The sequence below is a fragment of the Pseudomonas fluorescens group sp. genome (assembly GCF_020093335.1).
Taxonomy (GTDB): domain Bacteria; phylum Pseudomonadota; class Gammaproteobacteria; order Pseudomonadales; family Pseudomonadaceae; genus Aquipseudomonas; species Aquipseudomonas petroselini.
In genome coordinates, this window is record NZ_JAIOKW010000009.1 from 111,411 (window position 1) to 196,216 (window position 84,806).

The 84,806-nt window shown below is 60.7% G+C and carries 76 protein-coding genes and 1 other RNA gene (1 of these 77 only partly in view); 39 read left to right on the forward strand and 38 right to left on the reverse strand.

The window, feature by feature from the left end; genetic code table 11:
• Positions 1-990: the final stretch of a LuxR C-terminal-related transcriptional regulator gene (locus tag K7431_RS12865; RefSeq protein ID WP_012722277.1), read on the forward strand. Its footprint begins 1,740 nt before the window's first position; 990 of the gene's 2,730 nt are visible here — the last part of the coding sequence; its start codon lies off the left edge, out of view; the stop codon is at positions 988-990.
• Positions 991-1,002: 12 nt separating this feature from the next.
• Here K7431_RS12865 and K7431_RS12870 read toward each other — a convergent pair whose 3' ends face one another.
• Genes K7431_RS12870 through K7431_RS12885 form a run of 4 tightly spaced genes read right to left on the reverse strand, consistent with a single transcriptional unit; the run spans position 1,003 to position 4,448 of the window.
• Complete coding sequence (locus tag K7431_RS12870; protein WP_043204805.1) at positions 1,003-1,563, reverse strand: PqiC family protein; 561 nt, start codon at positions 1,561-1,563, stop codon at positions 1,003-1,005.
• A 17-nt stretch (positions 1,564-1,580) separates the two neighbouring features.
• A complete protein-coding gene (locus tag K7431_RS12875) occupies positions 1,581-3,236 on the reverse strand; it encodes a PqiB family protein (protein ID WP_012722279.1) in 1,656 nt (551 codons plus the stop codon).
• Entirely contained in the window at positions 3,217-3,861 is a 645-nt protein-coding gene (locus tag K7431_RS12880) for a paraquat-inducible protein A (protein WP_043204806.1), read from the reverse strand. Before K7431_RS12880 ends, K7431_RS12875 begins: the two co-directional genes overlap by 20 nt.
• Entirely contained in the window at positions 3,858-4,448 is a 591-nt protein-coding gene (locus K7431_RS12885; protein ID WP_012722281.1) for a paraquat-inducible protein A, read from the reverse strand. Before K7431_RS12885 ends, K7431_RS12880 begins: the two co-directional genes overlap by 4 nt.
• Positions 4,449-4,610: 162 nt before the next feature.
• On the opposite strand from K7431_RS12885, the gene K7431_RS12890 reads away from it, so the two are divergent.
• Both K7431_RS12890 and K7431_RS12895 read left to right on the forward strand, forming a co-directional pair.
• Positions 4,611-5,255 carry an MBL fold metallo-hydrolase gene (locus tag K7431_RS12890; RefSeq protein WP_012722282.1) on the forward strand — a complete coding sequence of 215 codons (645 nt, stop codon included), beginning with the start codon at positions 4,611-4,613 and terminating at the stop codon, positions 5,253-5,255.
• A 198-nt stretch (positions 5,256-5,453) separates the two neighbouring features.
• Entirely contained in the window at positions 5,454-6,227 is a 774-nt protein-coding gene (locus K7431_RS12895; RefSeq protein WP_012722283.1) for an OmpA family lipoprotein, read from the forward strand.
• 61 nt (positions 6,228-6,288) lie between these two features.
• Here the strand turns inward: K7431_RS12895 and K7431_RS12900 are convergent, their stop codons facing one another.
• The 4 genes from K7431_RS12900 to K7431_RS12915 form a co-directional block, all read right to left on the reverse strand.
• Positions 6,289-6,870: a BON domain-containing protein gene (locus tag K7431_RS12900; RefSeq protein WP_012722284.1), complete on the reverse strand. Its 582-nt coding sequence runs from the start codon at positions 6,868-6,870 to the stop codon at positions 6,289-6,291.
• The gene (locus K7431_RS12905) at positions 6,867-7,460 is read right to left on the reverse strand and encodes a phosphoheptose isomerase (protein WP_007904374.1); all 594 of its coding nucleotides are present in this window, start codon (positions 7,458-7,460) and stop codon (positions 6,867-6,869) included. The genes K7431_RS12900 and K7431_RS12905 overlap by 4 nt, the downstream gene beginning before the upstream one ends.
• Before the next feature lie 92 nt (positions 7,461-7,552).
• Positions 7,553-7,924, reverse strand: a complete 372-nt coding sequence (locus K7431_RS12910; RefSeq protein WP_043204808.1) for a YraN family protein — start codon at positions 7,922-7,924, stop codon at positions 7,553-7,555.
• A complete protein-coding gene (locus K7431_RS12915; protein WP_012722287.1) occupies positions 7,924-9,735 on the reverse strand; it encodes a penicillin-binding protein activator in 1,812 nt (603 codons plus the stop codon). Before K7431_RS12915 ends, K7431_RS12910 begins: the two co-directional genes overlap by 1 nt.
• A gap of 176 nt (positions 9,736-9,911) precedes the next feature.
• On the opposite strand from K7431_RS12915, the gene rsmI reads away from it, so the two are divergent.
• The 20 genes from rsmI (at position 9,912) to K7431_RS13015 (ending at position 31,266) form a co-directional block, all read left to right on the forward strand.
• Positions 9,912-10,817, forward strand: coding sequence for a 16S rRNA (cytidine(1402)-2'-O)-methyltransferase (gene rsmI / locus K7431_RS12920; RefSeq protein ID WP_162471070.1), 906 nt, complete (start codon positions 9,912-9,914; stop codon positions 10,815-10,817).
• Positions 10,818-10,913: 96 nt separating this feature from the next.
• An RNA gene (gene rnpB, locus K7431_RS12925) (RNase P RNA component class A) lies at positions 10,914-11,267 on the forward strand.
• A gap of 354 nt (positions 11,268-11,621) precedes the next feature.
• Positions 11,622-12,077, forward strand: coding sequence for a division/cell wall cluster transcriptional repressor MraZ (gene mraZ, locus K7431_RS12930; protein ID WP_003171868.1), 456 nt, complete (start codon positions 11,622-11,624; stop codon positions 12,075-12,077).
• Complete coding sequence (rsmH, locus tag K7431_RS12935) at positions 12,074-13,021, forward strand: 16S rRNA (cytosine(1402)-N(4))-methyltransferase RsmH (protein ID WP_012722289.1); 948 nt, start codon at positions 12,074-12,076, stop codon at positions 13,019-13,021. Before mraZ ends, rsmH begins: the two co-directional genes overlap by 4 nt.
• Entirely contained in the window at positions 13,018-13,311 is a 294-nt protein-coding gene (gene ftsL, locus K7431_RS12940) for a cell division protein FtsL (protein ID WP_004371991.1), read from the forward strand. The genes rsmH and ftsL overlap by 4 nt, the downstream gene beginning before the upstream one ends.
• Entirely contained in the window at positions 13,311-15,053 is a 1,743-nt protein-coding gene (locus K7431_RS12945; protein ID WP_163825657.1) for a peptidoglycan D,D-transpeptidase FtsI family protein, read from the forward strand. Before ftsL ends, K7431_RS12945 begins: the two co-directional genes overlap by 1 nt.
• The gene (locus tag K7431_RS12950) at positions 15,053-16,516 is read left to right on the forward strand and encodes a UDP-N-acetylmuramoyl-L-alanyl-D-glutamate--2,6-diaminopimelate ligase (protein ID WP_012722291.1); all 1,464 of its coding nucleotides are present in this window, start codon (positions 15,053-15,055) and stop codon (positions 16,514-16,516) included. The genes K7431_RS12945 and K7431_RS12950 overlap by 1 nt, the downstream gene beginning before the upstream one ends.
• Complete coding sequence (locus K7431_RS12955) at positions 16,509-17,879, forward strand: UDP-N-acetylmuramoyl-tripeptide--D-alanyl-D-alanine ligase (RefSeq protein ID WP_012722292.1); 1,371 nt, start codon at positions 16,509-16,511, stop codon at positions 17,877-17,879. Before K7431_RS12950 ends, K7431_RS12955 begins: the two co-directional genes overlap by 8 nt.
• On the forward strand, positions 17,879-18,961 hold the full coding sequence (mraY, locus tag K7431_RS12960; protein WP_012722293.1) for a phospho-N-acetylmuramoyl-pentapeptide-transferase: 1,083 nt from the start codon (positions 17,879-17,881) through the stop codon (positions 18,959-18,961). Before K7431_RS12955 ends, mraY begins: the two co-directional genes overlap by 1 nt.
• A 6-nt stretch (positions 18,962-18,967) precedes the next feature.
• Positions 18,968-20,314, forward strand: a complete 1,347-nt coding sequence (gene murD, locus K7431_RS12965; RefSeq protein WP_012722294.1) for a UDP-N-acetylmuramoyl-L-alanine--D-glutamate ligase — start codon at positions 18,968-18,970, stop codon at positions 20,312-20,314.
• On the forward strand, positions 20,311-21,534 hold the full coding sequence (gene ftsW, locus K7431_RS12970; RefSeq protein ID WP_012722295.1) for a putative lipid II flippase FtsW: 1,224 nt from the start codon (positions 20,311-20,313) through the stop codon (positions 21,532-21,534). The genes murD and ftsW overlap by 4 nt, the downstream gene beginning before the upstream one ends.
• Entirely contained in the window at positions 21,524-22,594 is a 1,071-nt protein-coding gene (murG, locus tag K7431_RS12975; RefSeq protein WP_012722296.1) for an undecaprenyldiphospho-muramoylpentapeptide beta-N-acetylglucosaminyltransferase, read from the forward strand. The genes ftsW and murG overlap by 11 nt, the downstream gene beginning before the upstream one ends.
• Positions 22,587-24,032: a UDP-N-acetylmuramate--L-alanine ligase gene (gene murC / locus K7431_RS12980; RefSeq protein WP_012722297.1), complete on the forward strand. Its 1,446-nt coding sequence runs from the start codon at positions 22,587-22,589 to the stop codon at positions 24,030-24,032. Before murG ends, murC begins: the two co-directional genes overlap by 8 nt.
• Entirely contained in the window at positions 24,029-24,985 is a 957-nt protein-coding gene (locus K7431_RS12985; RefSeq protein ID WP_012722298.1) for a D-alanine--D-alanine ligase, read from the forward strand. The genes murC and K7431_RS12985 overlap by 4 nt, the downstream gene beginning before the upstream one ends.
• 3 nt (positions 24,986-24,988) lie before the next feature.
• Complete coding sequence (locus K7431_RS12990) at positions 24,989-25,858, forward strand: cell division protein FtsQ/DivIB (protein ID WP_012722299.1); 870 nt, start codon at positions 24,989-24,991, stop codon at positions 25,856-25,858.
• A 15-nt stretch (positions 25,859-25,873) separates the two neighbouring features.
• Positions 25,874-27,136, forward strand: coding sequence for a cell division protein FtsA (gene ftsA, locus K7431_RS12995; protein WP_010213031.1), 1,263 nt, complete (start codon positions 25,874-25,876; stop codon positions 27,134-27,136).
• A 66-nt stretch (positions 27,137-27,202) separates the two neighbouring features.
• Positions 27,203-28,408, forward strand: a complete 1,206-nt coding sequence (ftsZ, locus tag K7431_RS13000) for a cell division protein FtsZ (RefSeq protein ID WP_012722300.1) — start codon at positions 27,203-27,205, stop codon at positions 28,406-28,408.
• A 112-nt stretch (positions 28,409-28,520) separates the two neighbouring features.
• Positions 28,521-29,432, forward strand: coding sequence for a UDP-3-O-acyl-N-acetylglucosamine deacetylase (gene lpxC, locus K7431_RS13005; RefSeq protein WP_003171886.1), 912 nt, complete (start codon positions 28,521-28,523; stop codon positions 29,430-29,432).
• Between the two features lie 363 nt (positions 29,433-29,795).
• Positions 29,796-30,269: a hypothetical protein gene (locus K7431_RS13010; protein ID WP_012722301.1), complete on the forward strand. Its 474-nt coding sequence runs from the start codon at positions 29,796-29,798 to the stop codon at positions 30,267-30,269.
• Entirely contained in the window at positions 30,262-31,266 is a 1,005-nt protein-coding gene (locus K7431_RS13015; RefSeq protein ID WP_148270889.1) for a hypothetical protein, read from the forward strand. The genes K7431_RS13010 and K7431_RS13015 overlap by 8 nt, the downstream gene beginning before the upstream one ends.
• Before the next feature lie 68 nt (positions 31,267-31,334).
• Here the strand turns inward: K7431_RS13015 and K7431_RS13020 are convergent, their stop codons facing one another.
• From K7431_RS13020 to K7431_RS13045, 6 genes are all read right to left on the reverse strand, one after another.
• Entirely contained in the window at positions 31,335-32,828 is a 1,494-nt protein-coding gene (locus tag K7431_RS13020; RefSeq protein ID WP_012722303.1) for a sensor domain-containing diguanylate cyclase, read from the reverse strand.
• Positions 32,829-32,913: 85 nt separating this feature from the next.
• A complete protein-coding gene (locus K7431_RS13025; RefSeq protein WP_012722304.1) occupies positions 32,914-34,236 on the reverse strand; it encodes an OprD family porin in 1,323 nt (440 codons plus the stop codon).
• Between the two features lie 412 nt (positions 34,237-34,648).
• Positions 34,649-36,013, reverse strand: a complete 1,365-nt coding sequence (locus K7431_RS13030) for a heavy metal sensor histidine kinase (RefSeq protein WP_012722305.1) — start codon at positions 36,011-36,013, stop codon at positions 34,649-34,651.
• Complete coding sequence (locus tag K7431_RS13035; RefSeq protein ID WP_012722306.1) at positions 36,003-36,695, reverse strand: heavy metal response regulator transcription factor; 693 nt, start codon at positions 36,693-36,695, stop codon at positions 36,003-36,005. The genes K7431_RS13030 and K7431_RS13035 overlap by 11 nt, the downstream gene beginning before the upstream one ends.
• Before the next feature lie 26 nt (positions 36,696-36,721).
• On the reverse strand, positions 36,722-39,817 hold the full coding sequence (locus K7431_RS13040) for a multidrug efflux RND transporter permease subunit (RefSeq protein WP_012722307.1): 3,096 nt from the start codon (positions 39,815-39,817) through the stop codon (positions 36,722-36,724).
• Positions 39,814-40,980: an efflux RND transporter periplasmic adaptor subunit gene (locus K7431_RS13045; protein WP_012722308.1), complete on the reverse strand. Its 1,167-nt coding sequence runs from the start codon at positions 40,978-40,980 to the stop codon at positions 39,814-39,816. Before K7431_RS13045 ends, K7431_RS13040 begins: the two co-directional genes overlap by 4 nt.
• A gap of 214 nt (positions 40,981-41,194) precedes the next feature.
• On the opposite strand from K7431_RS13045, the gene K7431_RS13050 reads away from it, so the two are divergent.
• Entirely contained in the window at positions 41,195-41,428 is a 234-nt protein-coding gene (locus tag K7431_RS13050) for a hypothetical protein (protein ID WP_012722309.1), read from the forward strand.
• Positions 41,429-41,592: 164 nt separating this feature from the next.
• On the forward strand, positions 41,593-42,363 hold the full coding sequence (locus K7431_RS13055; protein WP_012722310.1) for an ABC transporter substrate-binding protein: 771 nt from the start codon (positions 41,593-41,595) through the stop codon (positions 42,361-42,363).
• Positions 42,364-42,397: 34 nt separating this feature from the next.
• Here the strand turns inward: K7431_RS13055 and K7431_RS13060 are convergent, their stop codons facing one another.
• The 5 genes from K7431_RS13060 to K7431_RS13080 form a co-directional block, all read right to left on the reverse strand.
• On the reverse strand, positions 42,398-43,141 hold the full coding sequence (locus K7431_RS13060) for a YkgJ family cysteine cluster protein (protein WP_012722311.1): 744 nt from the start codon (positions 43,139-43,141) through the stop codon (positions 42,398-42,400).
• 108 nt (positions 43,142-43,249) lie between these two features.
• On the reverse strand, positions 43,250-43,732 hold the full coding sequence (locus tag K7431_RS13065; RefSeq protein ID WP_012722312.1) for a GNAT family N-acetyltransferase: 483 nt from the start codon (positions 43,730-43,732) through the stop codon (positions 43,250-43,252).
• A 3-nt stretch (positions 43,733-43,735) separates the two neighbouring features.
• Positions 43,736-44,638, reverse strand: coding sequence for a chemotaxis protein CheV (locus tag K7431_RS13070; RefSeq protein ID WP_012722313.1), 903 nt, complete (start codon positions 44,636-44,638; stop codon positions 43,736-43,738).
• Positions 44,639-44,846: 208 nt separating this feature from the next.
• A complete protein-coding gene (locus K7431_RS13075; RefSeq protein ID WP_012722314.1) occupies positions 44,847-45,821 on the reverse strand; it encodes a 2-hydroxyacid dehydrogenase in 975 nt (324 codons plus the stop codon).
• Between the two features lie 136 nt (positions 45,822-45,957).
• Positions 45,958-46,926, reverse strand: coding sequence for a LysR family transcriptional regulator (locus tag K7431_RS13080; protein WP_012722315.1), 969 nt, complete (start codon positions 46,924-46,926; stop codon positions 45,958-45,960).
• Positions 46,927-47,108: 182 nt separating this feature from the next.
• Between K7431_RS13080 and K7431_RS13085 the strand changes: the two genes are divergently transcribed.
• Genes K7431_RS13085 through K7431_RS13100 form a run of 4 tightly spaced genes read left to right on the forward strand, consistent with a single transcriptional unit; the run spans position 47,109 to position 51,872 of the window.
• Positions 47,109-48,620 carry an efflux transporter outer membrane subunit gene (locus K7431_RS13085; RefSeq protein ID WP_043204809.1) on the forward strand — a complete coding sequence of 504 codons (1,512 nt, stop codon included), beginning with the start codon at positions 47,109-47,111 and terminating at the stop codon, positions 48,618-48,620.
• Between the two features lie 10 nt (positions 48,621-48,630).
• A complete protein-coding gene (locus K7431_RS13090; protein ID WP_043204810.1) occupies positions 48,631-50,808 on the forward strand; it encodes an FUSC family protein in 2,178 nt (725 codons plus the stop codon).
• The gene (locus K7431_RS13095) at positions 50,798-50,998 is read left to right on the forward strand and encodes a DUF1656 domain-containing protein (RefSeq protein ID WP_012722318.1); all 201 of its coding nucleotides are present in this window, start codon (positions 50,798-50,800) and stop codon (positions 50,996-50,998) included. Before K7431_RS13090 ends, K7431_RS13095 begins: the two co-directional genes overlap by 11 nt.
• A gap of 10 nt (positions 50,999-51,008) precedes the next feature.
• Positions 51,009-51,872 (forward strand): efflux RND transporter periplasmic adaptor subunit, encoded by an 864-nt coding sequence (locus tag K7431_RS13100; protein WP_012722319.1) that lies wholly within the window; start codon positions 51,009-51,011, stop codon positions 51,870-51,872.
• Here the strand turns inward: K7431_RS13100 and K7431_RS13105 are convergent.
• From K7431_RS13105 to K7431_RS13120, 4 genes are all read right to left on the reverse strand, one after another.
• The gene (locus tag K7431_RS13105) at positions 51,832-52,179 is read right to left on the reverse strand and encodes a hypothetical protein (protein WP_370636084.1); all 348 of its coding nucleotides are present in this window, start codon (positions 52,177-52,179) and stop codon (positions 51,832-51,834) included. The genes K7431_RS13100 and K7431_RS13105 overlap by 41 nt on opposite strands.
• Positions 52,180-52,284: 105 nt before the next feature.
• Positions 52,285-52,686, reverse strand: coding sequence for a hypothetical protein (locus K7431_RS13110; protein WP_012722320.1), 402 nt, complete (start codon positions 52,684-52,686; stop codon positions 52,285-52,287).
• Between the two features lie 84 nt (positions 52,687-52,770).
• Positions 52,771-53,583 carry an SDR family oxidoreductase gene (locus tag K7431_RS13115; protein WP_012722321.1) on the reverse strand — a complete coding sequence of 271 codons (813 nt, stop codon included), beginning with the start codon at positions 53,581-53,583 and terminating at the stop codon, positions 52,771-52,773.
• A 14-nt stretch (positions 53,584-53,597) separates the two neighbouring features.
• On the reverse strand, positions 53,598-54,062 hold the full coding sequence (locus tag K7431_RS13120) for a hypothetical protein (RefSeq protein WP_012722322.1): 465 nt from the start codon (positions 54,060-54,062) through the stop codon (positions 53,598-53,600).
• Positions 54,063-54,239: 177 nt separating this feature from the next.
• Between K7431_RS13120 and K7431_RS13125 the strand changes: the two genes are divergently transcribed.
• Positions 54,240-54,653, forward strand: a complete 414-nt coding sequence (locus tag K7431_RS13125; RefSeq protein ID WP_012722323.1) for a hypothetical protein — start codon at positions 54,240-54,242, stop codon at positions 54,651-54,653.
• An 819-nt stretch (positions 54,654-55,472) separates the two neighbouring features.
• Here the strand turns inward: K7431_RS13125 and K7431_RS13130 are convergent.
• From K7431_RS13130 to yaaA, 13 genes are all read right to left on the reverse strand, one after another.
• On the reverse strand, positions 55,473-56,924 hold the full coding sequence (locus K7431_RS13130) for a mannose-1-phosphate guanylyltransferase/mannose-6-phosphate isomerase (protein WP_012722325.1): 1,452 nt from the start codon (positions 56,922-56,924) through the stop codon (positions 55,473-55,475).
• Positions 56,925-57,095: 171 nt separating this feature from the next.
• On the reverse strand, positions 57,096-57,749 hold the full coding sequence (locus K7431_RS13135; protein WP_012722326.1) for an alginate O-acetyltransferase AlgF: 654 nt from the start codon (positions 57,747-57,749) through the stop codon (positions 57,096-57,098).
• Between the two features lie 16 nt (positions 57,750-57,765).
• Positions 57,766-58,950, reverse strand: a complete 1,185-nt coding sequence (locus K7431_RS13140) for an alginate O-acetyltransferase (protein ID WP_012722327.1) — start codon at positions 58,948-58,950, stop codon at positions 57,766-57,768.
• Positions 58,951-58,961: 11 nt separating this feature from the next.
• Positions 58,962-60,494, reverse strand: a complete 1,533-nt coding sequence (locus tag K7431_RS13145; RefSeq protein ID WP_012722328.1) for an MBOAT family O-acyltransferase — start codon at positions 60,492-60,494, stop codon at positions 58,962-58,964.
• 155 nt (positions 60,495-60,649) lie between these two features.
• Positions 60,650-61,759, reverse strand: a complete 1,110-nt coding sequence (locus K7431_RS13150; RefSeq protein ID WP_085983627.1) for a mannuronate-specific alginate lyase — start codon at positions 61,757-61,759, stop codon at positions 60,650-60,652.
• A gap of 8 nt (positions 61,760-61,767) precedes the next feature.
• Positions 61,768-63,216 carry an alginate O-acetyltransferase gene (locus K7431_RS13155; protein WP_043206137.1) on the reverse strand — a complete coding sequence of 483 codons (1,449 nt, stop codon included), beginning with the start codon at positions 63,214-63,216 and terminating at the stop codon, positions 61,768-61,770.
• 11 nt (positions 63,217-63,227) lie between these two features.
• A complete protein-coding gene (algG, locus tag K7431_RS13160; protein ID WP_012722331.1) occupies positions 63,228-64,817 on the reverse strand; it encodes a mannuronan 5-epimerase AlgG in 1,590 nt (529 codons plus the stop codon).
• Positions 64,817-66,304 (reverse strand): alginate export family protein, encoded by a 1,488-nt coding sequence (locus K7431_RS13165; protein ID WP_012722332.1) that lies wholly within the window; start codon positions 66,302-66,304, stop codon positions 64,817-64,819. The genes algG and K7431_RS13165 overlap by 1 nt, the downstream gene beginning before the upstream one ends.
• On the reverse strand, positions 66,301-67,842 hold the full coding sequence (algK, locus tag K7431_RS13170) for an alginate biosynthesis TPR repeat lipoprotein AlgK (protein WP_173390378.1): 1,542 nt from the start codon (positions 67,840-67,842) through the stop codon (positions 66,301-66,303). Before algK ends, K7431_RS13165 begins: the two co-directional genes overlap by 4 nt.
• Positions 67,843-67,850: 8 nt before the next feature.
• A complete protein-coding gene (locus K7431_RS13175; protein WP_012722334.1) occupies positions 67,851-69,017 on the reverse strand; it encodes an alginate biosynthesis protein Alg44 in 1,167 nt (388 codons plus the stop codon).
• Positions 69,018-69,054: 37 nt separating this feature from the next.
• A complete protein-coding gene (gene alg8 / locus K7431_RS13180) occupies positions 69,055-70,536 on the reverse strand; it encodes a mannuronan synthase (RefSeq protein WP_162471071.1) in 1,482 nt (493 codons plus the stop codon).
• Positions 70,537-70,619: 83 nt separating this feature from the next.
• Positions 70,620-71,936: a nucleotide sugar dehydrogenase gene (locus tag K7431_RS13185; RefSeq protein ID WP_012722336.1), complete on the reverse strand. Its 1,317-nt coding sequence runs from the start codon at positions 71,934-71,936 to the stop codon at positions 70,620-70,622.
• 836 nt (positions 71,937-72,772) lie between these two features.
• A complete protein-coding gene (gene yaaA, locus K7431_RS13190; RefSeq protein ID WP_012722337.1) occupies positions 72,773-73,552 on the reverse strand; it encodes a peroxide stress protein YaaA in 780 nt (259 codons plus the stop codon).
• A 119-nt stretch (positions 73,553-73,671) separates the two neighbouring features.
• Between yaaA and K7431_RS13195 the strand changes: the two genes are divergently transcribed.
• The 5 genes from K7431_RS13195 (at position 73,672) to moaE (ending at position 77,783) form a co-directional block, all read left to right on the forward strand.
• Positions 73,672-74,796: a polysaccharide deacetylase family protein gene (locus tag K7431_RS13195; RefSeq protein ID WP_012722338.1), complete on the forward strand. Its 1,125-nt coding sequence runs from the start codon at positions 73,672-73,674 to the stop codon at positions 74,794-74,796.
• Positions 74,797-75,135: 339 nt separating this feature from the next.
• Positions 75,136-76,530 carry a PhoH family protein gene (locus tag K7431_RS13200; RefSeq protein ID WP_012722339.1) on the forward strand — a complete coding sequence of 465 codons (1,395 nt, stop codon included), beginning with the start codon at positions 75,136-75,138 and terminating at the stop codon, positions 76,528-76,530.
• A gap of 88 nt (positions 76,531-76,618) precedes the next feature.
• Positions 76,619-77,092, forward strand: coding sequence for a cyclic pyranopterin monophosphate synthase MoaC (gene moaC, locus K7431_RS13205; RefSeq protein WP_012722340.1), 474 nt, complete (start codon positions 76,619-76,621; stop codon positions 77,090-77,092).
• Entirely contained in the window at positions 77,089-77,331 is a 243-nt protein-coding gene (moaD, locus tag K7431_RS13210) for a molybdopterin converting factor subunit 1 (protein ID WP_012722341.1), read from the forward strand. Before moaC ends, moaD begins: the two co-directional genes overlap by 4 nt.
• A 2-nt stretch (positions 77,332-77,333) precedes the next feature.
• Complete coding sequence (gene moaE, locus K7431_RS13215; RefSeq protein ID WP_012722342.1) at positions 77,334-77,783, forward strand: molybdopterin synthase catalytic subunit MoaE; 450 nt, start codon at positions 77,334-77,336, stop codon at positions 77,781-77,783.
• Positions 77,784-77,930: 147 nt separating this feature from the next.
• On the opposite strand, the gene rhlB is transcribed toward moaE, so the two are convergent.
• Positions 77,931-79,400 (reverse strand): ATP-dependent RNA helicase RhlB, encoded by a 1,470-nt coding sequence (gene rhlB / locus K7431_RS13220; RefSeq protein ID WP_043204814.1) that lies wholly within the window; start codon positions 79,398-79,400, stop codon positions 77,931-77,933.
• A 96-nt stretch (positions 79,401-79,496) separates the two neighbouring features.
• A complete protein-coding gene (locus K7431_RS13225) occupies positions 79,497-80,153 on the reverse strand; it encodes an alpha/beta hydrolase (RefSeq protein ID WP_012722344.1) in 657 nt (218 codons plus the stop codon).
• A 344-nt stretch (positions 80,154-80,497) separates the two neighbouring features.
• Here K7431_RS13225 and K7431_RS13230 point away from each other — a divergent pair, with 344 nt between their 5' ends.
• The 4 genes from K7431_RS13230 (at position 80,498) to K7431_RS13245 (ending at position 84,667) form a co-directional block, all read left to right on the forward strand.
• A complete protein-coding gene (locus tag K7431_RS13230) occupies positions 80,498-81,529 on the forward strand; it encodes an amino acid ABC transporter substrate-binding protein (protein WP_010212954.1) in 1,032 nt (343 codons plus the stop codon).
• A gap of 72 nt (positions 81,530-81,601) precedes the next feature.
• Positions 81,602-82,783 carry an amino acid ABC transporter permease gene (locus tag K7431_RS13235; RefSeq protein ID WP_012722345.1) on the forward strand — a complete coding sequence of 394 codons (1,182 nt, stop codon included), beginning with the start codon at positions 81,602-81,604 and terminating at the stop codon, positions 82,781-82,783.
• A gap of 10 nt (positions 82,784-82,793) precedes the next feature.
• Complete coding sequence (locus tag K7431_RS13240) at positions 82,794-83,891, forward strand: amino acid ABC transporter permease (protein WP_012722346.1); 1,098 nt, start codon at positions 82,794-82,796, stop codon at positions 83,889-83,891.
• A gap of 11 nt (positions 83,892-83,902) precedes the next feature.
• Positions 83,903-84,667 carry an amino acid ABC transporter ATP-binding protein gene (locus K7431_RS13245; protein ID WP_003171943.1) on the forward strand — a complete coding sequence of 255 codons (765 nt, stop codon included), beginning with the start codon at positions 83,903-83,905 and terminating at the stop codon, positions 84,665-84,667.
• The last annotated feature ends 139 nt before the right edge of the window (positions 84,668-84,806 follow it).

An 84,806-nucleotide genomic window follows, 5' to 3' on the forward strand; every position in this document is an offset into this window, starting at 1 on the left:
CAACGCCTGCAGGGCCTGGCGCCTCAACGGTTGTACGCGGTGCGCGCGCGTCTATCGCTCTATGAAGGTTTTTTGCTGCTGGTGCGGCTCCAGCCCGAAGCCGGGCTCGCCCGCTTGCGCGCCGGCCTCGCCGAAGCCCGCGCTTGTCGCGACATCAGCGTGTTGATCGGCCATTGTGTGATCGCCAGTTTCGAAGGCCGCCGTGGCGACTTCGCCCGTGCCTTTGCCGAGCTCGCCGAGGCGGAGCGGCTGATGCATATCTGGGACGTGCCACCGATCTACTACCTGGCGATGATCACCCTGATCAAATGCGAGCTCTGGCTGGCCCAGGGCCGCACCGACCTGGCCGACGCCTGGCTGACCCGCCTGGGGCAAACCTACAACGGTGAGCAGGCTGCCGCCGCGCCAGAGTTTCATCCACACCTGCCGCAACATATCGGGTTGCAGCAGGCGGCCCTGGATGCCATTCGCCATCAACCCGCGGCGGCGCTGCTCCGGCTTGAAGAGTTGGCACAACAGGCCCACAACAGCGGGCGCCAGATGATCGCCCTGATGGCGCTGACGCAGCAGGCCCAGTTGCTCTTGGAAAGTGCCCAGGAAGCCAAGGCGCGCTCGGTTCTGGTCCAGGCCCTTGAGGCCGGCGCCGGGGGCGCGCTGCAACCTTTCCAGCGCTTGTTGGAAGGGCACCCTGGCTGGATGCGCGAGCAATTGGGCAAGGATGCGCAGGGTCTGCTGAACCAGAGTTTGCTGGTGCTTCTGCCGACGGTGGTGACACCCGAGGTAGCGCCGGCTCACGAAACCTTGAGCGCGCGTGAGTTGGCAGTGCTGAAACTGATTGCCCAAGGCTGCTCGAACCAGGAAATCAGTAACCAGCTGTTCATCTCACTGCACACCGTGAAGACCCACGCCAGCCACATCAACAGCAAGTTGGGGGTGGAGCGGCGGACCCAGGCGGTGGCCCGTGCCAAGGCAATGGGCCTGCTGGCGTAGACCCTCCGAAGTCTATGGCGCGCTTGGGCACTGGTTGGACGACCTGTCGACTGCCTGGCGAATCTGCGCCGCGAAGCGTTTGAGATTGTTCTGGTGGGCGAGCACCAAGTCGTCAATGCTCGCGCCGGCCGGCGACTGCAAGGTGGTGCGGCAGGTCAGCGGCGCGCGATCACTGCCGCTGGCCGGCCGCAGACGCCATTTGACGTCGAGCAGTGCGTACTGGCCGGGCACGGAGTCAAAGCGCTGCACCTCAAGGCGTAGCAACATCGATTGCCGAGGATTGCTGTTGGCCAATTGATCCACCAGCGCGCTCCTCAACTCATCCACCAGGCTGGCAGCCCACCACTGTGTATCCAGGATCGCGACGCCGCTGTTGCCTTGGCGAACCACAATCTGGGGGCGGTCGACTTGTGGCGGCACACTGATACTTTCGATTTTTATCCCACCCGCGTCGGTCCCGGTGCTGTTGCTCCACTGCGCCGGGGTCAGGGTATGAAAAGTAATCGGTGTACTGCTGCATGCCCCCAGCGCGAGCAATGCGCTGAGCAGGGTGACTTTCAACGTTAACGTCATGGCGCTTGCTCCACGGTTCATTTGCGCGGCGGTCCTTGCAGGTCCAACGGGACGGCGTTATCGGGGCGGCCGCGAATCAGTGATTCCGGGTGTCGGCCCAGGTAGTCCGACAGCTCGCGCAAGGAACGCGACATGCGACCCAGCTCATCCAGGGTCTGGGTCAGTTGCTCGCGTTGCGGTGAGTCTTCGGCCAGGGTCGAGCTGGCCGATTGCAACGTCTTGCTCACGTCAGCCAGGGTGTTCTGGACGCTTGGCAAGGTCTTGGCGTTGAACTGGGTCAGTCCTTTGCGCAGTTCCACGAGGTTGCTGTCGAGGTTGCCGGCGATACGTTCGATCGGCAGCTGGTTGATCTTGTTGACGATGTTTTCGAGTTTTTCCTGCAACTGTTCCAGGTTGCCAGGAATCGTGGGAATGCTGACCGGACGCGCCTTGGGATCAAACGCCACCTTCTCGGCTTTCGGGTAGAAGTCCAGAGCGATGTACAGCTGGCCGGTCAGCAAATTGCCGCTGCGCGCCTGGGCCCTCAGGCCGTTTTCGATAAACGAGCCGATCAGGCGTACACCAGCGGCTTCATCATTGGGGTCATGGTTCATCGTCTTGAGCAACTTGGTATGGGCCTGACCGAGCAATTGCGGGTAGATCACGATGCCGACGTTGAGCGGAAAGCTGCGCTTCTTCGCGTCGAAATCCAGGTTGATTGACACCACCTTGCCAAACTCGACGCCGAGGAATTCCACCGGTGCGCCGACCTTGAGCCCGCGCAGCGCCTGGTCGAAGCGCAGGCTCATGTATTGCCCCTGGCCATTGGGCGGGGCGAGGGCGGCGAGCTGATCGTCGAACAGTTCAAACGTGCGCTCTTCACTGGCCGGCTTGTCGTTGGGGCTGTAAGGCGGTGCCAGGAAAGCGATACCGCCGACCAGCATGGACGACAGCGATTCGGTTTTCAGCGCGAAGCCATTGGCGCCCACACTCAGGTCGATGCCGCTGGCGTTCCAGAACCGCGTGTTTTCGGTGACGTAGACATCGTTGGGCGCGTGCACGAACACCTCGATATCGACGCCCTTGCCTTCGGCATCCAGTTTGTACGCCACGACCTGGCCGACCTCGATTTTGCGGTAATACACCGGCGAGCCGATATCCAGCGAACCCAGGTTCTGCGTGTGCAGGGTGAAGCGCTTGCCCGGTTCGCCGTAAGTGATGGGCGGCGGGTTTTCCAGGCCGGTAAACTGTTTGGCGCGGGTCTCGGACTGGCCAATGTCGGCGCCGATGTAGTCGCCAGAGAGCAGGGTGTCGATGCCGGACACGCCGCCGGCGCCGATGCGCGGGCGTACCACCCAGAACTGCGAGTCGGCGCGGGTAAAGCTGTCGGCCTGCTTGGCCAGCTTCACGGTGGCGTTGACGCTTTTCTGGTCGTCACTCAAGGCCACTTCGGTCACTTGGCCGATCACCACGTTGCGGTATTTGACTTCGGTTTTATTCGCGGTCAGGCCACTGCCGGTCTTGAAGTTAAGGATGATGGTCGGGCCTTGCTGGAGCACGCTGTGAACCACCAGCGAAATCCCCACCAACACCGCAACGATCGGTACGATCCAAACCAGCGAAACGCTGAAACGCCGAGTCTTGACGGCCGGCGAGCCTGGGGATTGCGGGGTGTCAGGGGTGGGTGACGTCATCCGAGGTATCCTTGGTGTGTGGGGTTTCCCAGATCAGCCTCGGGTCGAAGCTCATGGCGGCCAGCATGGTAAACACCACCACCAGGCCGAAAAACAGAATGCCCAGGCGTGGCTCGATAGTGCCCAGGGCCTGGAACTTGACCAACGCGGCCACCAGCGCAACCACGATCACGTCGAGCATGGACCAGTAGCCGATCAGTTCGACAAACCGAAACAGCTTCGAGCGCTCTTTGCGCGCCCAGCGGCTGTTTCGCTGCACGGTGACCAGCAGCAGCATCAACGACACAAACTTGATGCCCGGCACCGCGATGCTGGCGATGAAAATAATCAGCGCAATGTCCCACGCACCATGCTCCCAGAACTCCAGCACGCCGCTCATGATGGTGCTATCTGCGCCTGAACCGAGCATGGTGGTGTTCATCACCGGCAGCAGGTTGGCCGGCACATAAAACGCCAGCGCCGTCAGCATATAGGCCCAGGTACGCGTCAGTGAGTTGACTTTGCGCCGGTGCAGGGGGGCGTCACAGCGCTGGCATTCCGGCGCGCCGGTGCTGATGTCGGCAGACAGGCCACAACTGTGGCACAGGCACAGGTTAAGCTCGCTGGCAGTCGGTGGCGGGTTCATACGGCGTCCCACAGGTCGCGCACGTCACGACCGGCAATACGGATCAGCAACAGGCTGAGCGCCGCCAGGGCAAATAGCCCGGTGCCGGGGATCACATCCAGCATACCGGCCAGCTTGAACACGGCCACCATCGCACCGAGCAGGCACACTTCCAGCATGCTCCAAGGTCTGAGCGCTTCCAGCCAGCGCATGCATAGCTTGAAGGCGGGCGAACGTCTGCCCGAGAGGGCAAAACTCAGCACCCAGGTCAGCAGCAATAGCTGAAACACCGGTGCGATGATGATGGAAATAGCGGCCACCAAGGCGATAAAGGTAATCGGCCCCAGACTCAGCGCAACCACTGAATCCCATAGGGTGGCGCTGTTTTTCAGGCCTTGCAGGCTGATGCTCATCACCGGATAGAAATTGGCGAAAGTCCATAACACGGCGGCGGTCAGGGTCAGGGCGAGACGCTGCTGTACTGACAGGCCGTTGTAACGCTGGAGTACGCCCGCGCAGCGCACGCAATGGGCTTTTTGATGTTTGGCGAGCGTGACTTTTTCGTACACACAGTCGCAGTGTTCGCAGATGATCAGCTGATTCGCCATGGGGCTCGCTCCAGCGCGGCGCGGTTGCGGTCTTGGATTGTTCTTCAATGGCGCTTGGAAAGCTTAGCCTTTGGTACTCGGGACGCCATGCTCCCTTTCGGGTCAGGGGTATCGTCAACCATACTCTGTGCCGAATATGCCATAGAGCCTGCTGGAGCACCGATGAATATTGAACACGCCGCACTCATCCGCGAGACCTTTCCCGTCGGCCCGCTGCAGTGCAACTGCACCATCATCGGCGACCCGATCAGCAAAAAAGCCATCGTAGTCGACCCGGGCGGCAACCATGAGCTGATCCTGGCGCGGCTCGATGCCTTGGGCCTCAAGGTGGTCAGCATCATCCACACCCATGCCCACCTGGATCACTTCCTGGCGTCCGGACAGTTGAAAGAGAAGACCGGCGCTACATTGCACTTGCACAAGGAAGATCAATTCCTCTGGGACAATCTGGAAATGCAATGCCAGATGTTTCGCGTTCCCTACACCCCGGTGCCTTCGCCTGATCGCTGGCTGGAAGATGATGAGGAATTGGCCTGCGGCTGCGGTGTGGCGTTGCACACACCGGGGCATACGCCGGGGTCGATGAGTTTCTGGTTTGCCGATGCCAAGCTGCTGATTGCGGGTGACACGCTGTTTCGTCGCGGTATCGGGCGTACAGATTTGTGGGGCGGGGACCAGGCGACCATTGTGCGTTCGATCAAACAACGGTTGTACACGCTGGATGAAGGCGCGACGGTGGTGACCGGCCATGGGCCGGATACCCGCTTGGGTGATGAAATGCGTGAGAACCCTTTTGTGCGGGCGTGAAGGAATAATTGCGGGGGCGGCGCTGTTCTCTGGCCAGGATTGGCAAGCGTTGTAGCAAAAACTCAGGTCGTGTTCAGCGTGGGTCTGCTACGGTTTCTGTAGGCACGGAATTTTTACCGTTTGTCGCGTTCAAAACTCGGCACAGGTCCATTGCCAATGTCCTCTGCACCTCAGAATGCAAAAGTAGGAGCTCCCTTCATGTTCACTTCGCGTCGTCTGCTTGTTGTTGCTACGGTCGTAGCCCTGTTGTCTGGCTGCGCATCACCTAACCCTTATGACGGCAGCAGCCAGGGACAGGCGAGTAATGAATCCGGCGGTATGAGCAAGACTGCCAAGTACGGTGGCCTGGGTGCCCTGGCCGGTGCATTGGCCGGTGCCGCCATCGACCATAACAACCGTGGCAAAGGCGCGCTGATCGGCGCGGTCGTTGCAGGTGCCGGTGCCGCAGGCTATGGCTACTATGCCGACCAGCAAGAAAAGAAACTGCGTGAAAGCATGGCCAACACCGGTGTTGAAGTTCAGCGCCAGGGCGACCAAATCAAGCTGATCATGCCCGGCAACATCACCTTCGCCACCAACTCCGACGCGATCTCCAGCAGCTTCTACCAGCCGCTGAATAACTTGGCCAACTCCCTCAAGCAGTTCAACCAGAACACCATCCAGATCGTGGGCTACACCGACAGCACCGGTAGCCGCCAACTGAACATGGACCTGTCCCAGCGCCGTGCGCAGAGCGTGGCTAACTACCTGACCTCCCAAGGCGTCAACGGTGCGAACTTGAGCGCTCGCGGTGCTGGCCCGGATAACCCGATTGCCAGCAACGCTGACGTCAACGGCCGTGCCCAGAACCGTCGCGTGGAAGTGAACCTCGGCCCGATCCCAGGCCAGCAGTACGGCCAGCCAGGTGCCCAGCAACAGGCGCCACAGCAGAACAACCAGTTCCAGGGCAACCCGTACTCGCAGTACCAGTAAACATTCGTTAATAAAAAAGGGCGCCTGTGTAAGGCGCCCTTTTTTGTGGCTGTCGTTTACATCAATCGATGTACTCGAAGACCTTGACGATTTTCTGTACGCCCGACACGCCCTGCACCAGGTTGGCGGCGCGAGTGGCTTCAGCCTGGGTCAGCAGGCCCATCAGGTAAACGATACCGTTGTCGGTCACGACCTTGATGCGCGAACCGGGAATCGCGTTATCGGTGAGCATCTGCGCCTTGATCTTGGTAGTCAGCAGGGCATCGTTGCTGATGGCCAGCAGGGTGATCGGGTCCATCACCTGCAGTTCGTTATGAACCTTCTTGACCCGCTGCACGGCCGCGGCGGCTTGTTCGGCCTGGGCCTTGAGGTCGGCGCGCGGTGTCTGGCCGGCCAGCAGTACCACGCCGTTGAAGCTGGTGACGACGATGCGTGAAGCACCGTTGCCCAGGTCTGGAGCGGCTTTGGCGACGTTGACTTCGACCTTGGTTTCGATCAGCGAGTCATCGATCTTGCTGCCGAAGGTACGGGTGCCCTTGTCATCCTGAATAGGGGTGTCACGTGTTGCAGTGATGGCCGTGCTGCAGCCGCTGATAGCGAGGCACAGGGTGATGGCCAAAAGGCTGAGGCGGTTAACGGTCATTCTTCACTCCCAAACAGTTGGCTGTCGATCAGATCGCACAGGCAATGGATCGCCAGCAGGTGGACTTCCTGGATACGTGCGGTGACATTGGCCGGAACGCGAATCTCCACGTCTTCGGGCAACAGCAGCGAGGCCATGCCTCCACCATCGCGTCCGGTCAATGCTACGACAATCATTTCGCGATCATGTGCGGCCTGGATCGCTTGAATAATATTCGCCGAGTTGCCGCTGGTGGAAATCGCCAGCAGCACGTCACCTGGTTGGCCCAGGGCGCGGATCTGCTTGGAGAAGATTTCGTTGTAGCTGTAATCGTTGGCGATCGATGTGATCGTCGACGAGTCGGTGGTCAAGGCGATGGCCGGCAGGCTCGGACGCTCACGCTCGAAGCGGTTGAGCAGCTCGGACGAGAAATGCTGTGCATCGCCGGCCGAACCGCCGTTGCCGCACGAAAGCATTTTGCCCTCGTTGAGCAGCGCATTGACCATGACCTGACTGGCTTGCTCGATGTGCGGTGCAAGTACGTCCATCGCCTGTTGCTTGGTGTCGATGCTGGCCTGGAAAAGCTGGCGAATTCGGGATTGCATGTCCATCTGTGTGACCTTAAGTAGCGCGGCTGTTTGGCACAGGAATGTGCAGCCCGCAAAGCAAAGAGCAAAAGTGTTGGGTGAAGATGTCCGGTGAATCAGCTGTCGAAGGCATCTTTGAGCCAGTTCAGATCAGCCTGACCAGACGGTGTGCTTTCTAGGGCAACCACATCGAAACGGCAGGGGGCGTCGGCCCAGCGATGCTCTTTTTGCAGGAAGAACTGCGCGGCGAGTATCAGCTTCTGACGCTTGCGCCCGTCAATACTGGCGAGCGCGCCACCCCATTGTGCGTGTTTTCTGTAGCGGACTTCGACGAATACTACTGTATCGCCGTCAAGCATGACCAGATCAAGCTCGCCACGTTTACATAACCAGTTCTGCGCCAGTAGGCGCAGACCCTGGTGTTGCAGGTATTTCAGCGCTTGAAGTTCGGCATCCTTGCCGCTTTGTGCGCTGGACCTCTCAGGCATCAGCGAGGGGTGTCCGGTAGGCGCTGGATCTCGCCGCCGACGAATTTCGCCCAAGGCATCTGGCGATCAACGCGTTGGTTGGCGCTGATGCCCAGGTTGCCCGACAGGCCGTCAACGCGGGTATCCGGCAACGCTTTGAGTTGCCCCAGGCGTGGCGCCAGGCGGTAGGCGTCGACGCCCATCGCGTACAGACGGCCAAGGCTGCCGTTGGCCTGCGGCCATTGTGCGGCAACCTGGTTGCGCAGCGGGTCGGTGGTGTTGAGCAGCCAAGGGGTTTCGCAGAACATCACGTTGGTCATGTCCAGGTACTGGTTCTTGTCGCCGCTGGCACTGAATACGTGGGACGTGGCGTATACCGGCACATCGCCGGCGTATTGGAAGTTCAGGGTTGGCTTGATCTGCTGGGCCAATTGCGGGGTCACAGCCAGGAAGATGAACTCGATGTCCTGGCGACGCGACGGCTGCGCGGCTACGTCGGTGCCGACGGTGCTTTGCAGGCTCTTGGCACGGCCTTCGCTTTTGCGCAGTTGGAACAGGTCGGCGATCTGCTGGGCGAGGGCCACTGGCTGATCAACGTACTCAACCCCCATGACCGTGCCGCCGTTGGCTTCCCAATCCTGACGGAAGGCCTTGTAGACACGCTCACCCCATTCGCCACGCGGCACCATGGCCGCAGCACGATGCAGGCCGTCGGCCCGGGCACGGCGCGAGACTTCGCGGGCTTCGTCTTCCGCGGCCAGGCCGAACTGGAACAACTGTGCAGGGCTGCGATCCGTCTCGCTGTAGTTCAGCGCCAAGGTGGTGATTGGCAATTGCGGGCGCGCGCTGAGTTGTTTGACCAGCGGCTTCTCCAGCGGGCCGACCACCAACTGTACGCCGGCGGCCTGGGCCTTGGCGTAGAACTCATCGATGGAGGTCAGGCGTGAGCTGTCATAGAACTCGATCACCGGCGGCTTCTGCCCGGCCTGTTCGGCCTGGTAGTGCGCAGCCATGAAACCTTCACGCAGCGCCTTGCCGACGGAGGCCAGCGGGCCATCCTGCGGCAGCAGCAGGGCGATCTTGTTCAGGGGCTGGCTGGCCAGTTCCTTGAGCTTGGTGAGCGGCGTCGGCAGTTGCACGGCAGCCGGGTGGCCCGGGTTCTGCGCGCGCCAGGTGTCGATGGCGGCTTGTTGTTGCTCCAGCGTACCGGCGCCCTTGACCGCCTGGGCCAGGGTGATCCAGCCGTCCAGCACCGGGTTGCCGCTGGCTTGCAGCTGTTCGGCCGGCAGGGCGGCGATCAATGCCCAGATGGCTTCGTGGTTGCTGTTGGCGGCATCGCCTGTGAGCAGCGGGGCCATGGCAACGCGCTCGCGGGCGGCGGCCAGGGTCTGGCCATCGGCTTCATAAGCGCGGGCATGCACAGTACCGGTGCGGATCTGCTGTTCAGGCGGCAGGTCCTTCAGGTTTTGCAGGCTCGGGTGGTTCAAGGCGGTCAGCGCGGCCTTGGGCTGGTTGCGCGTCATGGCCAGTTCGGCGGCCAGGGTGCTGGCAAATACTTGCGCGGCTGGCTTGAGGACATCCAGGGGCACCTGCGCAAGTATCTGCGACGAACGGCCAGGATTGTTCTGTTTGTAGGCCAGGTCGGCTGCGCTCAGGCGCAGCATAGCCGCCTGTTCTGGCGTCTTGGCGGTAGTGGCCTGTTCGAGCAGTTGCTCGATACTGGCGTCCGGGGTCCGTGGAAGGTCGCCAAGGCTGGACGAGGGCGAGCTGGCACACGCGGCCAATAAGGCAGCGAGGCAGAGGGCGGAGAGCAGCCGCAGGCAAGCGATCATGTAAGTGTTCCTGATACCGATCAAATTAGCGTGGAATTGTACCCAAGCACTGGCCCAGGCGCGATGTTACTGGCGTGAAACCGTCGATTTAGGTCGTGCAAATGTTGATATTGGTTACGGAAGGCTGAAAAGGCATCGGCCGTGATGGCATATTTTCAAGGCGCCTACGCGCTACAATGTGGCTTTTGCCAACCATCGAGGTGTGCGTTTTGACTGCTCCAGGTCCTTTGAATTCCACTGCAGGCTCGCTTTTTGTCGTGGCGACGCCCATTGGCAACCTGGACGACATCAGTGCCCGGGCGCTTAAAGTGTTGCGCGAGGTTAAATTGATCGCGGCCGAAGACACACGGCACTCCCAGCGGTTGATGCAGCATTTTGGTATCAGCACGCCCTTGGCGGCCTGCCACGAACACAATGAGCGCGAAGAAGGCAGCCGTTTTATCGTGCGCCTGTTGGCGGGCGACGACGTGGCGCTGATCTCCGACGCGGGTACCCCGCTGATCTCCGACCCTGGCTACCATCTGGTGCGCCAGGCGCGGGCCGCTGGTATCAATGTAGTGCCTGTTCCGGGAGCCTGCGCGCTGATCGCTGCATTGTCGGCGGCCGGCCTGCCTTCCGACCGCTTTATCTTCGAAGGTTTCTTGCCGGCCAAGGCGGTAGGGCGGCGTGCGCGTCTTCAAGCGTTAAAGGAAGAGCCGCGCACCTTGATTTTCTACGAAGCGCCTCATCGCATCCTTGAATGCCTGCAGGACATGGAGCTGGTCTTTGGCGGCGAGCGCCTGGCGCTGCTGGCCCGTGAGCTGACCAAAACGTTCGAAACCCTCAAGGGGCTGCCCTTGGAGGCGCTGCGCGGGTTTGTCGAAGGCGACAGCAATCAGCAGCGCGGCGAGTGTGTGGTGCTGGTGGCGGGCTGGACGGCACCGGAAAGCGAGGACGCCGTCAGTAGCGAGGCGATGCGTGTGCTGGATTTGCTGCTGAAGGAAATGCCCCTCAAACGTGCTGCGGCGTTGGCCGCTGAAATTACCGGTGCACGCAAGAATGTGCTGTATCAAGTTGCGCTGGATAAACAGAAAGCCGAATAGTTCCGGGGTTAAACCGGTATTTCGTCCGAAGGTGATGGCATTGCTGTACTTTTAATACTTGTCCTAACTCCGCCGTGCCGTTAACCTGCGCGGCGGAGAGTCGATTGGACAGTCGCTGCCTTCTATGAAAATTAGGGGGGGGAGGAAAGTCCGGGCTCCATAGGGCGAAGTGCCAGGTAATGCCTGGGAGGCGTGAGCCTACGGAAAGTGCCACAGAAAATAACCGCCTAAGCACTTCGGTGCCGGTAAGGGTGAAAAGGTGCGGTAAGAGCGCACCGCGCGACTGGCAACAGTTCGTGGCTAGGTAAACCCCACTTGGAGCAAGACCAAATAGGGTCCCAAGGCGTGGCCCGCGCTGGGACCGGGTAGGTTGCTAAAGATGTCCAGTGATGGCCATCGTAGACGAATGACTGTTCAAGACAGAACCCGGCTTATAGATCGACTCTCCACCTTTTTCCTTCTGTCCGAATCTCGGGCAGAAACCCGGTAGTAACGCAAGAATCCCTCCCTGCCAAATCATTGGCAGATGCATCTTCGTAATACCAAAAAAATCTTACTCTTAATAAATTACTTTAACTTTAGCCTATAGCGCTTTGAGCTATCTGCGCTTGTTGGGCCAAAAATACCGTCGAACTCTGGTTTCTCCTCCGTTTGCACTCCTAAATCTCCGTTCTGTAAGGCTTTTCCTTGAATCCGCGCCTTGACGGTGTGGTGGGCGCATTCCTATAGTGTGCGCAAGTGGCGGAAAGTGGCACAAAGTGGGTTTTTTGAACGTAAAACGCTAAAATTTGGAGAAACGCATCTGTGTTTCGCGGAGCTAACGCTATCAGTCTCGATGCAAAAGGCCGTCTCGCCATGCCGAGCCGGTATCGTGACGAGCTCATTTCGCGAAGTTCCGGACAGTTGATCATCACCATTGATGCCGTTGACCCTTGTTTATGTGTTTACCCGCTCGATGAGTGGGAGTTGATTGAAACCAAGTTGCGCGCCCTGCCTTCATTGCGTGAAGAAAACCGCCGCCTGCAGCGTTTGCTGATCGGTAATGCCGTCGACCTCGAGCTCGATGGCAGCGGTCGTTTCCTGGTGCCCCCGCGTTTGCGCGAGTACGCCAAGCTCGACAAGCGCGCAATGCTGGTCGGCCAACTGAACAAGTTCCAATTGTGGGACGAAGATGCCTGGGATGCTGTTTCTGCAGCTGACCTGGCTGCTATTCAACAACCGGGCGCCATGCCTGATGAACTGCGTGATTTGATCCTGTGACTATTGATAGCGGCTTTAACCACATCACCGTACTGCTTGACGAAGCCGTTGAGGCTCTCGCCGTACGCGCGGATGGCTGCTATTTGGATGGCACGTTCGGCAGGGGCGGGCATAGCCGGTTGATACTCAGCCAGCTCGGGTCCGACGGTAAGCTCCTCGGGTTCGACAAAGACCCCCAAGCGATTGCCACCGGGCAAGCGCTAGCGGCCGAAGACGGCCGCTTTGTCGTTGTGCAGCGCAGCTTTGCCGAGCTGGGTGCCGAAGTCGCCGAGCGCGGCATGGCAGGCAAGGTGGCCGGGGTTTTGCTCGATCTGGGCGTGTCTTCGCCACAGCTCGATGACCCTGAGCGCGGCTTCAGTTTCATGAACGATGGTCCGCTCGACATGCGCATGGACCCGACCCGTGGCGTGAGTGCTGCGCAGTTCATCGCCACCGCGCCAGTGGAAGAAATCGCCCGTGTGTTCAAGGAATACGGTGAAGAGCGCTTCGCCGGTCGCATGGCTCGCGCCGTGGTCGAGCGTCGCGAAATCCAGCCGTTTGAACGCACCGCTGACCTGGCCGAAGTGCTGAAGGTCGCCAACCCAGCGTGGGAAAAGGGCAAGAACCCGGCCACCCGTGCGTTCCAGGGCCTGCGCATTCACGTCAACAACGAATTGGGCGACCTGGAGGCCGGCCTCGAGGCTGCCCTCGAGGCCCTGGAAGTGGGGGGGCGCCTGGTGGTGATCAGCTTCCACTCCCTGGAAGACCGTATCGTCAAATTGTTCATGCGCCGCCTGGTCAAGGGCGAGTCCGACAACCTGCCGCGCAACCTGCCGGTGCGTTTCGAAGCTTTTGTGCCGAAAATCAAAATTCATGGCAAAGCGCAGTTCGCTTCCGAAGCCGAACTCAAGGCCAACCCACGTTCCCGTAGCGCTGTCATGCGTGTTGCGGAGAAGTTGCGGTGAGCAAGCTTTTCGCCAAGCCCCTCCCGGGCGGCAGCTTCTTTATGTTGCTGTTGTTTGTCGGCGTGCTGGTTTCCGCGATTGCGGTGTCCTACAGCGCCCACTACAACCGTCAACTGCTCAACACCCTGTACGGGGAATTGAGCGTGCGTGACAAGGCGCAAGCGGAATGGGGTCGTTTGATCCTGGAGCAAAGCACCTGGACGGCCCATAGCCGCATCGAAGTGCTGGCCACCGAACAGCTGAAAATGCACATTCCGGGCGCGGCTGACGTTCGCATGGTGGCGCCATGATGAAACTCGAGGGCGCACTCTACCCATGGCGTTTCCGCCTGATGCTCGGCTTGCTGGCATTGATGGTGGGTGCGATCGCCTGGCGGATCATCGACCTGCAAGTGGTCGACCGCGACTTCCTGATCGGCCAGGGCGACGCCCGCAGCCTGCGGCATATTCCGATTCCTGCGCACCGCGGCCTGATCACCGACCGTAATGGCGAGCCCCTGGCCGTCAGTACACCGGTGACTACCCTGTGGGCCAACGCCAAAGAATTGCAGGTCGCCAAAGACCGCTGGCCGCAACTCGCTGCCGCCCTGGGCCAGGACCCGAAAGCCTTGGCTGAACGCCTTGAGGCCCAGGCCAACAAAGAATTCATCTACCTGGTGCGCGGCTTGACCCCCGAGCAAGGCCAGCAAGTGCTCGACCTTAAAGTCCCCGGTGTCTACGGCATCGAGGAATTCCGTCGTTTCTACCCAGCCGGTGAAACCACCGCGCATATGGTTGGCTTTACCGACATCGATGACCACGGCCGCGAAGGTGTGGAACTGGCCTACGATGAATGGCTGGCCGGGGTTCCCGGCAAACGACAAGTCATCAAGGATCGGCGCGGTAGGCTGATCAAGGATGTCCAAGTCACCAAAAACGCCAAGGCCGGTAAGCCCTTGGCGTTGTCGATTGACCTGCGCCTGCAATACCTGGCCAACCGCGAGCTGCGTAACGCGATCATCGAGAACGGCGCGAAGGCCGGGAGCCTGGTGATCATGGACGTCAAGACTGGCGAGATCCTCGCCATGGTCAACCAGCCGACCTACAACCCTAACAACCGTCGCAACCTGCAACCGGCGATGATGCGCAACCGCGCCATGATCGACGTGTTCGAGCCGGGTTCGACCATGAAAGCCATCTCCATGAGTGCCGCCCTCGAAACCGGGCGCTGGAAACCCAGCGACAAGGTCGAGGTGTATCCGGGCACGTTGCAGTTAGGCAAATACACCATTCGCGACGTGTCGCGCACCGAAGGTCCGGTGCTGGATTTGACAGGTATCCTGATCAACTCCAGTAACGTGGGCATGAGTAAGGTCGCCTTCGATATTGGCGGCGAAACCATCTACCACCTCGCACAGAAGATCGGTTTGGGCCAACCCACCGGCCTGGATTTCCCCGGCGAGCGCGTGGGTAACCTGCCGAACTACCGCGACTGGAAAAAGGCCGAGACCGCCACGCTTTCCTATGGTTACGGCCTGTCGGTGACGGCGATCCAATTGGCTCATGCTTTCTCTGTATTGGCGAATAATGGCCGAATGGTTCCACTGAGCCTGATCCACGTCGACGAGGCACCGAAAGCCACCCAGGTGATTCCCGAAAACGTCGCCAAGACCATGCAAGGCATGCTGCAACAAGTGATCGAAGCCCCTCGTGGTGTGTTCCGTGCCCAAGTGCCGGCGTACCACGTGGCCGGCAAGTCGGGTACGGCGCGTAAGACATCGGTGGGCACCAAGGGCTACGCCGAAAACTCCTACCGCTCGCTGTTCGCCGGTTTCGGCCCGATGAGCGACCCACGCTACGCCATTGTCGTGGTGATCGATGAACCGAGCAAAGCCGGTTACTTCGGTGGCCTGGTCTCGGCGCCGGTGTTCAGCAAAGTGATGTCCGGCACCCTGCGCCTGATGAACATCACGCCGGACAACCTGCCGCCGACCCAACAAGCGAACGCCGGACCACCGGCCGCTGCTGTAAAAGCCAATGGAGGGCGCGGCTGATGTCTCTTAGCCTGAACAAGATTTTTGCCCACGCCGGTCGTGATCTGTTGATTCGCGAGTTGACGCTGGACAGCCGTAATGTACGCGCCGGTGACCTGTTCCTGGCGGTGCCGGGCGGTAAGTACGATGGCCGTGCGCATATCGCCGATGCGTTGCAGCGCGGTGCTGCGGCAGTGGCTTATGAAGTGGAAGGCGCCACCGTGCTGCCGATCACCGATGTGCCGTTGATTCCGGTCAAAGGGTTGGCAAAACAGTTGTCGGATATTGCCGGTCGCTTCTATGGCGACCCGAGCCGTCACCTCAACCTGGTGGGCGTCACCGGCACCAACGGCAAGACCAGCGTGACCCAGCTGGTCGCGCAAGCGCTTGACCTGTTGGGGCAGCACTGCGGCATCGTCGGCACCTTGGGCGCCGGCTTTTATGGCGCGCTGCAAAGCGGCCTGCACACCACGCCGAACCCGATCGCCGTGCAAGCGACCCTGGCCGACCTGAAAAAGGCCGGTGCCAAGGCGGTCGCCATGGAAGTTTCTTCCCACGGCCTGGATCAGGGCCGCGTCACCGCCCTGGCTTTTGACGTGGCGGTGATGACCAACTTGTCCCGCGATCACCTGGACTACCACGGCACCATGGAGGCTTACGCCGCCGCCAAGGCCAAGCTGTTTGCCTGGAATGACCTGAAGTGCCGGGTGGTCAACCTGGATGACGCATTCGGCCGCCAACTGGCCGCCGAAGACAGCGAAGCGCGCCTGATCAGCTACAGCCTGGAAGATTCCAGCGCGTACCTGTTCTGCCGCGAAGCCCAATTTAATGACGAAGGCGTGCGCGCCACGTTGGTCACGCCTCAGGGCGAACACCACCTGCGCAGCACATTGCTCGGGCGCTTCAACCTGAGCAACGTCCTCGCCGCCATCGGTGCGCTGCTCGGCCTGGATTACGCCCTGGATGAAATCCTGCGCGTGCTGCCCAAGCTTGAGGGCCCGGCCGGTCGCATGCAGCGCCTCGGTGGCGGCAAGCAGCCGCTGGTGGTGGTCGATTACGCCCACACCCCCGACGCCCTGGAAAAAGTCCTGGAAGCCCTGCGCCCACACGCCAAGGGCAAATTGCTGTGCCTGTTCGGTTGTGGCGGTGATCGCGATCGCGGCAAGCGTCCGTTGATGGCCGAGATCGTCGAGCGCTTGGCCGATGGCGTGCTCGTCACCGACGACAACCCGCGCAGCGAAGACCCGAGCCAGATTTTCGACGACATCCGCGCGGGCTTCAACGACGTGTCCAAGGCCGCTTTCGTCGCCGGTCGCGGTGCGGCCATCGCCCAATTGATCGCCAGCGCCAGCGCTGACGATGTGGTGGTACTGGCCGGTAAAGGTCACGAGGACTATCAGGAAATCAACGGCGAACGCCATGCCTTCTCCGATCTGGTCGAGGCCGATCACGCCTTGACGGCCTGGGAGGTCGCCCATGCTTAAAGCGATGACATTCAACGAGCTGGCCCAGGCCCTGTCGGCCCGGGTGCTGTCGAGCGATTGCAGTTTCGACGGCGTCAGTATCGACAGTCGCAACATCAAGCCGGGGCAACTGTTTGTCGCGCTCGCCGGCCCACGCTTCGATGGTCACGACTACCTGAATGACGTCGCCGCCAAAGGGGCTGTAGGTGCCTTGGTGCAGCGTGAAGTGGCGGACTCTGCATTGCCGCAACTGCTGGTCGCCGACACGCGCCTGGCCCTCGGCCAGCTGGGGGCGTTGAACCGTGCCGCATTCACTAATCCCGTTGCGGCCATCACCGGCTCCAGCGGCAAGACCACGGTCAAGGAACTGCTCGCCGGTGTGCTGCGCACGCGCGGCCCGGTGCTCGCTACCCGTGGCAACCTCAACAATGATTTCGGCGCACCCCTGACCCTGCTCGAACTGGCCCCGGAACACACGGCGGCGGTGATCGAACTGGGGGCTTCGCGCATCGGCGAAATCGCCTACACCGTGGCGCTGACCAAGCCCCACGTCGCGATTATCAACAACGCCGGTACCGCCCATGTCGGTGAGTTCGGTGGCCCGGAAAAAATCGTCGAAGCCAAGGGTGAAATTCTCGAAGGCCTCGACGCTTCGGGCACAGCGGTATTGAATCTGGACGATAAGGCCTTCGAAACCTGGCGTGTACGCGCCGCCGGTCGCAAGGTCCTGACGTTTGCCGTGCTCAACGCTGCGGCCGATTTCCACGCCTCGAACATCACTGTCGATGCCCGTGGTTGCCCGTCCTTTACCTTGCACTCCCCGCAAGGCAGCGAACATGTGCAGCTGAACCTGCTGGGTAACCACAACGTCGCCAACGCCTTGGCCGCTGCCGCCGCGGCCTATGCCTTGGGCGTGTCGTTGTTTGGTATCGCCACTGGCCTGGGCGCAGTGCAGCCGGTCAAGGGCCGCACCGTCGCGCAACTGGCAACTAACGGCATGCGCGTGATCGACGACACCTACAACGCGAACCAGTCCTCGGTCTGCGCCGCTATCGACCTGCTCAAAGGCTTCGACACTCGCAAGGTGCTGGTACTGGGCGATATCGCCGAACTGGGCGACTGGGCCGAGCAGTCCCACCGCGAAGTCGGCGCTTACGCCAGCGGCAAAGTCGATGCGCTCTACGCCGTCGGCCCGAACATGGCGCATGCCGTCAACGCGTTCGGGCCCGGTGCGCGGCATTTCGCGACCCAGGCCGAGCTGATCCAGGCGCTGACGGCGGCTGAACACGACACGCACACAACCATTTTGATCAAGGGATCGCGCAGCGCGGTGATGGAAAACGTCGTCGCGGCCTTGTGTGGCTCAAGTACGGAGAAACATTAATGCTGCTGCTGCTGGCTGAGTATCTGCAACAGTTCCACAAAGGCTTCGCGGTCTTTCAGTACCTGACCTTGCGCGGGATTCTGGGTGTGCTGACTGCGCTGTGTTTGTCGCTGTTCCTGGGGCCGTGGATGATCCGCACCCTGCAGAACCTGCAAATTGGTCAATCGGTCCGTAATGACGGCCCGCAGTCGCACCTGTCCAAATCCGGTACCCCGACCATGGGCGGCGCACTGATCCTGTCGTCCATCGGTATCAGCACCTTGCTGTGGGCTGACCTGCACAACCGCTACGTATGGGTGGTGCTGTTGGTGACCTTGCTGTTCGGTGCCATCGGTTGGGTGGATGACTACCGCAAAGTGATCGAGAAAAACTCCAAGGGGCTGCCTAGCCGCTGGAAGTATTTCTGGCAGTCGGTGTTTGGCGTCGGCGCCGCGATTTTCCTCTACACGACAGCGCCAAGTGCGGTCGAAACCACCTTGATCATCCCGATGCTCAAGGACGCCAGCATTCCACTGGGCATCGGCTTCGTGGTGCTGACCTACTTCGTGATCGTCGGCTCCAGCAACGCGGTGAACCTGACCGACGGCCTCGACGGCCTGGCGATCATGCCGACGGTGATGGTGGGCGGCGCGCTCGGCATCTTCTGCTACCTGTCGGGTAACGTGAAATTCGCTGAATACCTGCTGATCCCTTATGTACCGGGCGCGGGTGAATTGATCGTGTTCTGCGGCGCGCTGATCGGTGCCGGCCTGGGGTTCCTGTGGTTCAACACCTACCCCGCACAAGTCTTCATGGGCGACGTCGGCGCACTGGCGCTGGGCGCGGCCCTCGGCACCATTGCGGTGATCGTGCGCCAGGAAATCGTGCTGTTCATCATGGGCGGTGTGTTCGTGATGGAAACCCTGTCGGTGGTCATCCAGGTGGCGTCCTTCAAGTTGACCGGGCGCCGCGTGTTCCGCATGGCGCCGATTCACCACCACTTTGAACTCAAGGGCTGGCCTGAGCCACGCGTGATTGTCCGTTTCTGGATCATCACCGTGATTCTGGTACTGGTCGGCCTTGCCACCCTGAAACTGAGGTAGAAACGAGTGTCCCTGATCGCTTCAGACCACTTCCGCATCGTTGTCGGCCTCGGCAAGAGCGGCATGTCCCTGGTTCGCTTCCTGGCGAACCGGGGCAAGCCGTTTGCTGTGGCCGATACGCGGGAAAATCCACCGGAGCTGGTCACGCTGCGCCGTGACTACCCGCACGTGGAAGTGCGTTGTGGCGAGCTGGATGTCGAGTTTCTGTGCCGTGCCGATGAGCTCTACGTGAGCCCCGGCCTGGCGTTGGCGACACCAGCCCTGCAAGCCGCAGCGGCGCGTGGCGTGAAACTGTCCGGCGATATCGACCTGTTCGCGCGTCACGCGAAGGCGCCGATCGTGGCGATCAGTGGTTCCAACGCAAAAAGCACCGTCACCACCCTGGTTGGCGAGATGGCTGTGGCGGCCGGTAAGCGTGTCGCCGTGGGCGGCAACCTCGGTACGCCGGCGCTGGACCTGCTCAGCGACGACATCGAGTTGTACGTGATGGAGCTGTCGAGCTTCCAGCTGGAAACGACTCACGACCTTGGTGCCGAAGTTGCCACCGTCTTGAACGTCAGCGAAGATCACATGGACCGCTACAGCGGCCTGCCGGCCTATCACCTGGCCAAGCACCGAATCTTCCGCGGCGCCAAGCAAGTGGTGGTCAACCGCCAGGATGCGCTGAGCCGTCCGCTGATGGGCGAGGGCCTGCCGTGCTGGACCTTCGGCCTGAGCAAACCCGATTTCAAAGCCTTCGGCATCCGCGAAGAGCACGGCGAGAAGTACCTGGCCTTCGAATTCCAGAACCTGATGCCGGTGCGCGAGCTGAAAATTCGTGGCGCGCATAACCAGTCCAACGCCCTTGCGGCCTTGGCGCTCGGGCATGCCGTGGGCTTGCCGTTCGACGCCATGCTCTCGAGCCTGCGCACCTTCGGCGGCCTCGAGCATCGCTGCCAGTGGGTGCGTGACCTCGACGGTGTCAGCTATTACAACGATTCCAAGGCCACCAACGTCGGTGCGGCCCTGGCTGCCATCGAAGGCCTTGGCGCCGATATTGAAGGCAAGCTGGTGCTGATCGCCGGTGGCGACGGCAAGGGCGCCGACTTCAAGGACCTTAAAGGCCCGGTGGCCACGCATTGCCGTGCCGTGGTGCTGATCGGGCGCGATTCTGACTTGATCGCCGCCGCCCTGGGCGATGCCGTGCCGCAAGTCCGCGCCACGTCGCTGGACGACGCCATCGCCCACTGCAAAGCCCTGGCCCAGCCGGGCGATGCGGTGCTGCTGTCGCCGGCGTGCGCCAGCTTCGACATGTTCAAGAACTACGAAGAGCGCGGCCAGCTGTTCGCCCGCGCCGTGGAGGCCTTGGCATGAGTATCGACTTCAGAAACATCATCAAGCCGTACCCGTCGCCGATCATTACCGGGCGCGGTATCGACCTGGATTTCCCGATGCTCGCCGGTTGCCTGGCGTTGCTGGGCCTGGGGTTGGTGATGATCACTTCGGCGTCCTCCGAAGTGGCTGCCGTGCAGTCGGGCAACACGCTCTACATGATGATCCGGCACTTGGTTTACCTGGTGATCGGCCTCGGCGCCTGCATCGTCACCATGATGATTCCCATCGCTACCTGGCAACGCCTGGGCTGGCTGATGCTGATCGGGGCGTTCGGCTTGCTGATCATGGTGATCCTGCCCGGCATCGGCCGGGAGGTGAACGGTTCGATGCGTTGGATCGGCTTCGGCGCGTTCAACGTGCAGCCGTCGGAAATCGCCAAGGTGTTCGTGGTGATTTACCTCGCCGGTTACTTGGTACGTCGCCAGAAAGAAGTGCGCGAAAGCTGGATGGGCTTTTTCAAGCCGTTCATCGTGCTGTTGCCCATGGCTGGCCTGCTGCTGATGGAGCCCGACTTCGGTGCCACCGTCGTAATGATGGGGGCGGCGGCGGCGATGCTGTTCCTCGGCGGCGTGGGCCTGTTCCGCTTCACCTTGATGGTGGTGCTGGCGGTGGCGGCGGTGACGGTGCTCGTGCAAGCGCAACCCTACCGGATGGCGCGTCTGATCACGTTTACCGACCCCTGGTCCGATCAGTTCGGCTCCGGTTACCAATTGACCCAGGCGTTGATCGCCTTTGGTCGTGGCGAGTGGCTGGGCGTCGGCCTGGGCAACAGCGTGCAAAAACAGTTCTACCTGCCGGAAGCGCACACCGACTTCGTGTTCTCGGTGTTGGCCGAAGAATTGGGCGTGGTGGGTTCGCTGTGCACCGTCGCGTTGTTCGTGTTCGTGTGTGTGCGCGGCATGTACATCGGCATGTGGGCCGAGAAGGCCAAACAGTATTTCGCTGCTTACGTGGCGTACGGCTTGTCGTTCCTGTGGATCGGCCAGTTCCTGATCAATATCGGCGTGAACGTCGGCCTGCTGCCGACCAAGGGCCTGACGTTGCCGTTCCTCAGCTACGGCGGCAGTTCGTTGGTGATCTGCTGCGCCTGTCTTGGCTTGTTGCTGCGCATTGAGTGGGAGAGTCGTACCCACCTGGGCAGCGAAGAGATGGAGTTCAGCGAAAGCGACTTCGCCGAGGAGCCGACCCATGGGCGCTAACGTGCTGATCATGGCTGGCGGCACCGGGGGCCACGTGTTCCCGGCTTTGGCCTGCGCGCGGGAATTCCAGAACCGTGGCTACACCGTGCACTGGTTGGGTACACCGCGTGGCATCGAAAATGAACTGGTGCCCAATGCTGGCTTGCCGCTGCACCTGATCAACGTCACCGGCCTGCGCGGCAAGGGCAAACTGTCTCTGCTCAAGGCGCCGTTCGTGTTGCTCAAGGCTGTGTGGCAGGCGCGCAAAGTGATTCGCGACGTGCAGCCGGTGTGTGTGCTCGGGTTTGGCGGTTATGTGACCGGTCCTGGTGGTGTGGCGGCGAAGCTCGCCGGCGTGCCGGTGATCGTGCACGAACAGAACGCCGTCGCCGGCACCGCCAACCGCTTGCTGGTGCCCTTGGCCGCACGGGTGTGTGAAGCGTTCCCGAATACGTTCAGTGCGTCGGACAAGCGCCGCACCACCGGCAACCCGGTGCGCACCGAACTGTTCATGGACATCGCCCGCCAGGCGTTGGCCGGGCGCAAGGCGCACCTGCTGATCCTGGGCGGAAGCCTGGGCGCCGAGCCGCTGAACAAATTGCTGCCGGAAGCGGTGGCGCAACTCCCTGCAGAATTGCGCCCGGAGATCTTCCACCAGGCCGGCAAGAACCACGATGAAGTCACCGCCACGCGTTACCGCGAAGCCGGTGTGGAGGCGAACGTACAGCCTTTCATCAAAGACATGGCCCATGCCTATGGCTGGGCCGACCTGGTGGTCTGTCGCGCTGGTGCGCTGACCGTCAGTGAACTGGCCGCCGCCGGTCTGCCGTCCTTGCTGGTGCCTTTGCCCCATGCGATTGACGATCATCAGACCCGCAACGCCGAATATTTGGCCGGGGAGGGCGCTGCCTTCCTGCTGCCGCAAAGAACGACTGGCGCCGCCGATTTGGCCGCACGCCTGACCGAGGTTTTGATGCAACCGGAACGACTCAACAGCATGGCGAGCACCGCAAGCCGCCTGGCCAAACCTGACGCAACCCGCACCGTGGTCGATATCTGCCTGGAGGTGGCCCATGGTTGAGAATCAGAAAGCCATGCCACAACCTGAGATGCGCCGCATCCGTCGCATCCACTTCGTTGGTATCGGCGGCGTGGGTATGTGCGGCATTGCCGAAGTGCTGCTGAACCTGGGTTATCAGGTATCCGGCTCCGACTTGAAAGAGTCGCCGGTCACCGATCGCCTGAAATCCTTTGGCGCACAGATCTTTATCGGCCACCGTGCCGAGAACGCCGCTGAGGCTGACGTGCTGGTGGTTTCCAGCGCCGTGAACACCTCCAACCCGGAAGTGGCGACGGCCCTTGAGCGCCGCATTCCCGTGGTGCCACGCGCCGAGATGCTGGCCGAGCTGATGCGCTACCGCCACGGCATTGCCGTCGCCGGTACCCATGGCAAGACCACCACCACCAGCCTGATCGCCTCGGTATTCGCCGCCGGTGGCCTGGACCCGACGTTTGTCATCGGTGGCCGCCTGAATGCAGCCGGTACCAATGCCCAGCTCGGCACCAGCCGTTACCTGATCGCCGAAGCCGACGAAAGTGATGCCAGCTTCCTGCACCTGCAACCGCTGGTGGCCGTGGTCACCAACATCGACGCCGACCACATGGCGACCTACGACGGTGACTTCAACAAGTTGAAGAAAACCTTCGTCGAGTTCCTGCACAACCTGCCGTTCTACGGTCTGGCCGTGGTGTGCCTGGATGATCCGGTGGTGCGTGAAATCCTGCCGCAGGTCAAGCGCCCGACCGTGACCTACGGCTTCAGCGAAGACGCCGACGTGCGCGCGATCAATGTGCGCCAGGAAGGCATGCAAACCTACTTCACCGTGCTGCGTCCCGACCGTGAGCCGCTGGACGTCTCGGTGAACATGCCGGGCAACCACAACGTGTTGAATTCCCTGGCGACCATTTGCATCGCCACCGATGAAGGCGTCAGCGATGAAGCCATCGTCGAAGGCCTGTCGCGCTTTGCCGGTGTTGGCCGTCGCTTTCAGGTCTACGGCCAACTGCCGGTAGAAGGCGGCGATGTGATGCTGGTGGACGATTACGGTCACCACCCGACCGAAGTCGCCGCCGTGATCAAGGCTGTGCGGGGTGGCTGGCCGGAGCGCCGCCTGGTGATGGTGTACCAGCCGCACCGCTACAGCCGTACCCGCGACCTGTATGACGACTTCGTCAATGTACTGGCCGATGCCAACGTGCTGCTGCTGATGGAAGTCTACCCGGCCGGTGAAGAGCCGATCCCGGGCGCCGACAGCCGCAAGCTGTGCAACAGCATCCGCCAGCGTGGCCAGTTGGACCCGATCTACATCGAGCGCGGTGTGGACCTGGCGCCGATCGTCAAGCCGCTGCTGCGTGCCGGCGACATCCTGCTGTGCCAGGGCGCTGGTGATATCGGTGGTCTAGCACCTAAGTTGCTCGCCAGTCCGCTGTTTGCAGCCGCCCAGGGGAAGTCGAAATGACCACTGACTACGGCTCCCTGTTCTCGACCATCACGCCTGCCGACTTCGGCCGCGTGGCGGTGCTGTTCGGCGGCAAGAGCGCCGAGCGCGAAGTGTCGCTCAAGTCCGGCAACGCCGTGCTCGAAGCCCTGCAAAGCGCGGGTGTGAACGCGTTCGGCATCGATGTGGGCGATGATTTCCTCGCTCGCCTGCAGGCCGAGAAGATTGACCGTGCCTTCATCATCCTGCACGGCCGTGGCGGTGAAGACGGCAGCATGCAAGGCCTGCTGGAGTGCGCCGGCATTCCTTATACCGGCAGCGGCATCCTCGCCTCGGCGCTGGCCATGGACAAGCTGCGCACCAAGCAGGTGTGGCACAGCCTGGGTATTCCAACACCGCGTCACAGTGTGCTGTGCAGCGAAGACGATTGTATTTCTGCAGCCAAGGAACTGGGCCTGCCTTTGATCGTCAAACCAGCCCATGAAGGCTCCAGTATCGGCATGGCTAAAGTGAACTCGGCCGCCGAATTGATCGACGCATGGAAAGCGGCAAGTACCTACGATTCGCAAGTGTTGGTGGAACAGTGGATCCAAGGTCCCGAGTACACCATCGCCACCCTGCGTGGCCAGGTATTGCCGCCTATCGCATTGGGCACGCCCCACACCTTTTACGACTACGACGCCAAGTACGTGGCTTCCGATACCCAGTACCGGATCCCGTGCGGCCTCGACGCAACCAAGGAACAGGAATTGATGGACCTCACGGCGAAAGCCTGTGAGGCGCTGGGTATCGCCGGTTGGGCGCGGGCAGACGTGATGCAGGATGACCAAGGGAATTTCTGGTTCCTGGAAGTCAACACTGCACCGGGCATGACCGATCACAGCCTGGTACCTATGGCCGCCCGTGCCGCCGGTCTGGACTTCCAGCAGTTGGTGCTGGCGATCCTGGCCGCAAGCATTGAGCCCAGAGGCTAAGACATGAAAGGCGCATCGCTTCGTCATCAGCCCCCACAAGCACCGAGCCGCAAGCCGGTGCCACGGGGTGCCAGCCGAATGGTGGCTAAAGAGCCGATGTCGGCGCGCCTGCCGAAAGCCAATTTTGGTTTCCTCAAGGCGCTGTTCTGGCCGGTGCTGCTGGTGGTGTTGGGCTTCGGCACTTACGAGTGCGCACAGCGTCTATTGCCGTACGCCGACCGGCCGATCACCAAGATCAGCGTACAGGGCGACCTGAGTTACATCAGTCAGCAAGCGGTACAGCAGCGCATCGGCCCGTACCTGGCGGCGAGCTTCTTTACCATCGACCTGGCGGGTATGCGCGCCGAGTTGGAACAGATGCCGTGGATCGCCCACGCCGAAGTCCGCCGCGTGTGGCCGGACCAGGTGACGATCCGCCTGGAAGAACAACTGCCCGTGGCCCGTTGGGGTGACGAGGCGCTGTTGAACAACCAGGGCCAGGCATTCACCCCGCGTGAGCTGGCCAATTACGAGCACCTGCCGCAGCTGTTCGGGCCGCAGCGGGCGCAGCAGCAAGTGATGCAGCAGTACCAGGCCTTGAGCCAGATGCTGCGGCCACTGGGCTTCTCCATTGCACGCCTGGAACTGCGTGAACGGGGCAGCTGGTTTTTGACGACCGGGGCAGGCAGTTCCGGCCCGGGCATCCAGTTGTTGCTGGGACGCGACCGCTTGGTGGAAAAGATGCGCCGCTTCATTGCCATCTATGACAAGACCTTGAAAGAACAGATTACGAACATTGCGAGCGTCGACCTGCGTTACGCCAACGGCCTTGCCGTCGGCTGGCGTGAACCGGCTGCGCCCACGGCAGCGCAACCCGCTGTCGCGAAGAATTAAGAAGAGGCAGGACCCATGGCAAACGTGCAAAGCGGCAAAATGATCGTCGGTCTCGATATCGGCACCTCCAAGGTGGTGGCGCTGGTGGGCGAGGTCGGGGAAGACGGCGTCATCGAAATCGTCGGTATTGGCACGCATCCGTCCCGGGGCCTGAAGAAGGGCGTGGTGGTGAACATCGAGTCCACCGTGCAATCGATCCAGCGCGCCATCGAAGAAGCGCAGCTGATGGCGGGTTGCCGGATTCACTCGGCGTTCGTCGGCGTGGCCGGCAACCATATCCGTAGCCTGAACTCCCACGGCATCGTGGCGATCCGCGACCGCGAAGTCAGCTCGGCCGACCTTGAGCGCGTCCTCGACGCTGCCCAGGCCGTGGCGATCCCGGCTGACCAGCGCGTGCTGCACACCCTGCCGCAGGACTACGTGATCGATAACCAGGAAGGCGTTCGCGAGCCCCTGGGCATGTCGGGCGTACGTCTGGAAGCCAAGGTTCACGTGGTGACCTGCGCCGTCAACGCTGCACAGAACATTGAAAAATGCGTGCGCCGCTGCGGCCTGGAAATCGACGACATCATTCTTGAGCAGTTGGCCTCGGCTTACTCGGTACTGACCGACGACGAAAAAGAGCTGGGCGTCTGCCTGGTCGACATCGGCGGCGGCACCACCGACATCGCGATCTTCACCGAGGGTGCGATCCGTCACACCGCCGTGATCCCGATTGCCGGCGACCAGGTCACCAACGACATCGCCATGGCGCTGCGTACGCCGACCCAGTACGCCGAAGAAATCAAGATCCGCTACGCCTGCGCCCTGGCCAAGCTGGCCGGTGCCGGCGAGACCATCAAGGTGCCAAGCGTGGGCGACCGTCCACCGCGCGAATTGTCGCGCCAGGCCCTGGCCGAAGTGGTCGAGCCGCGTTACGACGAGCTGTTCACCCTGATCCAGGCTGAACTGCGTCGCAGCGGCTACGAAGATTTGATCCCGGCCGGCATCGTGCTGACCGGTGGCACCTCGAAGATGGAAGGCGCGGTCGAACTGGCCGAGGAAATCTTCCACATGCCGGTTCGCCTGGGCGTACCCCATGGCGTCAAAGGCCTGGGCGACGTGGTGCGCAACCCGATTTATTCCACCGGTGTGGGCTTGCTGTTGTACGGGCTGCAAAAGCAGACCGACGGCATTTCCCTGTCGGGCCCGAGCAACCGTGACAGCTACCGCAGCGACGACGAGGCGAAAGCGCCGTTGTTCGAGCGGCTGCAGGCTTGGGTCAAGGGCAATTTCTAACGATTTACCGCAACACCGCAGTAAGCAGTAGGCGAAAAAACTAGAGAAAACGAAAGGAGAGGGAACATGTTCGAACTCGTAGACAACATCCCCGCCAGCCCGGTCATCAAAGTGATTGGTGTTGGTGGTGGCGGCGGCAACGCTGTCAACCATATGGTCAAGAGCAACATTGAAGGCGTTGAATTCATCTGCGCCAACACTGATGCCCAGGCGCTGAAAAGCATCGGCGCGCGGACCATCCTGCAATTGGGCACAGCCGTGACCAAGGGCCTCGGCGCTGGCGCCAATCCGGAAGTCGGCCGTCAAGCCGCCCTGGAAGACCGTGAGCGTATTGCCGAAGTGCTGCAAGGCACCAACATGGTGTTCATCACCACGGGCATGGGCGGCGGTACCGGTACCGGTGCGGCGCCGATCATTGCCGAAGTGGCCAAGGAAATGGGCATCCTGACGGTCGCTGTGGTGACTCGTCCGTTCCCGTTCGAAGGTCGCAAGCGCATGCAGATCGCCGACGAAGGCATCCGTCTGCTGTCTGAAAGCGTCGACTCGTTGATCACCATTCCTAACGAGAAGCTGCTGACTATCCTGGGCAAGGACGCAAGCCTGCTGTCCGCGTTCGCCAAGGCTGACGATGTACTGGCCGGTGCCGTTCGCGGTATCTCCGACATCATCAAGCGCCCAGGCATGATCAACGTCGACTTTGCCGACGTACGTACCGTGATGAGCGAAATGGGCATGGCGATGATGGGCACTGGCTGCGCCAGCGGTCCGAACCGTGCACGTGAAGCCACTGAAGCGGCTATCCGCAACCCGTTGCTGGAAGACGTGAACCTGCAAGGTGCACGCGGCATCCTGGTGAATATCACCGCCGGTCCTGACCTGTCCCTGGGTGAGTACTCCGACGTGGGTAGCATCATCGAAGCCTTCGCTTCCGAGCACGCGATGGTCAAAGTCGGTACCGTGATCGATCCGGACATGCGCGATGAACTGCACGTGACTGTGGTTGCGACCGGCCTGGGTGCCAAAATCGAGAAGCCTGTGAAGGTTATCGACAACACCCTGCATAACAGCCAAGCCAGCCACGCCAGCCAATCGGCTGCCGCTCCAGCGCCTTCGCGCCAGGAACTGCCGTCGGTGAACTACCGTGACCTGGACCGTCCGACCGTGATGCGCAACCAGGCTCAGGCCGGTGCTGCGGCGTCCCGTAGCCCGAATCCGCAAGATGATCTGGACTACCTGGACATCCCGGCATTCCTGCGTCGTCAGGCCGATTAATGGAATGTATCAGGGCTATGAAGGTGATTGGTGTTCAGCAAAGGTCTGGTCTGCTATTATCGCCAGCCTTTGTTGATACCAGTTCGCAATTTGCGCTGAAGCGGTCCAAGCCATGATTAAACAACGCACTCTGAAGAATATTATTCGTGCCACAGGTGTAGGTCTGCACTCCGGGGAGAAGGTATACCTGACCCTCAAGCCTGCACCTGTCGACACCGGCATCGTGTTTGTGCGTGCCGACCTGGACCCTGTGGTGCAGATACCTGCTCGCGCGGAAAACGTTGGCGAAACCACGATGTCGACCACATTGGTCAACGGTGACGTCAAGGTGGACACGGTGGAGCACTTGCTCTCGGCCATGGCCGGTTTGGGCATCGATAACGCCTACGTCGAGCTCTCCGCGTCCGAAGTCCCGATCATGGATGGCAGCGCTGGACCCTTCGTATTCTTGATTCAATCTGCCGGCCTGGAAGAACAGGACGCAGCCAAGAAGTTCATTCGCATTCTGCGGGAAGTGACAGTAGAGGACGGCGACAAGCGCGCCACCTTCGTCCCGTTCGAAGGCTTTAAAGTGAGCTTTGAGATCGATTTCGATCACCCGGTATTCCGTGACCGCACCCAAAGTGCAAGCGTGGATTTTTCCAGCACTTCGTTCGTAAAAGAAGTCAGCCGCGCCCGTACCTTTGGTTTCATGAGTGACATCGAGTACCTGCGCAAGCACAACCTCGCACTCGGCGGCAGCGTTGAAAACGCCATTGTGGTCGACGCGGATGGTGTACTGAACGAAGACGGCCTTCGCTACGAAGACGAGTTCGTGAAGCACAAGATCCTCGATGCAATCGGTGACCTCTACCTGCTGGGCAATAGCCTGATAGGCGAGTTCAAAGGCTTCAAGTCGGGCCACGCCCTTAACAACCAGCTGCTGCGCAAGTTGATTGAGCAGACAGACGCTTGGGAAGTCGTGACCTTCGAAGATGCCAGCACCGCACCGATCTCTTACATGCGTCCCGTTGCGGCGGTGTAAGTAACAACTCTCTTTCTTTAGTTTTGAAAGGCCACCTTCGGGTGGCCTTTTTTTTTTGCTTGAATTTCAGTGCCTTGTATTTATCCGGGCGGCGATGGAGCGTCGAGGTGGAAATGTATTTGTGGTCGGGTAGGGGTTTATGTTCCGGTCGCCAGGTGTTGAATTTTTTTGCAATAGTTAGCTGGTTTTCTTTATTCAAGCTGTCTGAGTAATGTAGTGCTGTCGTACTGTTTTTCGATGTGAAGCATGGATGCTCTGAATTGTGGTTTCCACGAATTTCGGAGTGATGTTTATGTTTATGATTTTAGAGCTTGGCAGATTGTTCGATATGAACTTCGTCGGTTATGCCGGGAGTGTTCGAACATGAGTAAAGAAGACGCTATCTTGCACTCGTTCGGTCTGAAGGTCGGTCTGCCCGGGCTGAAGTTTGATGCTTCCCGCGCTTGCCAGTTGAGAGTTGAGGGGCTCAAGCTGGCAATTTATGATAATCGAGTCAGAAAGAGCATGACAATTCTTTGTGAACTCTCGGATCACTCGATGAGTGACACGGAGGTCCTGGATTGGCATAAGTTTCTGTTTGAATCCCAATTTGAATACTTGAATAAGGATACGGCTGTCGTCGGGCTAAATTATCTGTCAGGTGCAATGGTCGCGATGAGTCATATCGCCGATCACGATCTGTCTCTCTCACAGCTCATTGCGAAACTAAATGAGCTGATTGAATGGGTGCTGGAGTGTTCCCACCGGTTTGCCACCCGATCACGTCAGGTGCTTATCGGCCTGTCGCCTCCCGCTTATCAGTGTGCGAAGAGCCTGAGCAGAGGTCATTATGCCTAGTATCAGCCCGACCAATTCCCATGACACCTTTCCCACCTTCCCTGACGCATCGGCAGTCGGTGTTTTGGAAAGTAATGGTGTAAAGCGCCGAGTAACTATTGATGATGCCACTGGCCGATTGGGTGGTTCACTACCTGGTTCATCAGGTAGCGGTTCCACGGTAGACAAGGATGTTGCTGCTCGACAGATTGTGAAGGCGATTCGGGGATTCATCAGTGGAAAGTCTCATGAGCGGATGATTCACAACGGTTCGCTATGGAGGGGCGCGCCGGCCAGTGCTGAGAAAGACCACATTGATAAACTTTCAAGGAATAACCTCAAAACACTTTATAACGAACTGGGGGTGCTGTCCGCACAGGAAAGTAAATTTCTCACCGAGTTTTTTAATGTGCCTCTGTATGCGACCCATAGTACGGCCGCTCCGGTAAAACGTGAGGATGGCAACATTGCATTGTTTTCGCGTCAAAAGCTGATTGATCGAAGTATTATTTTTAATACTGATAATTCACCTCAGGAAGATATAAAGCTATTGGGTAATGATGACTTTGTATTTTTTGCCTTGGAGGCAGGCGTCGAACCCAAGAAGCCAAGTAGCCGTTTTGGTGGTACCACGTTTCGTTTCGGATTTGACGCGTCTGCGTTCAAGGATTCAGCGTGGTTAAGTTTGGTTGAAATGCGTTTTGCACAGACGCCAAATTTGGATCGACATATAGACGGCTTGAGCGGTGACGAATACGCCCGGATCTCAAAGCGAAAAATTAATCCATTTGAGACTGTTTTTTCAAGGGGGGACATGAGCGCGGGTATTGGCTTATCGCTTGTTCAGGATTTTCGGAAGCTTTCACCGGCATCAAACCATCGTATGCTTGAATGTACGGGAGAAGTGGAAATGAATAAGCTTCTTAATGGCTTCTATCGTCCAGAGATAAAAGTCGCCAGGCATTTTTTCTCGGACAACTATATGGAGGCGGCCGTCAGAAAGGATGACAAGACATAGGCCAACAGTTGACGGCGTGCGGGGCGCGGCGTTCGTGATGCGATGCACTTACCTGGCAGGCGCAGGTGTTACAGGGTGCTGGCATCCACAATCCGATTACGCCCTGTGTGCTTGGCCTCGTACAACGCCCGGTCCGCACTCAACAGCAACGCCTCCAGCGATAGGCGACTGCGTTTATCCCAGGTGCTCATGCCGATGCTCACCGTAATCGGCCGCTCGCTCCCCGTTACCCGCGGCAAGTGTTCGACAGCGCTGCGGATATGTTCGGCAATCACCCATGCGCCCCGGGTATCGGTCAAGGGAAGCACCACCGCAAACTCCTCACCGCCATAGCGTGCCGCCAGGTCGGCAGGGCGGCGGATGTTGGCGCCGATGACCTGCGCCACCGTACGCAGCGCCTCATCACCGCCCTGATGGCCATGGCGGTCGTTGAAGGCCTTGAAGTGGTCCACGTCGATCATCAACACCGTCAGGGGGTCAGTTGAGCGCTGAGCGCGGTCCCACTCCAGGCGTAGGCGTTCATCCAGCACGCGCCGGTTGGCCAGGCCGGTCAGCGCGTCGGTGGCTGCCAGTTCTGACAGGACGCGTTCAGCGCGAAAACGACGCCGCAGTTCCCGACGCAGCATCCAGGTCAACCACAACAAACCCATACACAGAAAGCCGGTGGCGCCACTGGTCAGCAGTGCGGCGCGTTTCCAGGGAGCGAACACATCCTCGCTGGACAGTGCCACTACCACGATCAGCGGCAGTTCTCCGACAGTGGTGAAGGTGTATAAGCGCTCCTTGCCGCTGATGGCCGAGATGGCCTGGAAGCTGCCGATGCCTTCATGCAGCATTCTCTTGAAATTGGGCCGCGTGCTCAGGTCCTTGTCGATCATGTCGCGTTCAAGCAGTGGCTGCTGCGCCAGCAGAATGCCTTTTTTGTTCAGCAGGTTAACGCTGCTGCCGTTGCCGATCGTGAGGGTGTTGAAGAGCTGGTCGAAATACGCCAGGCGCATCGTCGCGACCGCGACCCCGGCGAATTCGCCGTTGGGTCCCGACACCCGGCGACTGAATGCCATGCGCCAGACCTGGTCGCAGTCGCAATGGATCTTGAACGGGCGGCTGATAAACAGGCCGACGTTCGCGTCCTGGGTATGCGCCTGGAAATAATCGCGATTGGAAAAATTACGGGCTGAAGGCCGCAGCGTGGAGGAGTCCGCGATCACATTGCCATTGGCGTCCAGCAACAGGACTTCGCCCTTGAAGGGCGCCGCTGTGGATAAGTCAAACTGGACCAAGTGCTGGATATTGGCGGCGACTTGCGATAAGTCCTCGCGCTGGGTGGCTGCAATCAATCCATTGAGCGCCAAGTCGTACAGCTCGACGTTACGCAGCACATCGGCATTGATCAGTTGGGCAATGTTGGTGGTTGAGCGGGTAGCGGCCTGCAGGGTGCTGGCGTGTTCGCGGATCAGTAAGGCCGCGACAATGATGACAATCAGAACAACAGTGAGGCCACTGCCCAGAATCAACAGGAGCTCGGGGTGTGCAGGTGCGGTACGAACACGGCGTTGACTCATCGGGCAGACTTCAGCGGTGTGGATGCTGGCAGTTTAGTTCTACCCGATGAAAATTAAATGGGTGGCTGGAAAGAAAGATTGCGCCTTAAAACACGTTGATCGGATAGTCGACGATCACCCGGTACTCATCCACGTCCCGATCCACCGCCGAGTAGCCGTTGCTGCCACGGTTGACCGCCCATTGCAGGCGCACCGCCAGGTCCTTGGCCTTGCCCCCCTGTACCACGTATTTCAGGTCGATATCCCGCTCCCAATGCTTGGCGTCCTTGCCGTCGGCGCTGTACCAGGCGCTGTAGCCACGGCTTTGCGGGTCGACCTTGGTCAGGTCGGTCTTGCCGCTGATATAGGACACCGCCGAGGTCAGGCCGGGCAGGCCCAAACCGCCGAAGTTATAGGCGTACTTGAGTTTCCACGAGCGCTCATTGGGGCCGTTGAAGTCCGAATATTGCTGGGAGTTGTCCAGGTACACGCTGTCACCTTGCGCGATGTAGTCGAACGGCGTGTTGCCGTTGACCCGCTGGTACGCGGCGGTGACGCTGTGGTGGCCGACGTCCACGGTGAAGTGCAGGCTGTAGGTGTTGTTGTCGATATCACCCAGCAGCGACTGCCCGGTGTCCTGGGTGTGGTAGTAGTGCAGACCGGGGTTGAGACTGATCATCTCGTTGACCACATAGGTGTAGTCCAGGTCGTAGTAGTACTGGTTCCACACGTCCTTGAGCTCGGAGGCATAGAGGTTGCTGGTCAGCCCGTCGATACCGCTGAACGCCACACCGGCCCAGTTCATGTGCTGGCTGTCAGCCGTGTTGGGCAGCGCGCCGTAGCTGGTGCCGATACGACGGTGGCCGCTCTGGTTGTAGAGCTTGGTGAAGCTGGCCTGGCCGCCTTCGAACATCCAGCCGTCGAGGCTGTGGTTGGTCAGGCTCACGCCACGGAAGGTCTGCGGCAACATGCGGGTCGCGCCGCCGGCGATCACCGGGTTATTGAGGAACAGGTCGCCGGCCCTCAACTCGGTATCGAACGCGCGCATTTTCAAGGTGCCGCCCGCCGTCGAGAACGAGCCGGGCGCCTTACCGTTGCCGCTGCCGTACGGAAGGATGCTGGAACCGTCCGTGCCGCCACCGCCATCGAGCTTGAGGCCGAGCATGGCATGGGCGTCCAGGCCGAAACCGACGGTGCCCTGGGTGTAGCCGGATTCGAAGAGGCCGATGAAACCCTGGCCCCATTCCTTGCTGTCATCGGTGTGGATGTCGCGACGGTCGCGGTTCATGTAGTAGTTGCGGGTGTTGATGTTGAGGTGGGCGCCTTCGACGAAACCGTCGGCGGGGGTGGTGTCTGCTGCGTGGGCAAGAGGGACGATCGTTGCTGCAATTGCGAGGAATAACGGGGTCAACGTCAGCGAGTTCTTCACCGGTGTAGCTCCTTTGGTCAAACGGAAACGGCCAATGTCGTGGGGGGATGCCTGGCCTTTTTTACGGCAAAAAAAAGCCGCTGAAGTCAGCGGCTTTAAGACAGATTCCCAGTGTAGAGCCCTGGAAATAAGTCGAGGGAAATTCGGGTAAGCGGGAGGCTGCCTTTGCCGTCGCGCTCATCGATGCGTCAAACTAACGCAGGCGAGCGGTACGGTACAGAGTGTAACAAGATAATGACTGTTGCCCAAACCGCAACAGTTGCGATGACGACCTCGATGACGGGCGCACTGCGATCCCAGTGTGGGCGGGGGCTTGCTCCCGATGACGGTGTGTCAGTCACCGATGTTCTGGCTGATCTATCGCTATCGGGAGCAAGCCCCCTCCCACAGTGGGTCGTGGTGGTTTCAGGAATCAGGCTGGCAGGGTGATGCCAAAGGTATTGCCACGACTGTCGCTGCGCACGAACACATCACCGCCGTGCATCAAGGCAATTGCCTTGACGATGGCCAGTCCCAAGCCATGGTTGGCGCCGCTGTTGCTGCGCGACGCGTCCACCCGATAGAAGCGCTCGAACAGGCGCGGCAGGTGTTCGCTGGCAATCACATCGCCGGGGTTGGTCACACCGATTGCCACCTGATGTTCCTGCACTTCGATATTCACCACGATGACTTGCCCCGGCTCGGTGTGTTGCACCGCGTTGCTCAGCAGGTTGATCAGCGCACGGCGCAGGTGGGCCTTTTCGATCTGCACCTGGGCATCGCCATGCACCTGTACCTGCACCTGGGCGTCTTCGAGGATGAAGTCCAGGTAGTCGAGGGTGGTCGCCACTTCGTCGGCCAGGGAGCTTTCGATCAGTTTGGTGGCCTTGCTGCCCTGGTCGGCGCTGGCGAGGAACAGCATATCGTTGATGATCGACCGCAGGCGCTCCAGCTCTTCGAGGTTCGATTGCAGCACCTCGAAGTAATGCTCGGCCGAGCGCCCGCGGGTCAGCGCGACCTGGGTCTGGCCGATGAGATTGGTCAGCGGCGAACGCAGTTCGTGGGCCACGTCGGCGTTGAAGGATTCCAGGCGCGAATAGGCCTGCTCCACGCGGTCGAGGGTGGCGTTGAACGAGTTGACGAACTGGTTCAACTCCGGTGGCAGCGGCGACAGCTGCAGGCGCCCGGAGAGTTTCGGCGGGGCGAGTTTGCGGGCTTCCTCCGACAGCTTGATCAGCGGCTTGAGACCGATGCGCGCCACCCAGAACCCCAGCAGCGAGGCCAGCACCACGCCCACCAGTGCCAGGCTGATCAACGCCACCAGCAGATGGTGCTGGGTGGCGCGGAAGTTCTCGGTGTCGATGGCGATCATAAAGCGCAGCGGCGGGCGTTGATCCTTGGCCGGGAACTGGCTCACCAGTGCCTTGAACGGATGTTTGTAGCCCGGCAGATGCAAGTCGCGCTTGCCGGTTTGTCCTTCCGCAAAGGCGCGGATCTGCGCATCGGGCTCTCCGTATTCGTAGGTCGGGTCGCTGCTCACCACCCAGAAACGAATGCGCTTGTCTTCCTCACCCAACAGCTTGAGCTTGGCCTTGATCTTCTGCCAATGGTCCGGTGTGCCGAAGCGATTTACCGAGGATTCGAGCACGCTGTAACGGGCATCCAACTCGGCCCCCGGCAACAAGCCCAGGCCCCGGTCCACCTGCTGATACAACACGCCGCCGATCAACAGGAAGATCAGCAGCGCCACCAGGGTGAACATGCCGCTCAGGCGCAGCGCAATTGAGTTAGCCACCACTTGGGGTCTCCACCAGGCGACTCTCCAGCACATACCCCATGCCACGGATGGTGTGCAGCAGTTTCTGTTCGAATGGCCCGTCGAGCTTGGCGCGCAGGCGCTTGATCGCGACTTCCACCACGTTGGCGTCGCTGTCGAAATTGATGTCCCAGACCATTTCCGCAATCGCGGTCTTGGACAGGATCTCGCCCTGGCGCCGCGCCAACACGCTGAGCAGCGAGAACTCCTTGGCGGTGAGGTCCAGGCGCACGCCGTTACGGCTGGCCTTGCGGCTGATCAGGTCGATCCACAAATCGGCGACCGTCACCTGCACCGGCTCATGACCGCCGCTGCGGCGGGTCAGGGCCTGCAGGCGTGCCACCAGTTCCAGGAAGGAAAACGGCTTGCCCAGGTAATCGTCGGCGCCTTCGCGCAAACCACGGATGCGGTCTTCCACGCGCTCGCGGGCGGTGAGCATGATCACCGGCGTCTGCTTGCGCGCACGCAAGGCGCGCAGTACGCCAAAGCCATCGAGGCCTGGCAGCATCACGTCGAGCACGATCACCGCATAATCGTTCTCCAGGGCCAGGTGCAGGCCTTCGACGCCTTCGCGGGCCACGTCGACGGTATAGCCTTGCTCCGTCAGGCCGCGGTGCAGGTAGTCTGCGGTTTTTTCTTCATCTTCAATAATCAGGACGCGCATGAGCCTTTTTGCTCCAGGGCCGGGCCTCAATCTGTGGTTGCCAACGCAGGCGTCGGTGTGGGCCGGTGGAAAAACTTCTCCAGGTACAAGTATATGACCGGCGTAGTGAACAGCGTCAGCGCCTGGCTCACCAGCAGTCCGCCGACGACCGCGATACCCAGCGGCTGGCGCATTTCCGCGCCGGGGCCGGCGCCGAGCATCAGCGGCACGGCGCCGAGCAGGGCGGCGAGGGTGGTCATGATGATCGGCCGGAACCGCGTGACGCAGGCTTCATAGATCGCATCCTCCGGCGACAGGCCCCTGACGCGCTGGGCGTCCAGGGCAAAGTCGATCATCAGGATGCCGTTCTTCTTGACGATCCCGATCAGCAGCACCAGGCCGATCAGCGCCATGATCGAAAAGTCCTGGCCCATCAGCGACAGCATGATCAGTGCGCCCAACCCAGCAGATGGCAAGGTGGAAATGATCGTCAGCGGGTGCACAAAACTCTCATACAGCACACCGAGGATGATGTAGACCGCCACCAGCGCCGCCAGGATCAGCCACGGCTGGCTGGCCAACGAACTCTGGAACGCCTGGGCCGCGCCCTGGAAGTTGCCGATGATGGTGGTGGGCATGCCGATTTCATTCTTGGCCTGGTTGAGCATGATCACCGCATCGCCCAGCGCCACGCCGGGCGCCAGGTTGAACGACAGGTTGGCCGCCGGGAACATGCCGTCATGGCTGATGGACAAGGGCCCCACCGTCGGTGGATCGACCTTGGCCAGTGCCGACAGCGGCACCATCTCGTTGGTCAGCGGCGAACGCAGGTAGAAGTAATTCAGGCTTTCGGCTTTGCCGCGTTGTTGGGTGTCCAGTTCCAGCACCACTTGGTACTGGTTGATCTCGGTCTGGAATTCGTTGATCTGCCGTTGGCCGAAGGCGTCGTACAGCGCCTGGTCGACATCGGTGGCGGTCAGGCCGAAACGTGCGGCGGCCTGACGGTCGATGCTGATGTGGGTGATGCTGCCGCCCAGTTGCAGGTCGTTGGACAGGTCGCGAAACGCCGGGTTGGCGCGCAGTTTTTCGGTGAGGCGCTGGGTCCAGGTGTTCAGCGTCGGGCCGTCATTGCTCTTGAGCACGTATTGGTACTGGGCGCGGCTGGGGCCCGAACTCAAGTTGATGTCCTGGCCGGCGCGCAGGTACAGCACGATGCCCGGCACCTTGGCCAGTTTCGGCCGGATGCGGTCGATGAACTGGCTGGCGGACACATCGCGATCACCGCGATCCTTCAGCGCGATCCAGAAGCGGCCGTTGGCGATGGTCTGGTTGCTGCCGGTCACGCCTACCGAGTGAGAAAACGCTTGCACCGCCGGGTCGTCCTTGACGATCTCGGCCAGCGCCTTGTGCTTGGCGACCATGTCGGGGTACGACACATCGGCCGCCGCTTCGCTGGTGCCGAGCACAAAACCGGTGTCTTGCACCGGGAAGAAACCCTTGGGGATGAACACGTAGCCAACCACGGCCAGGGCGAGGGTCACCAGGAAGATCGCCGCCATGCTGCGTTGATGGGCCAGGGCACGGCGCAGGTTGCGCGCGTAACCGGCCAGCAGGCGCTCGCTGAAGCCGGGTTTGTCGTGGGTGGTGTGGGTCGGTGCACGCATGAACAGCGCGGCCAATGTCGGTGCCAGCGTCAGCGAGACCACCACCGAAATCAGGATGGTCGAGGTGGCGGTCAGCGCAAATTCCTTGAACAAGCGCCCGACCACACCCCCCATGAACAGCAGCGGGATAAACGCCGCCACCAGCGAGAAGCTGATGGACACCACGGTAAAACCAATCTCGCCGGCGCCCTTGATCGCCGCTTCGCGTTGGCCCAGCCCGGCTTCCAAGTGACGGTGAATGTTCTCCACCACAACGATCGCATCGTCCACCACAAACCCTACGGAGATCACGATCGCCACCAGGGTCAGGTTGTTCAGGCTGAAACCCATCAGGTACATCAGGGCAAAGCTGGCCACCAGTGACACACCGAGCACGCTGGACACAATCAGCGTCGCCGACAACTGGCGCAGGAACAGCGCCATCACCGCCACCACCAGCAGGATCGCGATCAGCAGGGTCACTTCGACTTCATGCAGCGATGCGCGAATGGTCTTGGTGCGGTCGGTCAACACGCTGACCTGCACCGAGGCCGGCAGCATGCCTTGCAGGCGCGGCAGCTCGGCTTGAATACGGTCCACGGTCTCGACGATATTCGCGCCGGGCTGGCGCGAGATCACCAGGTTGACCCCCGGCGTGTCGCCGGACCAGGCCTGCACGTAGGCGTTTTCCGAACCGTTGATGACCTTGGCGATATCGCGCAGTTGAACCGGCGCGCCATCCTTGTAGGACACAATCAACTGCGCGTAATCCTCGGGGAGGAACAACTGGTCGTTGGTCGACAGGGTCGACACGCTGTTTTCGCCGTAGATCGCGCCCTTGGCCAGGTTGAGGCTCGATTGCTGGATGGCCAGGCGGATATCGGCCAGGGTCAAGCCGATGGCAGCCAGTTTGTCGGGGGAGGCCTGTACGCGGATCGCCGGGCGTTGTTGGCCGGTGATGTTGATCTGGCCGACGCCGTCGATCTGGCTGATCTGCCGGGCCAGCAGGGTTTCCACGTAGTCGCTCAGCTCGGTACTGGGCATGCTGTCGGAACTGACGCTGAGGATCAGCACCGGGCTGTCCGCCGGGTTGACCTTCTTCCAGGTCGGCAGGCTCGGCATATCGCTGGGCAACTTGCCGGACGCAGTATTGATCGCCGCCTGCACTTCTTGCGCGGCGGTGTCGATGCTCTTGTTGAGGGTAAATTGCAGGGTCAGGAGGCTGGAGCCCAAGGCGCTGCTGGAGGTCATCTGGGTCATGCCGGGGATGGCGCTGAATTGCACCTCCAACGGCGTGGCCACGGATGAGGCCATGGTGTCCGGGCTGGCGCCGGGCAGGGTGGCGCTGACCTGGATCGTCGGAAATTCCGCTTCCGGCAGTGGGGCGATGGCCAGGCGCGGGAAGGCAATCATCCCGAGCAGCACCAGGGCGAAGGTCAGCAGCAGGGTGGCGACCGGGTGGTCGACGCACCAGGCCGACGGCGAGCGGCTGCCGCTCATGGCTGCACCTTGGCGTCGACGGTCTGGATCACCTGCGGCGGCTCCTTGAGCACCTCCACCTGGGCCCCGGCCTTGAGCCGCGACTGGCCGTCACTGACCAGCACATTGCCGGCCTGCACACCCTTGATGATGTTCACGTCGCTGTCTTGGTAGGTGACCTGCACCGGCACCACGTCGACCTTGTCACCGTTGACCCGGTACACAAAGTGCGAATCCAGGCCGCGTTGCACCACCGTCGACGGCACCACCAGCGCGTTTTTGTCGAGGGCGGTCTGAATCTTGATGGTCACCAATTGCCCCGGCCACAGGCGTTGCGAGGCGTTGCTGAATTCAGCCTTGGCACGCAGGGTGCCGGTGGTGGAACTGATCTGGTTGTCGATCAGGCTCAAGTGGCCTTCGCCGAGCAGGTCGCCGGTCTGGCCGTCGGTGTCGGCGCCCATATAGGCATCGACGCTGGCCTTTGTGGGCGCCGCGATCAGGCCTTGCAGGGTGGGCAGCATCTGCTGCGGCAGGGAGAATTCGACGGCAATCGGGTCGATCTGGGTGACCGAGAACAGGCCCTGGGTATCGCTGGTGCGCAGGAAGTTACCTTCGTCCACGGTGCGAATACCCACGCGACCGCTGACCGGCGAGCGAATCTGGGTGTAGGACAGTTGCACTTGAGCCGAATCGATCGCGGCCTGGTTGCCTTGGACGGTGGCCTTGAGCTGGTTGACCAGGGCTTGTTGCTGGTCATAGGTCTGCTTGGACACGCCATCGTCGACGCTCAACGCCTTGTAGCGCTTGAGGTTGACCAGCGCCACCTGCAACTGGGCCTGGCTCTCGCCCAGTTGCGCCTTGGCCTGGTCGAGGCTGGCACGGATCGAACGGTCATCGATGCTCGCCAGCAGGTCGCCGGCCTTGACCCGTTGGCCTTCCTTGACCAGCAATTGGGTGAGAATACCGTCCACTTGCGGGCGTATGACCACGCTGTGCAAGGACAACACGGTGCCGATCCCACTGACAAAACGCGGAACATCCTGCTGCGCCACGCTCACCACCCGCACCGGAATCGCAGTGGGCGCCGCCAGTTTGCTCTTGGCCGGGCGGGTCAATGCCCAGGCTGCAATCGCCAACACCACGAGGACACCCACGATCAGGGCGGTTTTTCGTTGAATTTGCATGGGGTGAGGCGCCAGGGCAAAGGATTGGAGGAAAGTGGAGCCTTTATAGCCCGTCAACCCGGTCAGCAAAGTGACTGCTAACTGACAGCGCTGTCAGTAAAGGTCGACCATTCGTACAGGCGGTGGTTAAAGATCCAAGGCGGGCAGGTATACTGCGCGCCAGCGAGGCCCGCAAGCCGGTCCCGCGTCATTTTTTGCACGCTCCGGAGCTTTCATGACTTCCCCGACACAACCCCCTGTTGAAGCGACCGACCTCGTCGATCCGGCCAGCGCCGACGGCGTTGAAAAAACCGAGATCCCGGCGTTCAAGTTTCCCTTCAAGCCGGGTGAACTGGCCGGGGCCAAAAATGCCGCCCAGCCCTGGTACAAGAACGGCGCCAAGAACGGCCATACCAAGAGCCCGGGCATGGCGCCACCGGGAACTCGCCGTTCCATGGGTAAACGTTAAGAATAATCAGCTGTAATATTTGCAGGATGTTGCCTACAGCGTCCGTTGATATTTCTGCTTGTGGGCCTGCGATCGTTTCTTGAAAGCTTGCACAGCTTGCGCTCTGCTCCGATTTTTTACCGGGGCGGAGTCAAGGGCGCTCTTTCCGGAAAAGGACGTTTCCTGTGGCCCCGATACACCTCTGTGTAGCGCTTGTCCTGTTGCTCGCGGTCGATGCCGTTGCTGGCATTGATCAACCTCGGCGCGAAATCCGCTTTGCCGTTGCCGCGCACTTTCCCCCCTTCCAGAGCCGCAACCCGCAAGGGCAGTTGGTCGGTCTGAATATCGAGCTGGGCAACGCCCTTTGCCAGCAACTGAATGTGCGCTGTACCTGGGTCGACCAGGTGCTGGTCGAAAACTTCAAAGACCTTGATGCCCTGCTATTCGATGCAATCATCGGCATTGCCCCCACGCCTCAGCGTCAGCGCTGGGTGAGCTTCACCGATAACCTCTATCCCTTCACCACGCGCCTGGTCGCGCGCCGATCCTCCGGGCTGATGCCGACGCCAGCGTCGCTCAAGGGCAAGCGCGTCGGCGTATTGCTGGGGAGTAATCGCGAAGCCTTTGCCCAGTCGCAATGGGCGCCCAAGGGCGTGATCATCAAGCGCTTCTGGCTCAACGACGAACTGGTCCGCAGCCTGGTGGCAGGCGACATCGATGCGACCCTGCAGGGCACCGTGGAAATCCGCGACGCGTTGCTCGACACCCCGGCGGGCCAGGATTTCGACTTCCTCGGCCCCGCCGTTTCCGCCGAGTTGCTGGGCCACGGCGTGGCAATCGGGCTGCGCACCACCGATACGGCGTTGCGTGCCGAACTTAACCGCGCCCTCGAACAGCTTAAACACAATGGTGAGTACCAGCGGATCCTTGCGCCTTATCGTCTGGAGGTGCCGTGATGGCTCGATGTGCTCGCGAAGCGGCCAGTAAGCCCTACGCCGCCCGCAGAGGGATAAACGCATAGTTGGCCGGCACCTCGGTCGCAATCTGCGCCCCGGCATCCAGCACCTGTTCGGCAATGTCCATCCCCGATACATGGAACACCCACTCATTGGCCACGGACGGTTGAGCCAGCGCCAGCTCAATCGCCTGGGCAAACAGGCCCATGTCCGGCAGGTAAGCGGTAAACCCATCACCCTTGAGCGCCGTGGTGCGAATGCCCAGCAGGGCGCACACCGCCTCTTTGGTCTGCACGTCATCGCGGTCGGCCTGGCGTGAGCGTTGGATCAACTGCGCCAATTCCTGGTCCATCAACTCACCGCCGACGATCAGCGCCGGGCCCTGCTCCCAGGATTCCGGCGGGCAATCCTTGGCGGCGGGGTTCAGCGGGATATGCGGGTTGATCTCCATCGGGTAGATGCGGCACACCAACGGCCGACGCTCATAGATGCGGCACAGGTTGTCTTCGTCAAGATTCCGGCAGCGTCCGGCGTTGTAGGCGGCAAAGGTGATTGCCACAAACGCTTCGGTAGTGCCACTGGGCACGACCACTGAGCGGCGTTCGGCATGTTCGCGTTGCTGCTCGGGCAGGCCCAGGCCATTGCCCAGGAAACCCTCCGCCAGAACGATGACATTGCCGCCGTCCGCCGCCCACTGGCGGGCCTCGTCGAGGGTCAGGGGCACGTGATGGTCGGTGCAGCATTTGCCGCAACCGACGCAGGAAAATCGAGTATTCATGGCGGATCTGTCACCAGGCTAGGTCAGAGGGCACGCAGGAACAGTGACGGGTTTTTACCTCTGTTCACCGTTTCAGCTCTCTGGAAGCAAGTTATACGCCAGTGCCTGTCAGCCCTCGGGCACTGCATCGCGCAGGACAAATCGCATGCCCGCGCTTTCATACAACTGCCGGGCACGCAGGTTGCTCTCCCGCACCTTAAGGTCCACATAGGGCTCGCCGCGCTGCTTGAACGCCTGGAAGCTGTGCAGCAGCAACGCGCGGCCCAATCCCTGGCCCTGGGCGCAGGGGTGAACGCAGAGGTGCTTGATAAAGGCGCTGGTCCAGCACTGCGCCACGGCGAGAACGCCTTCGTCGTTGCTCGCTACCAGGCACAGTGTGGGGTCGAACTCGGCATCGGTGGTGAACCGCTGCTGCCAGGTTTCCAGGTTGGGCACACGACCGCCGCCCTGGTCCTGAGCGAGGCGCAACACGGCATGAATCGCCGGGGCCAGGTCGTCGCGGTAATGATCCAACTGCGTACCGGCCGGCCACTGGGGGGCGGGCAGGCTGCCGGTGAGGTCGCGGCGCAACAGCTGGTAATACTCGGTCACCGGTTACAGGCCTTTCTGTGCCACGGTCTGGGCGGCGATCACCAGGCACTTGGTCAGCTCAGGCGACGAGAATTTGGTCAGTACCGAGTCGGCACCCGCCAGTCGCGCCTTTTCGCTGTTCATCGCGCTGTCCAAGGAGGTGTGCAGCAACACATAAAGGTGCTGGAAGTCGGGGGTTTCGCGCAAGGTGCGGGTGAGGGCGTAGCCGTCCATTTCCGACATCTCGATGTCCGACACCACCACGTTGATCTGCTCGGCGGTGCCTTGCAGTTCCAGCAGCACGTCGATGGCTTCCTTGGCGCTGCGCGCGGTGTGGCAGGTGAGGCCGAGGTTGCGCAGGGTGTGCACGGACTGTTGCAGGGCGACCTGGCTGTCGTCCACCACCAGGATGCGCGCGTTGCCGAGCACTTCGGCCTCTTCCATGGTCAGGTCGGTCGGCGCCGCTTCAATCGGTGCCGGCGCGATGCCGTGGATGACTTTTTCGATATCCAGCACCTGCACCAGGCCGCCTTCTACCTGGGTGACCCCGGTAATAAACGCGCGGTTACCGCCGGAGCCATAGGGCGGCGGGCGGATGTCGGTGGTCAGGCAATGCACGATCTTGCTCACCGCCTGCACATGCAAACCCTGCTTGGAGCGGCTCACATCGGTGACGATCAGGCAGCCGCCGTCCGGGTCTGCCAGCGGCATTTCCCCCAGGGCGCGGCTCAGGTCGATCACCGCCAGCGAGTTACCGCGCAGGGTGGCGATGCCTTTGACGTGCGGGTGGGACTCCGGCAGCTTGGTCAGCGGCGGGCATGGGATGATTTCGCTGACTTTCAGCAGGTTGATCGCCATCAGCTTGCCACTGCGCAAGGTAAAGAGCAGAAGCGAGAGTGAGTCTGCGCGGGCTTTGGTGGTGGACATAAAAACCTTCTGTGGATCAGGGATGACGATCTATAGAGGGTTATCGACTTGGGGAGGCCAGGCTTTAACCGGATTTTGTGTCGGGATGGGTGTGTGTGGGAGCTGGCTTGCCTGCGATGCAGGCACCTCGGTCTTTCAGTTGCACCGGGGTGATGCTATCGCAGGCAAGCCGGCTCCCACACAAGCCCCATTCCAAAAGGGGTATGGGTCAGCCCTTCCACACCTGCGGGTTCACCAGGTCCTGCGGACGCTGGCCCAGCAGCGCGCTGCGCAGGTTGTCGAGGGCGCGGTTGGCCATGGCTTCACGGGTTTCGTGGGTGGCCGAGCCGATGTGCGGCAGGGTCACGGCGTTGCTCAGCTGGAACAGCGGTGACTCGGCCAACGGCTCCTGTTCATACACATCCAGCCCCGCGCCACGGATGCGCTGGCTTTGCAGGGCGTCGATCAGCGCCGGTTCGTCGACCACCGGGCCACGAGAAATGTTGATCAGGATCGCGCTGGACTTCATCAGCCCCAGCTCGCGGGTGCTGATCAGGTGACGGGTCTTGTCGCTCAACGGCACCACCAGGCAGACGAAATCCGCCTCGGCCAGCAGTTCATCCAGGCTACGCAATTGCGCGCCCAGTTCCTGCTCCAGTGCCGGCTTGCGGCTGTTACCGCTGTAGAGGATCGGCATATTGAAACCCAACCGTCCACGCCGGGCCACGGCCGCGCCGATGTTGCCCATGCCGACGATGCCCAGCGTCTTGCCATGCACATCGCAACCGAACAACGGCGCGCCGACGCTGGCTTTCCACTGGCCGGCCTTGGTCCAGGCGTCCAGCTCGGCCACACGGCGTGCGCTGCTCATCAGCAGGGCAAAGGCCAGGTCGGCGGTGCTTTCGGTGAGGACGTCGGGGGTGTTGGTGAGCATGATCCCGCGTTCGTTGAAGTACGCCACGTCATAGTTGTCGTAGCCCACCGACACGCTGGACACCACTTCCAGCTTGCTCGCGCCTTGCAACTGCTCGCGGCCCAGCTTGCGACCCACGCCGATCAGGCCGTGCGCGTGGGGCAGGGCTTCATTGAATTGCGCGTTGATGTCGCCCAGCTTGGGATTGGGCGCGATCACCTCGAAATCCTGTTGCAGGCGTTCGATCATTTCCGGGGTGACGCGGCTGAAAGCGAGGACAGTCTTTTTCATTGCAGGCGGGCTCATCGACTACGGAAGAATGCCAAGCACGCTAACATTCCTGCCGACAATTGTCAGGACGCCTCAGGCCTAAAGTGGGCAGGGAGCAAGCCCCCTCCCACCGTTGACCTGACTCGTCTGGTAGCACTCAGTTCGCCAGGCGCGCGCCGCTGAGGCTGCCGCTCAACTCATACGCCACCAGCTCCGCCTGGTGCGCCGCCAGGATCTCCGGCAGCGAGCCACGCAGGTATTCCACCCACGTCTTGATCTTCGCATCCAGGTACTGGCGCGACGGGTAGATGGCGTACAGGTTCAACTCCTGGGAGCGGTAGTTGGGCATCACCCGTACCAGGGTGCCGTTGCGCAGGCCTTCGATCGCGGCGTACACCGGCAGCAGGCCGATGCCCATGCCGCTGGTGATCGCGGTTTTCATCGCATCGGCCGAGTTCACCAGGAAGGGCGAGGTGTTGATCGCCACGCTTTCCTGGCCTTCGGGGCCGTTGAAGGTCCACTTGTCGAGCTGGATCACTGGGCTGACCAGGCGCAGGCAGGCGTGGTTGAGCAAGTCATGGGGGCGATGGGCGCAGCCCTTGGCCTTGACGTAGTCCGGCGAGGCACAGGCAATGCTGTAGGTGATGCCCAGGCGCTGGGACACGAAGCCCGAGTCCGGCAGTTCGCTGGCCAGCACGATGGACACGTCGTAGCCCTCATCGAGCAAGTCCGGCACACGGTTGGCCAGGGTCAGGTCGAAGGTGACGTCCGGGTGGGTGCGGCGATAGCGGGCGATGGCGTCGATGACGAAATGCTGGCCGATACCGGTCATGGTGTGCACTTTCAGCTGCCCGGCAGGGCGTGCATGGGCGTCGCTGGCCTCCGCCTCGGCTTCCTCGACGTAGGCGAGGATCTGCTCACAGCGCAGCAAATAGCGTTTGCCGGCTTCGGTCAGCGCGATGCGTCGTGTCGTTCGGTTCAACAAGCGGGTTTGCAGATGGGCCTCAAGGTTGGAGACCGCGCGCGAGACGTTGGCAGTGGTGGTATCCAGTTGCACGGCGGCGGCGGTGAAGCTGCCTGCCTCGGCCACGCAACTGAAGGCGCGCATGTTTTGCAAAGTGTCCATGGAGTGTTCTCAGGGGAGATAGCAAATTGTGACAGAAAGTTACGCCGTCCAGTGATCCCTACCAACGGATTATCGCCTGAACGGTAACAAAGATTCACAGGAATGCCAGCTTATCGTTCCCCATGCCGCCCCCTAGAATTGCGCCACCTCTCCCCGCACCACCACCTCAGGAATTCGCAGCAGTGCCGCGTCGCATCAACAGAGAGTTGAAGGCTCTCAGTGTCTGGGCTTTATCGTTAGCAATCAGCGGCTGCATCGGAACCGGAGGAATCGCCCCCCAAGGCCAGTCCCTCAACGCCAGCACACTGGCCACCGACGAAGCGATCCAGAGCGCCGCCCAGGACGCCCACTGGCCCACCGCGCACTGGTGGCAAGCCTATGGTGACCCGCAATTGAACCGCTGGGTCGACCTCGCGACCCAACACAGCCCAAGCATGGCCATGGCCGCCGCTCGGGTGCGGGAGGCGCGGGCCATGGCCGGGATCGCCGAGTCGGCCGAGTCGTTGCAGATCAACAGCGACACCGCCCTCAAGCGCCACAACTGGCCCAAGGATCAGTTCTATGGCCCCGGCGAACTGAGCGGTGCCAACACCTGGGACAACAATGCTTCCCTGGGCCTGAGCTATGCCCTCGACCTGTGGGGCCGTGAAAGCAATGCCACCGAACGTGCCGTCGACCTGGCGCACATGAGCGTCGCCGAAGCGCGCCAGGCCCAGCTCGAATTGCAGAACAACGTGGTCCGCGCCTATATCCAGCTGTCGTTGCACTACGCCAACCGCGATATCGTCGCGGCCACGCTGGCGCAGCAGCAGCAGATCCTCGACCTGGCCCATAAGCGCCTGAACGCCGGGCTGGGCACCCATTTTGACGTCAGCCAGGCCGAAACGCCGCTGCCGGAAACCCATCGTCAACTGGACGCCCTGGACGAAGAAATCGCCCTGAGCCGTAACCAACTGGCAGCGTTGGCGGGCAAAGGTCCGGGGGCGGGGGCGCAATTGCAACGTCCTACGCTGTCGTTGGCCGCACCGTTGAAATTGCCGTCGAGCCTGCCCGCGCAATTGCTCGGCCAACGCCCGGATGTGGTCGCCAGCCGCTGGCAAGTCGCGGCCCAGGCCCGTGGCATCGATGTCGTCCACGCCGGTTTCTACCCCAACGTCGACCTGGTCGGCAGCCTCGGCTACATGGCCACCGGCGGCGGTATGCTGGCGTTCCTGGCGGGCAAGAAATTCAACTATAACGTTGGTCCGGCGATCACCTTGCCGATCTTCGACGGTGGCCGCCTGCGTGCGGAACTGGGCGAAGCCAGCGCCGGTTATGACATCGCCGTCGCCCGGTACAACCAGACCCTGGTCAATGCCCTCAAGGGCATCAGCGATCAGTTGATCCGCCGCGAATCGATGGACAAGCAATCTGTCTTCGCCGCGCAGTCGGTGGCCTCGGCGCAAAAGACCTACGACATCGCGATGATCGCCTACCAGCGCGGCCTCACGGATTACCTCAATGTGCTGAACGCCCAGACCTTGCTGTTCCGCCAGCAGCAGGTGGAGCAACAGGTACAGGCCGCTCGCTTGAGCGCCCACGCTGAACTGGTCACGGCCCTGGGCGGGGGGCTCGATGCCGGCAACGATGTACCGCCACCCGCCCAGATCCTCCCGAGCAAGACCCCGGCGGCACTTGCCGTATTCGATCACTGAGTAGGATTTGATGACTTCCTTGCCTGCACCGCTGCGCTGGCTGCATTCCCTTGAGTGGCGCCGTGGTTTTTTCGACTGGGCACGCAGCGACGGCGTGACCTGGGTGTATATCTTTAAGGTGCTGGTCGCTGCCTTCCTCACGCTGTGGTTGGCCATGCGCCTGGAACTGCCGCAACCGCGCACGGCGATGATCACGGTGTTTATCGTGATGCAACCGCAGAGCGGCCAGGTGTTTGCCAAGAGCTTCTATCGTTTCCTCGGCACCTTGGCGGGGTCGGCGGTGATGGTGCTGTTGATTGCCTTGTTTGCGCAGAACACCGAGTTGTTCCTTGGCGCGCTGGCGATCTGGGTCGGCATCTGCACCGCCGGCGCGACGCGCAACCGCAACTTCCGCGCCTATGGCTTCGTGCTGGCCGGCTATACCGCGGCGATGGTCGGCCTGCCGGCCCTGGCGCATCCGGATGGCGCCTTTATGGCGGCGGTGTGGCGGGTGCTGGAAATCTCCTTGGGGATTCTGTGCGCCACCCTGGTCAGCGCCGCGATCCTGCCGCAAACCAGCAGCGCTGCGATGCGCAACGCCTTGTACCAACGCTTTGGCGTGTTCGCGCTGTTCGTCACCGATGGCCTGCGCGGGCGCAGCCAGCGTGAAGGGTTCGAGGCGAGCAACGTGCGCTTTATCGCCGAAGCCGTGGGCCTGGAAGGGCTGCGCAGTGTCACGGTGTTTGAAGACCCGCATATGCGTCGGCGCAATGGTCGGCTCAGTCGCCTCAACAGCGAATTCATGAGCATCACCACGCGCTTCAATGCCTTGCACCAGTTGCTTGAACGGTTGCGCACGGACGAGGCGGACCATGTGGTGGCGGCGATCAAACCCGGCCTGCAAGACCTTGCCGAAGTGCTCGACGGCTTTTCCGGTCGCGCGCTCACCAGCCCCGACGCGGCGCGCCTGGTCAACGCGCTGAGCGCCTACAAGGATGGTCTGCCGGCCAAGGTCCGCAGCCTGCGTGCGGCCTTCCAGGAAGCAGATCCCACCGAAGCCGAGCAACTGGATTTCCACACGGCCTACGAACTGCTGTATCGCTTCGTCGATGACCTGCACAACTACGCGCAAACCCACGCTTCCCTGGCCGACCACAGCCATGCGCGCGAGCAGTGGGACGAAACCTTTATCCCCAAAACCAACTGGCTGGCCTGCGCCGCCTCGGGGATTCGCGCGTCTTTCATCCTGATCGTGCTCGGCAGTTATTGGGTGGCCACCGCCTGGCCCAGCGGCGCGACCATGACCTTGATCGCCGCCGCGACTGTCGGCCTGTCCGCTGCGACGCCCAACCCCAAGCGCATGGCCTTCCAGATGGCCTGCGGCACCTTGATCGGCGCGCTGGTGGGCTTTATCGAAATGTTCTTCGTGTTCCCCTGGATCGACGGCTTCCCGCTGCTGTGCGTGATGCTCGCCCCGGTGATCATCTGTGGCGCGTTCCTCGCCTCGCGGCCGCAATACGCGGGTGTCGGCGTCGGCCTGCTGATCTTTTTCAGCACCGGTTCGGTGCCGGACAACCTCACGGTCTACAACCCCTACACCTTTATCAACGACTACATCGCCATGGTCATCGGCATGCTGGTGTGCGCGGCGGCGGGTGCGATCATCCTGCCGCCCAACAGCCGCTGGCTGTGGCGCCGGTTGGAGCAGGACCTGCGTGAGCAGGTGGTGTATGCGATCAGCGGCAAGCTCAAGGGCCTGGCTTCAAGTTTTGAAAGCCGCACCCGCGACCTGCTGCACCAGGCCTACGGCCTCGCGGTCGGCCAGCCGCAGGTACAGCGCGACTTGCTGCGTTGGATGTTTGTGGTGCTGGAAGTCGGCCACGCGATCATCGAGCTGCGCAAGGAGCAGGCGATTTTGCCGGTGCACCCGGCGTACGCCGAATCCCAGCCCTGGCGCCAGGCGATCCGGGTGATGGGCCGTTCGCTGGTGCGGCTATTCCTGCAACCCAGCGCCAGCAACCTGGAGCGTGGCTTGATTGCCGTCGACCATGCGATCAGCCGCGTGCAGGCCACCGACGAACCTTTCGCCCCGCACTTCGACACCTCGGCGCTGCGCCGGGTGAAGAGTTACCTGCACTTTATCCGCACCTCGTTGCTCGACCCGCAATCACCCCTGGCGGCCCTCAAAGGAGCCACGCATGCCTCGTGAAATCGCCTTCCACGGCGTCTACATGCCGACCATGACCCTGATGTTTTTGATCGCCGCCGTCCTGGCCTGGGCCCTGGACCGCTTCCTGGCCGGGTTCGACCTGTACCGTTTTTTCTGGCACCCGGCGTTGCTGCGCCTGAGCCTGTTCGTTTGCCTGTTCGGCGCCCTGGCGCTGACCGTTTACCGTTGAGAATGCCCCGATGAAAAAGTTTTTCAGCCTGCTCGCGACCTTACTGGTACTCGCCTTGGCGATCTGGATTGGCCGCACGTTGTGGGTGCACTACATGGAAACGCCCTGGACCCGCGACGGCCGCGTACGCGCCGACATCATCAACGTAGCCGCCGACGTCACCGGCGAAGTGGTCGACGTGCCGGTACGCGATAACCAACGGGTGAAAAAGGGCGACCTGCTGATGCAGATCGACCCTGAGCACTACCGCATCGCCGTCAAGCAGGCGCAATCCCTCGTGGCCTCCCGCAAAGCCACCTGGGAAATGCGCAAGGTCAACGCCCACCGACGTGCTGACCTTGATGCGCTGGTGATCTCCAAGGAAAACCGCGACGACGCCAGTAATATCGCCGACTCGGCGCTGGCGGATTATCAGCACGCGCTGGCGCAATTGGAGGCGGCCGAACTCAACTTGAAACGCACGCAGGTGGTGGCAGCGGTGGATGGTTATGTCACCAACCTCAACGTGCATCGAGGCGACTACGCACGTATCGGCGAAGCCAAGATGGCGGTGGTGGACATGAACTCATTCTGGGTTTACGGCTTTTTCGAAGAAACCAAATTGCCCCATGTGAAAGTCGGTGACCCAGCCGATATGCAGTTGATGAGCGGCGAGACGCTGAAGGGCCACGTAGAAAGCATCGCGCGCGGTATCTACGACCGCGACAACCCCGAGAGCCGCGAGCTGATCGCCGATGTGAACCCGACCTTCAACTGGGTGCGCCTGGCCCAGCGGGTGCCGGTGCGGATTCACATTGATGCGGTGCCGGAGGGCGTGTTGTTGGCGGCGGGCATTACCTGCACCGTGATTGTGCGGGAGTTGTCGGAAGATTGAGGTTGGTTACTGGAATAGCGTTTTGGCTCTGGCTTTGCGACGGCGTTTGACCCGCAAGATACTGACGTATCGGCCCCGCCATCTCCCGCAGAATCACCCGCTTGGGCTTGATGCTGCACAGCGGCACAAACTCACGTAGCACCGTCACCTGATAATCACTGCCGATGTGCACCACACCGGCCCCGACGATGGCCGGGTCGGCGTCAATGGTTCGATAGAGCTTGGGCAGGTCCAGCAGACGGGTCAGTCGCTGGCGAGTCGTGGTGTGCGAATCCGGCACACCGCTTCGCAGGAAATCGCTTGGCATCCTTTCACCTGTGAGTAGACAGAGGTGAAAGAGCCTGCGGATAGTTTCCTTGGCGTGATGTCAGGCCGTTCGCTGTTTTAGGTAGGAACCGGCCTGATGGTTATTTCATGGCGCGATAAACGTCTCATGCAGGTGGCGCCACAGCAGTGCGCCGCTGGCCTGCTTCTCAAAGATCACCGTGGCGCGGCGGTCCGTCCGGGTGCCGCTGTCGTCGATCTGATGCTCGCGGTAAGTCACCGTGGCGCCACGCGCATGTCGGTCAATTCCCGTCATTTCGCTCAAGGTGATTTTCAACCCCGGGCGCATGCCACCCAAACGCGTGAACAGCGCATTCAGCCCGGCCGCATTGACCCGTGTGCCGGTAGCGGGAGCGATCATGCTGAACGCCGGCGAGAAACGCGCAAGCAGGTTTTGCAAGGTGCCTTCGGGTGCAACGCCGGCAAACCATTGCTCGATCTCGACGTGGGTCTGGATCACTTCTTCAAAAAAATCGCTGTAGTCAATCATCAGTGAGGCTCGCTGGCAGGGGTATGGCAGAGGCTTGGTATTTGCCGCTGAAAGTGCAGGGGGGTTATTGACTGGAATGAAGGGTTAGAGCGAACCGGTCAGCCCAAAGCGTTTCTTCAACACCTTCTCCAACAACCCCTTGGGCAACAATGCCGCCATCAATGGCAACGCCCGACTGCCATTGCCCGAACGTAGCAGGCGCGGCGCCTGAGGTTGCTGGACGGCCTTGAGCACATCCGCTGCAAACACGCTGGCCGGGGTCGGCTTGTCTTGAGAGGCCTGGCTGCGCGCACGAATGCCGTCGCGCAACGGCCACCACGGCGATTGTTCATTGATCAACAGTTCGGCCTGGGCGCCGGCGTTTTTGGCGAAGTGGGTGTTGATGGCGCCGGGTTGCACTTCCATGACGCTCACGCCAAAGGGCGCCAGTTCCATGCGCAATGCATCGCTCAACGCATGCACAGCGGCTTTGGAGGCGCAGTACGCGCCAGCAAATGGCGTAACCAGCACGCCGGAAACGCTGCCGATGTTGACCACCAACCCTTTGTTGCGACGCAGGGCAGGGAACAGCGCCTGGGTCACGCCGACGATGGAAAACACATTGGTCTCGAATTGGCGCTGCATCGCCTCGGTGCCGCCGTCCAGCAACGGCCCCATGGCGCCATAGCCGGCGTTGTTGACCAGCACATCCAGTTCGCCCAGTTGTTCGGCGAGCCGTTGCAGGGCGGCGCTGTCGTTGACGTCCAATTGCACGGCGTTAAAGCCTGCGGCGGACAAACCGGCGACATCTTCCGCGCGGCGAGCGCTGGCCCACACGTCGTAGCCGGCGGTCTTGAAGGCATCGGCGAGGGCGCGGCCGATACCGCTGGAGCAACCGGTGATGAGTACGTTGGGCATGGGTCAGTCCTTTGTCAGTCCGAGAAACTGCCTTGCAGGTGCTCGGCACGAAATTCCAGGGTTTGCGGGCGGTAGCCGGGGCGTAAAGGCGGTGTGGGCAGGCAGTCGTCCCAGGTGGCGCCGGCCTGCAACTCACCTGGGCCGCGGTAGCGTGGGGCAGCGTAGACGTTGTCGGCGAGGTTGACTGTGTCGCCCGGCGCATAGGCGGCGACGCGCCAACGCAGCTCGGTGAGGGGCACGTCGTTGCCGTTGTTCAGGGTCAGTTTGAGTGGGCGGTCGGCCGGGCATTCTTCTGGGGCGTAGGTGATGCGCAGTTCCAGGCGGGCCAGTTGTGAGGCTTCGCGGTTATCCAGCCACACCACCCAGATCGCTATGAGCCCGAGGCCGACAGCGGCGGCCAGCGACACGGGCAAGGCTCTGGCCGGGTAGCGCAGTAGCAGGATCAGCCAAGTGATGATCAGTAGAACGCCAAAGAACATGGTGACAGTCTCATATGCGGATAAAACATCCTACTCGCGCGATGGCCTGGATGCCTATCGCAGGATCGGTTTTCCTTTATGAGGAACCTAACAACGCGTTTTTTCCACAGAGCCAACATAGGGAAATACGGTTTATCCAGGACGATATCAACGCAGTCTGATCAAGTGAGATGAATAATGACTATCGCAGCCCTTCTTGCGCCCGCGGTCACCTCAGCCCTCGCCTCGGTGGTGACCTCTCTCATCACTGCTCAGCGAGCACCAACGCCGAACGATGCTGGCGCGTCCACACACAAGAACGTAGAACCGAGTTCACGTCCGCCTGGCCGGATGCAGAATCACAAGCTTACAAACCTGGGGCAGACCCTGTTGCAAGCGCCTTCAACGGAACTACGCGATAGCGGTATGACTGCCAAGCATGCCAAGGGGTTTGGTATTGCCATGGGCGGCATGGCAGCCCAGGAGGCTGGGCAAAAAATGGCTTCCGGTGGTGGCTCTCTTTCTAAAGCCTTGGGCATAGCCATGGTGGTGGGGGGTAAAGTTGCCCAGTCGTACGGTGCGGATAAATTTGATAAAGCCGGAGCTCATTAACGGTGCTTCATAAAGCCTGCAAGGTCATCCCGTGAAAAGGACAGGTCTGCGGTGTTGCTGCGCAATGGTCTCCAACGGGATATTGCCTGAATTGCGCAGAGAATGCCGCCGAACCTGATCCTGCAGGGCAGGTGTTTATTTCCTTCATACAGGAACCGGTTTGGAATATTTTCCCACAGAGTTTGAGCATGGAAACGCACGCTGAACTATGAAGGAATCCGACCGTATTCTTATGAAGTGAGATGCCCTATGACGGTTTCAAATACCCTTGCCCCTACGCAGACTGCTTTCGTAGCACCCGCCTCCGCACCTGCGCCTACCGCGCAAGTATCCATCAACCCAGCGCAATACGAAGGAGGCGCCGCGTCGTCTTTGCCCCGCATGCAAGGTATGGGGCTCACGAACTTGCGGCAAACGCTGATGCAGGGTGTCAGCAACCACGTCAGTGCGCGCATGCCTACCGCGCTTAATATCAAACCTGAGGACAAGGAAAAGACGAAAGGGGCTGTTATCACCCTGGGCGGTTCAATGGCGCAGGGCATCGGAAAGAGGCTGGTCAACAGCGGTGGCGTTACCGGGAAGCTATTGGGCGGGGCCTTGGTCTGGGGAGGCAGGGCGGCTGAGGAGATTGGCAAGGACAGATACAGTAGCGCGGGCTCAAGCAGCAACAGTAGCGGTACTTATAACGCCTACTCCCCGTCGGCCTGGGGGGCCCCGTCGACGTCAAAGTAAGCGGGCGTTGAAGTAAAAAAGCCCCCACCCAACCCACTGCGGATAGGGGACGCAATGGGCTGGGTGAGGGCTTCTTGTACGACTGTTTTACTGCGCGATAGTTTTCACCGAAACGCCACGTTCAACCGGTGTCGAGCGACCGTAGATATCTTCAAAGCGTTCGATATCGTCTTCGCCCAAATAACTACCCGATTGCACTTCGATGATCTCCAACGGGATCTTGCCCGGGTTGCGCAAGCGATGCACCGAGGCGATCGGGATGTAGGTGGACTGGTTCTCCGTGAGCAGGAACACGTTCTCGTCACAGGTGACTTCGGCCGTGCCGCTGACCACGATCCAGTGTTCGGCGCGGTGGTGGTGCATCTGCAGGGACAAGCAGGCGCCCGGCTTGACCGAGATGTGCTTGACCTGGAAACGCCCGCCCATGTCCACCGAGTCGTAGGAGCCCCACGGACGATAGACTTCACAGTGGTTCTGGGTTTCGCTGCGGCCCTGGTCGTTGAGGGTCGAGACCATCTGCTTGACGCCCTGGACCTTGTCCTTGTGGGCAATCATCATCGCGTCTTTGGTTTCCACCACCACGATGTTGTCCAGGCCGATCACCGACACCAGTTTGCCGTTGCCGTGGATCATGCAGTTGCGGCTGTCCTGGATGACCACGTCCCCTTTGCTGACGTTACCGTGGATGTCCTTGTCGTTGACGGCCCACAGCGAGGCCCAGCAACCCACGTCGCTCCAACCGGCACTCAGCGGCACCACGCAGGCACGCTGGGTTTTTTCCATCACGGCGTAGTCGATGGAGTTGTCCGGGCAGCAAGCGAAGGTGGCATCGTCCAACGTCACGGTGTCGGCGGTCTGTTCACTGCGCTCCAGGGTCAGCACGCAGGTGTCGTAGATGTCCGGATCGTGCTTTTTCAGCTCTTCGAGGAAGCGGCTGGCGCGGAACAGGAACATGCCGCTGTTCCAGAAATAACCGCCGCTTTTGACGAACTCGACGGCGCGTTTTTCATCCGGCTTTTCCACGAACTGCTGCACGCGGCTCACGCCTTCCGGCAGCAGCGAATCGTTGGTGGACTTGATGTAGCCATAACCGGTTTCCGGACGGGTCGCCGGCACGCCGAACAACACCATCTCGCCGCGTTCAGCGGCCACGGTGGCCAGGGCCAGGGCGCGTTGCAGGGCTTTCTGGTCGTCGATCACGTGGTCGGCCGGCAGCACCAGCATCAGCTCGTCGCGGCCTTCATTGACCAGCATCATTGCCGTCAGGGCCACGGCCGGCGCGGTGTTGCGCCCGAAGGGTTCCATAAGGATGCGTTGGCATTCCAGTTTACGGTTGGCCAATTGCTCGTTGACGATAAAACGGTGGTCCTTGTTGCAGACCACGATCGGGGTGTCCATGCCTTCGAACACCAGACGTTCCAGGGTTTGCTGGAACAGCGTGTGCTCGCCGGTCAGGGCCAGGAATTGTTTCGGGAACTGTTTACGCGAAAGCGGCCAAAGACGTGAGCCGCTACCACCGGAGAGGATTACTGGGATCATGTGTTTCTCCTTGAATCAATTTGGGTCAGAGCTACGAAGGTTTGTCGTTTCACTCTTGTTTTTGTCTCGGTCCTTGTGGGAGCCGGCTTGCCTGCGATGCAGGCGACTCGGTCTGTCAGTGACACCGAGGTGATGCCATCGCGGGCAAGCCCGGCTCCCACAGGAAAATAGTTAGCGGGTCGATACCGGGCGTTTTACCCAGACTGGCGAAATGCTCGAACCCGAACCGGTCACGTACAGCACCGCGGCCTCACCGCGTTCCAGGGCCACCGGCTTCACGTCGCCGACTTTTTTGTCGCCGTCATACAGTGCCAGGCTCACCTTCACCGGGTTGATCTCGCGCTCGCCACGGCCTTTGGCAGCCACCGACTTGACCACGTCGGTCTTGCCGTCAGCGGTTTTCAGGGTCAGGGCCTTGTCGCTGAGGTTCTGCACGCGCACCAGGGATTTCTGCTTGTTCTTGAACGGTGGTTCTTCGATCAGCTGAGGCTGGCCGCTGCTGTTGTTGACCAAGGTGTAGTAGTGATCGGCGGCGAGTTTGACCGGCACGGTCTGGCTGCCGATCTTGGCGCTGTAGTCACCACCCGGCATGAAGCTGAAGTCGCTGCTGGCCAGCGGGGCCACTTCACTGAGGTTGGTGCTGCCAACCGTCGCGCTGACTTCCTGGTTGGAGGCGTTGTAGACGCGCACGAAGCTTGAGCCTTTCGGTGCGACAGGGCCGTACAAGGCAGCGTCACCGGCGAAGGCGGACAGGGATACCACGCTCATACCGGCAGCCAGGGCCAGAGTCTTAGCGAGACGACGCGGAGTAGTAGTGAAAGTCATGTGAGTTACCTCTCTTTCAGTTTTGCGCCCGGTCGGGCGTCTCGGATTTTTGATGGTTAACGGGTGTATTCAGTGCCATGTTCTGTTGGCGCGAACCGGCTTGTTTAAGCTGCGCAACCCACGAGGGGTCGGCATCACCGATTTCGTTGTTCACGGGCAGATAACGTTCAGGAAACTCCCAGATCAGCACCTGAGGCGGGTTGTTCTTGAAGTCATCGCTTTTGAGGTAGCTGAGCATCGGCAGGATCGGGCCATGGCCGTCTTCGGCGTAGCTGATCACGTCGCTGCCTAGGGCTTGCTTGAGGGCGCCGACGAAGTTCCAGTTAGGGTTGGCGCTGTAGCTGGTGCCCACCAGTGCCACTGGGGTTTCGCTGTCGCTGAACAGCGCGTCGTCGCCTTTGGTTTCGGCCAGGTGCGTCACGCGTTTTTCCAGCGGCTCTTTAGGCGGCATCAGGTTTTCGAACAGCGGGTCCAGCGGCAGGAATAGACGCAGGTCGCCTTTGTGCGGTTCGGTCTTCTCCGCTTCGGTGACAAAGCGCTGTGGCTCACCGTTGAGCGGCGTCTTGTCGGCGATGGTCTTGGCCAACTGCTTGGCGGCGATTTCAGCACCGTCCGGGGTCCAGTGAGTGTCGGTACGCAGGAACACTTGCTTGCCGCCGAGCTTGGCCTGTTGCAGCGGGCCGAGCAGGTCCGGGGCGATGATCTTGTCGGCAGCGACACGGGCATGGAAGTCCTGGTACAGGTTGGCGTGGATGCTGGCCGGTTTGACCTCACCCAAGTGTTCAGGGTACAGGCGCACCTTGGCCGGCACGATTGCCATCACCAGCTGAATGCCTTGGGCTTTGAGCTTCTGGCGTACGCCTTCGACCAGCGCGTAGTTGCCTTCAAGGTTCTGGTCTTCGTTGACGGCAGGGTTGAACTCCTCGTCGCTGTAGAGCCAGTGATCGCGGCCCAGCACCACGCCAGGGCGGCCTTCGTTGAACAGCTTGTAGTCCAGTGCCGCCCAGAGGTTGGTGCCCAATCGCTTGATCGGGAACTCCTCGTCGTAGTGGGTTTCGACGGCCTTGGTCCAGCGACCGTTGAGCACGGTCGCGTCGGCATTGGTGCTGAAGCCGAAGAAACTGCGCAGTGACCAGGCGCCCAGGGCTAGCAGCAGCACCAGGAACAGGCCGATATAGAGGACGCGCAATGATCGGGTCATGGTCGGCTCCCTCAAAATTGGAAGTAAAGGAACGGCGAGAAACTCTGCGCCGACAGTTTGAGAATCGACGCCACGAACAGCAGCAGCACTGCAGCGCGCATGGCGTAGCGTGGCCAGTCAGCGGTCCAGTAGGCCGGTTGCACGGCGGCATCCTGGCCAACGGTGAAGCCTGGCTCGTGGATGCTGCCGGGGTTGTCGCCCGGTACGGCCTTGATCAGGCTCGGATCGGCTGGTTTGGTTTTCTCGGCAGGGCGGTTGGTGTAGAAGTCGCGAAGGCCAAAGAACGCCAATGTTGCGTACGCCACCACCAGGGTTGCCACTTGCAGGCCGGTGAGGTTGGCGCGGTTGAGTTCCGAGAGCGACCACTCGCCAAAGCTGAACATTGCACCGTACATACGGCCGGCGACGTGCAGGTTTTCGGCGCGGAAGATCACCCAGCCCATCACCACCAGCAGGAAGGTAAAGGCCCAACGCACGGGGTTGAAGCTGCGCGGCGAGGTGTTGAGGCCGATGGCTTTTTCAATCGCCAGCCACATGCCATGCCAGGCGCCCCACACGATGTAAGTGATGTTCGCACCGTGCCACAGGCCACCGAGCAGCATGGTCAGGAACAGGTTGCGGTAAGTGGTCAGCGTGCCTTTACGGTTGCCGCCCAGGGTGATGTACAGGTAGTCACGCAGCCAGGTGGAAAGGCTGATGTGCCAGCGACGCCAGAACTCGGTGATCGACTGGCTGATGTACGGCTGCTTGAAGTTTTCCATGAAGCGGAAACCCATCATCAAGCCCAGGCCGATGGCCATGTCGCTGTAGCCGGAGAAGTCGAAGTACAGCTGCGCGGTATAGGCCAGCGCGCCCAACCAGGCATCGCCGGTCGTCGGGTTTTGCAGGGCGAAGCAATGGTCGGCCACCACCGCCAGGGTGTCGGCGATGAAGACCTTCTTGATGAAACCCTGCATGAACCGCGTGCAGCCCTCGGAGAACTTGTCGAGGGTGTGGGTGCGGTTGTTGAACTGGTCGGCCAGGTCGCGGAAACGCAACACCGGGCCGGCAATCAGGTGCGGGAAAATCGCCACGAACGCCGCAAAGTCGATCAGGTTGCGGGTCGCCGGGGTATCGCCACGGTACACGTCGATGATGTAGCTGATGGACTCGAAGATGTAGAACGAGATACCGATCGGCAACAGCACGTGGGTCAGGATGAACGGCTCAAGGCCCGCCGACTTCATCATCACGTTGATGCTGTCGACGCCGAAGTTGGCGTACTTGAAGTAGCCGAGGATGCACAGGTCGACCACCACGCCTAACAGCAGCCAGCGTTGAGCCGGCTTGGTGCGCACGCCGGCTGCACCGACTTTAAGGCCGATCCAGTAGTTCCACAGCGTCACAGCGGCGAACAGCGCCAGGAAGTCCACTCGCCACCAGGCGTAGAACACGTAGCTGGCCAACAGCAGCAGCAGGTTGCGATAGCGTTGCCCGCTCAAATAGTACAAGCCGAGAAAGATCGGCAAGAACAGAAACAGGAACACATTGGACGAGAAAACCATCCCGATCTCTCCATGTTTAACCAACAGTCAAGGGCCAGAGCCCCCCCAAACCCCCCACGAAAAGACGGGGAGGGCGGTACTACATTCCTACTGACGAAACCGACTCAAACTGTGGGAGGGGGCAAGCCCCCTCCCACATTTTTTACCGTGTTTCGTCAGGAACCTTTGTTGCCCTTTTCATGCGTCGGGTCGTAGACCTTGGTCAGGTCACCCCCGAGGCGGAAGGTCTTGAACGGCTGCATCCCGTGCTTGCGCTCGATCACATCCGGGGCGCAGGTGTAGAGGGTGCAGAAGGGCTCAAGCCAGGCGTATTTCATGTCTTCCTTGAGGTCTTTCATGTCCTGCTCTTTGCCGTTCTTCTTCTCGAAGATCTCCGGGTCTTTCACCCCGGCCAGCACTTTGTCGCCCAGGCGTTTGAGCGCGCTGTTGTTTTCCTGGCGCAGGTCCACACCGTTGACCAGGGCAAAACTGGCGATCATCGACAGCGGCGGCAGGGCGTAGTTGTGGTACGACAGCGCCCGTTGCTGACGCTTCAGCTCGTTCGGCAGGAAGCCCTGGTCATCGACCTGGTTCACGCCGACCTTGTATTCCTTGACGGCCCAATCAAACAGGTCGCGGCGGTTGGTGGCGACGGACGTTGCCATCACCGACCAGGCGGCCCAGTAGGAGTGGTTGTTGGTTTTTTCCAGCGGCAGGTTGTCCCAATCGCTCACCACCTGATCGGCCAGTTTGTTGAACCAGGCTTCGATCAGCTGCGATTCCTGCTGGTGGTTGGCCAGCGGGTGCGAGTCAGAGAACTTCAGGCGCACATAGGCCGAAGCCATGCTGCCCAGTGCCCATTTGCGCATGGATTTGCCGGTGTGGTTGAAGTCCTTGGACATCAACGCGTCGGCCTTGGCCCAGCTCGTAAGCCAATTCAAGGTGCATTCCAGCTGCTCCGGACGACCGTCGCGCATGAACTGCATCACGCGCTTGCTGGTGTCTTTTTCCAGCTTGGTGATGTCGGCGGTGCTGTCGCGAAAGGCTTTTTCGGATTGCACGTTCAGCGTGGAACGGGCCTTGTCCGAGCCTTCGTACTTGCTGCGAAATTGCAGCGAGCCGGTGTACGGCGGCGGCATGGCGTCGCAGTCATTCTTGAAGTCGCCGGTCTTGAACGCTTCCACCGGGGCGAAATACCCCTGGGGTGGACGCAGTGGCGCGGCGGCGTTGACTGAGCCGGCGAACATCGCCAGGCCCAGCAGCGTTGGAATCAATAACTTCTGCATAGGTAACCTCATTGCCCGGCAGCAGCGGTCTGTTGACCGCCCGCCGGGAATACGTTGCGTGTGCAAATTTTCGCTTCGACTTTCTGCGCGGCAGCGCCCGCTTCGGGGCCCTGCACTTCCACGGCCAGCAAGTTCTGCGAGGCCCAGTCTTCATCGGTGCGCAGTTCAAAGGCGAAACGCCCGTCTGTATCGGATGTTTCGGGTTTCTCGATCTTGATGTCCTCGTGGCGCCCGTTCATGTACCAGAGGGTGGCTTGCAAGGTTTTCACCGACGGATCGGCGAAGCGGATATCAACCTGATGGTTGGCGTTGCGCAGGTCTTTGTTCGAACTGTTAACCAGCAATTCGTTCTTGCCGGGTTTCAATGTGGTGCTGGCGCTCATCTGCGCGGTCTTGCCTTCGCAGCCGTTGTCCAGCAGCGCCATCATCTGGCGGTAGATGGTTTCCTGGTCGAGGCGATACAGCGGCGAGAATTCCCAGATGAGAATTTTCGGCGGGCTCTTCTGGAATTCGTCGCTGCCCAGGTACTGGATCATCGAACCTTCCAGGCCACCGCCAGGGAAGGCGACGTTGAGGATGTCGGCACCGATTTCCTCTTCCAGGAAGCCGGCGAAGTTGTAGTTCTTGCCACTGTGGCTGGTGCCGACCAAGGTGATCTGCGGGTTGCCCGAATCGCTGAACAGGTCGCCGTCGCCCGCTTCGCCCTTGGGCTCGGTGGTGAACTGGTCCATGTACTGGATCGCGTAGCTGGTACCGCAGAGTTGCCCGGCCATGTTGTGCAAGGTGCCGGTCTTGCCCATGCGCCCGGAGCGCTTGGTCTCGAATTCGCGCTTGGGAATCTCGGCGTACTCAGGCATTTGCTTAACCTTGGCCGCGACGATTTTCGCGGTGCGCTGGGCGCCGTACGGGGTCCAGTGCTGGTCGCCGCGGAAGTAGAAATCGTGGGCCGGCAATTCGTCCGGAAGCTGCTCGTTGGTCAACGGCGACAGGTCCGGCACCACGTAGCCCATCTTGGCGAAACGGCCAAGCATGGTCTTGTAGTTGCCCAACGCCTTGTCGAAATCGAACTTGGCCTTTTCTTCCGGGTTGAGTTTGTTGCGGTTCACCAGGCCACGGGTCGGCTGGTAGACCACCACCAGTTCCACGCCCTTGGCCTTGAACGCATCGTGCAACTGCTGCATGCGCTTATAGCCGGACGGGGTGGTGTCGAATTCGGTGCGCAGGTCTTCCTGGGTACGGAAAAGCCAGTCGCCCTGGGCCTGTACCAGGGTGGTGAAGTTCTGCTGGTAACGCGTGGTGTAGTTCTTCGCGTCGTGGGCGGCCGGGCACAGGCTGCAACACGGTTCGGCGGTGAAGGTCGGCGCCTTGATTTCGTCGGCGCGCACGCCCTGGCTGGCCGCGAGCAGGCCGAGGGTCAGACCCGAGAGGCTCAGCAATTTGATCATGTGTGGGTGCATAAGGGTCATCCTCAGTCCTGCAATTCGGTCTGGCGTTCGACAGGGTCGATCAGCACGGCTTTCTGCTGGCGCACCAACAGGTCGAGAATCTCTTCCTGGCGATCGCCCAGCACGCCGTTGAAGCTGATGCCGCTGGATTTGGTCGGCGCCAGCATCGACACGCGGTACAACTCGACACTCAACGGCGAGTCGATGGACAACGGCCCGCTGCCGTTACCCGCCAGTTCACCGCCGACCACGATCAGCGAGACCTTGGCGTCGAACGGGTCGAGGGCGATGTCGCGGTCGGTGTCGGTCAAGTCCTTGATGTGGCCGTAGAGGCCGGTCAGGCCGTTGGCCATCGATGTGTTTTCGTACAGCTTGATGTTGACGCTGTTACGCACGCGGATACCGTGGCGACGGTTGGCAATCACCTTGTTGCCCCACAGCAGGTTGTCGCCGCTCTCATAGAGCGTGATGCCGTCGGTGTGGTTGCGGTAAAACTCGTTGTCGGCGACGAAGTTGTTGACGCTGTTACGGTCGAGTACCAGGCCCGACAGCTTGTTGTCGTAGCTGCGGTTATTGAAGATGAAGCTGTCGTTCACTTCCCGGGAAATGATGATGCCGTGCTTCTTCTTGGTGCCGTAGACGGTGTTGTCCGCGATGATCAGGCCGTGGGAACGGTCGTGGGGGTCAATGCCGTAGACGATGTTGTCTTTGTAGGTATTGCCCTTGATCACAAAGCCTGTGGTCTCGTAGCAGTAGAAGCCGTACCACATGTCCGAGAACTCGGAGTCGATGATCCAGCCCGTCGGCTCAGGGCGCTTGAGCACCTTGGCCATGTTCGGCGTGTACTGGGAAATACTCACCCCGTACGACTTACTGTTGGCGTAGCCGAAACTGGCCATCTTGGTGTTGGAGATGTAGGTCTCGGTACCGCCCCAGGCCAGCAGGAACGGGCGGAATTCCTTGGGTGACTTGTACAGCGCCGGGCCGTTGGCCTTTTCGCTCCAGCCGGTGACTTTGGTGTCACGCACAAACAGCTGGCCGTCGTTGATCAGGAACGAACCGGCTTCCTGGGACAGGCGCAGCTCTTGGGTTTTCTTGTCGATTTCCAGGATGCCCTTGCGTCCGACCACGATCGGCAGCTTGGCCAGGAACACACCCGGCGAGGTTTCGCTCAGGTACTGCTTAGGCACTTTGCCGAGCAAGTCCTTGAGGTTCATGTAGCCGTCGTCGATGAAGATCGCCTGGGGAATGCCGTGCTGGCGCACCACCCATTCAGCCATCTTGTTGTCACCGCCGATGAAGTCCTTGAGGGCGTCTTCCTGCATCATGCGGCGGATGCTGATTTTGCCCGGCTTGGCGCGCACGATTTTCTTTTCCATCGCCGCGTCGGTGTAGCCCGACAGGTCGGGCAGGGCCGGCTTGGCCATTTCCAGCGGCGCGGTCGGCGGGCTGGAGATGGTGTAGGTCTTGGCCTGTTGCAGTTCTTTGGCGATGGTCGGCGCTTTAGCCTGCGGCGCGACATCGGCCATGGCAGCACCGCTTGCCAGCAGCATCGCTGCCGCCAGCATGGCCGAGCCTTTGAGGGCTTGAGGGTTCATTGCGCAGGCTCCCATCAGAATTTCCAGATCACGTCGACAAACGCGCGGTGCATGTACGAGTCGACCTGGCTGCCATAGGCATCACCCGGCTTGAACACACCCGCCCGGAAGCGCACCAGGGCCGACGGTTCGTCGATCGACTGGCTGAGCGCGGCCGGCAGCAGGCCTTTCTTGAAGTACTTGGTGACCACCAGGTCCATCTCCTGGCCCAGGTCTTTCTTGCCGTCTTCAAGCGGCAGGGAAGTGCTGGACAGGATCGCGCCGGTCACGTCGTCGGTATTGTTCTGCACGGCGTCGATACCGTTGCTGCCCACCGGCTTGTTGCCGTCGACACGCCAGAACTTGTGGTACACCAGGCTGGCGTCGTAGTCCTCGCGCAGCTGCCAGGAACCGAACAGGCTCATGGACTGCATGTTGTTCATCTCGCCGCGAAACGCTTCGCCGAAACGGTGCAGGCGGGATTGGGTGCCGGTGAAGTTCGAACGGTTGCTTTGCAGGCCGTTCTGCTCGTATTCGGCACTGGCGCGGGCGTAGGCCGCACCCACTTGCCATTGAGGGTCCAGACGCAAGCGGATACCCAGATCGGTAGCCCAGCCACTGACGTCATCGCTGCGCTTGGCCTCTGTCGGGCGGGTGCCGTCGGCGTTCAAGGCATTGACCGAATCGCGGTCGCCTCTCATGCCGGTGACGCTGGCCCAGTAATTGACCGTGTTGGTGTTGCGCCAGTTGTAGGCGTCGCTGTTGGCTTCGATGCCGAGCCAGGTCAGGTCGCCGTTCTCGCGTTTGTCCAGCGAGTCGGTGGGCACGCCGGGTTCCGGGAAGTCGAGCTTGCCGTTGTCATGGGTGTGGTGACCACGCAGGCCGATCCACTGGCCGGGCGTCCACTGGTAGGCGGCGTCAGCGTAGAGGTGCTGGCGATCCTTGTCCTTGGGCGACAGTTCCTTGAGGTCGGTGCGGTATTCGCTGAAGCGTTCAGCGACGCCGACATTGGCCTTGAGCAGGGTGGTGTCGAAGGTCCAGTTCAGCGCCTCGATGTTGGTGTCGCGCCATTGGCCGTCGTCATTGCGCAGGCGTTGGCGACCCAGCTTGAGGATCTCGCCGGGGTAGGGCGTGAAGCCGCTGTAGCCGACCCAGAATTCGCGCATGGCCAAGTAGTTTTTCTTGGTCTTGCGGTCGTCGTTGGTGGTCTGCTGGTTTTCGTCATCCGCCGATTGTTGCAGGGTGTCGGTCTCGATGATGTCGCTCGACACCACTGCCTGGCCCATGGCGTAGGCGCTCCACGCGCCGCTTTCGCCGTAGATCCACGGGCGCAGGTCGAGGCCGATGCCGTTGACGTCGCCGCCTTTCTGCGTGCCGAGGTCACGGTCATCTTCGGACTGTGCGGTGGCTTTGACTTCCAGGCCGAAGTTCTTCGCTTCGGTCAGTGCGGCCAGGGTCGGGCACGACCACAGCAAGGCGAAGGTCAGGCCGATGCCGGCTTTGACGAATGGGTTGAGCTTCATAGGGATTCCTCGCCGTCTTCTTCTTCCAGGGCGTGCAGTTGCAGCGTGCTCTGGGCCAGGGTGCCGCGGGTGGCCAGTTCCTGTTGCACCAGGCGTTGGCCTTGAGCGCGTTGCTCAGGCGTCAGCGGTGCTTCCAGCTGCGTGGCCAAGTCATTGGCCTCTGGCGTGTCCTGGGCTTTAGCCAATTGGCTGAAGACATAGGCATTCAATGGGTCGGGCTTGGTGCCCTTGCCTTGGGAAAACAACTGGGCGATGGCGAAGTCGGCGCTGTTCTGGCCGTTGCGCGCAGCGGTCAGCAAGTGATCCAGGGCTTTTTGCGAGTAGACCTGGCCCAAGTAGCCACGGCGGTAGATCTGGCCGAGGTAGTAATCGGCGGCCACTTCGCGGCCCACGGCTTTCTGGAAATGCGCTTCGGCCGCCTTGGCGTCCGCCGGCACCCACTTGCCTTCGTAGTAGAGCTTGCCCAGCAACAGTTCGGCGCGCGGCTGGTCGGCGGCGCGGCCGTTGTCCAGGTACTTCATCATCTGGTCGACGTCGCCCAATTCTGGGAAGTCGTAGAGCAGTTGCGCCAGGCTGACCCAGGAAGCCGGGTAGCCAGGGGCGATTTTTTCCAGCAGGGCCTGGGCGGTTTTCTCGTCAGGCTTGCCCAGGGAGGCGTCGCCCAACACACGGGCTACGCTGTCCACGCGTTGTGCGGTGACGGTGCCACGGCTGTAACCGGCTTCCATCTGCTTGAGCAGTTCGGCCTGTTTTTCGGGCTCGGCTTTTTTCTGGTAGACGGTGGCCAGCTCGACGTAGCAGATGTCGGTGGTGTTCAGCGCGGCTTTACAGATGCGCTCGACATCATCCAGATGCTGGTCGTAGGTGTCCTGGGTGCGATACAGCAGCACCTGCGCCAGGCCGGCTTCCGGGTAACCCGCGGCCTGCCATTTGCTGATCTGTTGCTGGGCATTCACGTTCGGAAAGCTGTGCGGGTATTGCAGGTACAGCATCGCCAGCGGGATTAGCGTGTTGCCTTCGCCATTGGCGAAGGCTTTTTTCAGCAGGCCTTCGGCTTCATGGTGTTCGGCTTCGGTGCTGCCTGGCTTGGCCACCAGAAGGCGACCGAGACGTGCCTGGGCGCGGGGCGAGGTGTCCGCCGCCGCACGGTAAGTGGCTTCAGCCTGTTTGATTTGCGCCGGATCGCGGGTGCCGACCTGGATATCGGCCAGGCCCACTTGGGCCTCGCTGTAACCCAGGTCTGCCAGTTGCTGGTAATTCTGCTGCGCGGTGACGGTGTCGCCACGCTTGAGCGCTTCATTGGCCAGGCGTTGGTCGGGCAGGCCGGCGCAACCGGCGAGGCTGACTGCGAGTGCCAGCAACGCTACTGAACCCAAGTGGCAACTGCTTTTGTGGCGAGGGAGCTTGCTCCCGCTGGGGTGCGTAGCGCCCCCAAAAGCCGGCTCCAGCTGCGCTGTCGAACGGGAGCAAGCGCCCTCGCCACAGCAAGCTCGCTCCCGCAGGGATTGCGGCGTGTTTGGGATAGTCATCACAGGCATGTCCTCGCTTACAGACCGTGGGCCATGGCTTTATCGATCAGCCAGTTCAGCGATGGGCCACGGTCGCTGATCACTTCGACCGGGCGGCCGGCGTAGGTGCTGTCCAGTGGTGCGTCAGGTTTGATCTGTACGCGGATGTCGGAGGACAGGTCGGCGCTGTTCAGGCTGGTGCTGCTGACGATGGTGCCGGTGCGCAGCTGTTCTTCGTCGGCCACCTGGAAGCTCACGGGTGTACCTGGGCGAACGTCAGCGAACTGACGGTAGGTGAAGCGTGCTTCAACATTGGCCTGGGCGCCGCGCGGCACCAGTTGGAAGATCACGTCGCCTTTGCTGGCGTACTGACCGTCGGCGACCAGTTGCTGGGCAACGATGCAGTCGCACGGCGACGTCAGGGTGCCAGTCATTTGCTTGCCGAACAGCTCCTCAACCTTGGCCGGTTGCAGTTGGTCTTCGTCCAAGTGGCCCTTGAGCACATCGAGCATGCTGGTGCTGAAGGTCGCCAGCGGCGCGCCTTTGGCGGCGATTGCGTCACCTTTGAGCAAGCTTTGCACGGTGCCGTCGCGCGGCATCGTTACGTTCATGCCGGGCACGCTCACCAGGCCAGCCTGTGCGTGGCTGACGAAATACATGCCATACACCGACTTGAAGACAAAGCCGAACGCCGCCAGGCCCACCAGGAAGATCGCCAGGCTGAACGTCACGGCGCGCAGGCGGCCGAAGGCGCTCATGTTGCTGCCGCTGTCCTTGACCTTGCGCGCCTTGGTGAAGTTGTCGCGCTGCAGGGTCGCCAGCACGTCGCCCATGGTCACGATGTCACCGGACAGGTGCGAAGTGATCAGGTGGCGCAGGGTGGAAATATCCTGGGCGTCGAGGTTCTGGAACTGGCAACCGGTGCGGCCGGTCTGGCGATCGTAGGAGCGAATCTGCAGCTCCACGTCCATCGCCAGGCCGAGGTTATCGATGACGAACTGCAGGCGACCCTTGTGCACTTCACCGATGGTCAGCGGTTGGGTGGCGGTGAACGCCAGGCCGCCGGCGGAGAGGTCGATCACCCGTGCTTCGGTCTGGGTGCGGTCAGTGTTGAAGAAGCGCAGCTTGGCCGGGATTTTGACACGGGCGTGCTGGCGCTGGGCTTCGGATTCGTGGACTACGTTGGCATTTACTGGACTGTTCATCAGGGCATTTCCTAGAGTTAATTCAGGCTTGGCAGGGTCAGACCATCATCAGCAACACGGCAACGAAGATGCTGCCGGCGGAGAAGGTCATGGTCCGAGACGACCAGGTGTTGAACCAACGTTGAAAGCTGGCCAAATCGCGGGTCAGTTTGGTGTCCTGGCGGGTCCAGGACTGTTGATCAAGGCGGAAGAACACGTAGATCTTCACCAACGCGCCCATGATCTGGTTGTAATAGAGAATCATCGGGTACGCCGGGCCGATCGTGTGGCCGGAGCACGACAGCAGCAGGGTCAGGATCAGGCGAGTGATGCCGATCCACAGCAGGTAGGCGAGGATGAACGCGCCGCCGTACTTGAAGGTGGCGATGATCGCCACGGTCAGGCCGAGCAGGGAGGTCCACATCGACACGCGCTGGTCGAACAGCACCACGCTCGTGAACAGGCCGAGGCGGCGCACACCCAGGCCCAGGGCACGGGAGTTCTGGCGCAGGTTGTTGCCGTACCAGCGGAACATCAGCTTGCGGCTGGCCTTGATAAAGCTCTTTTCCGGTGGGTGTTCCACGGTGTTGATCGCTGCATCCGGCACGTAGAAGGTGTCGTAGCCCAGGCGCATCAGGCTGAACCAGCTGGATTTGTCATCACCGGTGAGGAATTTGAAGCGGCCCAGGCGCCAGTGTTGCAGCGAGTCGCTTTCCACGTCGGCGATAAAGCCTGGGTCGGTGACGACGCTGGCACGGAACACCGACATACGACCGGTCATGGTCAGTACGCGCTTGGACAGGGCCATGGAGCACATGTTGATGTGGCGTTGGGCGAAGCGTAGTTTGTGCCACTCGCTCATGATGTAGCCGCCGCGTACTTCGCAGAACTCGTTGGTGGTCAGGCCACCGACATTGCCGAACAGCTGGAACCACGGCACGGTCTTGCGCACGACGCCTTCGGCGAGCACGGTGTCGCCGTCGATCACCGCAACCACGGCACGGTCGTCCGGCAGGTGGCGGGAGATGGCGCGGAAACCGAATGCCAGGCCATCGCGCTTGCCGGTGCCGGCGATACGCACGAAGTCGAGCTTCACATGCTCCGGCGGGTTCATGCGTTCCCACAGGCTCTTCACCAGCAGCTCATCGGACATTTCCACCAGCGAGCAGACCACGGTGGTGGGGAAACCGCATTCGATGGCTTCACGGATCACCGAGCTGTAGACCTGCGCGGTGGTCAGCGCATCGATACGGAAACTGGTGACCATCAGGAACACATGGGACGGGTCGGCAGCCTTGCCCAGCTTGCGCACTTTACGGCGCAGGTGCGGGTAGACCACGTACAGGAACAGCATGCCGCGAAAGAAATGCGTTGCACCCATCGAGTAGCGCCAGATACCGACGGCGCCAATCAGGAAAATAAAATTCTTCGACTCGGAGTCGAACGTACTCGCCGGCAACAACGCGGCGAGACCCATCAGCAGGCTCAGAAAGAACAGCCAGCCGGCGGATTGGAGCAGTACGTGTTTTAACTTGGACATAAGCGTCATCCGAAGGTGAAGAAGGCTCCAGGCTGCAAGCGCTGGGGATTGGTACGCTTGCAGCCCGGAACTTGCCGTTGCTGTTACCAGCAAATGCCTTCGGTGCGGCCGCTGACGCTGGTGGCTGCGGACATGAAGCCCACCAGGTCGACGACTTGCTTGCCGTGCGGTGCGTTATGCGCCAGGGCACGGAACTTCTCATCGCGGTTGCCCAGGATGATCACGTCGGAGTTGTTGATCACGTCATCGAAGTCCGAATTGAGCAGGGACGACACGTGCGGGATCTTGCCTTCGATGTAGTCTTTGTTTGCACCGTGGACACGGGCGTACTCGACGTTGCTGTCGTAGATGCTCAGGTCGTAACCCTTGCCGATCAGCATTTCGGCCAACTCGACCAGCGGGCTTTCGCGCAGGTCATCGGTGCCGGCCTTGAAGCTCAGGCCCAGCAAGGCGATGCGGCGTTTGTCGTGGCTGGAGACGATGTCGAAGGCGTTCTGCACTTGGGACTCGTTGCTGCGCATCAGCGAGTTGAGCAGCGGCGCTTCCACGTCCAGGGAACCTGCGCGGTAAGTCAGGGCGCGCACGTCTTTTGGCAGGCACGAGCCGCCGAACGCGAAGCCTGGGCGCATGTAGTACTGGGACAGGTTGAGGGTCTTGTCCTGGCAGACCACTTCCATCACTTCGCGACCGTCGACGCCGACAGCCTTGGCGATGTTGCCGATCTCGTTGGCGAAGGTGACCTTGGTGGCGTGCCACACGTTGCAGGTGTACTTGATCATTTCGGCGACAGCGATGTCCTTGCGGATGATCGGCGCGTCGAGTTCTTCGTACAGCGACTGCAGGACATCGCCGGAGGCTTTGTCGAATTCGCCGATGACGGTCATCGGTGGCAGGTCGTAGTCGGCGATGGCGGTGGATTCACGCAGGAATTCCGGGTTGACCGCGACACCGAAGTCGACGCCGGCTTTTTTGCCCGAGCAGTCTTCAAGGATCGGGATCACCACGTTGGCCACGGTGCCAGGCAGAACGGTGCTGCGCACGACCACGGTGTGGCGAGTGGCTTTGTCACGCAGGACCAGGCCGATTTCGCGGCACACCGCTTCGATGTAATCCAGTTCCAGGTCGCCGTTTTTCTTGCTTGGCGTGCCGACGCAAATCATCGACAAGTCGGTGTCGCGAATGGCTTCGGCGAAATTGGTCGTGCCGCGCAGCCGGCCGGTTTCGATACCCTGGCTCAACAGTTCGCCCAGACCCGGTTCAACGATTGGCGATTTGCCTGCATTGATCAGGTCAATCTTGTCCTTGGAGATGTCTACGCCGACCACTTCGTGGCCACGGGCAGACAGGCAACCGGCACATACTGCGCCAACGTAACCGAGACCAAATATGCTGATGCGCATCGCATTTACCTCTTCGTCATTCAAGACTGTGTTAATCGTGCCTATTAAGGCCGGAGTTCATGTTTGCAAGCGTCACTGATGCCGCGAAAGTTAGGCGAATAGACGCCGACTTACCGCGTACAGGCATGTTAAATAGTGAGTGACTAACTATTGCACTCAAGTTGTGCGCAACTTGGCCTTGTTATTGGGGCTTGCCCTCAAATGCAGCCAGCCTTCCTGGGAGAAGGGCTTGGCGCCAGTGCCGCAGGACCTTGATAGAGGCGTTTAGCCTTTAACTATCAATGCCTTGGGTTTTATCACTGACCCATTAGGGTAAGCACAGCCTTGGCCTATAGTTCGTGGCAATTGATCCTTATCGCCGCTCTCAACTAATCGGTTGGTAATGTGACCACTGAGTCAAAGTTAATGTGACAACTTTGCTACTTCCGTTGGTCCGCCATGTAAGTCATCTCCTACAGGAACAGAGAATTTCGTTACCGGTGGTATGAGCAGTGCTTTAGGACGAAGTTCCAGGCCGCTCATCCTGTTTCCAGAAATTTCTTGAAATATTAGGAAAGATGGCACTGGTAGTATATTGATAGCACTTGCTATTTGGGCCAGTAGTTATAGGGAGTTGGCGCGAAGGGATAGTTTTGTGCCATCAGTGTTTTAAAAAATTGGTGCCACTACGAAAAAAAACGACAAATGTCGAGTGAAAGAATTTTTAGGGAGGTGTCTGAATATTTTTTGACGCCAAAATAATGACGATTTAAGGCGCGGAATGCAGGCAAAAATGTGGGAGGGGGCTTGCCCTTCCCACATTTGATTTTTAGCGTCGATGAGGTCGGAGTAGGGCTTTATTCTGGTGCGTGATCGCGCAAAAACACCAGGTTGTCAGGCTTCGACTGCTCGGCATTGAAGCGATAGCCCTGCACATCGAACTGCTTGAGCTTGGCCGGGTCGTTGATGCGTTCTTCGATCACGAAGCGGCTCATCATGCCCCGGGCCTTTTTGGCGTAGAAACTGATGATCTTGTACTGGCCGTTCTTGAGGTCCTTGAACTCGGTGTTGATGATCCGCGCGTTCAGGGCGGTGCGCTTGACCGCCGAGAAGTACTCGTTGGAGGCCAGGTTGAGCAGCACGTCATCACCTTGTGCGGCCAGCGCTTCATTGAGCCACTCGCTGATGCGGGTGCCCCAGAAGGCGTACAGGTCCTTGCCACGGGCGTTGGGCAGTTTGGTGCCCATCTCCAGGCGGTACGGCATCATCAGGTCCAGCGGGCGCAGCAGGCCGTACAGGCCGGAGAGCATGCGCAGGTGGTCCTGGGCGTAGGTGAAATCGGCGTCGCTGAAGGTGTCGGCATTCAGGCCGGTGTAGACGTCACCCTTGAACGCCAGCAACGCCTGCTTGGCATTGGCCTGGGTGAAGGCGGGCGTCCAACTGCCGAAGCGGGCAGCGTTGAGGCCGCCGATCTTGTCGGATACGTGCATCAATTCGCTGATTTGCGCCGGGCTCAGTTCGCGCAATTGTTCGATCAACTCCTGGGAGTGGTCGAGGTATTGCGGCTGGGTGAAGCGCGGGGTTACCGGCGTTGACTCGAAATCGAGGGTCTTGGCGGGGGAAATCACCATCAGCATGAAGTCGTCTCCTGTAAACGTGGAGGGATTCTAGGGGGTTGGGCGTTTTGACTCCACCTATGATGGCGATAGGCGCGATCCGCTATGATGGCCGGTGACTCTGGAGAGGGAGACCCTGTGTGCGAATAGCGCTTTTGTTGTCGGCTTGCCTGCTTTGCCTGAATGCCCAGGCGGCACCGGTGGATGTAGCCAGCCTGGACCGTGGCACCTGGCCCGAGAAGCTCAGCAGCCCGGCGCTGTTCGATGTGGCTTCACGCGCCGAAATCCTGATGTTCGCTCACAGCCTACTGGCCAGCGAGCGCCAGGATGAAGCCGCGCTCAAGCAGCGCCTGGGCCTGAAGATCATCAACATGGCCGCCATCGACGACCTGCGCCGCCAACTCTGGCAGCGCCTGCTGGAGAACTACACGTTCGCCCAGCAGAGTTGCGAAGTCGACGCCTCGTTCTGCTATCTGGTAGAGAACATGGACGATCTGCTCGAGCAGGCCGGCAAGTTTGAGGTAAGCGAAGACTCCTTCTATATAGGCTGGGCCAATCCCAGCCATGTGTTCCATGAGCGCTACCTGGACGAGTTGTTGCGCAAGGCTGCGCTGTTCCCACAGATCAGCAGCGAGGTCGCACTGTTCGGCGACCATGAGCGCAATGGCAACGAATTCAACGACCGCCTGTTCCTGCTGACCTTCGACGGCGGCCCGGCCCCGGTCAGTGGCAATACCGACTGGCTCACCGATTACCTGCGCAAACAGAAGATGAATGCGACCTTCTTCGCCCTTGGCAGCAGCCTGCAAAACCGTGTGGAACGTAGTTCCGTCGCCGATGTAGAGGCGCTCTATCAAGGTCAGTGCGTTGGCACCCAGGGGTGGCAGTACCGTTCGCACAGTCATTGGGTGGACTGGCAGAGTTCCATCACCCGCAGCGCATCGCTGGCCCAAAACCTGATGCCGGAAAACTACGTGCCGCTGTTCCGGCCGCCCTATGGCCAGCGTCGTGCGGACAGCCAGGGCTTCTTTCAAGCCCAGGGCTTGCAGGTGGCGTTGTGGGACATCGATTCCCAGGACGAACCAGGCAAGCTCAAGGCCGATGAGTCGGCGCAGCGGGTGCTGACGCTGATGTTGCTGTGGCGCAAAGGGGTCATCGTGTTTCACGACACCCAGGACAAGGCGCGGGTGGCTTTGCCGATCTTGTTGCAGGCAACGGCGCAGAGTGGTTTGGGGTGGCAGGACTGCCGGGAGGCTTTTCGCTGAAATGCCCGGCCCTGTTGGGGATGAGGCATTTGTGGGGTGATTTTGTGCGACATTTCAATGCAGGCGGACTTCCGACTTTAACGGGGACCATGGTGCTCGGCTAGTGCTATTCGTCATCCTGAAAAATAAACTTCAAAAAAACGTCAAAGTGCTTTTTTCTGTCATGGGTTTTGCGGTATTACGAAGTCAGATCGCCGAAACCTGCAGCACAGGTGGCGTCTTCCAAGACTCCTCATGTGGGCACTGCGCTTGACGTCACTCAGGTGCAGTCGGTGGTCGAATCGAGGCGCAGCACCGCCCAGGTATTGCGTCGACTGGCTCCCACAAAGGTGACCGAGTATGGATGATCATGGACGTAACCCTTCTTCCGACCAGCCAATCCTTTATGTGCTTGATACCAACGTATTGATCCACGATCCAAACGCACTGCTTAACTTCGAAGAACACCACGTCGCCATTCCGATGATCGTGCTTGAGGAGCTCGACAAACTCAAAAGCGGGCACCACAGCGTGGCTGCCGAGTGCCGCCAGGCCATCCGCTTGATCGACAAGACATTGGGCGAAGCCTCGCCGGAAGACGTCGAGGTCGGCGTCCCGATCCAGCGCGGTAAAAGCGGGCCCAAAGGCTTGCTGTCGATCCTGATGAGCAAGCGCAGCGAGCCCAACAGCCTGCTGCCGGAAAACCTGAACGACAACAAAATCATCAACCAATTGATCGACCTGCACGCACGCGACAAGGACCTGCGCCTGGTGCTGGTGACCAAAGACATCAATATGCGCCTCAAGGCACGAGCGTGTGGGATCGCTGCCGAGGACTACAGTACCGACCAACTGGTCGACGATGTGTCGATGCTCTCCCGCGGTTATCACACCGTAACCGGCTCGTTCTGGGACCTTGTCAGCAAGGTCGAAACCCGTCAGGACCATGGCCGCACCTGGCACCAGGTGCAGCTGATCGACAACCTGCCGGCCGTGCATATCAATGAATTCATCATCGACGAACAAGGCTTCGTGGGTTGGATCAAAGAGATCCAGGTCGACAAGCTGTTGATCCTCGACCTGCATCAGGAACCCCTGTTGCACCAGGAAGCCTGGGGCCTGAAACCGCGTGATATCTACCAGAGCCTGGCGCTGTATGCGCTGCTCGACCCGGACATCCACTTGGTCAACCTGACCGGCGCCGCAGGCTCCGGGAAAACCATCCTCGCCCTGGCTGCCGCTATCGAGCAGACCATGGTGACCAAGCGCTATCGCCGCATCATCGCCACCCGCAGCGTGCAGGGCCTGGACCAGGAAATCGGTTTCCTGCCCGGCACCGAAGCGGAAAAAATGGAGCCGTGGCTGGGGGCGATCACCGACAACCTCGAAGCCTTGCACATGGATGACGAAAACACCCATGGCAGCGTCGACTACATCCTCAGCAAAGTGCCGTTGCAGTTCAAATCCCTCAACTACATCCGAGGTCGCAGCTTCCAGCAAAGCCTGATTTTGATCGATGAATGCCAGAACCTCACGCCGCACCAGATGAAAACCATCATCACCCGTGCCGGCGCCGGTTCCAAAGTGGTGTGCCTGGGCAACCTGGCACAGATCGACACCCCTTACCTGTCCGCGACCAGCTCCGGGCTGACTTACCTGACGGAACGCTTCAAAGACTTCCCCAACGGCGTGCACATCGCGCTGCAAGGGGTGCCTCGTTCGATTCTGGCCGAATACGCCGAATCTCACTTGTAAATACGGTCAGTGTGGGAGGGCACTTGCCCCTCCCACATTTTGATCGGCGATAGGTTTACAATCGGTGCTCCTGATCAGGAGTATCCCTGTGCTGACTCATCTCGATTCCCAAGGTCGCGCCCACATGGTCGACGTCACCGACAAGTCCGTGACGTTCCGTGAGGCGGTGGCCGAAGCGCGCGTGCGCATGTTGCCCGAGACCCTGAAAATGATTGTCGACGGCGCCCACCCCAAGGGCGACGTGTTTGCCGTGGCCCGCATTGCCGGGATCCAGGCCGCGAAAAAAACCAGTGACTTGATTCCCCTCTGCCACCCGCTGATGTTGACCGGCGTCAAGGTCGAACTGAGCGCCGACGGCGCAGACTCGGTGCATATCGTGGCGCGCTGCAAGCTCTCCGGCCAGACCGGCGTGGAAATGGAGGCGTTGACCGCTGCCAGCGTCGCCGCGCTGACGATCTACGACATGTGCAAGGCTGTAGACCGTGGCATGACCATCGAAAGTATTCGCCTGCTGGAAAAACTCGGCGGTAAAAGCGGGCACTTCAAGGCGGACCAGGCATGAGCATCAACGTATTGTTTTTTGCGCGTTACGCAGAGGCTGTGGGCCTTGATTCGCTGGAGATGGAGGGCGAGTTCGCCACCGTCGATGCTGTGCGCCTCGCGCTGGCCAGTGACCCGGAGTTTGCAGTGCTCAACGAGACCAGCCTGATGTGTGCGCGCAACGAAGAGTTGTGCGGCCTCGATGAGCCGGTGCAGGCGGGTGACGAAGTGGCGTTCTTCCCTCCCGTGACTGGAGGCTGACCATGGCCATTCGTGTGCAAGCCCAGGCGTTTGATCCGGGCGTCGAGGTGAATGCCATGCACGCGGCCAATGTCGGCGTGGGCGCGGTGGTGAGCTTTGTCGGCTATGTGCGCGACTTCAATGACGGCCGCGACGTGTCGGGGATGTTCCTGGAGCACTACCCCGGCATGACCGAAAAGGCGTTGGCCAAGATCGCCGTGGAGGCCGAGCAGCGTTGGCCGCTGCTCAAGTTGGAAGTGCTGCACCGCATCGGCGCGCTGGAGCCGGGTGAGCCGATTGTGTTCGTTGCCGCCGCCAGTGCCCATCGCCAGGCCGCGTTTGATGCCTGTGCGTTTGTGATGGACTACCTGAAGACCCGGGCGCCGTTCTGGAAGAAGGAAAACACACCTGAGGGCGCGCGCTGGGTAGAGGGGCGCCACAGCGATCACGCAGCGGCGGATCGCTGGAAATAACCAGCCGAACACCTATCTCAACATCAGCTGAAATCAAATGTGGGAGGGGGCTTGCCCCCGATAACTGTGGCACATTCAACACCTCTGTTGACTGATACACTGCTATCGGGGGCAAGCCCCCTCCCACATTTTTTATCGCATTTCAGCTTACGGGCGTTTGCGCTCTACGGCCCGCAATAAATGTGTCGGAGGGGTTTCGCAACTGATCTTGCGACCCAGCAGCGTTTCGATCGACGGCAGCTGATAGGAGTCATCTTCCCCGGCAAAGCTGATCGACACACCCGCCGCCCCGGCCCGCCCTGTACGGCCAATGCGGTGCACGTAGTCGTCCGGCACTTCCGGCAGGGTGAAGTTGATCACGTGGCTGATGCCGTCGATGTGAATGCCGCGACCCGCTACGTCGGTGGCCACCAGCACACGAATCTTGCCTTCGCGGAAACCTTCCAGGGTCTTGATGCGCTTGTGTTGCGGCACATCGCCGGACAGCTGCGCGGCGTTCACACCATCACGCACCAGGCGCTCCTCGATACGCCGCACTTCGTCCTTGCGGTTGGCGAACACCATCACGCGCTCCCAACCGTTGTCGTTGACCAGGTTGTAGAGCAGCTTGTACTTGTCGGCACCGGCCACGGCGTAGATATGTTGCTCGACGTTCTCGCTGGCGACGTTGAGCGCTTCGATCTCGACGATGGACGGGTCGGTGGTCCACTGCTTGGCGAGGTTCATCACGTCTTCGGTGAAGGTCGCGGAGAACAGCAGGGTCTGGCGCTCGGCCTTCGGTGGGGTCTGGCGAATGATCTGGCGCACTTGCGGGATAAAGCCCATGTCGAGCATGCGATCGGCTTCGTCCAGCACCATCACTTCGACCATGTCCAGGTGCACGTCGCCGCGCTGGTTGAAGTCCAGCAGGCGGCCCGGCGTGGCCACCAGAATGTCGCAGTGACGGGCTTCAAGGTGCTTGAGCTGCTTGTCGAAGTCCATGCCGCCGACGAACGTCATGACGTTGAGGCCGGTGTACTTGGTGAGGTCGGCGGCGTCCTTGGCGATCTGCACCACCAGCTCGCGGGTCGGGGCGATGATCAGTGCGCGCGGCTCACCCATGTAGCGTTCTTTCGGCGGTGGCGTCTGCAGCAGCTGGGTGATGATCGAGATCAGGAAGGCGGCGGTCTTGCCGGTACCGGTCTGGGCGCGACCGATGGCGTCTTTGCCGGCGAGGGTAAAGCCGAGCACCTGCGCCTGGATCGGCGTGCAGTACGGGAAACCCAGGTCCTGGATGGCGTGCATCAGTTCCGGGGCCAGTTTGAAATCGTGGAAGCGGGTCTTGCCTTCCTGGGGCTCGACGACGAAGTCTTCGAGTTTCCATGGGATCACGGGCGGTTTTGGTGCACGTTCACGGCGCGGCTTGGGCGCGACTGGCGCGGGAGCGGCCTCAACCAGCTCTGCCTGTTCAGGCGGCTTCACGGTCGGCTTCTTCGGCGGGGTGACAGGTGCGGTCCGACCTGGCTGCTGACCGTCATTGCGGCTGCCGGGCGTGGGGGTTGGAGCACTGGAATCAGGCGCGAGCGGCTCAGCCTCGCTTTTGCCGAACATCTTCTTAAGTGCTTTGAGCACGGTGATCTCATTAATTGGTTAAGGAATGTACGCCGGCCAGTGTAATGCAAGAATCGGGCGCGGCGTAGTGCGTCTGTCATACGGCTACATAAACGCCGGGTTTCAGCCCAGGCGCGCGGTCAGCCAGGCGCCGATATCGTGTATCTCCTGGGGTAACACTTCGTGGCCCATTGGGTATTCCTGCCATGTCACGGTGACACCACGGCTCTTCAGGTGCTCATACGCCGTGCGACCCATGGCGTTCTGTACCACTTCATCGTACTGGCCGTGCAGACACAGCGTTGGAATGCGCTGCTGGCTGGCAGATAACTCCAGCTCATTATCGAAGGTGGGCGCGTAGGTGGAGAGGGCAATGACGCCACCCAGGGGGCCTTCCCAATTAAGAAACGCCGTGTGGAATACCACCGCACCGCCTTGGGAAAAGCCTGCGAGAAAAATCCGCGAAGCGTCTATTCCGGTTCTCTTCTGTGCCTCGATCAAATCCGTGACCATTTTGGCCGACACTTCCAGCTCTTCCAGGCTGATCGACCGCGCCGGGCTCATGGCCTTGATGTCGTACCAACTGGGCATCTCGTAGCCGCCATTGATTGTCACCGGGCGGGTCGGTGCCTGGGGCAAAACGAAGCGGGTGGTCAGCAAGCTTTCCTGCAACGCTTCGGCCACCGGCAGGAAGTCGTAGCGATCGGCACCCAGGCCATGCAACCAGATTACGCAGGCGTCTGCGGGCTTGGCGGGCTGAAGAATCAAGGGTTCGGTCATGTCTGCTCCATTAATGTGCGTGCGCTCCGATTGGGTGCGTCGGAACGGTGCGCGATGGGTTGATCTGTTAAGAAGATGTCGCACGGTTGAATCTTTTTCTATTGACCGTGGGCTGAATCGACTCAGCCGGCACTCTGGTACGGGCCTTGCTATGTGTTGAACGATGTCAGCGCTATCTCAGGACGGTAACACTATCAGTGACTGCCGCTTGTGGGATAGCAACTGGATTGATCGCAACAACCTCATGCCGCTTGACCCCAAAAAAGCCAACACGGGTCGATATCGCCTCATAAGGGTGCGCTGAGGTTCGAGCTCCGACACAACAAGAGCAACTGGAGGTTTGAATGAAGGTATTGAAATCCACCCTGGCCATCGTTTCCGCGGCGGCTGTACTGGGTGTCAGTGGTTTCGCCCAAGCTGGCGCCACGCTGGACGCCGTGCAGAAGAAAGGCTTTGTGCAATGTGGCGTGAGTGACGGCCTGCCGGGTTTCTCGGTACCGGATGCCAGCGGCAAGATCCTGGGGATCGACGCTGATGTTTGCCGCGCTGTGGCGGCTGCCGTTTTCGGCGACGCGACCAAGGTCAAATTCAGCCAGTTGAACGCCAAGGAGCGTTTCACCGCGCTTCAATCCGGCGAAGTCGACATTCTGTCCCGTAACACCACCATGACCAGCTCCCGCGATGCCGGCATGGGCCTGAAATTCCCAGGCTTCATCACTTACTACGACGGCATTGGCTTTCTGGTAAACAACAAGCTGGGCGTGAAAAGTGCCAAGGAACTGGACGGTGCAACCATCTGCATCCAGGCCGGTACCACCACTGAGCTGAACGTTTCCGACTACTTCCGTGGCAACAACCTGAAGTACACCCCGATCACCTTCGACACCTCCGATGAAAGCGCCAAGTCGCTGGAATCCGGTCGTTGCGACGTACTGACTTCCGACAAGTCCCAATTGTTCGCCCAGCGCAGCAAGCTGGCCGCGCCGAAAGACTACGTGGTTCTGCCGGAAACCATTTCCAAGGAACCTCTGGGCCCGGTCGTGCGTAACGGCGACGACGAGTGGCTGGCCATCGTGCGCTGGGTTGGCTACGCCATGCTCAACGCTGAAGAGGCCGGTATCACCTCGAAAAACGTTGAGGCTGAAGCCAAATCCACCAAGAACCCGGACGTTGCACGTCTGCTCGGTGCTGACGGTGAATACGGCAAAGACCTGAAAGTGAAGAAAGATTGGGTCGTACAGATCGTCAAGCAAGTCGGTAACTACGGTGAAGTGTTCGAGCGCAACCTGGGCAAGAGCACCCCGCTGGAAATCGACCGTGGCCTGAACGCGCTGTGGAACAACGGCGGCATTCAATACGCACCACCTGTGCGCTGATCGCTGATGGTTCTGTCACCCGGTGGGCCAACCGCCGGGTGATGTTCTGTTCCATTATTTCCGGGGCACTTCATGCAAAATCAAATCGGCGCACCAAAGCAGAAGCTCAGCTTCAGCGATCCCAAAGTGCGTGCGTGGCTCTTCCAGATCATCACGATTGTGGCGGTGGTCTCGCTGGGCTGGTACCTCTTCAATAACACCCAGACCAACCTGCAACACCGAGGCATTACCTCGGGTTTCGACTTCCTTGAGCGCAGTGCCGGCTTCGGTATCGCGCAGCACCTGATCGACTACACCGAATCGGACAGTTATGCCCGGGTGTTTGTGATCGGTTTGCTCAACACCTTGCTGGTGACCTTTATCGGCGTGATCCTGGCGACACTGCTCGGGTTCGTGATCGGCGTGGCGCGGCTGTCGCCGAACTGGATGATCAACAAACTGGCGACGGTGTATGTGGAGGTCTTCCGCAACATTCCGCCACTGCTGCAAATCCTGTTCTGGTACTTCGCGGTGTTCCTGACCATGCCGGGGCCGCGTAACAGCCACAACTTCGGCGATACCTTCTTTGTCAGCAGCCGTGGCCTGAACATGCCGGCAGCGCTTGCCGCTGACGGTTTCTGGCCGTTTGTGGCCAGCATCGTCGTTGCCATCCTGGCAATCGTGCTGATGGCGCGTTGGGCCAACAAACGCTTCGAAGCAACCGGCGTACCCTTCCACAAATTCTGGGCGGGCCTGGCGCTGTTCATCCTGATCCCGGCGCTGTGCGCCTTGATCTTCGGTGCACCGCTGCACTGGGAAATGCCCAAGCTGCAAGGTTTCAACTTTGTCGGCGGCTGGGTACTTATCCCGGAACTGCTGGCACTGACCCTGGCGCTGACCGTCTACACGGCAGCATTTATTGCCGAGATCGTGCGGTCGGGCATCAAGTCCGTCAGCCACGGCCAGACCGAAGCCGCGCGCTCCCTGGGCCTGCGCCCTGGGCCGACGCTGCGCAAGGTCATCATCCCGCAGGCCCTGCGGGTGATCATTCCGCCGCTGACCAGCCAATACCTGAACCTGGCGAAGAACTCCTCGCTGGCGGCCGGTATCGGTTACCCGGAGATGGTTTCGCTGTTTGCCGGCACGGTACTCAACCAGACCGGCCAGGCCATCGAAGTCATTGCCATCACCATGAGCGTGTACCTGGCGATCAGCATCAGCATTTCCCTGCTGATGAACTGGTACAACAAGCGCATTGCGCTGATCGAGCGGTGAGGAAACGCCCATGAGTACGCATACTTTCAAACCTGATATGCCACCGCCGAACAAAGTGTTCGGGCCGATGGCATGGATGCGCGCCAACCTGTTCTCCAGCTGGCTCAACACGCTGCTGACATTACTGGCGTTCTACCTGATCTACCTGGTGGTGCCGCCGATCCTGAGCTGGGCGATCATCGACGCCAACTGGGTCGGCACCACGCGCGCCGATTGCACGAAGGAGGGCGCCTGCTGGGTGTTTATCCAACAGCGCTTCGGGCAGTTCATGTACGGCTACTACCCCGGCGACCTGCGCTGGCGCGTAGACCTGACCGTGTGGCTGGCCATCGTCGGCGTGGCGCCGTTGTTCGTCTCGCGCTTTCAACGCAAGGCGATCTACGGGCTGAGCTTTTTGGTGCTGTACCCGATCATCGCCTTCTTCCTGCTGCACGGTGGGATCTTCGGCCTGGCCAACGTGGCGACCAGCCAATGGGGCGGCCTGATGCTGACCCTGGTGATCGCCACCGTTGGCATCGCCGGCGCCTTGCCACTGGGCATTATGCTGGCGTTGGGGCGGCGCTCGAATATGCCGGCGATTCGTGTGGTCTGCGTGACCTTCATCGAATTCTGGCGCGGCGTGCCGTTGATCACCGTGTTGTTCATGTCGTCGGTGATGCTGCCGCTGTTCCTGCCGGAAGGCATGGGCATCGACAAGCTGCTGCGCGCACTGATTGGCGTGATCCTGTTCCAGTCGGCCTACGTGGCCGAGGTGGTACGCGGGGGCTTGCAGGCGATTCCCAAAGGGCAGTACGAAGCGGCCGCAGCAATGGGCTTGGGTTACTGGCGCAGCATGGGCCTGGTGATTCTGCCGCAGGCCCTGAAGATGGTCATTCCCGGCATCGTCAACACGTTTATCGCGCTGTTCAAGGACACGAGCCTGGTGATCATCATCGGCCTGTTCGACCTGCTCAACAGCGTCAAGCAAGCCGCCGCCGACCCGAAATGGTTGGGCATGGCCACTGAAGGCTACGTGTTCGCCGCCTTGGTGTTCTGGATTTTCTGTTTTGGTATGTCGCGCTATTCCATTCATTTGGAACACAAGCTCGACACAGGCCACAAGCGTTAGGAGTTGTTGTTATGAGCGAAGCGATCAAACAGCCTGTGAGCCCTGAAGGCATTATCCAGATGCAGGGCGTCAACAAGTGGTACGGCCAGTTCCACGTGTTGAAAGACATCAACCTCAACGTCAAGCAGGGCGAGCGTATCGTGCTGTGTGGCCCGTCGGGTTCGGGCAAGTCCACCACCATCCGCTGCCTCAACCGTCTGGAAGAGCACCAGCAGGGCCGCATCGTGGTCGACGGCGTGGAACTGACCAACGACCTCAAGCAGATCGAAGCGATCCGCCGTGAAGTCGGCATGGTGTTCCAGCACTTCAACCTGTTCCCACACCTGACCATCCTGCAGAACTGCACGCTGGCGCCGATGTGGGTGCGCAAGATGCCCAAGCGCAAGGCCGAAGAAATTGCCATGCATTACCTGGAGCGCGTGCGCATCCCGGAGCAGGCCCACAAGTTTCCGGGGCAACTGTCCGGTGGCCAGCAGCAGCGTGTGGCGATTGCCCGCGCCTTGTGCATGAAGCCGAAAATCATGCTGTTCGACGAGCCGACCTCGGCACTCGACCCGGAAATGGTCAAAGAGGTATTGGACACCATGATCGGCCTGGCCGAAGACGGCATGACCATGTTGTGCGTGACCCACGAAATGGGCTTTGCCCGCACCGTGGCCAACCGCGTGATCTTCATGGACAAGGGCGAGATCGTGGAACAGGCGGCACCGAATGACTTCTTCGACAACCCGCAGAATGACCGGACCAAGTTGTTCTTGAGCCAGATTTTGCATTGATCGATGCTTGAAACGATAAACCCGGCCTGGTGCCTAATGCCAGTCAGTTAAGGGTGAGCACCGTACCTGTGGCGAGGGAGCTTGCTCCCGCTGGACTGCGCAGCAGCCCCATTTTTGGGGCCGCTTCGCGACCCAGCGG

Excerpts from the sequence above, each read along its gene's own strand:
- K7431_RS13240 (WP_012722346.1), top strand. The coding sequence starts at position 82,794 with ATGAGTACGCATACTTTCAAACCTGATATGCCACCGCCGAACAAAGTG.
- K7431_RS13155 (WP_043206137.1), bottom strand. The coding sequence starts at position 63,216 with ATGCACCCACACATGATCAAATTGCTGAGCCTCTCGGGTCTGACCCTC.
- K7431_RS13070 (WP_012722313.1), bottom strand. The coding sequence starts at position 44,638 with ATGTCCACCACCAAAGCCCGCGCAGACTCACTCTCGCTTCTGCTCTTT.
- K7431_RS13075 (WP_012722314.1), bottom strand. The coding sequence starts at position 45,821 with ATGAAAAAGACTGTCCTCGCTTTCAGCCGCGTCACCCCGGAAATGATC.
- K7431_RS12895 (WP_012722283.1), top strand. The coding sequence starts at position 5,454 with ATGTTCACTTCGCGTCGTCTGCTTGTTGTTGCTACGGTCGTAGCCCTG.
- K7431_RS13230 (WP_010212954.1), top strand. The coding sequence starts at position 80,498 with ATGAAGGTATTGAAATCCACCCTGGCCATCGTTTCCGCGGCGGCTGTA.
- K7431_RS13225 (WP_012722344.1), bottom strand. The coding sequence starts at position 80,153 with ATGACCGAACCCTTGATTCTTCAGCCCGCCAAGCCCGCAGACGCCTGC.
- K7431_RS12990 (WP_012722299.1), top strand. The coding sequence starts at position 24,989 with ATGAAAGGCGCATCGCTTCGTCATCAGCCCCCACAAGCACCGAGCCGC.
- K7431_RS13110 (WP_012722320.1), bottom strand. The coding sequence starts at position 52,686 with ATGATTGACTACAGCGATTTTTTTGAAGAAGTGATCCAGACCCACGTC.
- K7431_RS13105 (WP_370636084.1), bottom strand. The coding sequence starts at position 52,179 with ATGCCAAGCGATTTCCTGCGAAGCGGTGTGCCGGATTCGCACACCACG.
- K7431_RS13010 (WP_012722301.1), top strand. The coding sequence starts at position 29,796 with ATGAGTAAAGAAGACGCTATCTTGCACTCGTTCGGTCTGAAGGTCGGT.
- K7431_RS12910 (WP_043204808.1), bottom strand. The coding sequence starts at position 7,924 with ATGCCTGAGAGGTCCAGCGCACAAAGCGGCAAGGATGCCGAACTTCAA.
- K7431_RS13245 (WP_003171943.1), top strand. The coding sequence starts at position 83,903 with ATGAGCGAAGCGATCAAACAGCCTGTGAGCCCTGAAGGCATTATCCAG.
- K7431_RS13050 (WP_012722309.1), top strand. The coding sequence starts at position 41,195 with ATGACTTCCCCGACACAACCCCCTGTTGAAGCGACCGACCTCGTCGAT.
- K7431_RS13130 (WP_012722325.1), bottom strand. The coding sequence starts at position 56,924 with ATGATCCCAGTAATCCTCTCCGGTGGTAGCGGCTCACGTCTTTGGCCG.
- rsmI (WP_162471070.1), top strand. The coding sequence starts at position 9,912 with ATGTGGCTTTTGCCAACCATCGAGGTGTGCGTTTTGACTGCTCCAGGT.
- K7431_RS13200 (WP_012722339.1), top strand. The coding sequence starts at position 75,136 with ATGGATGATCATGGACGTAACCCTTCTTCCGACCAGCCAATCCTTTAT.
- K7431_RS13035 (WP_012722306.1), bottom strand. The coding sequence starts at position 36,695 with ATGCGCGTCCTGATTATTGAAGATGAAGAAAAAACCGCAGACTACCTG.
- K7431_RS13140 (WP_012722327.1), bottom strand. The coding sequence starts at position 58,950 with ATGACCCGATCATTGCGCGTCCTCTATATCGGCCTGTTCCTGGTGCTG.
- K7431_RS12880 (WP_043204806.1), bottom strand. The coding sequence starts at position 3,861 with ATGAACCCGCCACCGACTGCCAGCGAGCTTAACCTGTGCCTGTGCCAC.
- K7431_RS12900 (WP_012722284.1), bottom strand. The coding sequence starts at position 6,870 with ATGACCGTTAACCGCCTCAGCCTTTTGGCCATCACCCTGTGCCTCGCT.
- K7431_RS12955 (WP_012722292.1), top strand. The coding sequence starts at position 16,509 with ATGCTTAAAGCGATGACATTCAACGAGCTGGCCCAGGCCCTGTCGGCC.
- K7431_RS13165 (WP_012722332.1), bottom strand. The coding sequence starts at position 66,304 with ATGAAGCTCAACCCATTCGTCAAAGCCGGCATCGGCCTGACCTTCGCC.
- mraY (WP_012722293.1), top strand. The coding sequence starts at position 17,879 with ATGCTGCTGCTGCTGGCTGAGTATCTGCAACAGTTCCACAAAGGCTTC.
- K7431_RS12915 (WP_012722287.1), bottom strand. The coding sequence starts at position 9,735 with ATGATCGCTTGCCTGCGGCTGCTCTCCGCCCTCTGCCTCGCTGCCTTA.
- K7431_RS12875 (WP_012722279.1), bottom strand. The coding sequence starts at position 3,236 with ATGACGTCACCCACCCCTGACACCCCGCAATCCCCAGGCTCGCCGGCC.
- K7431_RS12905 (WP_007904374.1), bottom strand. The coding sequence starts at position 7,460 with ATGGACATGCAATCCCGAATTCGCCAGCTTTTCCAGGCCAGCATCGAC.
- K7431_RS13100 (WP_012722319.1), top strand. The coding sequence starts at position 51,009 with ATGAAAAAGTTTTTCAGCCTGCTCGCGACCTTACTGGTACTCGCCTTG.
- yaaA (WP_012722337.1), bottom strand. The coding sequence starts at position 73,552 with ATGCTGATGGTGATTTCCCCCGCCAAGACCCTCGATTTCGAGTCAACG.
- K7431_RS12950 (WP_012722291.1), top strand. The coding sequence starts at position 15,053 with ATGTCTCTTAGCCTGAACAAGATTTTTGCCCACGCCGGTCGTGATCTG.
- algG (WP_012722331.1), bottom strand. The coding sequence starts at position 64,817 with ATGGGAGCCTGCGCAATGAACCCTCAAGCCCTCAAAGGCTCGGCCATG.
- K7431_RS12890 (WP_012722282.1), top strand. The coding sequence starts at position 4,611 with ATGAATATTGAACACGCCGCACTCATCCGCGAGACCTTTCCCGTCGGC.
- K7431_RS12885 (WP_012722281.1), bottom strand. The coding sequence starts at position 4,448 with ATGGCGAATCAGCTGATCATCTGCGAACACTGCGACTGTGTGTACGAA.
- K7431_RS13080 (WP_012722315.1), bottom strand. The coding sequence starts at position 46,926 with ATGGACACTTTGCAAAACATGCGCGCCTTCAGTTGCGTGGCCGAGGCA.
- K7431_RS13125 (WP_012722323.1), top strand. The coding sequence starts at position 54,240 with ATGACTATCGCAGCCCTTCTTGCGCCCGCGGTCACCTCAGCCCTCGCC.
- K7431_RS13015 (WP_148270889.1), top strand. The coding sequence starts at position 30,262 with ATGCCTAGTATCAGCCCGACCAATTCCCATGACACCTTTCCCACCTTC.
- K7431_RS13045 (WP_012722308.1), bottom strand. The coding sequence starts at position 40,980 with ATGCAAATTCAACGAAAAACCGCCCTGATCGTGGGTGTCCTCGTGGTG.
- K7431_RS13235 (WP_012722345.1), top strand. The coding sequence starts at position 81,602 with ATGCAAAATCAAATCGGCGCACCAAAGCAGAAGCTCAGCTTCAGCGAT.
- K7431_RS13175 (WP_012722334.1), bottom strand. The coding sequence starts at position 69,017 with ATGAACAGTCCAGTAAATGCCAACGTAGTCCACGAATCCGAAGCCCAG.
- K7431_RS13060 (WP_012722311.1), bottom strand. The coding sequence starts at position 43,141 with ATGAATACTCGATTTTCCTGCGTCGGTTGCGGCAAATGCTGCACCGAC.
- K7431_RS13090 (WP_043204810.1), top strand. The coding sequence starts at position 48,631 with ATGACTTCCTTGCCTGCACCGCTGCGCTGGCTGCATTCCCTTGAGTGG.
- K7431_RS13185 (WP_012722336.1), bottom strand. The coding sequence starts at position 71,936 with ATGCGCATCAGCATATTTGGTCTCGGTTACGTTGGCGCAGTATGTGCC.
- K7431_RS13040 (WP_012722307.1), bottom strand. The coding sequence starts at position 39,817 with ATGAGCGGCAGCCGCTCGCCGTCGGCCTGGTGCGTCGACCACCCGGTC.
- K7431_RS13120 (WP_012722322.1), bottom strand. The coding sequence starts at position 54,062 with ATGTTCTTTGGCGTTCTACTGATCATCACTTGGCTGATCCTGCTACTG.
- ftsA (WP_010213031.1), top strand. The coding sequence starts at position 25,874 with ATGGCAAACGTGCAAAGCGGCAAAATGATCGTCGGTCTCGATATCGGC.
- K7431_RS13135 (WP_012722326.1), bottom strand. The coding sequence starts at position 57,749 with ATGACTTTCACTACTACTCCGCGTCGTCTCGCTAAGACTCTGGCCCTG.
- ftsZ (WP_012722300.1), top strand. The coding sequence starts at position 27,203 with ATGTTCGAACTCGTAGACAACATCCCCGCCAGCCCGGTCATCAAAGTG.
- K7431_RS12945 (WP_163825657.1), top strand. The coding sequence starts at position 13,311 with ATGAAACTCGAGGGCGCACTCTACCCATGGCGTTTCCGCCTGATGCTC.
- ftsW (WP_012722295.1), top strand. The coding sequence starts at position 20,311 with ATGAGTATCGACTTCAGAAACATCATCAAGCCGTACCCGTCGCCGATC.
- moaD (WP_012722341.1), top strand. The coding sequence starts at position 77,089 with ATGAGCATCAACGTATTGTTTTTTGCGCGTTACGCAGAGGCTGTGGGC.
- K7431_RS12870 (WP_043204805.1), bottom strand. The coding sequence starts at position 1,563 with ATGACGTTAACGTTGAAAGTCACCCTGCTCAGCGCATTGCTCGCGCTG.
- murG (WP_012722296.1), top strand. The coding sequence starts at position 21,524 with ATGGGCGCTAACGTGCTGATCATGGCTGGCGGCACCGGGGGCCACGTG.
- murC (WP_012722297.1), top strand. The coding sequence starts at position 22,587 with ATGGTTGAGAATCAGAAAGCCATGCCACAACCTGAGATGCGCCGCATC.
- K7431_RS13150 (WP_085983627.1), bottom strand. The coding sequence starts at position 61,759 with ATGCAGAAGTTATTGATTCCAACGCTGCTGGGCCTGGCGATGTTCGCC.
- K7431_RS13095 (WP_012722318.1), top strand. The coding sequence starts at position 50,798 with ATGCCTCGTGAAATCGCCTTCCACGGCGTCTACATGCCGACCATGACC.
- K7431_RS13115 (WP_012722321.1), bottom strand. The coding sequence starts at position 53,583 with ATGCCCAACGTACTCATCACCGGTTGCTCCAGCGGTATCGGCCGCGCC.
- K7431_RS12985 (WP_012722298.1), top strand. The coding sequence starts at position 24,029 with ATGACCACTGACTACGGCTCCCTGTTCTCGACCATCACGCCTGCCGAC.
- moaE (WP_012722342.1), top strand. The coding sequence starts at position 77,334 with ATGGCCATTCGTGTGCAAGCCCAGGCGTTTGATCCGGGCGTCGAGGTG.
- algK (WP_173390378.1), bottom strand. The coding sequence starts at position 67,842 with ATGCCTGTGATGACTATCCCAAACACGCCGCAATCCCTGCGGGAGCGA.
- K7431_RS13020 (WP_012722303.1), bottom strand. The coding sequence starts at position 32,828 with ATGAGTCAACGCCGTGTTCGTACCGCACCTGCACACCCCGAGCTCCTG.
- lpxC (WP_003171886.1), top strand. The coding sequence starts at position 28,521 with ATGATTAAACAACGCACTCTGAAGAATATTATTCGTGCCACAGGTGTA.
- alg8 (WP_162471071.1), bottom strand. The coding sequence starts at position 70,536 with ATGTCCAAGTTAAAACACGTACTGCTCCAATCCGCCGGCTGGCTGTTC.
- K7431_RS13145 (WP_012722328.1), bottom strand. The coding sequence starts at position 60,494 with ATGGTTTTCTCGTCCAATGTGTTCCTGTTTCTGTTCTTGCCGATCTTT.